Annotated in this window: 109 protein-coding genes and 3 pseudogenes (1 of these 112 cut by a window edge); 49 read left to right on the top strand and 63 right to left on the bottom strand. The window is 68.0% G+C overall.

Features of this window, described 5'->3' with window-relative positions:
- Positions 1–555: 555 nt before the first annotated feature.
- Entirely contained in the window at positions 556–2,325 is a 1,770-nt protein-coding gene (locus QE381_RS13205) for a PucR family transcriptional regulator (protein WP_307218855.1), read from the bottom strand.
- Positions 2,326–2,439: 114 nt separating this feature from the next.
- Here QE381_RS13205 and QE381_RS13200 point away from each other — a divergent pair, with 114 nt between their 5' ends.
- Positions 2,440–3,927, top strand: a complete 1,488-nt coding sequence (locus QE381_RS13200; protein WP_307218854.1) for a CoA-acylating methylmalonate-semialdehyde dehydrogenase — start codon at positions 2,440–2,442, stop codon at positions 3,925–3,927.
- Between the two features lie 21 nt (positions 3,928–3,948).
- Positions 3,949–5,307, top strand: a complete 1,359-nt coding sequence (locus QE381_RS13195; RefSeq protein ID WP_307218852.1) for an aspartate aminotransferase family protein — start codon at positions 3,949–3,951, stop codon at positions 5,305–5,307.
- 51 nt (positions 5,308–5,358) lie between these two features.
- Here QE381_RS13195 and QE381_RS13190 read toward each other — a convergent pair whose 3' ends face one another.
- The 5 genes from QE381_RS13190 to QE381_RS13170 all read right to left on the bottom strand — a co-directional run bounded on the left by QE381_RS13190 (position 5,359) and on the right by QE381_RS13170 (position 11,446).
- A complete protein-coding gene (locus QE381_RS13190; RefSeq protein ID WP_307218850.1) occupies positions 5,359–7,134 on the bottom strand; it encodes a hypothetical protein in 1,776 nt (591 codons plus the stop codon).
- 154 nt (positions 7,135–7,288) lie between these two features.
- Entirely contained in the window at positions 7,289–8,452 is a 1,164-nt protein-coding gene (locus QE381_RS13185) for a cystathionine gamma-synthase (protein ID WP_307218848.1), read from the bottom strand.
- On the bottom strand, positions 8,449–9,444 hold the full coding sequence (locus QE381_RS13180) for a PLP-dependent cysteine synthase family protein (protein ID WP_307218846.1): 996 nt from the start codon (positions 9,442–9,444) through the stop codon (positions 8,449–8,451). Before QE381_RS13180 ends, QE381_RS13185 begins: the two co-directional genes overlap by 4 nt.
- A gap of 165 nt (positions 9,445–9,609) precedes the next feature.
- Entirely contained in the window at positions 9,610–9,765 is a 156-nt protein-coding gene (locus QE381_RS13175) for a hypothetical protein (RefSeq protein WP_307218845.1), read from the bottom strand.
- A 49-nt stretch (positions 9,766–9,814) separates the two neighbouring features.
- Positions 9,815–11,446: an ATP-binding protein gene (locus tag QE381_RS13170; RefSeq protein WP_307218843.1), complete on the bottom strand. Its 1,632-nt coding sequence runs from the start codon at positions 11,444–11,446 to the stop codon at positions 9,815–9,817.
- 257 nt (positions 11,447–11,703) lie between these two features.
- Here QE381_RS13170 and QE381_RS13165 point away from each other — a divergent pair, with 257 nt between their 5' ends.
- The 4 genes from QE381_RS13165 to QE381_RS13150 all read left to right on the top strand — a co-directional run bounded on the left by QE381_RS13165 (position 11,704) and on the right by QE381_RS13150 (position 16,371).
- The gene (locus tag QE381_RS13165) at positions 11,704–13,164 is read left to right on the top strand and encodes a LuxR family transcriptional regulator (protein ID WP_307218841.1); all 1,461 of its coding nucleotides are present in this window, start codon (positions 11,704–11,706) and stop codon (positions 13,162–13,164) included.
- A gap of 253 nt (positions 13,165–13,417) precedes the next feature.
- The gene (locus QE381_RS13160) at positions 13,418–14,884 is read left to right on the top strand and encodes a polysaccharide biosynthesis tyrosine autokinase (RefSeq protein WP_307218839.1); all 1,467 of its coding nucleotides are present in this window, start codon (positions 13,418–13,420) and stop codon (positions 14,882–14,884) included.
- Between the two features lie 128 nt (positions 14,885–15,012).
- On the top strand, positions 15,013–15,924 hold the full coding sequence (locus QE381_RS13155; RefSeq protein WP_307218838.1) for a hypothetical protein: 912 nt from the start codon (positions 15,013–15,015) through the stop codon (positions 15,922–15,924).
- Positions 15,925–15,972: 48 nt separating this feature from the next.
- The gene (locus tag QE381_RS13150; protein ID WP_307218836.1) at positions 15,973–16,371 is read left to right on the top strand and encodes a PPOX class F420-dependent oxidoreductase; all 399 of its coding nucleotides are present in this window, start codon (positions 15,973–15,975) and stop codon (positions 16,369–16,371) included.
- A gap of 61 nt (positions 16,372–16,432) precedes the next feature.
- Here QE381_RS13150 and QE381_RS13145 read toward each other — a convergent pair whose 3' ends face one another.
- Positions 16,433–17,263: an aldo/keto reductase gene (locus tag QE381_RS13145; RefSeq protein WP_307218835.1), complete on the bottom strand. Its 831-nt coding sequence runs from the start codon at positions 17,261–17,263 to the stop codon at positions 16,433–16,435.
- Positions 17,264–17,365: 102 nt separating this feature from the next.
- Here QE381_RS13145 and QE381_RS13140 point away from each other — a divergent pair, with 102 nt between their 5' ends.
- Together QE381_RS13140 and QE381_RS13135 are read left to right on the top strand one after the other, a co-directional pair.
- The gene (locus QE381_RS13140; protein ID WP_307218833.1) at positions 17,366–18,160 is read left to right on the top strand and encodes a DUF4239 domain-containing protein; all 795 of its coding nucleotides are present in this window, start codon (positions 17,366–17,368) and stop codon (positions 18,158–18,160) included.
- A 100-nt stretch (positions 18,161–18,260) separates the two neighbouring features.
- Positions 18,261–18,980, top strand: coding sequence for an SDR family NAD(P)-dependent oxidoreductase (locus tag QE381_RS13135; RefSeq protein WP_307218832.1), 720 nt, complete (start codon positions 18,261–18,263; stop codon positions 18,978–18,980).
- Here QE381_RS13135 and atzF read toward each other — a convergent pair.
- The 18 genes from atzF to QE381_RS13045 all read right to left on the bottom strand — a co-directional run bounded on the left by atzF (position 18,965) and on the right by QE381_RS13045 (position 42,024).
- On the bottom strand, positions 18,965–20,695 hold the full coding sequence (atzF, locus tag QE381_RS13130; protein ID WP_307218830.1) for an allophanate hydrolase: 1,731 nt from the start codon (positions 20,693–20,695) through the stop codon (positions 18,965–18,967). The genes QE381_RS13135 and atzF overlap by 16 nt on opposite strands.
- A complete protein-coding gene (locus QE381_RS13125) occupies positions 20,692–22,383 on the bottom strand; it encodes a PucR family transcriptional regulator (RefSeq protein ID WP_307218828.1) in 1,692 nt (563 codons plus the stop codon). The genes atzF and QE381_RS13125 overlap by 4 nt, the downstream gene beginning before the upstream one ends.
- Positions 22,380–23,570, bottom strand: a complete 1,191-nt coding sequence (locus QE381_RS13120) for a M20 family metallopeptidase (RefSeq protein ID WP_307218826.1) — start codon at positions 23,568–23,570, stop codon at positions 22,380–22,382. The genes QE381_RS13125 and QE381_RS13120 overlap by 4 nt, the downstream gene beginning before the upstream one ends.
- A gap of 48 nt (positions 23,571–23,618) precedes the next feature.
- Positions 23,619–24,371 (bottom strand): SDR family NAD(P)-dependent oxidoreductase, encoded by a 753-nt coding sequence (locus QE381_RS13115; RefSeq protein ID WP_307218825.1) that lies wholly within the window; start codon positions 24,369–24,371, stop codon positions 23,619–23,621.
- On the bottom strand, positions 24,368–25,384 hold the full coding sequence (locus QE381_RS13110) for an alpha-ketoacid dehydrogenase subunit beta (protein ID WP_307218823.1): 1,017 nt from the start codon (positions 25,382–25,384) through the stop codon (positions 24,368–24,370). Before QE381_RS13110 ends, QE381_RS13115 begins: the two co-directional genes overlap by 4 nt.
- The gene (locus tag QE381_RS13105; RefSeq protein WP_307218821.1) at positions 25,381–26,394 is read right to left on the bottom strand and encodes a thiamine pyrophosphate-dependent dehydrogenase E1 component subunit alpha; all 1,014 of its coding nucleotides are present in this window, start codon (positions 26,392–26,394) and stop codon (positions 25,381–25,383) included. The genes QE381_RS13110 and QE381_RS13105 overlap by 4 nt, the downstream gene beginning before the upstream one ends.
- Positions 26,385–26,855, bottom strand: a complete 471-nt coding sequence (locus tag QE381_RS13100; RefSeq protein ID WP_307218819.1) for a VOC family protein — start codon at positions 26,853–26,855, stop codon at positions 26,385–26,387. Before QE381_RS13100 ends, QE381_RS13105 begins: the two co-directional genes overlap by 10 nt.
- Entirely contained in the window at positions 26,839–28,623 is a 1,785-nt protein-coding gene (locus QE381_RS13095; protein WP_307218817.1) for a gamma-glutamyltransferase family protein, read from the bottom strand. Before QE381_RS13095 ends, QE381_RS13100 begins: the two co-directional genes overlap by 17 nt.
- The gene (locus QE381_RS13090; RefSeq protein ID WP_307218815.1) at positions 28,620–29,489 is read right to left on the bottom strand and encodes an SMP-30/gluconolactonase/LRE family protein; all 870 of its coding nucleotides are present in this window, start codon (positions 29,487–29,489) and stop codon (positions 28,620–28,622) included. The genes QE381_RS13095 and QE381_RS13090 overlap by 4 nt, the downstream gene beginning before the upstream one ends.
- The gene (locus QE381_RS13085; protein ID WP_307218813.1) at positions 29,486–30,865 is read right to left on the bottom strand and encodes an amidohydrolase family protein; all 1,380 of its coding nucleotides are present in this window, start codon (positions 30,863–30,865) and stop codon (positions 29,486–29,488) included. Before QE381_RS13085 ends, QE381_RS13090 begins: the two co-directional genes overlap by 4 nt.
- Positions 30,862–31,653, bottom strand: a complete 792-nt coding sequence (locus tag QE381_RS13080; RefSeq protein WP_307218811.1) for an ABC transporter permease — start codon at positions 31,651–31,653, stop codon at positions 30,862–30,864. The genes QE381_RS13085 and QE381_RS13080 overlap by 4 nt, the downstream gene beginning before the upstream one ends.
- Positions 31,650–32,417 carry an ABC transporter permease gene (locus QE381_RS13075; protein ID WP_307218809.1) on the bottom strand — a complete coding sequence of 256 codons (768 nt, stop codon included), beginning with the start codon at positions 32,415–32,417 and terminating at the stop codon, positions 31,650–31,652. The genes QE381_RS13080 and QE381_RS13075 overlap by 4 nt, the downstream gene beginning before the upstream one ends.
- The gene (locus QE381_RS13070; RefSeq protein ID WP_307218807.1) at positions 32,414–33,214 is read right to left on the bottom strand and encodes an ABC transporter ATP-binding protein; all 801 of its coding nucleotides are present in this window, start codon (positions 33,212–33,214) and stop codon (positions 32,414–32,416) included. The genes QE381_RS13075 and QE381_RS13070 overlap by 4 nt, the downstream gene beginning before the upstream one ends.
- Positions 33,211–33,948: an amidohydrolase family protein gene (locus tag QE381_RS13065; RefSeq protein WP_307218805.1), complete on the bottom strand. Its 738-nt coding sequence runs from the start codon at positions 33,946–33,948 to the stop codon at positions 33,211–33,213. The genes QE381_RS13070 and QE381_RS13065 overlap by 4 nt, the downstream gene beginning before the upstream one ends.
- A 79-nt stretch (positions 33,949–34,027) precedes the next feature.
- Positions 34,028–35,068 carry an ABC transporter substrate-binding protein gene (locus QE381_RS13060; protein WP_307218803.1) on the bottom strand — a complete coding sequence of 347 codons (1,041 nt, stop codon included), beginning with the start codon at positions 35,066–35,068 and terminating at the stop codon, positions 34,028–34,030.
- Between the two features lie 336 nt (positions 35,069–35,404).
- The gene (locus QE381_RS13055) at positions 35,405–35,749 is read right to left on the bottom strand and encodes a hypothetical protein (RefSeq protein ID WP_307218801.1); all 345 of its coding nucleotides are present in this window, start codon (positions 35,747–35,749) and stop codon (positions 35,405–35,407) included.
- Between the two features lie 36 nt (positions 35,750–35,785).
- Entirely contained in the window at positions 35,786–37,714 is a 1,929-nt protein-coding gene (locus tag QE381_RS13050; RefSeq protein ID WP_307218799.1) for an O-antigen ligase family protein, read from the bottom strand.
- Complete coding sequence (locus tag QE381_RS13045; protein WP_307218797.1) at positions 37,711–42,024, bottom strand: carboxypeptidase regulatory-like domain-containing protein; 4,314 nt, start codon at positions 42,022–42,024, stop codon at positions 37,711–37,713. Before QE381_RS13045 ends, QE381_RS13050 begins: the two co-directional genes overlap by 4 nt.
- A gap of 128 nt (positions 42,025–42,152) precedes the next feature.
- Between QE381_RS13045 and QE381_RS13040 the strand changes: the two genes are divergently transcribed.
- The 3 genes from QE381_RS13040 (at position 42,153) to QE381_RS13030 (ending at position 46,030) form a co-directional block, all read left to right on the top strand.
- Positions 42,153–43,073 carry a D-alanyl-D-alanine carboxypeptidase family protein gene (locus QE381_RS13040; RefSeq protein WP_307218795.1) on the top strand — a complete coding sequence of 307 codons (921 nt, stop codon included), beginning with the start codon at positions 42,153–42,155 and terminating at the stop codon, positions 43,071–43,073.
- An 84-nt stretch (positions 43,074–43,157) separates the two neighbouring features.
- Positions 43,158–44,114 carry a PHB depolymerase family esterase gene (locus QE381_RS13035; protein ID WP_307218793.1) on the top strand — a complete coding sequence of 319 codons (957 nt, stop codon included), beginning with the start codon at positions 43,158–43,160 and terminating at the stop codon, positions 44,112–44,114.
- Positions 44,115–44,416: 302 nt separating this feature from the next.
- On the top strand, positions 44,417–46,030 hold the full coding sequence (locus QE381_RS13030; protein ID WP_307218791.1) for a sugar transferase: 1,614 nt from the start codon (positions 44,417–44,419) through the stop codon (positions 46,028–46,030).
- Positions 46,031–46,077: 47 nt separating this feature from the next.
- Here QE381_RS13030 and QE381_RS13025 read toward each other — a convergent pair whose 3' ends face one another.
- Positions 46,078–46,644: a DapH/DapD/GlmU-related protein gene (locus tag QE381_RS13025; protein ID WP_307218789.1), complete on the bottom strand. Its 567-nt coding sequence runs from the start codon at positions 46,642–46,644 to the stop codon at positions 46,078–46,080.
- 1,036 nt (positions 46,645–47,680) lie between these two features.
- On the opposite strand from QE381_RS13025, the gene QE381_RS13020 reads away from it, so the two are divergent.
- The 7 genes from QE381_RS13020 (at position 47,681) to QE381_RS12995 (ending at position 55,429) form a co-directional block, all read left to right on the top strand.
- Positions 47,681–48,826, top strand: a complete 1,146-nt coding sequence (locus tag QE381_RS13020) for a glycosyltransferase family 4 protein (protein WP_307218787.1) — start codon at positions 47,681–47,683, stop codon at positions 48,824–48,826.
- 225 nt (positions 48,827–49,051) lie between these two features.
- A complete protein-coding gene (locus QE381_RS13015) occupies positions 49,052–49,945 on the top strand; it encodes a glycosyltransferase (protein WP_373426944.1) in 894 nt (297 codons plus the stop codon).
- Positions 49,945–51,105, top strand: a complete 1,161-nt coding sequence (locus QE381_RS13010; RefSeq protein ID WP_373426943.1) for a glycosyltransferase — start codon at positions 49,945–49,947, stop codon at positions 51,103–51,105. The genes QE381_RS13015 and QE381_RS13010 overlap by 1 nt, the downstream gene beginning before the upstream one ends.
- Positions 51,092–52,327 (top strand): oligosaccharide flippase family protein, encoded by a 1,236-nt coding sequence (locus QE381_RS13005; RefSeq protein ID WP_307218783.1) that lies wholly within the window; start codon positions 51,092–51,094, stop codon positions 52,325–52,327. The genes QE381_RS13010 and QE381_RS13005 overlap by 14 nt, the downstream gene beginning before the upstream one ends.
- The gene (locus QE381_RS17935) at positions 52,317–53,366 is read left to right on the top strand and encodes a glycosyltransferase family 4 protein (protein WP_373426993.1); all 1,050 of its coding nucleotides are present in this window, start codon (positions 52,317–52,319) and stop codon (positions 53,364–53,366) included. Before QE381_RS13005 ends, QE381_RS17935 begins: the two co-directional genes overlap by 11 nt.
- A 35-nt stretch (positions 53,367–53,401) precedes the next feature.
- Complete coding sequence (locus tag QE381_RS17930) at positions 53,402–54,340, top strand: glycosyltransferase (RefSeq protein ID WP_373426942.1); 939 nt, start codon at positions 53,402–53,404, stop codon at positions 54,338–54,340.
- Between the two features lie 333 nt (positions 54,341–54,673).
- On the top strand, positions 54,674–55,429 hold the full coding sequence (locus QE381_RS12995) for an O-antigen ligase (protein ID WP_307218779.1): 756 nt from the start codon (positions 54,674–54,676) through the stop codon (positions 55,427–55,429).
- A gap of 113 nt (positions 55,430–55,542) precedes the next feature.
- Here QE381_RS12995 and QE381_RS12990 read toward each other — a convergent pair whose 3' ends face one another.
- Positions 55,543–55,902, bottom strand: coding sequence for a hypothetical protein (locus QE381_RS12990; protein WP_307220599.1), 360 nt, complete (start codon positions 55,900–55,902; stop codon positions 55,543–55,545).
- A gap of 36 nt (positions 55,903–55,938) precedes the next feature.
- Here QE381_RS12990 and QE381_RS12985 point away from each other — a divergent pair, with 36 nt between their 5' ends.
- From QE381_RS12985 to QE381_RS12965, 5 genes and pseudogenes are all read left to right on the top strand, one after another.
- The gene (locus QE381_RS12985) at positions 55,939–56,124 is read left to right on the top strand and encodes a DapH/DapD/GlmU-related protein (RefSeq protein ID WP_307220516.1); all 186 of its coding nucleotides are present in this window, start codon (positions 55,939–55,941) and stop codon (positions 56,122–56,124) included.
- 213 nt (positions 56,125–56,337) lie between these two features.
- Complete coding sequence (gene rfbA / locus QE381_RS12980; RefSeq protein WP_307218777.1) at positions 56,338–57,207, top strand: glucose-1-phosphate thymidylyltransferase RfbA; 870 nt, start codon at positions 56,338–56,340, stop codon at positions 57,205–57,207.
- Positions 57,208–57,209: 2 nt separating this feature from the next.
- Positions 57,210–58,208 carry a dTDP-glucose 4,6-dehydratase gene (gene rfbB / locus QE381_RS12975; RefSeq protein ID WP_307220514.1) on the top strand — a complete coding sequence of 333 codons (999 nt, stop codon included), beginning with the start codon at positions 57,210–57,212 and terminating at the stop codon, positions 58,206–58,208.
- Between the two features lie 124 nt (positions 58,209–58,332).
- Positions 58,333–59,749, top strand: a pseudogene (locus QE381_RS12970) (sugar nucleotide-binding protein).
- A 105-nt stretch (positions 59,750–59,854) separates the two neighbouring features.
- On the top strand, positions 59,855–61,165 hold the full coding sequence (locus QE381_RS12965; protein WP_307218775.1) for a UDP-glucose/GDP-mannose dehydrogenase family protein: 1,311 nt from the start codon (positions 59,855–59,857) through the stop codon (positions 61,163–61,165).
- Between the two features lie 40 nt (positions 61,166–61,205).
- Here QE381_RS12965 and QE381_RS12960 read toward each other — a convergent pair whose 3' ends face one another.
- Positions 61,206–62,186: an IS481 family transposase gene (locus QE381_RS12960; RefSeq protein WP_307218773.1), complete on the bottom strand. Its 981-nt coding sequence runs from the start codon at positions 62,184–62,186 to the stop codon at positions 61,206–61,208.
- A gap of 194 nt (positions 62,187–62,380) precedes the next feature.
- Between QE381_RS12960 and QE381_RS12955 the strand changes: the two genes are divergently transcribed.
- Positions 62,381–62,680 (top strand): transposase, encoded by a 300-nt coding sequence (locus tag QE381_RS12955; RefSeq protein ID WP_307218771.1) that lies wholly within the window; start codon positions 62,381–62,383, stop codon positions 62,678–62,680.
- Complete coding sequence (locus QE381_RS12950) at positions 62,677–63,537, top strand: IS3 family transposase (RefSeq protein WP_307218769.1); 861 nt, start codon at positions 62,677–62,679, stop codon at positions 63,535–63,537. The genes QE381_RS12955 and QE381_RS12950 overlap by 4 nt, the downstream gene beginning before the upstream one ends.
- A gap of 31 nt (positions 63,538–63,568) precedes the next feature.
- Here the strand turns inward: QE381_RS12950 and QE381_RS12945 are convergent, their stop codons facing one another.
- The 6 genes from QE381_RS12945 to QE381_RS12920 form a co-directional block, all read right to left on the bottom strand.
- Entirely contained in the window at positions 63,569–64,411 is an 843-nt protein-coding gene (locus QE381_RS12945) for a hypothetical protein (RefSeq protein WP_307218768.1), read from the bottom strand.
- Between the two features lie 414 nt (positions 64,412–64,825).
- Positions 64,826–64,990: a hypothetical protein gene (locus tag QE381_RS12940; protein ID WP_307218766.1), complete on the bottom strand. Its 165-nt coding sequence runs from the start codon at positions 64,988–64,990 to the stop codon at positions 64,826–64,828.
- Positions 64,991–65,264: 274 nt separating this feature from the next.
- Entirely contained in the window at positions 65,265–66,185 is a 921-nt protein-coding gene (locus tag QE381_RS12935; protein ID WP_307218765.1) for an O-antigen ligase, read from the bottom strand.
- A gap of 52 nt (positions 66,186–66,237) precedes the next feature.
- Positions 66,238–66,744: a hypothetical protein gene (locus tag QE381_RS12930; protein ID WP_307218764.1), complete on the bottom strand. Its 507-nt coding sequence runs from the start codon at positions 66,742–66,744 to the stop codon at positions 66,238–66,240.
- Positions 66,745–66,784: 40 nt separating this feature from the next.
- Positions 66,785–66,955 carry a hypothetical protein gene (locus QE381_RS12925; protein ID WP_307218763.1) on the bottom strand — a complete coding sequence of 57 codons (171 nt, stop codon included), beginning with the start codon at positions 66,953–66,955 and terminating at the stop codon, positions 66,785–66,787.
- Between the two features lie 306 nt (positions 66,956–67,261).
- Positions 67,262–68,089 (bottom strand): hypothetical protein, encoded by an 828-nt coding sequence (locus QE381_RS12920; protein ID WP_307218761.1) that lies wholly within the window; start codon positions 68,087–68,089, stop codon positions 67,262–67,264.
- Positions 68,090–68,192: 103 nt separating this feature from the next.
- Here QE381_RS12920 and QE381_RS12915 point away from each other — a divergent pair, with 103 nt between their 5' ends.
- The 5 genes from QE381_RS12915 (at position 68,193) to QE381_RS12895 (ending at position 71,429) form a co-directional block, all read left to right on the top strand.
- Entirely contained in the window at positions 68,193–68,576 is a 384-nt protein-coding gene (locus QE381_RS12915; RefSeq protein ID WP_307218760.1) for a hypothetical protein, read from the top strand.
- Positions 68,577–68,986: 410 nt separating this feature from the next.
- Complete coding sequence (locus QE381_RS12910; RefSeq protein WP_307218758.1) at positions 68,987–69,130, top strand: hypothetical protein; 144 nt, start codon at positions 68,987–68,989, stop codon at positions 69,128–69,130.
- A 101-nt stretch (positions 69,131–69,231) separates the two neighbouring features.
- Positions 69,232–70,122 (top strand): UTP--glucose-1-phosphate uridylyltransferase GalU, encoded by an 891-nt coding sequence (gene galU / locus QE381_RS12905; protein WP_307218756.1) that lies wholly within the window; start codon positions 69,232–69,234, stop codon positions 70,120–70,122.
- 214 nt (positions 70,123–70,336) lie between these two features.
- Complete coding sequence (locus tag QE381_RS12900; RefSeq protein ID WP_307218755.1) at positions 70,337–70,960, top strand: YdcF family protein; 624 nt, start codon at positions 70,337–70,339, stop codon at positions 70,958–70,960.
- 16 nt (positions 70,961–70,976) lie between these two features.
- Positions 70,977–71,429: a DUF6264 family protein gene (locus QE381_RS12895; protein WP_307218754.1), complete on the top strand. Its 453-nt coding sequence runs from the start codon at positions 70,977–70,979 to the stop codon at positions 71,427–71,429.
- 89 nt (positions 71,430–71,518) lie between these two features.
- On the opposite strand, the gene QE381_RS12890 is transcribed toward QE381_RS12895, so the two are convergent.
- The 12 genes and pseudogenes from QE381_RS12890 to QE381_RS12835 all read right to left on the bottom strand — a co-directional run bounded on the left by QE381_RS12890 (position 71,519) and on the right by QE381_RS12835 (position 83,051).
- On the bottom strand, positions 71,519–72,334 hold the full coding sequence (locus QE381_RS12890; RefSeq protein ID WP_307218752.1) for an aldo/keto reductase: 816 nt from the start codon (positions 72,332–72,334) through the stop codon (positions 71,519–71,521).
- Positions 72,331–72,822, bottom strand: coding sequence for a flavin reductase family protein (locus QE381_RS12885; RefSeq protein ID WP_307218751.1), 492 nt, complete (start codon positions 72,820–72,822; stop codon positions 72,331–72,333). Before QE381_RS12885 ends, QE381_RS12890 begins: the two co-directional genes overlap by 4 nt.
- Positions 72,823–72,855: 33 nt before the next feature.
- On the bottom strand, positions 72,856–74,169 hold the full coding sequence (locus QE381_RS12880; RefSeq protein ID WP_307218749.1) for an NtaA/DmoA family FMN-dependent monooxygenase: 1,314 nt from the start codon (positions 74,167–74,169) through the stop codon (positions 72,856–72,858).
- Between the two features lie 86 nt (positions 74,170–74,255).
- Complete coding sequence (locus tag QE381_RS12875) at positions 74,256–75,920, bottom strand: ABC transporter substrate-binding protein (protein ID WP_307218747.1); 1,665 nt, start codon at positions 75,918–75,920, stop codon at positions 74,256–74,258.
- Between the two features lie 80 nt (positions 75,921–76,000).
- On the bottom strand, positions 76,001–76,873 hold the full coding sequence (locus tag QE381_RS12870) for an ABC transporter permease (RefSeq protein ID WP_307218745.1): 873 nt from the start codon (positions 76,871–76,873) through the stop codon (positions 76,001–76,003).
- Between the two features lie 26 nt (positions 76,874–76,899).
- Entirely contained in the window at positions 76,900–77,955 is a 1,056-nt protein-coding gene (locus QE381_RS12865) for an ABC transporter permease (protein WP_307218743.1), read from the bottom strand.
- Positions 77,952–78,716 (bottom strand): ABC transporter ATP-binding protein, encoded by a 765-nt coding sequence (locus QE381_RS12860; protein WP_307218741.1) that lies wholly within the window; start codon positions 78,714–78,716, stop codon positions 77,952–77,954. The genes QE381_RS12865 and QE381_RS12860 overlap by 4 nt, the downstream gene beginning before the upstream one ends.
- Positions 78,717–79,015: 299 nt before the next feature.
- Positions 79,016–79,579: pseudogene (locus QE381_RS12855) on the bottom strand (ATP-binding cassette domain-containing protein); the annotation flags it as partial.
- Entirely contained in the window at positions 79,579–80,889 is a 1,311-nt protein-coding gene (locus QE381_RS12850; protein WP_307218739.1) for an NtaA/DmoA family FMN-dependent monooxygenase, read from the bottom strand. The pseudogene QE381_RS12855 and the gene QE381_RS12850, both read right to left, overlap by 1 nt.
- A 191-nt stretch (positions 80,890–81,080) precedes the next feature.
- A complete protein-coding gene (locus QE381_RS12845; protein WP_307218737.1) occupies positions 81,081–81,896 on the bottom strand; it encodes a GntR family transcriptional regulator in 816 nt (271 codons plus the stop codon).
- A gap of 215 nt (positions 81,897–82,111) precedes the next feature.
- Positions 82,112–82,570 (bottom strand): acyl-CoA thioesterase, encoded by a 459-nt coding sequence (locus QE381_RS12840; protein WP_307218735.1) that lies wholly within the window; start codon positions 82,568–82,570, stop codon positions 82,112–82,114.
- 10 nt (positions 82,571–82,580) lie between these two features.
- Positions 82,581–83,051 (bottom strand): MarR family winged helix-turn-helix transcriptional regulator, encoded by a 471-nt coding sequence (locus QE381_RS12835; RefSeq protein ID WP_307218733.1) that lies wholly within the window; start codon positions 83,049–83,051, stop codon positions 82,581–82,583.
- A gap of 60 nt (positions 83,052–83,111) precedes the next feature.
- Between QE381_RS12835 and QE381_RS12830 the strand changes: the two are divergent.
- A pseudogene (locus tag QE381_RS12830) lies at positions 83,112–83,481 on the top strand (VOC family protein).
- Positions 83,482–83,509: 28 nt separating this feature from the next.
- Here the strand turns inward: QE381_RS12830 and QE381_RS12825 are convergent.
- Positions 83,510–84,274, bottom strand: coding sequence for a HEAT repeat domain-containing protein (locus QE381_RS12825; RefSeq protein WP_307218731.1), 765 nt, complete (start codon positions 84,272–84,274; stop codon positions 83,510–83,512).
- Between QE381_RS12825 and QE381_RS12820 the strand changes: the two genes are divergently transcribed.
- The 4 genes from QE381_RS12820 (at position 84,252) to QE381_RS12805 (ending at position 85,854) form a co-directional block, all read left to right on the top strand.
- On the top strand, positions 84,252–84,473 hold the full coding sequence (locus QE381_RS12820) for a hypothetical protein (protein ID WP_307218728.1): 222 nt from the start codon (positions 84,252–84,254) through the stop codon (positions 84,471–84,473). The two genes, QE381_RS12825 and QE381_RS12820, sit on opposite strands and share 23 nt — an antisense overlap.
- Positions 84,474–84,483: 10 nt before the next feature.
- The gene (locus QE381_RS12815) at positions 84,484–84,915 is read left to right on the top strand and encodes a hypothetical protein (protein WP_307218727.1); all 432 of its coding nucleotides are present in this window, start codon (positions 84,484–84,486) and stop codon (positions 84,913–84,915) included.
- 83 nt (positions 84,916–84,998) lie between these two features.
- On the top strand, positions 84,999–85,154 hold the full coding sequence (locus QE381_RS12810) for a hypothetical protein (RefSeq protein WP_307218725.1): 156 nt from the start codon (positions 84,999–85,001) through the stop codon (positions 85,152–85,154).
- A gap of 64 nt (positions 85,155–85,218) precedes the next feature.
- On the top strand, positions 85,219–85,854 hold the full coding sequence (locus QE381_RS12805) for a DUF2510 domain-containing protein (protein WP_307218724.1): 636 nt from the start codon (positions 85,219–85,221) through the stop codon (positions 85,852–85,854).
- Positions 85,855–85,893: 39 nt separating this feature from the next.
- Here the strand turns inward: QE381_RS12805 and QE381_RS12800 are convergent, their stop codons facing one another.
- Positions 85,894–87,198: a LuxR C-terminal-related transcriptional regulator gene (locus QE381_RS12800; protein ID WP_307218722.1), complete on the bottom strand. Its 1,305-nt coding sequence runs from the start codon at positions 87,196–87,198 to the stop codon at positions 85,894–85,896.
- Positions 87,199–87,331: 133 nt separating this feature from the next.
- On the opposite strand from QE381_RS12800, the gene QE381_RS12795 reads away from it, so the two are divergent.
- Positions 87,332–87,796: a hypothetical protein gene (locus QE381_RS12795; RefSeq protein WP_307218720.1), complete on the top strand. Its 465-nt coding sequence runs from the start codon at positions 87,332–87,334 to the stop codon at positions 87,794–87,796.
- Complete coding sequence (locus QE381_RS12790; RefSeq protein WP_307218719.1) at positions 87,768–89,660, top strand: sigma-70 family RNA polymerase sigma factor; 1,893 nt, start codon at positions 87,768–87,770, stop codon at positions 89,658–89,660. The genes QE381_RS12795 and QE381_RS12790 overlap by 29 nt, the downstream gene beginning before the upstream one ends.
- A 13-nt stretch (positions 89,661–89,673) precedes the next feature.
- Here the strand turns inward: QE381_RS12790 and QE381_RS12785 are convergent, their stop codons facing one another.
- Together QE381_RS12785 and QE381_RS12780 are read right to left on the bottom strand one after the other, a co-directional pair.
- Positions 89,674–90,423, bottom strand: a complete 750-nt coding sequence (locus tag QE381_RS12785; RefSeq protein WP_373426992.1) for an alpha/beta fold hydrolase — start codon at positions 90,421–90,423, stop codon at positions 89,674–89,676.
- A 73-nt stretch (positions 90,424–90,496) separates the two neighbouring features.
- A complete protein-coding gene (locus QE381_RS12780) occupies positions 90,497–90,655 on the bottom strand; it encodes a hypothetical protein (protein ID WP_307218715.1) in 159 nt (52 codons plus the stop codon).
- 198 nt (positions 90,656–90,853) lie between these two features.
- Here QE381_RS12780 and QE381_RS12775 point away from each other — a divergent pair, with 198 nt between their 5' ends.
- Complete coding sequence (locus QE381_RS12775) at positions 90,854–92,122, top strand: cell division initiation protein (RefSeq protein WP_307218713.1); 1,269 nt, start codon at positions 90,854–90,856, stop codon at positions 92,120–92,122.
- Positions 92,123–92,182: 60 nt separating this feature from the next.
- Here QE381_RS12775 and QE381_RS12770 read toward each other — a convergent pair whose 3' ends face one another.
- Positions 92,183–92,890, bottom strand: a complete 708-nt coding sequence (locus tag QE381_RS12770) for an SDR family oxidoreductase (RefSeq protein ID WP_307218711.1) — start codon at positions 92,888–92,890, stop codon at positions 92,183–92,185.
- Positions 92,891–92,979: 89 nt separating this feature from the next.
- On the opposite strand from QE381_RS12770, the gene QE381_RS12765 reads away from it, so the two are divergent.
- A complete protein-coding gene (locus QE381_RS12765) occupies positions 92,980–93,582 on the top strand; it encodes a TetR/AcrR family transcriptional regulator (RefSeq protein ID WP_307218710.1) in 603 nt (200 codons plus the stop codon).
- A 123-nt stretch (positions 93,583–93,705) separates the two neighbouring features.
- On the opposite strand, the gene QE381_RS12760 is transcribed toward QE381_RS12765, so the two are convergent.
- Complete coding sequence (locus QE381_RS12760; RefSeq protein ID WP_307218708.1) at positions 93,706–94,203, bottom strand: MarR family winged helix-turn-helix transcriptional regulator; 498 nt, start codon at positions 94,201–94,203, stop codon at positions 93,706–93,708.
- 136 nt (positions 94,204–94,339) lie between these two features.
- Here QE381_RS12760 and QE381_RS12755 point away from each other — a divergent pair, with 136 nt between their 5' ends.
- The gene (locus QE381_RS12755; protein WP_307218707.1) at positions 94,340–94,675 is read left to right on the top strand and encodes a hypothetical protein; all 336 of its coding nucleotides are present in this window, start codon (positions 94,340–94,342) and stop codon (positions 94,673–94,675) included.
- 170 nt (positions 94,676–94,845) lie between these two features.
- Complete coding sequence (locus QE381_RS12750) at positions 94,846–95,841, top strand: TerC family protein (protein ID WP_307218705.1); 996 nt, start codon at positions 94,846–94,848, stop codon at positions 95,839–95,841.
- Between the two features lie 6 nt (positions 95,842–95,847).
- On the opposite strand, the gene QE381_RS12745 is transcribed toward QE381_RS12750, so the two are convergent.
- Positions 95,848–96,213, bottom strand: a complete 366-nt coding sequence (locus tag QE381_RS12745) for a response regulator transcription factor (protein WP_307218703.1) — start codon at positions 96,211–96,213, stop codon at positions 95,848–95,850.
- 112 nt (positions 96,214–96,325) lie between these two features.
- Between QE381_RS12745 and QE381_RS12740 the strand changes: the two genes are divergently transcribed.
- On the top strand, positions 96,326–98,302 hold the full coding sequence (locus QE381_RS12740) for an ATP-binding protein (protein ID WP_307218702.1): 1,977 nt from the start codon (positions 96,326–96,328) through the stop codon (positions 98,300–98,302).
- Positions 98,303–98,368: 66 nt separating this feature from the next.
- Entirely contained in the window at positions 98,369–98,572 is a 204-nt protein-coding gene (locus tag QE381_RS12735; RefSeq protein ID WP_307218701.1) for a hypothetical protein, read from the top strand.
- 2 nt (positions 98,573–98,574) lie between these two features.
- Here the strand turns inward: QE381_RS12735 and QE381_RS12730 are convergent, their stop codons facing one another.
- The 5 genes from QE381_RS12730 to QE381_RS12710 form a co-directional block, all read right to left on the bottom strand.
- Positions 98,575–98,712 (bottom strand): hypothetical protein, encoded by a 138-nt coding sequence (locus tag QE381_RS12730; RefSeq protein ID WP_307218699.1) that lies wholly within the window; start codon positions 98,710–98,712, stop codon positions 98,575–98,577.
- Between the two features lie 403 nt (positions 98,713–99,115).
- Positions 99,116–101,386 (bottom strand): recombinase family protein, encoded by a 2,271-nt coding sequence (locus QE381_RS12725; protein WP_307218697.1) that lies wholly within the window; start codon positions 101,384–101,386, stop codon positions 99,116–99,118.
- A 179-nt stretch (positions 101,387–101,565) separates the two neighbouring features.
- Complete coding sequence (locus QE381_RS12720; RefSeq protein WP_307218696.1) at positions 101,566–102,519, bottom strand: site-specific DNA-methyltransferase; 954 nt, start codon at positions 102,517–102,519, stop codon at positions 101,566–101,568.
- A 70-nt stretch (positions 102,520–102,589) separates the two neighbouring features.
- Positions 102,590–103,417, bottom strand: coding sequence for a replication-relaxation family protein (locus tag QE381_RS12715; protein ID WP_307218693.1), 828 nt, complete (start codon positions 103,415–103,417; stop codon positions 102,590–102,592).
- 174 nt (positions 103,418–103,591) lie between these two features.
- Complete coding sequence (locus QE381_RS12710) at positions 103,592–105,745, bottom strand: hypothetical protein (protein ID WP_307218691.1); 2,154 nt, start codon at positions 105,743–105,745, stop codon at positions 103,592–103,594.
- Between the two features lie 487 nt (positions 105,746–106,232).
- On the opposite strand from QE381_RS12710, the gene QE381_RS12705 reads away from it, so the two are divergent.
- On the top strand, positions 106,233–106,538 hold the full coding sequence (locus tag QE381_RS12705) for a hypothetical protein (RefSeq protein ID WP_307218689.1): 306 nt from the start codon (positions 106,233–106,235) through the stop codon (positions 106,536–106,538).
- 101 nt (positions 106,539–106,639) lie between these two features.
- On the opposite strand, the gene QE381_RS12700 is transcribed toward QE381_RS12705, so the two are convergent.
- The 3 genes from QE381_RS12700 to QE381_RS12690 form a co-directional block, all read right to left on the bottom strand.
- Positions 106,640–106,933, bottom strand: a complete 294-nt coding sequence (locus QE381_RS12700) for a hypothetical protein (RefSeq protein ID WP_307218688.1) — start codon at positions 106,931–106,933, stop codon at positions 106,640–106,642.
- Between the two features lie 63 nt (positions 106,934–106,996).
- Positions 106,997–107,179: a hypothetical protein gene (locus QE381_RS12695; protein WP_307218686.1), complete on the bottom strand. Its 183-nt coding sequence runs from the start codon at positions 107,177–107,179 to the stop codon at positions 106,997–106,999.
- A gap of 185 nt (positions 107,180–107,364) precedes the next feature.
- The gene (locus QE381_RS12690) at positions 107,365–107,805 is read right to left on the bottom strand and encodes a hypothetical protein (RefSeq protein ID WP_307218685.1); all 441 of its coding nucleotides are present in this window, start codon (positions 107,803–107,805) and stop codon (positions 107,365–107,367) included.
- Between the two features lie 92 nt (positions 107,806–107,897).
- On the opposite strand from QE381_RS12690, the gene QE381_RS12685 reads away from it, so the two are divergent.
- The gene (locus QE381_RS12685; protein WP_307218683.1) at positions 107,898–109,295 is read left to right on the top strand and encodes a hypothetical protein; all 1,398 of its coding nucleotides are present in this window, start codon (positions 107,898–107,900) and stop codon (positions 109,293–109,295) included.
- On the opposite strand, the gene QE381_RS12680 is transcribed toward QE381_RS12685, so the two are convergent.
- Positions 109,281–109,562, bottom strand: coding sequence for a helix-turn-helix transcriptional regulator (locus tag QE381_RS12680; protein ID WP_307218681.1), 282 nt, complete (start codon positions 109,560–109,562; stop codon positions 109,281–109,283). The genes QE381_RS12685 and QE381_RS12680 overlap by 15 nt on opposite strands.
- A gap of 145 nt (positions 109,563–109,707) precedes the next feature.
- Between QE381_RS12680 and QE381_RS12675 the strand changes: the two genes are divergently transcribed.
- Together QE381_RS12675 and QE381_RS12670 are read left to right on the top strand one after the other, a co-directional pair.
- On the top strand, positions 109,708–110,928 hold the full coding sequence (locus QE381_RS12675; protein ID WP_307218680.1) for a hypothetical protein: 1,221 nt from the start codon (positions 109,708–109,710) through the stop codon (positions 110,926–110,928).
- On the top strand, positions 110,925–111,278 hold the full coding sequence (locus QE381_RS12670) for a hypothetical protein (RefSeq protein ID WP_307218679.1): 354 nt from the start codon (positions 110,925–110,927) through the stop codon (positions 111,276–111,278). The genes QE381_RS12675 and QE381_RS12670 overlap by 4 nt, the downstream gene beginning before the upstream one ends.
- An 85-nt stretch (positions 111,279–111,363) precedes the next feature.
- Here QE381_RS12670 and QE381_RS17925 read toward each other — a convergent pair whose 3' ends face one another.
- A complete protein-coding gene (locus tag QE381_RS17925; RefSeq protein WP_373426991.1) occupies positions 111,364–111,711 on the bottom strand; it encodes a hypothetical protein in 348 nt (115 codons plus the stop codon).
- 708 nt (positions 111,712–112,419) lie between these two features.
- Here QE381_RS17925 and QE381_RS12665 point away from each other — a divergent pair.
- Both QE381_RS12665 and QE381_RS12660 read left to right on the top strand, forming a co-directional pair.
- Complete coding sequence (locus tag QE381_RS12665) at positions 112,420–112,821, top strand: hypothetical protein (RefSeq protein ID WP_307218678.1); 402 nt, start codon at positions 112,420–112,422, stop codon at positions 112,819–112,821.
- Positions 112,822–112,998: 177 nt separating this feature from the next.
- Positions 112,999–113,434, top strand: the start of a protein-coding gene (locus tag QE381_RS12660; protein ID WP_307218676.1) for a hypothetical protein. The gene runs 479 nt beyond the window's last position; only the first 436 of its 915 coding nucleotides appear in the window; the start codon lies at positions 112,999–113,001; the stop codon falls past the right edge of the window.

Below are 113,434 nucleotides of genomic sequence, written 5' to 3'. Positions count from 1 at the left end.
CGCGCGCGTCGCTCGGTCTCGCGCTCGGCCGGGGCCCGGCCCTCGGCTGCGGCCGCGCCCTCGGTCCGGCTCCCGCGCTCGGCTGGGGCGTGCCCTCGGCTGGGGCCGCACCCTCGGCTGGGCCGTGCCCTCGGCTGGGGCCGTCCTGCGGGGATCGTGCACGACACGCCGCGAACACCACTCCCAAGACCGCGTGTCACCCACAATCCCCGCCGTTGCGGACAACACACCACCCGAGCGGGACCCGACATCCCCGCCCGAGCGGGACCCGACATCCCATCCCCGTCCCCCAGTCCCCCACCGTCCGGCGGGGAACGTGCACGACACGCCGCGAACACCACTCCCGAGACCGCGTGTCACCCACAATCCCCGCAGTTGCGGACAACACACCACCCGAGCGGGACCCGACATCCCCTCCCGAGCGGAGCACCGCCGACCCGCCGGCCACCGGCCACCGGCCACCGGCCACCGGCCACGCTCCCGCCGGTGTTCATAACTCAGGCTATTCGGCCGGTCGGGCGGCTTCCGGGCCGTCGGCCGGGCATTCTGCATGAGTTATGCGCGCCGCCGGGCGAGCACCGCGAGGTGCAGGGCGGTCTGGGTCTCGCCGTCCTCGAGCGAGACGCCGAGCAGCCGCTCGATGAGTTCGAGCCGCTGGTAGAACACAGACCGGGACAGATGGGATGCCGCGGCCGCCGCCGTGCGATTTCCGGGGTGGGCGAGCAGGGCCTCCAGCACGTCGATGAGGTCTCCGCCGCGGCGGAGGTCGTGGTCCACGAGCGGCGCGAGCATGCGCTCCCCGTGCGCGAGCAGCCGGTGGTCGCCCGCGAGCTCGCCGATCAGCCGCGAGAGCGGACGGTCGTTGGCACGCCGGATGCGTTCTCCGCCGCCCTGCACGAGCGCCGCGGCCTCGCGCACCGATGCGAGTCCGCCGTCGACCTCATCCGCTGCCCGCCCGATCGCCACCACGCCGCCGGCGATCGCGGCGAGCCGACCGGCGGCAGCCGCGTCCATCGCCCCGCCGCCACTCGCCGACCCCCGCGCAGCGACCGAGCCCCGCGAACCCCGCGAACCGACCAACCCGGCCGAGCCCCGCGAACCCCCCGAACCCGCCAAACCGACCGAACCCGCCAACCCCGCTGAACCAGCCGAACCCGCCGAACCGACCGAACCCGCCAAACCCGCCAACCCAGCCGAACCCGCCAACCCCGCCGAGCCCCGCGAACCCGCCAAACCCGCCAACCCCACCGAACCGACCGACCCCACCGCACCCACCGCACCGGGCACGGCCAACGACACGAGCGCCAGCGTCGCCTGGGCGCCGACCGAGACGATGGCCCGCGCGCCGGGCGGCAGGGCGGCGACGACCGCCGCTGCCTCGACCGGCGGGCGCAGCGCGATGCCGACGAGCACCCGGCCGTGCACGGGGAGGCCCGCCGCCTCGAGACGCGCCGACACGGCGGACTCGTGCGCGAACCGTCCCTCGAGCAGGGCGTCGAGCAGCCGCCCCTGGCCCATGCGGTCCCACTCCGCGGTGCCGCCCTCGGCCAGCCGGCCGATCGCGAGCGCGATGGCGGCCTGTTCGAGCACACTGCGCCGCCCCGCGGGATGCGGCGGGCCCGGCAGGGCGATCAGGCGCCCCCATCGCGATCCCCGCGCCTCGACCGGCACGATGACCAGATCGGTCCCCCAACGGGAACGCTCGACCCAGCCCTCGAGCGACGCCTCCTCCGCGACATCGGCGAAGGCGGCCACGACGACCCGGTGGGCGAGGTCCTCGAGCACGACGCCGCACCCGAGGGTCTGGGAGGCCTGGCGCACGACGTGGTCGGTCGGCGCTCCCCGCAGTGCGAGCGCCGTGAACCGTTCCCGGACCTCGTCGCGGGCGGCGAGCGCGGCCGTCTGCGCGGCGATGATGCGCGCGTGGACCGCCTCCGTGACGGCGACGAACCGCACCTCGCGGTGCAGCGCGACGACGAGCAGGCCATGTTCCTCGGCCGTGCGGGCGAAGGCGGGCGGGACCGCCGCGAAGCGCGTGCCGAGCTCGAGCACGATGCCCGCGACATCCGCCGCGATGAACCGCGCGGCGAGGTCGGCGAGGGCGTCCTCGTCCTCCGGCCATGCCGAGCCGGTCGTGAGCACGAGCTCGCTCCCCTCCAGCAGGCGGGGGACGTCGGGGTTGTCGGAGGCGTGCACCCATCGCACGGGCGCGTCGAGGCCCGCGCTCCCGGCGACGACGTCCGGCATCCCCGCCCGCAGGACCTCGAGTCCGAGCACGTCGCGCACGGTCGGCTGCACCGCGTCCGGACGTTCTGTCCGGATCATGCCGGTTTCGCGACGGTCGGACACTCCACTCCCCTTCCGGCTGCTGCGATGCTGGGCTTCACGTGCCACGCACGTCTCGATCATTCTGTCCGAATCCAGCATACGGAGGCCGCTATGACCACGATCCGCCACTACATCGCGGGCGAGGAGACGGGGGATGCGGCGCGCACCGCGCCCGTCTACGATCCGGCGACGGGAGAAGCCGCGAAGCAGGTCGTGCTCGCCGACGCGGCACAGGTCGAGCAGGCGATCGCGGCGGCGAAGGCGGCGCTGCCGGCCTGGCGCGCGACGGGCCTGGTGCGGCGCGCGGACGTGTTCTTCCGCCTGCGCCAGCTGCTCGTGGAGCGCAAGGACGAGCTGGCGGCGATCATCACGAGCGAGCACGGCAAGGTGCTCTCGGACGCCGCCGGCGAGATCAGCCGGGGCCTCGAGAACGTCGAGTTCGCCGCGGGGCTCGTGCACCTGCTCAAGGGCGAGCACTCCGAGCAGGTCGCCCGCGGGGTCGACGTGCACTCGGTGAAGCAGCCGGTGGGCGTCGTCGCCGCCATCACGCCGTTCAACTTCCCCCTCATGGTGCCGCTGTGGATGACTGCCTCCGCCATCGCCTGCGGCAACACGGTCGTGCTGAAGCCGAGCGAGAAGGACCCCTCCGCGGCGGTCGCGATCGCGAAGCTGTACGAGGAGGCGGGCCTTCCCGCGGGCGTGCTCAACGTCGTGCAGGGCGACAAGGTCGCTGTCGACACGCTGCTCGACTCCCCCGATGTGCGCGCCGTGAGCTTCGTCGGCTCGACGCCCGTGGCCCGCTCGATCTACGAGCGCGCGAGCGCCGCGGGCAAGCGCGTGCAGGCCCTCGGCGGGGCCAAGAACCACATGGTCGTCATGCCGGACGCCGATCTCGAGGGCGCGGCCGACGCCGCCGTCTCCGCGGCCTACGGCTCCGCGGGCGAGCGCTGCATGGCCGTCTCGGTGCTGGTCGCGGTGGGCGAGGCCACGGCCGACGCGCTCGTGACGAAGGTCGCCGAGCGCATGCGCGCGCTCGTGATCGGGCCGGGCACCGACCCCGCGAGCGAGATGGGGCCGCTCATCACGCGCGAGCACCGCGACAAGGTCGCCTCGTACGTGGCAGGCGCCGCGGCCGAGGGCGCCACGGTCGTCGTCGACGGCACCGAGGCCGAGTTCGCCGGCGACGGGTTCTTCCTCGGCACGAGCCTGGTCGACCACGTCCGCCCCGGCATGAAGGTGTACGACGAGGAGATCTTCGGCCCCGTGCTCTCGGTCGTTCGGGTGGCGAGCTACGAGGAGGCGGTCGCGCTCATCAACGCGAACCCGTTCGCGAACGGCACCGCGATCTTCACCCGCGACGGCCGCACGGCGCGCAGCTTCGAGGTCGACATCGAGGTGGGCATGGTCGGGGTGAACGTGCCGATCCCGGTCCCGATCGGAGCGTATTCTTTCGGCGGATGGCGCAACTCGCTGTTCGGCGACTCGCACATCTACGGTCCCGAGTCGGTGCACTTCTACACCCGCAGCAAGGTCGTGACCTCTCGTTGGCCCGAGCCCAGCGAGTCGCAGATCGACCTCGGCTTCCCCAGCAACCACTGATCAGAGCTCTCGGAGGCAGACATGACCACGACCGACACCCAGACGGATGCCGAGGCCACCGTTCGCGCGAACGACCGGTCCCACGTCTTCCACTCGTGGAGCGCGCAGGGCGCGATCGACCCGCTGCCCGTCGCGGGCGGCGAGGGGAGCGTGTTCTGGGACTACCGCGGCAACCGCTACCTCGACTTCGGCGCCCAGCTGGTCAACCTGAACCTCGGGCACCAGCACCCGGACCTCGTCGCGGCCATCCAGGAGCAGGCGGGCCGGCTCGCGACGATCCAGCCGGCGATGGCGAACGACGTCCGCGGCGAGCTCGCCCGGCGCATCGTCGAGGTCGCGGGCGAGTCGTTCCAGAAGGTGTTCTTCACGAACGGCGGCGCCGACGCGAACGAGAACGCCGTGCGCATGGCGCGGGCGTTCACGGGGCGTCGCACGGTGCTGTCGATGTACCGCAGCTATCACGGCAACACGACGACGGCGATCACCCTCACGGGAGACCCGCGACGCTGGGCGAACCTGCCCGGCGACGCGGCGGTGACGCACTTCTTCGGGCCGTACCCGTACCGCTCGCCATTCCATTCGGCCTCGCCGGAGGAGGAGACGCAGCGCGCGCTCGAGCACCTCGAGCAGGTCATCGTGCTCGAGGGAGCATCGACGATCGCGGCGATCCTGCTCGAGACGATCGTGGGCACGAACGGCGTGCTGGTGCCCCCGCCGGGCTACCTCGCGGGAGTTCGCGAGCTGTGCGACCGCTACGGCATCGTGCTGATCGCCGACGAGGTCATGGTCGGCTTCGGGCGTACGGGCGAGTGGTTCGCCTTCCAGGGCCACGACGTCACGCCGGACCTCATCACGTTCGCGAAGGGCGTCAACTCCGGGTACGTGCCGCTGGGCGGCGTCGTGATCTCGGCCGAGATCGCACGGTTCTTCGACGACCGCGTGTTCCCGGGCGGCCTCACCTACTCCGGGCACCCGCTGGCGTGCGCGGCGGGCGTCGCGACGTTCGAGGTGTTCGAGCGCGACGGCATCCTGGCCCATGTGCGCGACCTCGGCGAGCGGGTCGTCGCCCCCACGCTCGCGGAGTGGGCCGAGCGGCATCCCTCGGTCGGCGACGTGCGCGGGGCGGGCCTGTTCTGGGCCGTCGAGCTCGTGCGCGATCGGGAGACCCGTGAGCCGCTCGTGCCGTTCAACGCGGCGGGGGCGGATGCGGCACCCATGGCGGAGTTCGCCGCGGCGTGCAAGCGGGCGGGCCTGTGGCCGTTCACGCACTTCAACCGCACGCACATCGCGCCGCCGCTCGTGATCACGGAGGAGGAGCTGCGCGAGGGCCTCGCGATCATCGACCGCGCGCTCGACACCACCGACGCCCACGCGCGCTGACCCGGTCGCCGCCGCTCCCGCCCGCACCCGGGCGCGGGGCGGCGGCGCGGCTCACGCGGGGGCGAGCGGCACGGCGGCGGTGAGCACGACGTCGCTCCCGCGCTGCGTGAGGCGGGGCGCGCCCGGCAACCGGGAGAGCCCCTGCCCGCGCCCGGAACGCGCGTCGCGCAGACGGCCGGGCGCCGCGACCTCCACCTCCAGCGAGGGATGCTGCGGCGAGCCCGATCGACGCAGCTCGACGGTCGCCTCGCGCGCCGCGGAGTGCTTCACGGCGTTCACGAACGCCTCGCTCACGACGTCCGCCACCTCGCGCGCCCGCGCGCGATCGCGCAGCGCGTCCGCCGCGGTGTCGTCGATCTCGCAGTCGATCTCGAGCACGTGCGACCAGGCGGAGAGCAGGGCCGCGAAGGGGTCCTCGTCGCGTGTGACGGTCTGCGGGACCACGGCGTGGTCGAGTGCACGGTAGACGGACGACACGAACTGCGCCGTCTGGGCGGGCGTGGCCGGGTCATCCTCGAGGGATGCCGCGAACACGACGCAGCGCCCCTGCACCTCGCCGTGCAGCACGGTCGCGGCCGCGTGCAGCAGCTCGGCGGGCGTCTGCGGCGAGACCGTGGAGCTGCCGCGGTACGCGGTCAGCGCCTGGGTGAGCCACCGCCCCTCGAGCCTCGCTCGGAGCACCGCGCCTTCCGCGACCGCGATGAGGGCGTTGAGCAGGAGCATGGTCGGGAACACGATGATGACCACGAGGTCCCGGCTGACCAGCAGCATGAGCACGGTGACGACGGCGGCCGTGACAGCGGGCACCGCGAGGAGGACGAGACCGCGGGAACGCGGGGAGCGCCCCCGGATGAGCCGACGGGTCAGGAGGTCTCCGCACGAGGGCAGCACGAGCAGGATGCCGCCCAGGCACAGGAGCATCGGCGCGGCCATCGTGTGCAGGGCGTAGGGCACGGAGGCCAGCAGGCAGAGCAGGCCGACCAGGCCCACCGGCGGCGGCGCCAGGCGCGCCGCGAGCGGCGTCCGAGGCGGATGCTGGAGCTCGGCGGAGCCGGCCCGCACCTCGAGCTCGTGGCTGCGGGCCCTGACCTCCTCCGAGTATCCGCGGACCCGATCGAAATCGACGACGACCGTGCGGCCGAGCAGGGCCGCGGCTCGGTTCCGGAGCGCGCCGACCGCAAGCACGATCTGCTCCCGCGCCGCCCGCATGGCCGGTTCCCCGGCCGCGGGGGAGCCGGCCAGAGCGCTCATCGCCTCGCGCAGCCGGCGGGTGACGCCGGTCGCGGAGTCGACCGCGTCCACCGTGACGGCCACGAGCGAGAGCAGCAGCACACCGCCGATCACATTGGTCCCGATGCGCGTGCCGAGGTTGCCGATCACGAGCGCCGGGTTCAGCCATCCGAGCAGGAGGTCGTTGATCGGGGGCCGCACGCCCGACACCACGACCACCACCGCGAGCACGAGCCCGGCCCGCACCGCGGGCGAGGAGAGCCGCCGCTCGGCCCAGGCGCCGGGAAGGATGAGGACCACCTGGATCACCCAGCTGAGGGCGGAGACCGCGATCAGCAGCGGGAGCTCGTCGACGCTGTGGATCCTCGAGTAGACCCCGAGCACCGTCAGGGCGATCGGGAAGGTCACGAGGGCCGACCACCGCGTGAAGAAGCGCCCGCCGGAGACGACGTTCCACCAGCGCCCGAACGTGGCACGAACCCCGGCGCGGTCGGGGCGCGGGTGCGCGGGGTCGCCGAGCTGCCGCCCGTCGCCGCCGGCCGGCACGTCGGGTGCGTCCGCACCTCGACCCGCACGGCCACGAAACGGTCGGCTCACGCCACCGTCCTGCATGATCTTCCCCCCGCGGTCTCGGGGCACCGCTGTCTGCCGCTACTCTAGCCCGGCCCGATGCGGGGAAGGGCCATGCGGGCGAGCCCGAAAACGCCGTCCGACCGGGGACGCTGTCCGAGATGCGCGCCGCGGGATGCGGCTACAGCCCGGCGAGCGCCTGATCGAGATCGGCGAGCAGGTCGTCGGCGGACTCGAGGCCCACCGAGAGCCGCACGAGCTCGACCGGGACGGCGAGCTCCGTCCCGCGGACGGAGGCGTGGGTCATCTCGTCGGGGTAGTTGAGGAGCGACTCGACGCCGCCGAGCGACTCGGCCAGCGTGAACAGCCGCGTCGACTCGGCGAAGCGCCGTGCCGTGGGGCCGTCGGCGAGCGAGAGCGAGACGATGCCGCCGAAGCCCGTCATCTGCTGCGCGGCGAGGTCGTGACCGGGGTGCGCCGGGAGGCCCGGGTAGTAGACGTGCGCGACGCGATCGTGGGCGTCGAGGAAGCGGGCGACCGCGTCCGCGTTCTCGCTGTGTCGCTGCATGCGGACCGCGAGGGTCTTGATGCCGCGCGAGGTGAGCCACGCGTCGAGCGGTCCGGAGACCGCGCCCGCGGCGAACTGGAGGAAGCGCACCTGCTCCGCGAGCGCGTCGTCGCTCGTGACGACGGCGCCGCCGACGACGTCCGAGTGCCCGCCGAGGTACTTCGTGGTGGAGTGCACGACGACGTCGGCGCCGAGCGCGAGCGGACGCTGGAGGGCGGGCGAGGCGAAGGTGTTGTCGACGACGACGAGGGCGCCGGCCGCGTGGCCGAGGCGGGCGAGTCCGGCGATGTCGCTGACCTTCAGAAGCGGATTCGACGGCGTCTCGACCCACAGGACGCGGGCGGGCCGCTCCTCGAGGGCGGCGGCGACGACGTCCAGATCGCTCATGTCGACGACGCGGAGGCGGACCCCCCACGGCGCCAGGAGGCGCGCGATGAGCCGATAGGTGCCGCCGTAGACGTCGCTGCCGAGCAGCACCTCGTCGCCCGGGGCGAGCACGGCGCGCAGCAGCGCGTCCTCCGCGGCGAGGCCGGAGGCGAACGAGATGCCGTGCGCTCCCCCCTCGATCGCGGCGAGCTGGGTCTCCAGCGCCGTGCGCGTCGGGTTGCCGCTGCGCCCGTACTCGTAGCCGCCGCGGAGACCGCCGATGCCGTCCTGCGCGTACGTGGAGGAGAAGTGCACGGGCGGGATGACGGCCCCGGTCGTGGGGTCGAACTCCTGACCGGCGTGGATCGCGAGGCTGTCGAAGCCGAGGGCGGGGCCGTCGTTGCGCGTCATCGTTCTGCTCCTGCGGGGGTGGGGGCGGGCGATCCGTCGGCGAGGAAGCCGTGCTCGCGCATCCAGTCGTCGTCGTACAGCTTGCTGAGGTAGCCGCGGCCGTGGTCGGGCAGCAGCACGACGACCGTCGCATCGGACGGGAGGCCGCGCGCGACCCGGAGGGCGGCGACGACGGCCATGCCGCTGGATCCGCCGACCAGGAGGCCCTCCTCGCGGGCGAGGCGGCGCGTCATGGCGAAGCTCTCGGCATCCGTCACCCGCTCGTAGCCGTCCACGACGGCCGGGTCGAACGTGTCGGGGAGGAAGTCCTCGCCGACGCCCTCCACGAGGTAGCCGTGGATCGGGCCGCCGGAGTAGATGGAGCCTTCGGGGTCGGCGCCGATGACGGTGACGGCGCCTTCGGAGACCTGCTTGAGGTAGCGGCCGGTCCCACTGATCGTGCCGCCCGTGCCGATGCCGGCGACGAAGTGGGTGAGCTGCCCGTCGGTGTCGCGCCAGACCTCCGGACCGGTGGTCTCGAAGTGGCCCCGCGGGCCGTTCTGGTTCGCGAACTGGTTCGGCTTGAACGCGCCGGGGATCTCGCGGGCGAGCCGGTCGGAGACGCTGTAGTACGAGTCGGGGTGCTCCGGCGGCACGTTGGTCGGGGTGACGACGATCTCGGCGCCGTAGGCGCGCAGCACGGCCGTCTTCTCGCCCGCGAACTTGTCCGGGACGACGAAGATCATGCGATAGCCGCGCTCGATCGCGACGAGGGCGAGCCCCACGCCCGTGTTGCCGCTCGTGGGCTCGACGATGGTGCCGCCCGGCTGCAGCAGGCCGTCGCGCTCGGCGGCGTCGATGATGTTGCGGGCGATGCGGTCCTTCGCGGACCCGCCGGGGTTCATGTACTCGAGCTTGGCGAGCACTGTCGCGGCGACGCCGTCGGTGACGTGCCGGAGACGGACGAGGGGGGTGTTGCCGACGAGGTCGGCGACGCTGTTCGCGTAGCGCATGAGGGTGTCCTGTGGTCTGAGGCGCCCCGGAGCGGGGACGCGAGGTCGGTGTCGGTGAGAGGGCCCCGCGAGCGCGGGGCGTCGTTCAGCGACAACAGCGACAGGTCAGCACGGGATCGACCCTACACAAGCACTCCGCCGTGTTCCAGTCGATGACCTCGCGGGTCAGTGGACAGCGGCGTAGTCGTGGGTCAGCGCGACGTAGACGAGCATCCCCGCGGCGACCGAGACGACGACGAGCACGCCGTAGGCCCACCAGGGGTAACCGGGCCGGACCGGCGACGGCTTGATGGCGGAACGGGGGGTTTTCTTGCGGGTCATGTGGTGTGTGTCTCCGTGTCGAGGATGCGGGCGGGGATACGGAAGGTCGCTAGGGGCTGGCCGCACGCGGCAGGCGGAGTCGGGCGACGAGTCCTCCCCCGCCCCGCGTGACGAGGAGGACCTCTCCGTTGTTGGCCCGCGCGACCTTGCGGGCGACGGGCAGGCCCAGTCCGATGCCGGCGACGGCGTCGCGGTGCGCCGCGGATCCGCGGTAGAACGGCTCGAACACGTGCTCCTCCTCGGAGTCGGGGATGCCGACGCCCTCGTCGAGCACGTCGATCACGACCGACTCCCCCTCGGCACGGGCATGGACCTGCACCGTGTGCGGCGCTCCGGAGTGCCGTGTCGCGTTGCTGACCAGCTCGACCAGCACGCGTTCGGCATCCCGCATGTCGGCGAAGGCGAACGCCGGCTCCGCCGGTGCGGCGAGATGCACGGCGCTGCGCGCCCCCACCGCGGCGAGGAGGCGCGCGACGTCGAAACGCGTCGGCTGCATCGGCACGTGCGGGCTGGCGGCGTCGTGGAGCGCCGCCACCACAGCGGAGAGCCGGTCGGCCGCACGCAGGATGTCGACGGCGCGGCGGCGCGTCTCCGGCGACGCCTCGGCGGTCGTCTCGAGGAGCAGGTCGGCCTGGCCGACGATGATGCTGAGGGGCGTGCGGAGCTCATGGCTGGCCGTGCGCAGATAGTCGCTGCGGGAGTCGAGCGCCTCCGTGAGCGCCGTCACGTCGTGGGCGATGACGAGCGTCCCGATGCGCTCCTCGGCGGGGGCGACGATCGGCTGCATCGTGAGCGAGACGACCCGCTCTACGCCCTCGGGGCCGATGCGGACGGGGATGCCGGACGGGAAGCGCTCGGCGAAGGTGTCGATCGCGAAGTCGATGGCCTCGCCGTCGAGACCTCGCGCGAGGATGCGGTCGTACCCGCCGGGCATCGGTCGGACGCCCGCGAGAGCGGCCAGACGGTGCGTCGCCTCGTTCGCGCGGAGAATCCGGCCCTTCTCGTCCAGGACCGCGATCGCATCCGTGGAGCTCTGCAGGATCGCATCGAGGGCCGCCGTGGAGGCATCGTTGCGCTGCAGCAGCTGCCGCAGCAGGGTGCCCGAGCTCATGGCGCGGCGCTGCACCGTGCGCATCCAGGCCGCGACGGCGGCGCACGTGAGCGTGAGCAACGCGCAGTTCACGACGAGGAGCGCATTGCGCCACCCGTCCTCGACGCTCTGCGTGGCGACCTCGACGAGGATCGTGGCGGCGGCGAGCACCGCCCCGCCGAGGAGCGCGACACCGTACGAGAACCCGACCCAGAGCCACACGAGCGGAAGCACGACGGTGAGCGTTCCCTGCACGAGGGTCTGGATCAGATCGTGGCGGAGGAAGGGCCAGAGCAGCAGGTCAGCGACCGGCGCGACGGCGAACAGCGCGTGGTGGGTGTGCGCGAGCTGGCTCCGCCAGGCCCAGGTCACGAGAGCCGTGAGGGCGACGACCGCGAGCAGCATGCCGGGGTACCAGGCGGAGAAGCCGCCGCCGGTGACCCACCTGACGGCGGTCGCCAGCAGGATCGACGCGAGGAACGCCCATTGCAGGAACGGCTGCGTGCGGAAGATCCTCTCGATGTCGGCGACATCGTCGGGGGAACCAGCGACCGGCGACGCGCTCCGGCGGACCAGACGACCCCTGACCATATGGTGTGCCCGACCCTTCCCCCCGACGCAGCCCCCAAGGCCTCGTCTTCATCCGGTGTCGCCTGCACCCGCCACCCGAGGTGGCCGGCATACCCTCAGTGTGAGTGCACGCCGTGACCCCCTTGCGGAGTCTCATCCCGGATTCATCCAGCGCCCCCCCGCGATTCACCCGCATCCTCGTTCCTGGATCGTGCTCCGGCGGCACCCGGGGGTCGCTCATTTGAGGTTTCACATGCTGTGGCAATAGACCTGTCGTCATGCTCGCGCAACCCGAACCTGCCGAGCCCCACCGCTCTCCGCCCACGGACGAGGACCGCGATCAGGTCTACCGGCTCACGGACGCGGCATACTCGGAGGTGGGGGCGCAGCCGGCGAGCGCGGCAGCAATCCGTGCGGTGTCCGCGGTCATCGCCGAGATCGCTCCCGCGTCCTCAGACGACCCTGACACGGAGCCGGCCGCCGATGAGGAACCGGGGGACCACGTGCTTCGGGCATTGACACGGATGGCGACGGCACGCCAGCGTGGCGACTTTCCGCGCGCCGTGGAGCTCACCAAGGGGCTGCGGGCGATTCGGCCGACGCTCGCACCCCCCTCGATCGCCGGAGCGGTGGCCGAGCAGTGCGCCCTCACCTACCTCCTGACCGGCGACTCCATCACGGCGCTCGTCGAGCTGGCCGCGTCGAACGCGCTCAACGCGCAGGTCCCCCAGATGCGGCGGCGGAGCCTGCTGCTGTCGTCGATGGTGCACTCGATGCGCGGAAACCTGCGCGAGGCCGGACAGCGCCTGCATGCGGCGCAGCTGATCGGCAGCGTGCCGTCGCCGCCCCACACCCCCAGCACCGGGTGGGAGTCGCTGGCCGCGGGCATGCTGCGCATCGAGTCGGGGGCACGCGGCGACGGCACGCGCACCGCGCCGCTGCCCGAGATCGAGGGCATCGGCGAGCTGTGGCCGCTGGCGATGCTCGCCCACGGCCGCGAGTCCCTCATCGCCCACTCTCCGCTCGGTGTCATCGAGTCGGCGGAGTTCGCGCTCCAATGTCATACGACGCACGGACCGACCGCCCTCTCCGCCGCGTGCTGGCTCCTCGTCTACGGGCACCTGGGTCTCGGCGACATCCGGCGCGCGGAGGCAGCCGTGGCCGAGTACGCCCAGGAGGGACGAACGGTGAGCATCCTGGCGCGGGCGCGACTGCTCCTCGAGCAGCAGCGACACGAGGAGGCGAGAGATCTCGCGGACTCCGTGCTGGGGCGGCGCGCAGCGTCGGTCTCGGTCAAGGGCGAGGCGCTGCTGCTGCGGATCTGGGCCGACTGCCTCATCGATGGCCGATCCGACCCGCTGCGCCGGTCGGTCGCCGTCCGGCTCGCGACGCACAGCGGCCTGCTGCGCCCGTTCGCGCAGGTGCCGCGCTGGCTCATCGACGAGATCGCGGATGCGGTGGAGGGGGAGGCGAGGACTCGGTTCCGCGCGGCCACCGAGGATCTCGCCGTCTCCGCCTCGTGGCTGCCCGGGGAGGAGCTGAGTCCTCGCGAGAGGATCGTGCTGCGCGCGATCTTCGAGCACGAGTCCGTCGCCGACATCGCCAGCGCCCTGTACGTGTCGCCGAGCACGGTCAAGAGCCAGCTGAGCTCCGTCTACCGCAAGCTCGGCGTGCACTCCCGCACCGCCGCGATCGCGGCCGCCGTGCGCGCCGGCCTGCACCGACCCCTGGACGGATGAGTCGAAGGAACCGGCGCCGCGGGAGCCTTCGCGGGGAGACCGCGACGCCGGCACGATCCATTCGAGCACATGCACGCCGCGCCGCACGCGGCGCGGGCGGATTTTCACCCGCGGTTTGACCCGATCTGACCCCCGAACGGGGGTCGAGAAGCGGTACGCGGGAGCACGTTCCCGTTCACCGTCCGGAAACACTCGCTATGGCAGGATGAACGAGACATCCGGACATCCCGGGTACCGACACCGGAGAGGCGTCATGGAGCTCAGCGACTACATCCGCGTCCTGCGCAAGAACTGGCTCGTGATCGTGGTCATCACCCTCGTCGCTCTCGGCGCCGCGGCGGGATATTCACTCACCCGTACGCCGCTGTACGAATCGCAGTCGACCGTGGTCGTGTCGACCTCCGGCGGCGGAACTGTACAGGACCTGCAGCAGGGCAACACGTTCACGCAGGCACGAGTGACGACCTACGTGAACCTGGTCACCAAGCCCGTCGTCATGAACAAGGCGATCGCCCAGCTCGGGCTCGGCGTGACGGCCGAGGAGCTCGCGCCGAACGTGACCGCGTCCAACACGCTGAACACGACCCTCATCACGATCTCGGTCAAGAACGCCAACGCGGTTCTGGCCGCGGACATCGCCAACGCGCTGGCGGCGAGCCTCACCGACGCGGTCCAGGACATCGAGCCCTCGACCGACGGCTCGATCCCGGTCAAGCTGACGCGCGTGCAGGACGCGCTGCCGGGCACGACGCCGGTCAGCCCCAACGTGCCCCTCAACCTCGCGCTCGGAGCCCTCATCGGACTGGCGATCGGCATCGGCGCGGCGGTGCTGCGCACGGTGCTCGACAACAAGGTGCGGTCGGTCCGCGACATCCACCAGGTCACCGACCGCCCGATCATCGGCGCGATCCCTTACGACCCGAAGGCGCAGGAACGGCCCATCATCCTGCAGGCCGACCCCCACAACACCCGCTCCGAGGCGTTCCGGGCCCTTCGCACGAACCTGCAGTTCCTCGAGATGGACGGCGGACACACCTTCGTGGTGACCTCCAGCATCCCGAGCGAGGGCAAGTCCACGACGACGGTGAACCTCGCGATCGCCCTCGCCGACGCGGGCAAGCGCGTGGCGCTCATCGACACCGACCTGCGCAAGCCGAAGGTCGCGGAGTACCTCAACATCGAGGGCGGCGCCGGTCTCACCGACGTCCTGATCGGACGCGTGAGCGTCGGCGACGTGATGCTCCCGTGGGGGCGGCGCCCGCTGTTCGTGCTGCCGGCGGGCAAGGTGCCGCCGAACCCGAGCGAGCTGCTCGGATCGAAGCAGATGACCCAGCTCCTCGATGCGATCTCCGCGGACTTCGACGTCGTGCTGCTGGACGCGCCGCCGCTGCTGCCGGTGACGGATGCGGCGATCCTCGCCAAGCAGACCACGGGGGCGCTCCTGGTCGCCGCCGCCGGCCGGGTCACCACCGGCCAGCTGGGCGGGGCGGTCACCGCGCTCGAGACGGTGGAGGCGAACATCGCCGGCGTCGTGCTCTCGATGGTGCCGACGCGGGGTGCCGACGCCTACGGGTACGGCTATGGGTACGGCTACGGCTATGGCTACGGGTACGGCGGCTACGGCACGTACGGTGTCACGACGCCGGAGCCCAAGACGCGCCGCAAGGACCGCCGCGCCGCCGCGCCGGCCGAGGCGGAGACGCCGCCGCCGGCCGTCTGACTCGCGGTCGCGCGCGCGGCGCGAGTGCGGGTACCGTGGGATCACCGCATCCCGCGGCGAGTTCCCCCCACTCCGCCGGCCGATGACCCCTTGATCGGCACGCTGACCGACCGCAGGAGGACGGCGCGATGCCCGGACCCCGCCCCGCCCGCCCCGCCGAACACCGCATCCCCCGCTGGGTCACCGGCGTGATCGTGGCCGCCCTCGCGGTGGTCGTGATCGCGCTCATCGTGCTCGCGATCGCCCGCACGAGGGCGGAGCCGGCGACCGGGACCCCCGCGCCGATCCCCCCGTCCACGGCGACGCCGCAGCGGTCGGCGACCCCGACGCCCACACCGACTCCCACCCCGACCCCGTCGGCCACGAACAGCGTCGACTCCGCGGCGCCCGGCGCCGCGGAGCGCTTCCTCGCGGTCGGCACGTCCACTCTGTGGCGCGCGACAGCGGGATCGTGCGGCGGGACGGCCCCCGTGCTGGAGCGCTCCGCCGACGCGGGCGCGACCTGGGTCGACGTGACGCCGGGGTACCTCGGCATCGGCCAGATCCTGGGGCTCGACCCCTTCGCGGGCGACCAGGCCCAGATCGTCGCGCGGGTGGGTGCGGGCTGCGAGGTGCAGGCACTGCGGACGTTCACCGACGGCAGCTTCTGGCAGTCGTATCCCGAGGTGCTCGCGGCATCCACGTATGTGAGCCCCGTCGACACCGCCTCGGTCATCACCCCGACGGGCCCCGTCGCCGCCCCGTGCGCCACGGCCTGGGGGGTGCGGGCCCTCGACGGTGCGACCGGCGTGGTGTGCGACGGCACGGCCTACGGGCTCGTCAACGGGGCCTGGACGACGGTGGCGACGGATGCGGTCGCGGTCGCCGTGCGGGATCGCACCGTGATCGCGGCGCACGCCGCGGGCGGCTGCAGCGGCCTGATCGTCGGCTCCGCGTGCACGGGGCAGGAGCCGCCCTCCGCGCCCGCGGCGATCGCCGCCGCGGGCGGCACCGTGTACCAGTGGATCGGCGAGCGCGTCGTGACGGTGCCGGCCGCCTGATCGGGCGGATCCGCCCTGGGGCCCCTGCCGCCGGGCCAGACTGGAGGCATGACGACCGACCAGATCATCCCCGACGGCTACCGGTACCTGCTGGAGGGGCCGTTCTACGGCAGCCTCGGCACCATCCGTCCGGACGACACCGTCCAGGTGACTCCGATGTGGTTCGCCTTCGACGGCGAGCGGGTGCGCTTCACCCACACGCGGAAGCGGCAGAAGTACCGCAACCTGCAGCACAACCCGTCGATGGCGTTGTCGATCATCGACCCCGACGATCCGTTCCGCTACCTGGAGGTCGCGGGCCGGCTCGTGGAGGTCGTGCCCGACCCGGAGGGCGCCTTCTACGTGGAGCTGCAGAACCGGTACGGCAACCCGAGCACGACTCCCCCGCCGGACGCCGCGGAGCGTGTCGTGCTCGTGATGTCGATCGAGCGCGCGACCAAGCAGTGACGGCTCCGGGACCCGGGGTCGGCGCGCGGTGACCAGCCGCGACCCCGGTCCCGAAGGCTCGTCAGAAGGTGGCGGTCTCGGGGTCGGCGCCGACGCGCTGGCCGCGGTCGAGCCCGTCGATGGCCGCCATCTCGGCATCCGTCAGCTCGAAGCCGAAGACGTCGAAGTTCTCGACGATGCGGTCACGGGTCGACGACTTCGGGAACACGATGATGCCCTGCTGCAGGTGCCAGCGGATGACGACCTGCGCCGGTGTCGCCCCGTGCGCGGCGGCGGCGTCGGCGACGGCCTTCTCTGCCAACAGGTCGTACTTGCCCTGTCCGAGCGGCCCCCACGCCTCGGTGTGGATGCCGAGGGGCTCCTGGAACGCCCGGAGCTCGCGCTGCGCGAAGGCCGGGTGCAGCTCGACCTGGTTGACCGCCGGCACGACGCCGGTCTCGTCGAGCAGGCGCTGCAGATACGCGATCGTGAAGTTCGAGACGCCGATCGAGCGGGTGAGACCCGCGTCGCGCAGGCTCGCGAGGGCCTGCCAGGTCTCGACGTAACGGTCGAGGTCGGGGCGCGGCCAGTGGATGAGGTAGAGGTCGACGTGGTCGAGCCCGAGCCGCTCGAGGCTCGCCTCGAGCGCGGGGCGGGCCGTGTCGCGACCCTGCTCGGAGTTCCACAGCTTGGTCGTGACGAACAGCTCGTCGCGCGGGATGCCGGAGGACGCGATCGCGCGCCCGACCCCCTCTTCGTTGCCGTAGACCGCGGCGGTGTCGATGTGCCGGTAGCCGGCCTCGAGCGCCTCGCCGACGATGCGCTCGGTCTCTGCCGGATCGACCCGGAAGACGCCGAAGCCGAGCTGGGGGATGCGGTGGCCGTCGTTGAGCGTGATGTGGGGAACCGTCATGTGTCCAGCCTGCCACCCCCCGGCGGACATCGGGGCCGCCGCCGTCCCGCCCGCCGGACTGGACCGGATGGGCACCGGCCCGCCAGACTGACGCGTGTGTGGGTGACGGATCTGCCCTTGTGGCTCGGGCTCCTCGTGTCGGTCGCGGGGTTCCTCGCCCTCTCGTGGGCGATCCTGCTGCTCCTGCGGCGCTGGGTGCGCCGGGCCTCCCACGGCGCGCCCGAGTGGGATCGCGTGCTCGGCTACGTCACCGCCGCCTACGGCGTCCTCTACGGGGTGACGCTCGCGATGATCGCGGCCGCTGCGTTCTCGCACTCGACCGACGTCGACGACATCGTGCTCCGGGAGTCGTCGTCGGTGGCGGTGCTCTACCGCGACGCGTCCGGGTTCGGCGAGCCGACCGCATCCGAGCTGCGCCAGGCGCTCGCCGCGTACACCGAGGACGTCGTCGAGCACGACTGGCCGCAGCAGCAGGCGGGCACGAAGCCCGAGGAGGCGCGCGCGGAGATCGACGAGATCCAGCGGCTGCTGTTCTCCTACGAGCCCGCGACGGCGGGGCAGCAGCAGGTTCAGAACCAGGCGATCGGCGCCTTCAACCAGTTCGTGGCCGATCGGCGCGAGCGGATCGCGATCACGGGACTGGCGCTGCCGAGCGTGCTCTGGGTCGTCGTGCTCGTCGGGGCCGTGCTGAACGCCGTGCTCATCGCGCTGGTCGAGGTGCGGAACCTGCGCGCGCACCTGATCATGTCGGGCCTCATCGCGGCGTACGTCGCCCTCGTCGTCTACGCGATCGCGACCTTCGACTCGCCCTACTCCGGTGCCGTCGCGGTCGGCCCGGGCTACTTCGTGGACCTGCTCGACGGCCTGTTCGCCGGCTCGCGCGGCGCCGGGGGCTGACGGAACGAAACGGATCGGCCCCCGGCGCGGACACTGTGTCGCCCCTTGCGTCCGGCGGCCCCGGCGGTTCCTACACTCGGCAGCGGGAGAGGGAGGACGGATGCGGCTGCGCGACCGGGTGTGCATCGTCACCGGGGGCGGCTCCGGGATCGGTCTCGCGACCGTGCGCCGGCTCGCCGCCGAGGGAGCGATCACGGTGTCGCTCGACATCGACGCCGGATCGGCCCCGGCCGCCGCCCTCTCGCTCGCCTGCGACGTGACGGACGACGCGCAGGTCGCGCACGCGTTCGACGAGGTCGTCGCCCGGTTCGGGCGCGTGGACGTCGCCGTCGTGAACGCGGGGATCGCGCTGGAGGTGCCGCTCCTGGACACGACGCCGGAGCAGTGGAGCCGGGTCATCGGCGTGAACCTCACGGGCGCGTTCCACACGGCCCGGCACGCCGTGCGGCGGATGCTGCCGGACGGCGGCGCGCTCGTGTTCCACGCCTCGATGTCGGGGCTGGTGGCGACGGCGGACGAGCCCGCCTACTGTGCGAGCAAGGCCGGCGTGATCGGCCTGTCCCGTGCGATCGCGGTGGACTACGCGTCGCACGGGATCCGGTCGAACTGCGTGTGCCCCGGCGTCGTGGACACCCCGATGACCCGCCAGCAGTTCGCCGGCCACGAGCGGTTCCGCGATCTCGTCGAGCGGGCGCATCCGCTGTCGCGGTTCGCCCTGCCGGAGGAGATCGCGGCCGCGTCGGCGTTCCTCGCCTCGGACGACGCGGCGTTCGTCACCGGGACGGAGCTCGTCGTCGACGGGGGCTACACGGCGCGGTGAGGCGTCGCCCGCCGGCGGAGCGCGGCGCGCCAGCCGCCGTCGGCGGTGATGTCCTCCGCCCCGGTGAGCGCGGCGGGCTCGCAGCCGAACCCGACCACGCGGCGGCCGTCGTCGAGCTCGACCGGGCCGAGCGTCATGGGCGCGGGCAGGTCCGCGAGGAAGCGCCCGAGCGCGGCGGGCGCCAGCCGCCACAGCTCGCCCTCGATCGCGGCGCCGGCCTGGTCGACACGCACGAGACCGGGCTTGGGCGGTGTCGTCGCGAGCGCGTACAGGCGGTAGCGCGCAGCGGTGCGCACCTCGGCGAGGAAGCGTGCGCCGAGGTCCTGCAGCTGGGGGTGGAGCGGCTGGCCGCGCAGGTGCGCGCCGAAGACCGCGAGGTCGATCCCGTCCTCCTGCTCGGAGTCGACGTCCACCGGCTCCTGGCCGAGGAAGCGGGCCGCGAGGTCGACGGCGATCTGGTCCTCGAAGGGGCGCACCACGAACGAGACGCCGAACTCGCCCTCGTCGCCGAGGCTGCCGGCGGGGACCGCGACGGCGGCGAGATCCAGCAGGTTGACGAAGTTCGTGTACGTGCCCATCTCGGAGTTGACCCCGAGCGGGTCGGCGGCGACCTCCGCCAGCGTCGGGTGGCGCGGGGCGGTGGGCACGAGGAGGGCATCCGCCCCCGCCAGGATGCGCAGCGCCGCGCGGCGGGCACGGTCGAGCCGTTCGGCATCCTCGACGTACCGCCACGCGGCGGGCGCGGCGGCCCCGCGCACGATGCCCGCGACCGTCGGGTCGAGCCCGGCCTCGTGCTCCGGGGTCAGCCACCGCCCCGCGGCGGCGTAGCGGCCGGCGACGATGGCGCCGTCGTAGAGCAGTCGCGCCGCCGCGAGCAGCACGGAGACATCGGCGGGGCGCACGGTCGCGAACCCCGCGACGCGCTCGACGGCGGTCTCCCACAGGCCCCGGGATGCCGGCGGCAGCACGGCGAGCCCGGACGCGTCGGGCACGACGACGACGGGCTCCGCGGGGGCGGCGAGCCGCCGGTGCGCCGGGAGCGCGCGCCAGCGGGGGTCCGCGCCGTCGTCGCCCGCCATGAGCGCGTAGGCGTGTGCCGCCTCGCCCAGGGACCGGGCGAAGACGGTGATGGTGTCGTACGGGCGGCAGGCGTCCCGCATCCCGGTCGTGGGGATGCGGCCCAGCGTGGGCTTGAGCCCGATGAGGCCGTTCAGCGCGGCGGGCACGCGGCCGGAGCCGGCGGTGTCCGTGCCGAGCGCGAGGTCGACCTGTCCGAGGGCGACCGCGACGGCGGAGCCGGAGCTCGAGCCGCCGGAGATCCGCTCCGGGAGCCGCGATCCCCGCACGGCCCCGTAGGGGCTTCGGGTTCCCACGAGTCCGGTCGCGAACTGGTCGAGGTTGGTCTTGCCGATGACGACGGCACCGGCCGCGCGCAACCGCGCGACGGCGGGGGCGTCGACGGTCGCGACGACGGCCGCGCTCGGGAGGCCGACCGTCGTCGGCAGGCCCGCGACGTCGATGTTGTCCTTGACGGCGACCGTGGCGCCCGCAAGCGGCAGCCGCTCCCCCGCCGCCGCACGGTCGTCGACGGCGCGCGCCTCGCGGAGCGCGTCCGCCTCGTCGCGGAGCGCGATCCACACCTCGGGGCGCGCGGACTCGCGGATGCGGCGGTAGGCGCGCGCGACGGCGGCGACGGCCGCATCCGGCGCGGTCATCGGGCGCTCCGCACCGGGAGGGTCGCGGCGTCGGCCGGGTTCTGCTCGCTGATGGCGAGCGCGACCTGCAGGGTCATGCAGTCCTCCTCGTTCTCGAGGTCGACGCCGAGGACGGCCTCGATCCGGCGCAGCCGCTCGTGCATCCAGGGCCGCGACACGTACGCGCGCGCGGCCGCGGTGGTCTTGTTGCGCCCGGCGTCGAGGTAGTGCCGCAGCAGGGCGACGAGGGTCGTGCCCTTCTCCTCGTCGTAGCGGCGCAGCTCGCCGAGCGACCGTTCCGCGAAGCGGTGCAGCCGCGGGTCGTCGCGCAGCGCGTACAGCAGCCCGCGGACGCCGAGCTCGTCCCACCGGACGGCACCCGCGGCGTGGCCGATGCCCACGGCGGCGTTGACCGTCTCGATCGACTCGGCCAGCCCCGCACGTGCCTGCTCGACGCCGGTGTCGGGCCCGGCGATGCCGACCACGATGTCCATGCCGTGCTCGGCCGCGGTCGCCGTCAGCCGCTCCGCGAAGGCCCGCTCGTCGCCGGCGGGCAGTCTCAGGAGCGCGCCCACCACCGCGTCGTCGATGGGGGCGGCGAGGCTCGGCGCGGCGGCGCGCCGCGCCGCGTCGGCGACGATCGTGGCGAGCACCCGCACATCCGTCGTGGCGGCGGAGGCGGTGCGGGCGCGGGCGGCCAGCGCCGTCAGCGACATGCGGCGGATGGAGACCCCGAGCGCCGATCCCTGCTGGTCGAGCTCGCGCTCGTCGGCGGCGCCGGCGAGGAGGTTGGCGAGCACGCTCTGATGGGTGGAGAGGTCGAGCAGCTCGGACTCGCGCTCGACGAGCCGGCCGATGGCGAGGGTGGATGCCGCCTGCTCGACGAGCATGATGAGGCTGCGCGGGATGCTGAGGGTCGGGTCCGTCTTGCCGGTGACGTCGCGCACGCCGGCGTCGCCGGCCATGAGGATGAGCCGGCCCCAGTCGTTGCCGCGGGCGCCGACGATGGTCTGGAGCCACCCGGTCTGCGGATCGTAGAAGGTGCGGCCGCGGCGGGGTGCCCGCTGGTTGTGCTCGGCCCACTCGGCGAGCACGTCGCCGCGGGAGCGCTCCGCCGGGTCGAAGGCGAGCACCTGGTGGGCGTTGTTCTCCAGCACGACGGCGAAGCCCGACAGCTTCGCGACGTGCAGCAGCACCTCGTCGGGGCGGCTGCCGCGCACGGCGAGCGAGCTGAAGATGACGTGGATGTTCTCGGACGCCTGCAGCTCGCGCACCTGCACGTCGACGAGGGCGGCGTGCACCTCCTCGGTCACGTCGATGAAGGCGATCGTGCGGCGCAGGGCGATGAGCGGGAAGCCGCGGCGGTCGGCGGCGGCGATCATCGCGGCCGGCAGCGGCTCGGAGAACCGCGGGCCGAGCCCGATCGTGAGGGCGGCGACGCCGGCGTCGGCGAGGCGTTCGATGTAGTCGGCGAGGTCGGCCTCGGCGGCGGGCAGCACCATCCCGGTGGTGAGGAGCATCTCGCCGCCGCGGAGCAGGTCGGCGATGCCGGGGACCTCGCTGACGTGCACCCACCGCACCGTGCGGTCCAGCCCGGAGACGCCGCCCACGACCACCGGGTCGCCCCGGCGCAGGCTCGCCGACTCGAGCACGTCGGCGACGGAGGGCAGCTCGCTGCGCGCCCGCCCGTAGAGCGGCAGCCGAATCACGGCCGGCCTCCCGCCGGTGCCGTCGGCCAGCTGCGCACCATGTCCCACAGCAGGCGCGCGCCGAGCTCGAGGTCGGCGATCGGCACGAACTCGTCGGCGGTGTGCGCCTGATCGGTCGCGCCGGGTCCGAGGACGGTGGCGGAGGTCGATCCGGTGAGCGCCGCGATCATCGCCGAGTCGGTGTAGGCCTCGTGGCCGTCGGCGCCGCCGATCCCGGGCGGGCTCCCGGTTGCGCGCTCGTAGGCGGCGCGCAGCGTCCGCACGACGGGGGCGTCGTCCGAGGCCCGCACGGGCGGGCGGCGGGCGCCGAGCAGCTCGATCTCGTAGCTCGCGCCCTCGTAGCCGCTCACGACGCGCGCCGCCACGTTGTCGACGATGCGGACGGCGTCCTCGGGCACCAGGGGCGGCACGATCCGCAGGTCGAGCTCGGCCTCCGCGAGCGCCGGGACGACGTTGACGGCGACGCCGCCGCCCACGACCCCCGTGGTGAAGCGGGCGCGACCGAGGATGTCGTCGTCGAACGGGAGGGCCGCGAACACGGTCTCCAGCTGGGCCATGATGTGGGCGAGCACGTGGGCCGCGTTCGTGCCCAGGTGGGCGCGACCGGCGTGGGCCATGCGCCCGTGGACCCGCAGGGTGAGCCAGCGCAGCCCCATCTGGGCGATGCGCAGTCGCATGCCGGACGGCTCGGGGGCGAGGATCTGGTCGTCGGGTCGCAGCAGACCGGACTCGACGAGCTGGTGTGCGCCCCGCATCCCGGGCGCCTCCTCGTCGACCGTGTAGAAGGCGACGACGTCGGCCGGCGGCACGGTTCCCGTTCCCACGAGCGCGTCGACGAGCCCGAGCGTGAGCGCGAGCCCCGCCTTCATGTCGCACGCGCCGCGGCCGTAGAGCAGGCCGTCCTCGATCACTCCCCCGAACGGCGGCTTCGTCCACCCCTCGCCGATGGGCACGGTGTCCATGTGCGAGACGAGCACGAATCGGGGGGCGTCGCGGTCGAGGCCGGCGACCGTCACCTGCAGGTTGTCGCGGCCGGGGGCGACGGGGTGGCGCACGACGTCGCATCCGAGCCGCCGCAGGCGCCGCTCGATCCAGTCGGCGCAGTCGGCTTCGAGCCGGCCGGGGTTCGTGCTGTCGATGGCGATGAGGCTGCGCGTGTCGGCGACGACCGTGTCGAGATCGATCATGGGGTGTCCTGGTTCTCTCGGATGCGGGGCGGAGGGGCATCGGCGCGCTCAGCGGGGAGGGCCGTCGATCACGAGCGACTGGCCGCTGATGCCGGTGGAGCGGGCGCCGGCGAGGAAGGCGACGGCGTCGGCGACCTCGCGGATGTCGATGAGCCGGTCGAACGCGGTGGCCCCCGCGAACTCGCGGAGCACCTCCTCGCCGCGGCGTCCCTCGCGCTCGGCGACCTGGTCGGCGAGCGTGCGCAGCATGGGCGAGTCGATGTTCCCCGGGCACACGGCGTTGGCGCGCCCGCCGTGACGCGCGATCTCGGAGGCCAGGCACTGCGTGAAGCCGATGACGCCGAACTTGGACGCGGCGTACACGGACGCGCCGCCCTCGCCGGTGAGCCCGGCGGTCGAGGAGAAGAACACGGCGGAGCACTCGCGCGGATCCGCCGCGAGGTTGCGGCTGAGGGCGTGACCGACGTGGAAGGGGCCGCGGAGGTTGACCTCGAGCACACGGTCGTAGGCGGCCCAGTCGGTGGTGGCGACCGGGCCGGTGTAGTTGAGGCCGGCGGCGACCACCAGGGCGTCGTAGTCGCGGTGCGAGCCGTCGGGTCCGAGGGCGGCGAGCACGGCGTCGAGGTCGGTGATGTCGAGCCGGAGGGCGTCGTGTCCGCCGCCGGTCAGCGCGGCGGCGACGTCCTCCTGGCCGCGCACGTCGGCGACCGTGACGGCGAAGCCGTCGCCGGCCAGCACCTCGCAGACGACACGGCCGATCGCTCCGGCGCCGCCGACCACGATCACCCGCCGGGCGCTCATCGCGTCCCTCCCGCGGCGCGGAGGACGGCGGCGAGGATCGAGTCGGCGCCGGGGACGATCTCGCGCTCGAGGCTGAGGGCGGCGGGCACGGGCACGTCGGGCGTGCCGTGCCGGGCGACGTGGTCGAGGGCGCCGAGGCCGAGGCGTTCGACCACGCCCGTGATGAGCTCGCCGCTGAGCCCGAAGCCGAGGTAGTCCTCGTCGACGACGAGCAGGCGGCGGGTGCGGGCGGCGGAGCCGCACACGGTCTCCCAGTCGATCGGCACGACCGAGCGCAGGTCGACGACCTCGACGTCGACGCCGCGATCGGCGGCCGCCGCGGCGGCGGCGACCGCGTGGCGCACCGAGCCGCTCAGGGTCACGAGGGTGAGGTCGGCGCCGGGGCGCACGACGGCCGCGCGGTCGAGGGGCACGTCGTAGCACTCCTTCGGGACCGCGGCGCCGAAGGCGAAGTCGGCGGCACGCTGGAGCAGGAGGCCCTTGTGCTCGATGAACACGACCGGGTCGTCGCTGCGGACGGCGGCGGCGATCATCCCCTTGCTGTCGTAGGGGTTCGAGGGGGCGACCACGCGCAGCCCGGGCAGGTGGGCGAACAGGCCCCACAGGGTCTGCGAGTGCTGCGCGGCGGCGCCGATGCTGCCGCCGGCGGTCTTGATGACGACCGGCATCGGCACGCGGCCGCCGCTCATGTAGGGGATCTTCGCGATCGCGTTGTACACCTGCTCGAGGCAGACGCCGATGAAGTCGACGAACATGATCTCGACGACGGGACGGTACCCCTCCATCGCGAGCCCGACCGCCATCCCGGTGAACGCCATCTCCGAGATCGGGGTGTCGAGCACCCGGCCGGGGCCGAAGGCCTTGAGGAGGCCACGGGTCGAGCCGAACACGCCGCCCTGGGCGGCGACGTCCTCTCCGATGACGAGAACGGATGCGTCGGCCTCCATCTCGAGCCGGAGCCCCTCGGCGGTGGCCTGCGAGACGTTGATGTTGCGGGCGGCGGTGACGGTCATGCCGTCGTCTCCTCTCGGACGGCGTTGGCGGGGACGAGACCGGAGGCGAACACGTGGTCGCGTGCGGTCCGGGGGTCCGGCTGCGCCGCGGCGCGCACCGCGGCGAGCGCCGCGCGGATCTCCTCGTCGGCGGATGCGGCGAGCTCGGCGAGGCGCTCGGACGTCACGAGCCCGGCGGCGTCGAGGGCCTGCTCGGCGAGGCGGAGCGGATCCTTCTCCGCGATGCGCCGGGCCTTCTCGGCGCCGTCGCGATAGAGGTCGAGGTCGCCCTCGTAATGCCCGCGGAACCGGTAGCACATGGCCTCGACGACGGCGGGCCCGCCGCCGGTGCGCGCGCGGCCGACGGCGCGGCCGAGCGCCGCCGAGACCTCGTCGATGTCGAGGCCGTCGACGCGCTCGCCCACGGCGCCGTAGGCGGGGGCGCGCTCGGCGAGGGTGGGGGTGGCGCTGGAGGCGGAGAAGGGCACGGAGATGGCCCACTCGTTGTTCTCGATCACGACGACGAGCCCGAGCCGCAGGACCCCGGCCATGTTCATCGCCTCGGCGAACCCGCCGGTGTTGACCGCGCCGTCGCCGATCACGGCGACGGCGACGGCATCCCTCCCCTCGAGGCGGGCGGCGTAGGCGTGTCCGAGCGCGACGGGCAGGGAGGCGCCGACGATGCCGGTCGCCGAGAAGCGGTCCTCGGGGCTGAAGACGTGCATGTGGCCGCCGTGGCCGCCGCACAGGCCGGTCTCCTTCTCGAAGATCTCGGCGAGCAGCGGCACGAGCGGCACGCCCTTGGCGATCGCGTGCAGGTGGTTGCGGTGGGTGCTCGTGAGCGCGTCGCCGGGGAGCAGGTGCTCGGCGAGGGCCGCGGCGATGGCCTCCTGGCCGATCGCGGTGTGCAGCTCGCCGTGGATCTCGCCGCTCGCGACGCCCTCCAGACACGCCTCCTCGAACCGGCGCATGAGGCTCATGAGCCGGTAGCGGCGTTCCCAGTCGTCGCGTCGTCCGGTGCTCAGATCCATGCTTCCTCCAGTTCGACGACGGTCCCGGACGGGGTCCAGCAGTACACGGCGCGGCCCTCGGAGAACTCGACGATCTCGCCGATGGGCGCGCCGCCGCAGGCGAAGAGCCGGGCGACGGCGGCGTCGAGGTCGCGCACCTGATAGGCCCCGTGGCCGACGCCGACGTGCACGGGCAGATGGGGCGGGGTGCCCGCGGGGACCCCGCGCACCTCGAGCAGCTCGAGCCGGGTCGCCGTGAAGGGGGCGACGAGCTGCGCGAGGTCGCACACGACGCCGGGCACGCCGACGGTGCGCTGGAACTGATCGTCCATGTCGCGCACGAGGAACTCGACCCGGTAGCCGAGCGCCTCTCGGTAGAACTCGATCGCGGCGTCGAGGCGGCGCACGACGAGGCCGGCGTGGTGCCAGCTCCACGCCCCGGTCTCGCCGTGCTCGACGGGTGGCTCAGCGGGCGTTGGCATATGCGCTCCTCCTGGGGTCGGCGGCGGCGGTGAGCAGGCGGTCCCCGGCGGGGGTCGCGACCGACATGACGGTCTGCACGCTGCCCGCGTCGAACTCGTTCGCGGGCCAGTCGACGACGCGGTGGCCGCGTCGTTCGAGGTCGTCGGCCACCTCGGGCGAAAACGATCCCTCGACGAAGACGAGCGAGTCGCCGACCGGATGCGGGTGGAAGCCGCCGGGGAAGCTGGAGCCGAACAGCCGCGGCGCCTCGACCGCGGCCTGCGGGGTGCGGCCGTGGACGTCGACGAGGAGCATCGCCTGCACGATGGCCTGCACGATCACGTCGCCGCCGGGGCATGCCGCCGCCCAGACCGCGTCGCGGTCGGCGTCGAGCGCGATCATCGCCGCGGGTGTCACGCAGGGGCGCCCGCCCGGGCGCAGCATGTTGGGGTGACCGGGGACGAGCCGGCTCTGCACACCGCGGGGGGAGCAGAGGATGCCGAGCTCGGGGATGATCGGGGCGCCGTCGAGCGTGTCGCTGGGCGAGGCGGCGAACGTCGCGCCGTGCTCGTCGACGACGACGATCGCGGTCGTCGACGGGAGCGGGGGGCCCGCCTGCCGCGCGGTGGGCAGGTTCGGCAGCGCGTGCTCGCCGATCATGGCCGCGAGCGCGCTCAGGTGCGCGTCGGAGAGGAGCATCTGGGTGTCGATCCCGGTGGCGCGCGGATCGCCGAAGCAGCGCTCCCGCTCGCTGAACGCGAGCTTGAGGGCCTCGACGACCTCGTGCGCGTAGGCACCCGTGTCGAACGGGATCTCACGGATGCCGCGCCGCTCGAGGATGCCGAGCGCCTGCGCGATGATCGGGCCCTGCGACCAGGTCGGGGGAACGTGCACCTGCCAGCGGCCGAAGCGCACCGACGGTGCCGGGTCGACGTCGGCGCGGAAGGCCGCGAGGTCGGCGGTGTCGAGACATCCGCCGCGGTCGGAGACGAAGTCGACGATGGTGCGGGCGACCTCGCCCGTGTAGAAGGCGCGGTGCGCGGCCTCGATGGCCTCCTCCCGCGTGGCACCGGCGGCCGCGGCGTCCTCGGCGGCGGCCGCGAGCCGGCGGAGGGTGCGGGCCAGCGCCGGCTGGCGCAGCCGGTCGCCCGCGTGCGGCGCGCGCCCCCCGGGCAGGAACACCTCGGCGGTCGAGGGCCACTGCGCGAGGCTCTCGGCCATCGTGGCGAAGTGCGAGGCGGTGCGCGGGTCGAGCAGGAACCCGTCCTCGGCGAGCGCGATCGCGGCGGCGAGGATGTCGGGCAGCGCCAGGGAGCCGAAGCGGCTGAGCGCCGTGAGCCAGCCGGAGACGGCGCCCGGGACGATGCTGGGGGCGCCGCCGAGCGGCAGCGCGCCGTCGTGGGCGGCGCGCAGGGTCTCCAGGTCGGCGGCGGCGCCCCACACGCCGACGCCGGCGATCGCCGAGACCTCGTCGGACCCGGCCGGGCGCACGACGATCGGGGCGATGCCGCCGAGGTTGCACATGTCGACCTGCACGACGTTCGAGGCGAAGCCCGCCGCGACCCCCGCGTCGACCGCGTTGCCGCCGCGGCGGAGGATCTCGGCGCCGACCTCGGTCACGAGCGGGTGACCGCACACGATGGCCCACTTCTCGCCGTAGAGGGTGGGACGCATCGACTCGGCCTGTGCGAAGACGCCGGCGACGATGCCGCCGCCCATGCCCGAGCCCTGCGGCAGCGCCTCGCCCGAGCGCGTGCGGGCCACCGGGGGGTGCTGATCGATCGTCATGCGGGGAGTCTCCCTTCGTGTCGCGGAGCGCCGGCGCAGCCCACCCGGGCGAGGAACACCGAGCCCGCGAGCGGTTCCGCTGCCAGCTCCTGCGCGGTGGCGTCCACGCGCGCGGTCGTGATGTAGAGGTCGTCGGCGGCGCCGAAGCAGCAGCTCGTCACGCGGCGCGCGGCGAGCTCCACGTGGTCCGTGACGGTGCCGGCGCCCGCTCCGCCGGTCTCGATGCGGAGCACGCGGGAGCCGCCGAAGACCGCGACCCACAGCCGGTCGTGCGCGTCGACGGCCAGACCGTCGAGGGCTCCGGGGGCAGTGTGCCGGTAGAGGGTGTGCGAGGCGCCGAGCGCACCCGTGCGCGGGTCGTGCGCGAAGACGACGATCGACCCCGCCGCCGAGTCCACGTGGAACAGCCGCGTGCCGTCGACCGAGAAGCCGATGCCGTTGGCGAAGCCGATGCCCTCGCGCACGGTCGTCGTCCCGGCGCCCCCGATGCGCAGGAGCCACCCGGGCGCGGTGCGGCCCCCGTCGGACACGACGCCGACCCAGAGGTGCCCGCTCGGCCCGGCGATGCCGTCGGAGTAGCGGAAGCCGGAGGGCAGCTCGGGGCCGATCACGTCGACGATGCGGCCGGCGTCGAGCACGACGATGCGGCGACGCAGGGCGAGCGCGATGCGGCCGTCGGCGAGCGGGAGGAGGGCACTGACCGTCTCCCCCGGGTAGATGTCGACGGGGTGCGCCGCGCCCGCCGCGTCACGGGTGAACACGATGCCCTCGAGCAGGTCGGTCCACCGCAGCGTTCCGTCGCGCAGCAGCCGCGGGGCCTCGCCGAGCGACGCGGCGCCCCGTGCCCACGGCTCCGCCGGGATCACGAGTCCACCGCCGCGAGCGCCGTGACCGCGTCCACGATCGGGCGGAGCGCCCGCAGGCGTGCCGCACGCGCGGCGGTGTCGCGGTCGAGCTCTGTGGTCAGACGCGCCCGTGCGCCCTTGACGTCGGCGACCGCGAGCCACTCGAGGACGACCGCACGCCCGTCGACCCAGACGTGGCGCACGTCGGCGCGCGAGCCGTGCGCCACGATCGTGTCGATCTGCGCGGCGAGGTCGGCCGCCGCGGGCAGGTTGAGCCCGACGATGTCGGCGGGGGCGCCGGGCACGAGCCGGCCGAGCCGGGGATCTCCCACGGCGGCCGCGCCGCCGGTCGTCGCCATCGCGAGCACGTCGGCGGGCTCGAGCGGCTCGCCGAGGACGCTCGCGGTGTGCAGCGCCTCGCGCATGACGTCGAACATGTCGGGCGCCCCGTCGCCCTGGCTGTCGATGCCGAGGGCCGCCGGGATGCCGAGCCTCCGCCATCGGGCGACCCGTGCCGACCCGACACGGAGGTCGCGGTTGGACACCGGGCAGTGCACGAGCGCGGCGCCGGAGTCGCGGACCCGGCGGAGCTCGGCGTCGGTCAGGTGCACGGCATGCGCGGCCGAGGTGCGCTCGCCGAGCAGGCCCGCCGCGTCGAGGCGGTCGATCGGTGCCGGCAGTCCCCGCAGCCAGGTGCGCTGGAGCGGGCTCTCGTGCAGGTGGGTGTGGATGCGGCGGTCCCCGGCGGCATCCCGGATCGCGGCGAGCGCGTGGTCGCCCGCCCACTGCGCGGCGACCGGACCCGTTCCCCAGCTGATGCGGGGATGCGGAGCGCCGACGTCGAGCCGGACGAAGTCGTCGACGTCGAGCGCGTGGGTCACGGGCTCGGGGAGCGCCCAGGCGCCCTCGGCGGGCTCGGGGGCGCGTTCGGCGCGGTCGGTGAACCCGGTGATGAGCACGGCGCGGATGCCGGAGGCGACGGCGCCGTCGGCCGCATCAGCGCACAGCTGCGCGTACTCGGCGGCGTCGGCGAAGGTGTGCAGCATGCCCTGCACCGTCGTGACCCCGGTCTGGAGCAGGTCGCCGGTGGCGACGAGCACGTCGTCGCGGGTGGGGAGCGCGGTCATGGCGGAGAGCGCGCAGATCCAGGCCTCGAGGGGCGCGGGATCGATGCCCTGCGCGGTCAGCGGCATGCCGCGCAGGTGGGAGTGGGCGTCGACCATGCCCGGCATGAGCACCCCGCCGGCGTCGATGACCCGGACGGCGCGCCGGGCGAGCTCGGCGACGGGACCGACGGCGACGATCCTGCCCGCCGCGATCAGCACCCCGGCGTCGTGCAGCAGCTCGCCGTCGTGCGCCGTGAGCACGGCGTCCGCGCGGAGGAGGACACCGGTCATGTGCGCACCGCCCAGCCGAGAAGGAGCCGCTCGGTCAGGCTCACGGCGCTGAACAGCAGCCACGCGACGACCGCGGAGAGCACGACGCCCGCCCACATGGTCGGCACCTCGAGGGTGAGCCAGGACTGCACGACGAGGCGTCCGAGGCCGGCGCCGCCGACGATCCACTCCGCGGTCATGACGCCGAGAACGGCGCTCGGCGCCGAGATCTTGAGCGCGCTGACGAAGGCGGGCAGCGCGAACGGGATGCGCACGTGGACGTACTGGAACAGCGCCGAGGCGTTGATCACGCGGGTCAGCTCGATCGCCTCGGCGGGCACCGAGCGGAGCCCCAGGATCACGTTGATGAGGGTCGGGAAGAAGACGATGAGGGCGGCGACGGCGGTGGAGGCGGCGGGGCCGCGGCCGAACGCGAGGATGAGGAAGGGGGCCAGCGCCACGATCGGGATCGAGCGCACGAACACGGCCAGCGGGAAGACGAGGTCCGACAGCAGCCGCGACGCGGTGATGACGACGGCGAGCACGAGGCCGACGAGGTTGCCGACGAGGAAGCCGAGGAAGGTCGAGAGCACCGTGACGCCAGCCGCCTGCAGCACCGTGCCCCAGTCGGCCTGCGTCGCGATCGCGAGCGGCCCGGGAAGGACCGTGACCGAGGTGCCGGCGACGGTGACGCCCACCTGCCACAGCACGAGCACGGCGAGCACGACCGCGACGGTCACGAGGTTCTGGCGGCCGCCGGCGAGGCGGGGCGCGCGGGCGCGGCCCGCGGCGGTGCGCAGGACGCTCATGCCGTTCCTCCCCGGGCGACGCCGTGCCACGGGACGCTGACCCGTTCGAGGATCGAGAACAGCAGCACGATGAGGCCGTTGAGGGCGGTGGTCACCAGCAGCACCGTCCACAGCAGCGGCACGTTGAAGGAGAACATCGACTGGAGGAGCATGACGCCCAGTCCGCTCTCGGCGCCCATCCACTCGGCGATGAGCGCGCCGATGAACGCGGCGGGTGCGGCGATCTTGAAGGAGGAGAGGAGCGCCGGGAGGATGGCGGGGGCGCGGAGCGAGACGAGCCGTCGCGTGTAGCCGATGGCGAGCACACGGCCGAGCTCCTCGATGCGCGGGTCGAGGGTGCGGAGGGCGCCGGTCACGTTCACGAGCACGGGGAAGTAGGCGGCGAGCGCGGCGACGGCGATCTTGGCGGCGATGCCCAGGCCGAGCCACGCGGTGAGGGGCGCGGCGATCGCGATGACGGGGATCGCGTAGAGCACGAGCGCGAGCCGGTAGAGCGCGTCGCCGACGAGCCGGAACCGGTCGACGACCACGGCGAGCACGACGGCCGAGGCGACCCCGATCGCGAAGCCCACGCCCGCCTCCGTCAGCGTGACGCCGGACACCAGGAAGATGGCCCGGCTGCGGGCGAGGAGGGTCGCGACGATCTCGGACGGCGGTATCAGCACGGCGCCGGGCGCGGCGACGGCCTGGCCTGCGGCCTGCCAGAGCACGAGGACGGCGGCGTAGAAGACGACGACCACCGTGTAGCGCACGGAGGCTCTCACTCGTCCGCCCCCTCGTAGGAACGGCTGAGGAGGGCGGTCAGCTCCTTCTCGTAGGCGACGAAGTCGGGCTCGGTCATCGCGTCGAGGGTGCGCGGCCGGGGCAGGTCGATCTCGCGGGTCGCGACGACGCGTCCCGGGTTGCGTCCCATGACGAAGACGACGTCCGAGAGGAAGACGGCCTCGGAGACGTTGTGGGTCACGAGGATGGCGGTGGTCCCGGTGGCCTCCCAGATGCGCTGCACCTCGGCGTTCATCTGCCGGCGGCGCAGCTCGTCGAGGCCGTTGAACGGCTCGTCGAGGAAGAGCACCCGCGGCTGCTCGATGAGGGCGCGGGCGATCGCGACGCGACGGGCCATGCCGCCGGAGAGCTTGGCGGGCTGGTGGTGCTCGAAGCCCTCGAGGCCGACGAGCTGCAGCATGTCCATCGCCCGCTCGCGCCGTTCGGCGCGGGCGACGCCGCGCACCTGCAGCGGCAGCTCGACGTTCGCCAGCGCCGACCGCCACGGCAGCAGCACGGGGTCCTGGAACACGAAGCCGAACTGCGCGTCGGTGCGGGCCTGGGTGGGGGTGCGGCCGAACAGGTCGACGACGCCGCGGGTGGCGGGGATCACGTCGGCGATGATGCGCAGCAGGGTGGACTTGCCGCATCCGGAGGGCCCGAGGAGCGTCGCGAAGCCGCCCTCGGGGATGCGGAAGGAGACGTCTTTGAGGGCCGTGTAGGTGCCGCCCTTGACGGGGAACTCCTTGTCGACGGCGTCGACGACGATCTCGCCGCGGGTGTCGGCGGCGACGCTCATGCGAGCCCCAGCCGGAGGATGCGGGCGAGGTTCTCGCCCTCGACGAGCGCACGGTCGGCCGCGTCGGGGATGGCGCGGGCGATCTTGGCGCGTTCGAGGACGAAGGCGCTGCCCGGCCAGTCGGTGCCCATGACGATCTTCTCGGGGCCGACCCGCTTGTAGGCCATCTGCACCTCGAGGAGCTGCGTGCTGGAGGTCTCGAGGTAGATGTGCGGGTTGCGCTCGGAGACGATGAGCGCCTCGGTGACGTTCCAGACGGTGCCCATGTGCGCGATGAGCACGGGCGCGTCGGGGAAGTTGCGGGAGATCTCCTCGATCGACAGGGGCGCGCACCACGGGTCGTCGAGCGCGTTGACGAGGAGTGCGAGGCCCTCCTCGCTCGCCGCCTGGAAGATCGGGTCGAGCAGGCCGTGGTCGGCGAAGTGGTAGCCGTGGAGGGTCGGGTGGAGCTTGATGCCCTTGAGGCCGAGGCGGGCGCATTCGCGCAGCGACTCGACGGCGCCGGCGACGCGGGGGTTGACCTGCCCGAAGCCGATGATGCGGTCGGGGTACGCCGCGACGACGGAGGCGATGTAGGGGTTGTCGATGCTCTGGCCCAGCGAGCAGCCGACGGCCATGTCGACGCCGGCCTCGTCCATGTGGGCGATCATCGTGTCCGGCGTGAACGACTCGGAGGTGAGGTAGTCCGAGGTGCCGGAGGCCTCCCAGATGTTGTTGTACGCGTCGATGATCATCGTGAGCTCCGGGTTCGTGGGGGGGGAGGGGACGGAGTGTGAACCGGGGCGGCGCGCACGGCGCCGCCCCGGCCGGGCGTCACTTCAGCAGTGACGTGGAGCTGCCGTAGACGTCGTCGAGCACCGAGGTGTCGATGACGTCGGCGGCCTTGAGCGGCTTGCTGAGGGTGCCGGCGGCGACGAGGGAGTCGATGATCTTCTGCATCTTGTCGGCGTCGAGGCGCAGCACGCCCGTCGGCGACTCGATCAGGGGCGCCTGGATCTCGGCCGTCTTGGTCTCGGTGGCGAGGTCGAGGCCGCCGGTCGGGTTGACGTCGTCGACGACGATCGCGGCGCCGTCGGCCGGGTTGGCGTTGATCCACTCGTAGCCCTTGACCGACGCGGTCATGAACCGCTTCAGGAGGTCGCGGTGCTCCTCGAGGTTCTTGCGGGTCGTGACGATGATGTTGCCGTAGCTCGGCACGCCGAGGTCGTCGAGGTAGAGGTACTGCACCTTGAGGCCCTGCTGCTCGAGCGATGCTCCCTGTGAGGTGGCGTAGCCGCCGTACCCCTGCACCTGGCCGGTGACCAGCTGCGTCGGGTCGGAGCCGCCGGGCACGATCGTGACGGTGGAGACATCCACGCCGTTGGCGCTCAGGGTGCTCTTGAGCTGGTCGATGCCGTTCTCCGGGTAGGCGATGGTCTTGCCCGCGAGGTCGGCGGCCTTGGTGATGGGCGCGCTCGAGAGGCTCATGATCGCCATGGGCGACTTCTGGAACACCGTGCCGATGGCGACGAGGTCGGCGCCGCTCTCGACGGCCTGCAGGAACAGCGTGTTGTCCTCGTCGCCGAGGAGCGCGGCGCCGTTGGTGATCTGCTGCCAGGCGAGGATGTTGGAGCCGCCGGCGGTGAAGGCGGGCTTGATGCCCTCCGCGGCGTAGAAGCCCTGCGCGTCGGCGGCGAAGAAGCCGCCGAACTGGGTGATCTTGAGCCAGCTGAGCTGGTAGTCGACGGGCTCGAGCGAGCTGTCGGACGGGGAGCCGCCCGAGCCGCCGGCGCAGCCGGCGAGGGCGAGCACGGATGCGGCGACCGCCGCGGCCGCCGCGAGGGTTCGGGCGAAGGGTGTGCGAAGGCGGATCATGGTCACTTCCTTGGACTGACGGGACGGGAGAGGAGTGGCGCTGAGATGTGATGAGGTGCCCGCCGGTTCGGGTGTTCCCGGCGGGCTGGTCCTCATCGTCCGCGGGGCTCGGGAGCGGCCGCAATCGACAGACTGGCTCGAATGGGTGGCACAGACTTTACGAAGTGTTGTCGACATGTCGGTTTCGAGCACGTGTGGTGCCCGTAAATCCGGGGAGGACGCCGCATCCCACGGAGGGACCGTTGACGTCATGTCGTGCCACGTGCGCGTAATCTGCGCGACACAGAGCGCGTTCGCGCGGGGGCCGCGTCGTGCCCGTTCCCCGCCGCCGCGCGACTACTGGACGGTCGACCAGGCGATGTCGACGAGGCACAGGCCGTCGTCGGACGACCGGTAGAAGAGGTCGCCCGGGAACTCGACACCGCTGGCGACGCGGTCCTGCGGGAGCGAGAGGTTGATGCTCCAGTCCCGCTCCAGCGGGATCCGATCCTTCCCGTGGTCGCCGGTGAACCGTTCGGGCTCCTCGGCCGAGAGGCCGCGCCAGTCGGCCGGGTCGCGCAGGTCGAGCGAGCGTCCCTCGCAGACGAAGGATGCGGCATCCCCCGCCTCGGCGGCGCCGATCACCCGCCCGGCTCGTCGTGCCGGGCGCACGCTCCGCGTCCCTCGCCTCGGTCGGGTCATGACGCCACGCTGCCGGCGACCGGACCGCGCGGCGGGTCACCCTGCGCACGCCCCCGAGCGGTCGCCGAGTCGCGCGCAGACGTCGGCGAGCGCCGCGCGCGACTCGGCCGAGTCCGGCGACAGCTCGACGGCACGGGCGAGGGAGTCGCGCGCGGTCGCCACGTCGCCCGTCGCGAGCGCCGCGAGCCCGCGTTCGTGGGCGATGCGCGGGTTCGCGGGCGAGAGGCGGGAGGCGACGTCGAGTCGGGCGACGGCCTCTGACCAGCGGCTCTGCGCGAGCGCCACGGCACCCGCCGCCTCCTGCGCCGCCGCGGAGGCGGGCAGCGCGTCCGCGGCACGATCGGCCCAGCGGGCGGCGTCGTCCCCGGCGCCGGCCATCCCCTGCGCGAGCGCGCCGCCGAACGCACGCGCCGCGATCAGGTCGATGTCCGCGTCCCACGGGCGCCATGTCGCGGCTCCGCCGAACTGCGCGTCGGCGTCGGCGAAGCGTCCCGACAGCGCCGCGCGCACGCCGTTGAGCACGAACGCGTCGGCGACGGTCCAGCACGAGAGCGCGATCCCCCACGCCACGATGACGCCGGTCGCGACCCACCGCCACCCGGCCGCAGCGGGCTGACGTGCGACGGACTGCGCCGCGACGCCGCCGGCCCACGCGGCGCGGCTCGATCCCCCGCCGACGCCGACATCGACGCCCACACCCCGTGCCACCAGCATCCCGCCGAGCAGGGCCAGCGGCAGCAGGGTCTTGGGCGAGGTCGGGCTCGTCAGGAGGGCCAGCACGACCGCGGGGATCACGGCCAGGGCCGCGATCGTGAGGTCGCGGCGCGCGCCGGTGGCGGCGCGGGCGGCGCGCACCCCGACGATCCCGACGACGACGGCCAGCGCCGTCACGAGCGCGAGCAGGGGTATGCCGCCGGCCAGCGCGAGCTGCAGCGCGACGTTGTGCGGCGAGTCGAGGATGTGGTCGGGGGTGACGTTGCGGTACCAGTCGTCGTCGAACACGCCGGTCACGGCGTCCATGTAGCCGCTGGGTCCGACGCCGGTCCAGGGGTGCGCGACGACGAGAGAGAGCGCGTCCCGCCAGATCGTGAACCGGTCTCCGATCGTCTTGGCCGCGAGCCAGTCGGTCGCGAGCAGCCGGTCGCGCACGTCCGGGATGACGAGCATCACCGCCACGAGCACGATCGCCGCCCCGGCCGCGATGCCCAGCGCACGCCGGCGGCGGCGCGCTCCCAGCACGGCCCGCGCCGCGAAGACCACGCCGACGACCGCGGCGGCGAGGAACGCGGCCCGGGAGGCCGAGGTCACGACCGCGACGAGCGCGCCGACGAGTCCCCCCACGGCCCACCCGGTGATGATCCCGGTGCGGCGCCACGCTCCCCACCCGAGGTGCACGAGGATGCCGCCGAACACGACGCCGAGGATCCCCTGATCGGTCGCGTTCCCGGCGAGCGAGCCGGGGCGCACGAGATCGGTGTCGATGGGCCGGAGTCCGACGGCTTCGAGCAGCGCGATGCCGCCGAGCGCCAGCGCGGCGACCGCCACCGTGATCAGCATGGCGCGCAGGGCGGGAGCGGCGGCTTCCGGTCCGAGCAGCCGAGCCCCGGCCCAGACGGCGCCCAGCAGCACGACGGCGACGACGATCCCCTCGTATCGCGGGGCGCGACCGAGCAGCGCACCGAGGGAGTCGTGGCCGAACGAGGCCCCGACGAGGCACAGGACGCCGCCGGCGACGGCGAACGCGAGCAGCCACACCGGCAGCCTCCCCGCGGCGGGGGCCCACACGGCGACGGCGATGCCCGCGGTCGCGACGATCAGCACGGGCCAGCCCCACCGCTCGTAGAGGACGGGGAGCAGCAGCACGGGCGCGGCCCAGAGCAGCGCGAGGGCGATCCGGGATGCGGCGGGCACGGTCGGGGCGGGGGTGCGACGCGCGGTCGCTCCCCCGCTCCGACTCCGGCTCACGGTGCGCGACGCAGCCGCCCGGCGCCGAGCGCGATGGCTCCGCCGATCAGCAGCGCGACGGCGGCGGAGAGCGCTCCCCACGGGGCGAGGCCGCCCGTGGCGGGGAGCACGCGCGTGGGCGCCGCGCTCACGGGCACAGCGACCTGCACGGCGTCTTCGACGGGGGCGCCGCTGGCGCCGTAGGCGACGACGTGGTGCGCGCCGGCGGGCACGGATGCGGGGATCCGGAAGGTCGCCCGGAAGGCGCCGTTCGCGTCTGCCGTGACCGTGCCGAGCACGACGGGCGTCGAGTGCAGCTCGACACGCACCTGCTCGAAGGGGGCGAAGCCCGATCCCTCGATCACGACATCCGATCCGGCGACGAGGTCGCCGACCGTGCTGACGGTCGTCTCGGCCGCGCGGACGGCGGCGGTGGCGACGCTGTCGGCGGATGCCGGCAGGTAGCCCTCGGCCGCTCCGGTCACACGGACCGAGATCGTGGCTCCGAACTGCGCGGCGGTCAGCACGAGCGTGCTGCCGGTCGCGCCTTCCAGGGGGGATCCGTCGACGAGCCACTGGTAGGAGAGATCGACATCCCCGGGCGCCCAGGATCCGGAGGATGCCGTGAGGGTCGCGCCGACGCGGGTGTCGCCCGTGATGCTCGGCGTCCCGGCCGTCACGGGGCCGACGACGGGCCCGACCGGCGCGCTCGTGACGGCGGCGGCGGCGTAGCCCGGCTTCGTCCCGGTGACCGCCACGGTGACGGTCTTCCCGGCCTGGGCTGGGCCGAGCACCAGGGTCGATCCGGTGGCTCCCGCGATGGGCGTCCCGCCCGACGACCACTGGTAGGCGAGGTCGACCGCGCCCGGTCCCCACCCGGAGGCGGTCGCGGTGAGGGTCTGCCCCTGCACGGCGGCGCCGTTGATGGTGACGGGGCCGGTGACGAGGGCCGCGGGGCTCACGGTGGCGGACGCGGAGGTGCGGGTCTCGTCGAGGTAGCCGCTGCGCGAGCCGGTGACCCGGACGCTGAGCTGGCCGCCGACCTGGGCCGCGGTCGGCGTGTAGCTCGGCGCCGTGGCGCCGTCGATCGGCTCGCCGGCGAGGAGCCACTGGTAGGAGAACGTCACGGGCGAGGGACCCCAGGTGCCGGGGTCGGCCGTGGCGCGGGCGGCGACCGTCACGGTTCCGGCGATCGTCGGTGTTCCCGCGGCGAGCAGGCCGACGACGGATGCGGTCGCTCCCGAGACCGTGGTCGCGGAGGTGTACGCGGTCTTCGAGCCGGTCACCGCGACGGTGATGGTGGTGCCCACTTGGTCCGCACCGGGCACGAAGGTCGCTCCGGTCGCGCCGGGGATGTCGGTGCCGCCTGCCTTCCACTGGAAGGCGAGCGACACGTCGCCCGGCCCCCAGGTGCCAGGGGCGACGGTGAGGGTCTGGCCCTGCCGGGGAGTGCCCGTGATGGAGGGGGTTCCCGGGCTGAGGCTCCCCGGCAGGATCGAGACGGACGTGTCCGACATGACGGATGTCGTGTCGTAGAGGTCCTTGGCACCGGTCACGCGGACGCCGACCGCTGCTCCGAGATCCTCGGCCGTGGCGGTGTAGGTGGCGGAGGTCGCGCCGTCGATGGCGGTCTCTCCGCGGAACCACTGGTAGGCGAGGCTCACGGGCGCGGGGCCCCAGGTGCCGGGGTCGGCTGTGAGGGTGGCGCCGACCTGCGGGGTGCCGGTGATGGTGGGGGTGGGGGCGGTGAGCACGCCGAGCACCATGACGCAGGGTCCCCCGGTGCACGGCAGGGAGACCGCCGTGGACGTGAGGTATCCGGGTTTCGAGGCCGTCGCCGAGACGCGGATCTCGGCGCCGATCTGCGCCGTGGTGGGCACGAAGGTGGCGGACGTCGCCCCCGCGATGGGCGTGTCGTTCGCCGACCATTGGTACGTGAGGGTCGCGTCGGCGGGCCATCCGCTGGTGACGGCCGTGAGGGTGCTGCCGACCTTGGCCGTGCCGGTGATGCTGACGAGTCCCTGGCCGAGCTGCCCGGCGGTGACGGGAGGTGTCGGCCCGGTGTTCTGCACGACGTCGGGGTAGCCGGGGCGGGAGCCGGTGACGGCCACGCTGAGCGAGGCGCCGACCTCGGATGCGGTGGGCACGAAGGTCGTGCCGGTGGCGCCGGCGATCGGGGCGTCGTTGGCGTACCACTGGTAGGAGAGCTGCACGGGCGCGGGCTCCCAGGTGCCGGGGTCGACGGTCAGCGTGCTGCCGAGCGCGCTGACGCCGCTGATAACGGGGGTGCCGGGCTGGATGACGTGGTCGCCGCATCCGTCGCTCTTGAGCGTGAGGTCGGCGTCGACGCCGTCGGCGACCGTCTGCGTCGAGACGATGACGGGTGTCGCCGAGTCCTGGGTGGTGGCGCCGTCGAACCACTGCGCGCAGTAGGGGTAGGCGTCCTCGTCACCGGGAGCGGTGAAGCTGACGGTGTAGGTGCCCTCGGGAAGCCAGTACGATCCGTAGCTGGAGCCGCTCAGGTAGCTGCCGAGCACGTAGCGGCCCCAGCCCGATTGGCCGGAGATGTTGAGGACCTCGTCCCAGGTCTCGCCGCTCCACCGGTAGGCGGTCACGAGCGCCGCCATGGACGAGGACGATGGACCGGAGATGGTCCCGGTGATCGCACCGTTGCCGTAGAGCGGGAAGTCCGCCCCGGTGACGTCGGCGCCGTCGACCGTGACGGGTTGAGCGTTCGCTTCCAGAGCGCCGCCGTAGTAGCCCGCGACGTTGGCACCGTCCGGGGTGGTGCCGTTCGCCTGCAGCTCGTAGTCGCCGTTGGCGAGGTGGGAGATGGTGAACGAGCCGTCGCTGCCGACGGGGGTCATGTAGTAGCCGCGGTGGTCGGACGGGTAGACGAGGGCCGTTCCGGCGCGCAGCGGTGTCGTGATACGGCCGCTGATCGAGTGGCCGGTCTTCGCACGGATGTCGATGCCCGAGACCGTCTGCCCTTCGGCGAGGGAGACGCGGGTCGCTTCCGAGACCGTCAACGTGGAGGGCGCGAAAGTGTCGGCCCAGGGTAGCGAGTTCCCGCCCGGGAGGTAGATGTAGTAGCTGCCCGGCGGGAGCTTGATCGAATAGCCGCCGTCTGGCGTCGTGTCGGTCTGCCCCCACGCAGACGCGGAGGTGGACGCGTCGAGCGCGCGGACGCCGTACATCGCCGTCACGCTCTCGCCGTCGACTCCGGTGAGGCGGCCGGTGATGGTGGCGTATCGCAACAGCGTGGTGTCGATGTGCGAAAGGTCGGCGTCTGAGACGAAGACCTTCGGCGGCACGCTGTTGATGACGCCGCCGTAGTACTGCGTGACGTAGGTGGAGCTGCCCGAGAACTGCACGACGTAGCCGTTGGGGACGAGCCCACGGATGACGTAGCCGCCGTCGGTGTCGGTGACCGCCGAGCCGAAGCCGCGCGTCGTGCCGTACGCGTAGACCTGGATGCCGGCGACGGGCGCGTTGCTCGTGTCGACGACGCGGCCCGAGATCGAGTAGGTCAGCGAGGTCCCGGAGGGCGACGGAGACGGCGAGTACGACGGAGACGGACTGTACGACGGCGACGGCGAGTACGACGGCGACGGCGAGTACGACGGCGACGGCGAGTACGACGGAGACGGCGAGTACGACGGAGACGGACTGTACGACGGCGACGGCGAGTACGACGGAGACGGCGAGTACGACGGAGACGGCGAGCTGCCTCCGGGCACCGAGCCCGGGGGCAACGGCGACGGGCTCGACATCTCGCCCGTCTCCGGCAGCGTCGAGGTGTCGACCGGCGGATAGGTGGGCGAGGGCGGAGCCTCGGGCTGGACGACATCCGGGTCCTGTGGCGACGGCGGGTCGACCGTCGTCGACGGCGGGATGACGACATCCACGCCGGTGCGGATCTCGGCGGCGCCGATGGTCACGGTCTCGGCGTCGGCGAGCGATGCCGCACTGGGCCAGAAGCGCGTCTCGTGCTCGGAGGCCATGACGGAGACGTAGTAGGAGCCGGGGGCGAGCTCGGCGAGGGTGAAGCCGCCGGTGCTCGTCGTGGTGGTCTCGGTCGCGATGGCGCCGTCGGCGTCGAGGGCGATGACGGTCGCCCCCAGGACGGGGTCGGTGCCGTCGGTGACAGTTCCGGAGATCGAGGCCGTCGCCGGCGGCGCGCTCGGGGTGGTGGCGTCGGTCTCGGCGAACGCGGCGGAGCTCGTGCCTCCGACCACCAGCGCCGAGGCGAGGAGCGTGACGAGCCAGAAGCGGCTGCGGCGAAGAGTGCTTGTCCGGTGCCGTGCGCGGTCGGTCGGCCGACGGTTCATCTGTCCCCCAGAAGATGATGTGCCCGACGTAGCCGCCGGGGCCGGCAACCCCCACCGGCACGCTCTTCCTATCGCACGCGATGTCGCCGAGCCAAACGTTCTCCGCCCATCCCCCTATGCTGGCCCGCGTGGGGGATGGGGATCGCCGCGCGCAGCGGCTCGTTCGGCGCCGGCGGCGCGCGCTCGCGGCGGGGATCGCGGCGGCCGTGGTGGTCGCTGCGGGGGTCGGCGTCGGTGTCGCCGTCGCGCGCACCGCGGGCAGCGTGCCGGGCGAGGCCGATATGCCGTGGCCGGACGCCGGGGTCGCCGCGATCGCGGTCGACGACCGTGAGGCGTTCGGCCCCGACGCCGAGGCGGCACGGCCCATGGCGAGCCTCACGAAGCTGGTGACGGCGCTCGTGGTGCTGGATGCGGCGCCCCTGACGGCGGGCGAGGACGGGCCGGTGTACGTGCTCGACGCGATGGATGCCGCCATCACCGCGCAGGAGCAGTCGGCGGATGGCGTGTCGGCCGCGTTGCCGGCGGGGACGCCCGCGACCGAGCGGCATCTGTTGGAGCTGATGCTCGTCGCGTCGGCGAACGACGCGGCGCGGTCGCTCGCGCGGCACGTGTTCGGGGACGAGGCGACGTTCATCTCCCGTGCGCGGGTGTGGCTCGAGGCGCGGGGGCTCGGCGAGGTGACGATGGTGGATGCCGCGGGCATGGGGGCGGCGAATGCGGCGAGTTCGCGCGACCTGCTGTCCCTGGGGCGGCTGGCGATGGCTGACACGACGATCGCGTCGATCGTCGTGATGCCGGCGGTGACGAAGGATGCGCGCCTCGGCTCGGAGCAGCTGCGCAGCACGAACTCGTTGCTCGGGCGGTTCGGGGTCGACGGTCTCAAGACGGGGCACACGGATCCCGCGGGCTACACGACGCTGTTCACCGCCCCGCTGGATGCCGGGTCGAACCGCAGGGTGTTCGGGGTGATCCTGGGCGCGCCCTCGGCGGCGCAGCGGGACACGGACGCCGCGCTCCTGCTCGGGCATGTGCGCGCGGCATCCCGCTGAGGTCTCCCCACTCCTTCAGGTTCTCTTGGCCGGGGTCGTGCGAAGCTGGAACGGTCCCGCAGTCCGCAGAGAGATGGCCCGAACGTGCGATCCAAACTGATTCTCGGTGTGGCGGCGCTGGTGGTCGCAGCGCTCGGCCTCGCCGGCTGCGCGCCCGCGAGTCACACGACATCACAGGCCGCGTCCGCGTCTCCCTCGCCGACGACGGCGTGCGACCCGCGTGCCACGCCTCCTCCCCCGCCGGACCGGCCCGAGCGCACGGTCACGGTGGGCACCATCCCGCGCACGTTCCTGCTGCACGTGCCGGACGACTACACGTCGAAGCGGCCCGTGCCGCTCATCCTCGCCTTCCACGGGCACGGCAGCTCGCCGGAGCAGCTGGAGGAGTTCAGCGGGCTGGACGAGTCGGACGCGATCGTGGCGTATCCGCAGGGGACGGTGTACGACGGCCAGGCGGCGTGGCAGAGCGCGCCCTATGCGGATGGCGCCGACGACGTGTCGTTCGCGCAGGAGCTGATCGAGATGCTCACGCACCAGTACTGCGTGCGCGGGGTGTTCGCGACCGGGATCTCGAACGGGGGCGGGCTGGTGTCGCTGCTCATGTGCGCGCTGCCGGACACGATCGACGCGTTCGCGGTGGTCGCGGGGGCGGTCTATCCCGCGAGTGCGCCCTGCCGGCGCACGCAGCCGGTGCCGGTGATCGAGTTCCACGGCACGGCGGATCCGGTGATCGACTACAACGGCGGCATGAGCCACGGTGCGGCGTATTCGTCGACGCCCGACTGGCTCGCCAAGACGGCGCAGGTCAACGGCTGCACGGGTCAGGAACAGGCCAGCATCCCGCCGGATGTGTCGCGGACGACGTGGACGGGCTGCGCGCCGGGCGGGGATGTCGTCGCCTACGCGATCGAGGGTGGCGGCCACACGTGGCCCGGAGCCGCGAAGCCGAGCGGCCCCGGCGCGGTGACGCAGACGATCTCGGCCACGGACCTCATGCTCGCGTTCTTCACGGGGTACGCGGGTCGGGTGCCGCAGCCGTAGCGAAGCCGCGAACCTGACCCTCCCTGGCCCGGACCGCTACGGCGCTAGACGGAGACGTTACGGCAAGGTAAAAGTTCGGGTGGCTGGCGTCCCCTTTTCGGGGGACAAGCCGCGAAAACTCGCCACAACCCCGAGTCTTTGCGGTTCACAGGGCGTTTCACCCGCCTTTTCACCCGCTACTCTTTCGGCAAGGCATCCACACGATGACGTCAGAGGAGCCGCAGGGGATCTCGCGCCGGGAAAATCGGCGACCGTGCGGCATCCGAATACCTCACCCGCCGGACGTAGAAGAAGGGGACATTGTGTCGACCGATACTCAGGTCGATGCGACGACGGAGTCGCTGAAGGACTCGACCAAAACCCCTTCTTCGGAGCTTCCGGCTTCTCACGCGAAAGCTGCCAGCATCACCACATCCGCCTCGGCTGATCGTACGCCCGACACGTCTGCACCACGCCCCTCAGCGCCGCGCAACTGGCGCCGCTCGTACCAGCGACGGTTGTGGATCAGCGATTTCATCGCCCTGGTCTGGGTCGTGTTCGGCACGCAGATCGCCTGGTTCGGACTCGGCAATGCGCAGCTGTCAATCATCGAGGATTCGCGCTTCTCCGCGGTCTCGTACTGGTTCTTCTCAATCGGGCTCATCGTCTTGTGGATGGGCGCGTTGTCGTGGAGCGACTCTCGCAGCTACCGCGTGATCGGCGCGGGCCCGAGCGAGTACTTGCGCGTCGCCGACGCGAGCCTGCGCGTCTTCGGAGCGATCGCAATCGTGGCCTTCTTGGCGAAGATCGACCTCGCGCGCGGCTTTCTTCTGATCAGCCTGCCTCTTGGCATCGTCGTGCTGTTGACCACGCGGTGGCTGTGGCGGCAGTGGCTCATCGCGATGCGTCAGCGCGGCACGTACTCGGCTCGTGTGCTGCTGGTCGGCTCGGTGAATTCCGTTGCGCAGATCGCGCGGGAGCTCGGGCGCAACGTCGAAGCCGGCTATCTGGTCGTGGGAGCATGCAGCCCGAGCGGCAAGATCGGTGACACGGTGCCCGGCACCGAGATCCCGATGATGGGCAGCGTCAACGCCATCGAGCGGGCGATGCAGCTGACGGGTGCGGATACCGTCGCCGTCACGAGCACGGACGAGCTGCCGCCGGACAAGGTGAAGCAGATCTCGTGGAACCTGCAGGCCGGGCGTCAGCATCTGGTTCTCGCACCGAGCATCGTCGACATCGCCGGTCCTCGTCTGCACACCCGTCCCGTCGCGGGCCTTCCACTGATCCACGTCGAGACTCCGCGGTTCAGCAAGGGGCAGCTCTTCCTCAAGCGGACCCTCGACATCTGCGCGAGCAGCGTGGGCGTCGTCCTCCTCAGCCCCGTCCTCGCTTTCCTGGCGATGAGCATCCGCCTCTCGTCTGATGGCCCTGTCCTCTTCCGTCAGGTGCGCATCGGCCGCGGTGGTCGAGAATTCACCATGTTGAAGTTCCGCTCGATGGTGACGAACGCCGAGGAGCTTCTCGAGAACCTCCAGCGACAGCGGCAGGAAGAGGGCATCGACTCGGGCAATGAGATCCTCTTCAAGATGAAGAACGACCCGCGGGTCACGCCGATCGGACGCATCATGCGGAAGTACAGCCTCGACGAGCTGCCGCAGCTCTTCAATGTGATCGGCGGCTCGATGTCACTCGTCGGCCCTCGCCCACCCCTGCCCACGGAGGTCGAGCAGTACGCAACGCACGTACACCGCCGCTTTCTCGTGAAGCCCGGCATCACGGGGCTCTGGCAGGTGAGCGGCCGGTCCACTCTTTCGTGGGAAGACACCGTGCGCCTCGACCTTTCGTACGTCGAGAACTGGACGGTCCTCACCGACCTAGCGATACTTGCCAAAACCGCGAAGGCCGCCTTGGCTCCCGGAGAGTCCGCGCATTGACAGACCATCGCACGCAAGCGCATCACAGTAACTGCTCTGGCCAGCAACTATTTCCTTGTCCATTTCCCGTCAACATCATCGAGAACACGAACGATCTTCGCGGGTACGCCGACAACGACGGCGTTGGTTGGAACACTCTTAGTGACTACAGAAGCAGCCCCCACCACTACATTGTCACCCAACGTCACACCCGGCATGATCATTGCACCGCGACCGATCCACACGTTATCGCCGATTACAACGGGAGCGACCTCGACTTCATCTCCGGGTCCCACAGGATGAAAATTACTGTCACTGATCGCTACGCCGTCGCCGATCTTCGCAAACTTTCCGATGTAAATCTCCTGAACAGCAGAGATGTTAACACCCTGATTAATGAACGCATAGTCTCCGACCGTGAGGGTCGCACCTTTTGCTACGGAAATCTGGGCTCGATGTTGCACTCCCCGAAAAACCACAGACCGCCCCAGAACAAGTCGACCACTTATCGAGAGTATCGGCGGACGCCCAACAAATCTCGTCTTACCGATGGCAGAAACGCCACGCATACCGAGCAAAAAGCGAGCTTGCAAGATACTCAAAACATTCAACGTCACAAGAAAACGATAGCGCACGCCGACGCGTTGCGCTACGATTCGGCCGACCTCAGCTCCCCAACCCGAGAGTTATCACTATGACGACACGGCCCAGCGTAAAGTCTTATCTCTCCGCGCTCCTCGCCCCCAACAGATACAAGCGCCTTTCGGGCGCAGACGACACTGTGCTATCAGAAATACCCCCTCCCACAGAAGGCAATTTCACAAACCCGAGCATCTGCACTCTGGGAGAATACACGTTTCGGACGATTCGAGAGGTGAACTATCGGATCAGCCCCTGGACCGGGAAATATGTCACGAACGGCGAGCCGCTATCATCGCGAACTTGGATCACACAGATTTCACCCGAACGCGAGAAGCCCGCCTTCAGAGCATTACACCATAAGGATCGGTCGAAATATCCGATGGGCCTGGAGGATGCACGCGTGTTCGCCTGGCGAAATGAACTCTGGGCCGTATTCAGTGCCGCCACATGGGAGGACGACTTCTTAGCAAGCAAAATGATTCTTGCGCGAATTAGCGGCGACGAGATCATAAGGACGATTGAGATGCCGTCACCTCACGGATCTCGAAAAGAAAAAAACTGGGCACCTCTTATCCGCGGCGACGATCTTTACTTTATATACGACTTAAACAGCCTGGAAGTTTATCGATGGACCGGGCAAGAGTTGGAATTACACAACGAACCCAACGAAGACCGAGACGGGACCGACCGACTATCGGGATCCTCACAGTTTGTGCGCTGGGGAAAAGATGGCGGCTACATAGGAGTAACGCACACATCAATACAACGCCCCAGACGACTACTTGGCCTACCATCAAGGATCTACTTTCATAGATTCGCTTACATAGACGCCAGCCTGTCGAAGTTGCACTTATCTCGGCCATTTTTCTTTCAAAAAAGAGGCATAGAGTTCTGCGCAGGGATACTGGTAAGCGAAAATAGCATTACCCTAACTTTTGGCAGCGGCGATTGTCACGCACGTGAGATACGCCTACCTAGTACGCTCGTGTCGAATTTGCTTTGTCTTGACGGACTAAAGAAGGAACATTCATGACAATCCTATTCGCGCACCCGGGTTCTGAACTTTATGGCAGCGACAGGATGATTGTCGAAACAATTCGAGCAGCCGTGGCCGCCGGAGCCGAAGCTCACCTCGTGATACCCGATAACGGACCCCTAAAGCCGCTGGCCGAGAGTGCCGGCGCGATTGTCGAAGCAATTGACGTCCCCGTGCTGCGCAAAGAATTCATGTCGCTTAAGGGAGTTGTTCGCTTAACGCTGCGTACACTGCTCACTATGCCTCGGATTTTAAAGCTACTGCGTGCCATGCGTCCGGAAGCGGTCTGGGTGAACACAATTACACAGCCCTCATGGATGTTCGCCGCATGGTTCTGCCGGATTCCGCTAGTCGTACATGTTCGCGAAAGCGAGCACAGCGCTTCAAGACTGGTCCAGAGGCTCTTGATTGCTCCGTTAGCATTAGCGAGCCTAGTCGTAAGCAATAGTAAGTCCACTCAGGACTTCGTGAGGCAAAACATGTCTCACTTCCGCGCTCGCAAGAGAACTTACAAAGTGATCTATAACGGCAAGGAGTGGGATAGATATTTCCGTTCTGAGGCGCCGGATTTCCGCTCGCCCTTGCGGCTGCTTTTGGTGGGCCGATTAAGCCCACGCAAAGGACAAGACGTGGTGTTGCAGGCAATGAACGATTTGCATAAGAAAGGTATTGCTACGCAACTTACGTTGGCGGGCGAAGTCTTTCCCGGATACGAATGGTACCGCGATCAACTGCAACTTGCGGCTGCCGCACTACCCGCGGGGACTGACTGTCGCTTCATAGGTTTCGTAGAAGACCCTTCGTCAGTTCTCGAAGACGCAGACATAGTTTTGGTGCCTTCACGGACGGAGCCGTTTGGCACGGTGGCCGCCGAGGCGATGGCCGCGAAGCGCCCTGTCATCGTCTCGGCGGTCGACGGTCTAGTGGAGGTGGTAGAGAACGGGGTAACAGGCCTCACTTTTTCGGCTGGAGATCCAATAGATCTTGCGGCGAAGATTTCTTATCTTCACCAAAACCCGTCGGTAGCGCGTTCACTCGCCGCCTCAGGTTGGCTATTCGTAAACGAAAGTCTCTCGGCACAAGCATATGCACGTAACGTCCAAGAGGCGCTTGAGATCGTGCAGGAAGGAGGCCTCTAAGTGCGTGTTCTAATCATTAGCTTGTCCGACCCAGACAGTGCGTCACACGGAGGCACCATTCGAACTCGCGCGTTCCGCTCGATACTCCGCGAGCTTGGGCACGAAGTAGAGGTCGTTTTCCCACGCAACGCGCTCGGGGAGCGTGCGCGCCAAAAGTCGGAAACCTCGCGTCGTCGATTCTCTCCGGTTGGGAGAATTAGCGCTCTCAAGCGGCACTATTTACCTATGCCAACTAAGTGGGGCGCAGTGGACCCGGACCTCACGGCCAACGTCCGATTGCATAAACCAGACCTCGTTATCGTCAGCGCGCTTTCACTGGCTCCGTTTGCCGCCGCTGCCGCTTGTCCCATTTGGGTCGACTTTATGGATGTCTGGAGTCAGTTTGGCCTTCGCGAGGCGACCACGCGGCGCGGCCTCGCCAAGTTGACAGCGAAGCTACAAGCAAAGCTACTCGCTAGGGCGGAGTCCAACCTTCTCGCGAAGTCGTCTATCGCAACCGCGGCGGGTTTTGCAGACGCAGGATTTCTGACCCAGTTAAGTGTCGGCCCGCAAGTGACGTGGCTCCCGACTTGGCTAGGCGAGGTATCGCCACTATTGCCCTCCGGTCGAGAAACACCCGTAGCGGGACTTATCGGAAACTTCGATTTTTGGCCCAATGTCGACGCCTACAACGTGTTAGTGGAAGACTGGCTTCCTGTGCTCGTCGCAGCAGGATACAGAATTTTGGTCGCGGGTCGTCACACAGAAAAGCTTGCACCTCGTCAGCATGTAACCATCGTGGGAGAAGTTCAAGATGTTGGGGAGTTTTACAGCATGATCGACATTTCGCTCGCTCCAATCCGGCTCGGCGGCGGCATCAAAGTCAAGGTGCTTGAGTCGCTTCTTTATGGCCGACCGGTTCTAGGCACACAAGCCGCCTTCGAGGGAATGCCAGCTAGCACGCTCGCCGGGACCGTAACAGCCTCCACGTCACTGTCCGTAGACGTGCTGAGCAGCCTTGCACAAGCCACGATCGACCATGACAAGCTAAACCCTTACACGCGCGCTTTTGCACGTGAGGTAATCAGTCGCCATGTTGCCATCGCCGACGGCGACGCCCTAACAGAAGGGGACCGCTAGTGACGACTCGTCGTTTCGGCAAGATCAAGTCCGTAGCCATAGTCGGCACTCGCGGATACCCCAGCTACTACGGAGGATTCGAGACGGCAGTCCGAAAGATTGCGCCGTATCTAGCTGACAGGGGGTGGGATGTCACTGTATACGGACGCCCCGGTTGGGTGAAAGTCGATGATGCGAACCGCGATGATCGAATTCGAAGCCGCACGAGCTGGGGCATAAGCACTCGCGCATTGTCCACACTGACCTTCAGCCTGTCGGCGACAGTTCTTTCAGCATTCTCTCGCCCATCGGTTGTTCTCATTATGAATGTAGCGAACGGGATCTGGATACCTCTACTCTGGCTGATGCGGATCCCCACATTGGTTCATGTGGACGGAATCGAGTGGGAGCGAGGCAAGTGGGGAACAGTCGCTCGAGCTATATTTAAGCTTGGCGCGCAATTCACGAAGTGGTTTGCCACCGGTTTAATCTATGACGCAAGAGAGATTTCACGCATTTGGGAGAACCGCTACAACCGGAGCGGTTATTACATTGCGTACGGAGGCGACACTCACTCAAAAATTGCTCCGCCGGATGGCGTCCCGTCCGGAGAGTATGCACTACTCGTCGCGCGCTTTGTGCCTGAGAACTCTGTTCGGGAGTTTCTCTCGGCTGTCACCACTCTTCCAGACACCCCGGTGGTCTTTGTAGGTTCGTCGGGCGCAGGAGGCGATCTCGAGAATTCCGTCAAGTTGTTTGTCGAGTCACGAGAGAATGCTGTATGGCTCGGACATGTCCACGACGACGGTCTTTTGTTTTCATTGTGGCAGCACGCCGGCGTTTACTTCCACGGGCATACGGTCGGGGGAACCAATCCAGCGCTTGTTCAAGCCATGGCGCTTGGGGTTCCCATCGTCGCAGTAGAAACACCTTTTAATTCCGAAGTGCTGGGAAACTCGGGGTGGCTTACCGCACGCGACCCGGCCTCGATCGCAACAGCGATCGAGCGGGTGATAAAGGACAAGGAATTGCGCGATGAGCTGTCACTACGCGCTTACGATCGCGCGGTTCAACAGTTTTCTTGGGGGAAAATTTCCTCGGAGTATGATGCCGCGCTTTCCGATACGATTTCACGTGGCGTCCGATCCTTGAAATTGACGGCAACAAATGTCCCGGGCTAATCTTCTGGCACAATTCGGTCAACTCGGGTTGCGCATATTAGGACTGGGAACATCATTAGTGGTCGTAATTGTGTTGGCTCGCTACCTCGGGCCAGCACAGTATGGCTCTTTGACTGCCGGTTTGACATTAGCGTCACTCGCCTACGGTGTCATGGACTCGGGAATTTTTCCGCTGGGCGTAAGACGAATATCGGGCGGAGCACCTCCACTACATGTGGCCAAGATGATGACGCGGTCTCGCCTCATCATGCTTGCAGTGATATCTCCCCTTGTTGTCGCAGTGGCCGTTGTCGCTGGAAACGACAGCAGCTTGATATTACTTGTTTGCGCTTTAAGCACTGTCCCTTACGCCTACACGTCGTATAGGGCTGTCGCAGAAGCTACCGTTAAGCCGCTGCTAGTTGGCGTTCTTCTCGCTTCCCAAAACATCGCCTGGCTCGCTTTGGTTCTAGTCGCGGTTGCAACAAACTTGGACGTCACCACACTTGCATTTATGAGCGTGGCAGCTTGCGCGGTGCAAGCTATACTCTCGTGGCTGACGGCTCGTCTGATTGCACCTGACGACGGCGCCTTCGGCCCGAACCGAGTAACAGCAAGGGATCTGATCAGAGAGGCTTGGCCGCTGGTGTGGTCCTCACTTGCTGTGACGGCGTATTATCGAGGTTCACAACTTGCCGTATTTAGCTTCTCTGCACCGGAAGACGGCGCGTCTTACCTAGCCGCATTCAGGCTCTTGGACGCGGCCCAAGTACTGCCAGCAACAATAATCTCGGTCCTGTTACCCAGACTGGTGAATGCACTTCGTTCGAACGCGGCGCCCGCTCGTCTTTTTATGCAGTATTTTGCTTTCACGATGACGGCAAGTGTATTTGTGTCAGTTACAGTCCTTCTCTTCTCGGACTTCATTGCAACTGTATTGCTAGGGCCAAAATATTCGACCGCACCCACGTACTTGTCGATTGCCTTTTGCGCTTTCCCGTTCATCGCGGGCGCCTACGTACTGACGAGTTCTCTTATAGCGCTTAACCGTGAGCGGCTGATAGCTTTTGTTTCCGCAGCCATCGCAGTTCTCGGATTCTGCGCTGTTACCGCATCCGCTTGGCTAGGTGGCCCAGAAGTCGCAGGCTACGCCGTCGTTTCGGTTGAAGTCGTTCACTTCACGGGTTTGCTCATCGCTCTATTTTTCCAGACACGCAAGGGTTGGTACCGTGATGCTTCCTGAAACAGCTCCACGTGGGCACAGTAAGAGACTGATTGTGATCTTGACGCCGACCTCGAATCGGAGCGCCGGCGGAGTCGAGAGATTCGCTAGCCTCCTCGTTGAGCAGCTTTCGGAGAATTTTGAAGTCGTTCTACATGAGGCTCCGCCCGTCGAAAGCAAGTGGGCGCGGAGGTTTGGATTAACTGCAATTATGCGTGCTCGCCGGTCCCGTATAGCACTGAAGAGCATGAGTCCTGACATTCTCATTACTAACGGAGCACTCGGAGCAGTAGGAGGAGGCCCCTGGCAGCACATCCATGTGTACCACGGAACCCTTCCTTCGCACTCATTCGCTGATCGCGCAGGACGGCGATGGCGCGACTGGCTGGTTTCCGGTGCTATTGGTGGCGGCCTTTGCGAGTTCCTGTCTGGTGTCGGAGCGACCCGCGTCGCGGTTTCAAACTCAGCCGCCGATGAAGTACGACGTCATTACCGTTTCCGCCGACCCATCGTGATCGAGAACGGCGTTCGGATAGCGAGTCCTAGACCGGACTCTGTTCCCCGGGAGCTCGTACTCTTTGTGGGAAGACGTGAAAGCAGAAAAGGATACGAAACCGCAGTTCGTGCGGCCAGCATAGCCGGAAGCATGCTTTCGGTCGCAGGGCCCGGCCATGACGAGCGAACGAACGATTTGGGTCTTCTTACGGAGCCGGAAGTAGCGGCTGCTCTTAGAAAATCTGTGGCATTGATACTTCCTACAAAGTACGAAGCCTGTAGCCTAGCTATCCTCGAAGCCATATCACACGGCTGTCCTGTTATAACTACGCGAGTGGGCTGGATAAGAGATCTTGAGAAGGCAGTGCCAGCCTACTCGAAGCTCCTCATTCCCGCGGAAAGCCCGGCTGCTATCGCAAGTGTGCTAGTGCGTCTCAAGGGCGGCGACAAGGACCTATGGAGAGCCGTGGCTGATGCTCAACAGCTAGTTATGTCACGCAATTCGTTAGAATCTTTCGGAAAGAAGTGGACTTCAGTCGTGCGAGAGGGTCAGGTGAGATCGTGAGTGATAGGCCGCGTTCGCTGAAGATCACGATAGTCATGCCCCACTCTATCGGCGGCGCTAATAGCGGAGATCGCGCGAGGACTCGCGCGTTAGCAGACGAGCTGCGCACGCTCGGCCACAACGTGGCCATTGTGGCTCCGTCCTGGGATGTCATGCGCGGCGACGTAAAGCTTGTTGGGGATGAGTACCTTGTTGGACAAAGTCGCACCGGCTTCGCGAAGGTCATCTGGCGTGCGTCGCTTGCCCTTCGACGGCTATACGACCCTAATGCTCTGCACCACTCTGGTCACCTGCGATCCTCACTGGGAAAAGTCGTCGCGGAGCTAATGCCCGACGTTGTCGATGTCCAACACTCCTACTGGCATATAGACGTAGCCGCGCCAACGGTCGTCACGGTCCATAATGTTCTAGCTAATCCAAGCTTTGACTCTCGATCACGGGCGCAGCGCCGCGTCCGCAATAGATACGAGAGTAAAGCGTTGCGCGATGGTGACGTTATCGTCGTTTTCAGCAACCAGGAGTTCGACCGCTTGACAGCAGCGCATCATATTTCCGACGACGACATATCGATCGTGGAGATTGGCCATCCAGCGACGATCGCCGATCGAAGCCCCCAGGCGCCTCCAGAGCATGCGCTCTTCGTGGGCTCTATCGACTATGGCCCGAATCGAGACGCGGCACAACGCTTGGTGCGTCTTTGGGATAAGGAGGGCGTCCACCTCCCGCCGCTATACATTGTTGGACGCAGAGCATCAGTTCTAGGTGAGACGTCGAACACCAAAGTTCAGATCGTTTCCGATGCTCCGGAGCTCAAGAGCTACTATGACACGGCTATCGCTGCACTTATGCCACTCAACCATGGCGGCGGCGTTCGCCTCAAGGCTCTTGAGGCGATGGCATGGCGGGTTCCCTATCGTGGGCACGGCATTAGCCGTCGAAGGCCTGGGGCTCGATCCCGACGTGAGCTATATTGAAATTACGTCCGAAGAGGATATTCCTTCCGCATTAGAACGGCTTTCGAACCCCGAAGTACGGGAGAATCTAACGGAAAGCGCAGCTGCACGATGGGAAGTCATAGGTTCGCCACAATCTATGACGCAAAAGATGGTCGAAAATTATTCTCGAGCCATTTGTAGACACGAAGAGCATCGTGCAACGCCAGACGGGCGAGATAGATGACTAGCAAACATGATAAAACGGGACCGAACGCAAGGATGCGACCCGAAAAGGATACCCACCCAAGCCAAGATGGCGCACCCACAACGTCGCCTCTCGCTCGCGTGACTCCTACAATCCTAATCATATTGATGATGACGCTTGCCGCGAGCCCAATTACCGATGCGATCGTTACCGGACCAAGCTCATCCGCAATCGTTTTTGCAACACTCTTTGCCACCTTATTCGTGACCACTTTTACCTTTCCATATGTTGCTCTTGGCATTTTGGCTGTTGGTGGCGCACTATACGTAGCGATCGCGCCTGTATCATCTCGTCGTCGCGGTATTGGTGTGCTTATCTTTGGAGTGTTGGCGCTGTGGATTGTTTTTACGTTTGCGCCGCCCGATTCGCTCAGCACTCTGATGCAGAGATTGACAACGACACAGGGTGAAGACAATTTTCGCGGCTCGATGCAGTCGGCAGGCTGGGCCATCGCCGGAGAATACCCCTTCGGCGTTGGGCTAGGCCAATTTTCAGTAGTGATTTTGCAGCATGGCAGCTTTGGAGCGCTCGCTGATCTTGCGCACCATCGCTACTTGCTTACTGCTCTCGTCGCTGAAGTTCGCATTTTTGGCACTGTTGGTGTGTTTCTTATGCTGGCGTTCATCCTAGGCGCGGGCGTTCGTCGCTCTCTTCGGCAAGGGTATCCGCCAACCCTGGGCGTATCTATGGCCATAGCTGGTTTCGCCATTCAAGGCTTCGTGGACTATTTATTCTACGAGACGGCGAGTCTGGTCGCTTTTGCACTGATCCTGGGTCTAGTAGCACCTTCAATTAATGGTCAGACCCGGCCCCGTAGTACCGTCAACCTGTCCTTGGCGTCTTCTAAGAGAGGTACTTTCTAGTGACACGCAAATTGATTGAGTTCGTCTTAAGGCGGGCAGGGCGAAGCTATAAGATCGACCCGGGACTGTCTTCGCTGGACTTGTTAAGCGAAGTGCTGATTCGGGGATTTCAGCTAGTTCGTGGAGTTTTCAGAACTAGGAATCTCATATTCATCGATCGCCGCGTAAAGCTGCGCGGTAAGCGAAAGATCCAGTTCGGGAAGCTTAGCGCCGTTGGTGAAGGTTCGTACATCGATGGAAGAACTCAACGCGGCGTGACGCTGGGCGCGGGAGCAAAAATCGGCCGTTACTGCACAATTTCGGGAACAAGCCATCTCAGCAGGGTCGGCCAAGGTTTCTCGCTGGGCGAGCGAAGCGGCCTGGGGGATTTCGCACATGTCGGCTGTTCTGGCGGAGTTTATATAGGGGAAGACGTTATCGTCGGCCCGTTCGCGACGTTCCATTCGCAAGAGCATAATTTTGGCGATACTCAACTTGCAATCCGACAGCAAGGCACGACCGAAGAGAGCGTGGTGATTGAGTCAGATGTTTGGATCGGGGCAAGGGTAACCATCTTGGCAGGCGTAAGAATATCGACTGGGTCAGTCGTGGCCGCTGGGAGTGTCGTTCGTAGCAGCTTTCCCCCTGGTTCGGTAATTGGGGGGATCCCAGCCCGCGTCCTTCGCATGCGAATGCCTGAGACCTCGGCCACCTAAATGGATTTCAAGAGAACATAATCTCAATGGGTACGGATGGGGTAGCTTAACTGAGATTCGCAAACGCTATTGTCGACGCGTTTACATGACCATCTCGAAGCTTGGCTATCCAGATTTTTCCACTTGGCCGACGACAGTTGATCATGTCGCGTTTTTGCGCATGTCGCCCAGTTTGGCTGCGTTCGTTGTCACGTTTATTTCGGAGTATGCATAATGCGCGGAGTGATTTTAGCCGGCGGATCAGGATCGCGCCTCTGGCCTATAACAAAGGGAGTTTCCAAGCAACTCATCCCTGTGTACGAAAAGCCGATGGTCTACTACCCGTTGTCGACGTTGATGCTCGCAGGTATCCGCGACATCCTCATCATTACGACGCCCCACGATGCGGAGCACTTTGAGCGCCTTCTCGGAGACGGCTCCCAGTTTGGCGTGAGCCTAAGCTACAAGGTTCAGCCCAGCCCCGATGGTCTTGCACAAGCCTTCACGCTCGGCGCAGATCACATAGGTTCCGAGAAGGTCGCTCTCGTGCTGGGCGACAACCTGCTCTATGGACCGGGGCTCGGGACCCAGTTGCAGAAGTTCAGCAACGTCGACGGGGGCGCTGTTTTTGCGTACTGGGTCGCCGAGCCACAGGCGTACGGCGTCGTTGAGTTCGACGACGCCGGCCAGGCGGTCTCGCTCGAGGAGAAGCCCGCGAACCCCAAGTCGAACTACGCGGTTCCCGGCCTCTACTTCTACGACAACGAAGTGGTCGCGATCGCACGCGATCTCAAGCCCAGCCCACGCGGTGAGTATGAGATCACTGACATCAACAGCGCCTACCTCGAACGCGGCAAACTGCAGGTCGAGGTCCTCCCTCGCGGAACGGCGTGGCTCGACACCGGCACGTTCGACCAGATGCTCGACGCGGGTGAGTACGTGCGCACCATGGAGCGCCGCACCGGCATGAAGATCGGCGTCCCCGAAGAGGTCGCGTGGCGACAGGGCTTCCTCTCCGACGCCGAACTCGAAGAGCGAGCGAGCGGGCTCGTCAAGTCCGGCTACGGAACCTACCTACTCGAACAGCTGAAGCGGGGGCGATGACAATGCGACGTTTGTTGGTGACTGGTGGTGCGGGTTTTATTGGGTCGAATTTTGTTCATCATGTGCTTGAGCGCACGGGTGATCATGTGACGGTGTTGGACAAGCTCACCTATGCGGGGAATGTGGCGTCGCTTGCGGGGTTGCCGGGGGACCGGTTCCGGTTTGTGGAGGGGGATATCGCGGACGCGGGGTTGGTGGATGAGTTGTTCGCGGGGGTGGATGCGGTGGTGCATTACGCGGCGGAGTCCCATAACGACAACAGTCTGAATGATCCGCGGCCGTTCCTGGATACGAACATCGTCGGCACGTACACGCTGCTCGAAGCCGCACGGCGGCACGGGACCCGGTTCCATCACATCTCCACGGACGAGGTGTATGGGGATCTGGAGTTGGATGATCCGGCCCGGTTCACCGAGAACACCCCGTACAACCCGTCCTCCCCGTACTCGTCCACGAAGGCCGGCAGTGATCTGCTGGTGCGGGCGTGGGTGCGCTCGTTCGGGGTGCGGGCAACGATCAGCAACTGTTCGAACAACTACGGCCCGTACCAGCATGTGGAGAAGTTCATCCCCCGGCAGATCACGAACGTGATCCGCGGTATCCGACCCAAACTGTACGGGGCCGGGGAGAACGTGCGGGACTGGATCCACGCGGACGACCACTCCAGTGCGGTGCTCACGATTCTGGAGAAGGGGGAGATCGGTCAGACGTATCTGATCGGCGCGGACGGGGAACGCAACAACAAGGACGTGGTCGAACTGATCCTGAGCCTGATGGGTCAGCCCGCGGACGCGTATGACCATGTCACCGACCGTGCCGGTCACGACCTGCGGTACGCGATCGATTCCACCAAACTCCGCACCGAGCTGGGCTGGACCCCCCAATACCGCGACTTCGAAGCAGGCCTTGCCGCGACCATCCACTGGTACCAGCAGAACGAGGCCTGGTGGGCACCCACCAAAGACGGCGTCGAAGCCTTCTACGCCACCAAAGGCCAATAGCCAGCCGTGAGATCCGTGCACGTCGTGGCCCCTCGGGGGCAGCCCCCGGGCGGGCCACGACGTGCAGGAAGTGTTGTGTAGGAACAGGATGCCCCCGCAGACCCTCGGGGGCGGGGATGGGAGCATGGTTGTGACCGAGTACGGCAAAGCGTTGGGTGTGACACAGACCCCGATTCCGGGGTTGGTGGTGTTCGACCTGCCCGTCCACGGCGACAGTCGCGGCTGGTTCAAGGAGAACTGGCAGCGGGAGAAGATGATCCCGGCCGGGCTGCCCGATTTCGGGCCCGTGCAGAACAACATCTCCTTCAACGACGCCACCGGCACCACCCGCGGGATCCACGCCGAACCCTGGGACAAATACGTGTCCGTTGCCACCGGACGCATCTTCGGCGCCTGGGTCGACCTGCGCGAAGGCCCCACCTTCGGCGCCGTGTACACCACCGAACTCGACCCCTCCCGCGCGATCTACGTCCCCCGCGGCGTCGGCAACTCCTACCAAACCCTCGAACCCGACACCGCCTACACCTACCTCGTCAACGACCACTGGTCCCCCACCGCCGCCTACAGCTTCCTCAACCTCGCCGACGAAACCACCAATATCCCCTGGCCCATCCCGCTGGATCAGGCCCAGATCAGCGACAAAGACAAAAACCACCCCCGCCTCGAAGATGTGACCCCCATTCCGCCGAAGAAGATCCTCGTCACCGGAGCGAACGGACAACTCGGCCGCGCCCTCCAACACGAACTCGGCACCCACCCCTGGATCGAATACACCACCCGCGAGACCCTCGACCTCACCCACCCAGACCTCGCCACCGCCCGCCGGTGGCGGGACTACGCCACCATCATCAACGCCGCCGCCTACACCGCCGTCGACACCGCCGAAACCCCCCAAGGCCGCCAAGACGCCTGGGCCGCCAACGCGACAGCCGCCGCCACGCTCGCCCGCATCGCCACCGCCCACGGCATCACCCTCGTCCACATCTCCAGCGACTACGTCTACGACGGCACCAAACCCGACGAATACACCGAAACCGACCCCGTCTCACCCCTCGGCGTCTACGGACCAAACCAAAGCCGCCGCCGACACCATCATCACCACCGTCCCAAACCACTACATCCTCCGCACCAGCTGGGTCATCGGAGACGGCAACAACTTCGTCCGCACCATGGCAAACCTCGCAAACCGCGGCATCAACCCCACCGTCGTCAACGACCAAACCGGACGCCTCACCTTCACCCCCACCATCGCCGAAGCCATCCACCACCTCCTCACCACCCACGCCCCCCACGGCACCTACAACATCACCAACACCGGCCAACCCACCACCTGGTACGACATCGCCCGCACCGTCTACCACCTCACCGGACACGACCCCAACCGCGTCACCCCCACCACCACCACCGACTACTACGCAAACACCACCACACCCATCGCCCCCCGACCCACCAACAGCCTGCTCAACACCACCAAAATCACCAACACCGGATACACACCCCATCCCTGGCAGGACTTGCTCTCGCACTATCTGTCCAGCTGATCGAAGCGAGATCGAGCTCGCTATGTGCGGGCTGATCCTTCTCCGATACGCAATCGTCATGCAGGTCTGATACCAACGATGCAGACCCCACGCACAAGGAGTTCCATGAAGCTTTCTGTCATCGGATGCGGGTACCTCGGTGCCGTCCACGCGGCCGCCATGGCGTCCATCGGCCATGAGGTCGTCGGTATCGACGTCGACCAGCGCAAGATCGACGCACTGTCGAAAGGCGAGGCACCGTTCTTCGAACCCGGACTGCAGGAGATCCTGACCGAGGGCATCACCTCGGGCAAGCTGCGGTTCACGACCGACATGGCCGAGGCCGCGGGCGCCGCCGTACATTTCGTCGGCGTCGGCACTCCGCAGCAGAAGGACGGCTATGCAGCCGACCTCACCTACGTCAACGCCGCGATCGATGGCCTGCTGCCCTACTTGTCCGAGGGCGACCTCGTCGCAGGCAAGTCCACCGTCCCCGTCGGTACCGCAGCGGGGCTCGCTCCACGAATCTCCGAGACCGGTGCGACGCTCGTCTGGAACCCAGAGTTCTTGCGCGAAGGATTCGCTGTGCAGGACACGGTTGACCCAGATCGACTAGTCGCCGGGGTACCTGCCGGGGACGAGGGCGAGCGTGCGGCATCCATCCTGCGCGAGGTCTACCACCCTTCTGTCGCCAAGGGGACACCGTTCATCGTGACCGACTACGCAACCGCTGAGCTCGTCAAAGTTTCTGCCAACGCGTTCCTCGCCACCAAGATCTCCTTCATCAACGCCATGGCTGAGATCGCCGAGGTCACCGGTGCCGACGTCACTAAGCTCGCCGATGCGATCGGGTACGATGCCCGGATCGGGCGCCGCTTCCTGGGTGCGGGGATCGGCTTCGGAGGCGGATGCCTGCCGAAGGACATCCGCGCGTTCTCGGCTCGTGCCGAGGAGCTCGGTCGCGGCGAGTCGGTCGCGTTCCTCCGCCAGATGGACGAGATCAACCTGCGCCGCCGCGACCGGGCCGTGCAGCTCGTCGTCGATGGGCTGGGTGGATCAGCCTTCAAGAAGAACATCACCGTGCTCGGCGCAGCGTTCAAGCCGCACAGCGACGACATCCGCGACTCCCCCGCCCTCGACGTCGCCGTTCGCCTCCACGGCCTCGGTGCATGGGTCACGATCACCGATCCGGCAGCGATCGAGAACGCTCGCCGGGTCCACCCCCAGCTCAACTACGTCGAAGACCGCGACGAAGCACTGCGAGGCGCCGACGCCGTGATCATGGTCACCGAGTGGGACGAATACCGTCGTGAACTCAGCCCCGAGCACGCCTCGACCCTCACCGAAGGACGAGTGATCGTGGACGGCCGGAACGGGCTCGACGCCGCCGCCTGGCGCGCCGCTGGCTGGACGTACTACGGCATGGGGAGGCCGTGAGTCTGCCGTCTAGGCACCACCTAACCGGTCCGCGAGCGGGCTAGGTGTATTGACCTCGACCGTTGTTGATTCGGTCGATGGGGATGCCGCCGATGCCGAGGTGGTGTCTGTCTAGGTTGTAGTGATCGAGCCAGGTGGGCAAGGCTGCGGTGCGGTCGGTGTTCGAGTTCCATGGTCGGGCGTAGGCCCACTCGGTCGCGAGGGTTCGGTTGAGGCGTTCCACTTTCCCGTTGGTCCAGGGGCAGTGCGGGCGGATGAACTTCTGAGTGATTCCGTGCGCGTTGATCACGCCGCGGAATGCGGTGGAGTGACGGTAGGCGAACGCGTTGTCGCTGATGACCCGCTCGACCCTCACTCCGAGGGCGGCGTAGAACGCGACAGCGCGATCTAAGAACCCCGCGGCGGTGACACCCTTCTCGTCGTCGTGGACCTCGGCGTAAGCGACCCGGGAATGGTCATCGATGGCGGTGTGGACGTAGTCGTATCCGCTCTTCAGATGCGACGTCCGATGAACAGCGACGGTCTGGGTCGGATCCGCGCACCACCCGCCGCCGTCCGGGATCCTGCCGAGCTTCTTCACGTCGACATGGATCAGCGAGCCGGGGTGGTCGTGCTCGTAGCGCGCCGCAGTGGCCCGCCTCGCGCGGATGATTCTGCCCGTGACGGGATCCAGCTCGCGAATCAACGGGACTCGGTGGCGGTGCAGCACCCGCCCCACCGTCGACGCGTGCATGCCGAGTCTGCCCGCGATGAACACCGGGCCACGACGGCTGAGATGCCGAATGATCAACACCCGCGTCTCCACACATGGGGCCGTGCGACGAGGATGCGACGCGGCCACGCTGGACCGATCGATCAGCCCCGCCGGTCCGTCCTCCCGGAAGCGGCGCCACCACCGCCACGCCGCCGTGCGAGAGATCCCCATCTCCGCCGCAACATGCGAGACCGGGCGCCCAGATTGGATGCGCTGGACCATGATCAACCTGCCAGCCGGCGTCAGCCGGGCGTTAGCGTGGGACACGAGAGACCTCCGTGGACTCGAGGGAACCTAGACAACTCCAACTCGACCCCGGAGGTCTCTCCTACGTCAACAACGATCCGGGTCAGTACACCTAGGAGCTACGGCCCCTGCACCAAGGAGCGCAGCGTGGGAGCTGAACCCGGTCTTGTGGACACCTGATCTGAGCGGCGAGAGTCGTTCGTGAAGGAGTCAACATGCCTGCAGCTCACCCGGTGGAGTTTCGTCGGAGGGCGGTCGCGCTCGCGCGGTCGAAGGAGAAGCCGATCGCGCAGCTCGCGACTGATCTCGGGATCAGCGAGTCCTGTCTGCGCCGGTGGATGAAGATCGCTGATGTCGACGAGGGCGTCCAGGAAGGCGTGACCTCGGACGAGCGCGCCGAGCTGGTTCGCTTGCGTCGCGAGAACCGGGTTCAAGCTGCGGAGATCGAGATCCTTCGGCAGGCGTCAGCGTATTTCGCTCGGGAGGTGGTCGGCCCAAAAGGGTCTTCCCGGTGATCGACCGCCTCGTCACCACCGGGATCGATGCGTCCCTGGCCTGTCGGGTACTGCGGGTCTCTCGTTCCGGGTATTACGCGTGGAAGAAGCGACCGCCCTCGCATCGTTCTCGAACGGATGCGGACCTGACGGTCACGATCGTCCGCATTCACCGCGACTCCCGAACCAGCTACGGTGCGAGGCGGGTGCATGCGGAGTTGCGGCTCGGGTTGCAGATCCGATGCGGGAAGAAGCGGGTGGCTCGGCTGATGCGCCTGGCCGGGATCGCGGGGATCAGTCACCGTCGCAAACGTGGCAAGGTCCGCCCGCTGCCGGCGCCGCATGAGGATCTCGTGAAACGTCAGTTTGTCGCGGACGGCCCGGACAAACTCTGGGTCACCGATATCACGGAACATCCGACGCGGACCGGGAAGGTCTACTGCGCGGCCGTCGTAGACGTCTTCTCCCGTCGCGTTGTTGGGTGGGCGATCGCCGATCACATCCGCGCGGAGCTCGTTGTCGACGCCCTCGACATGGCTCGGTGGCGGCGGAACCCGGAGCCGGGAACCGTGGTGCATTCGGACCGCGGATCCCAATACACGTCCTGGGTGTTCGGGCATCGGCTCCGCCAAGCTGGACTGCTCGGATCGATGGGCAGGGTCGCGTCCAGCGTCGACAACGGACTCATGGAGTCGTTCTGGTCCACGATGCAACGCGAACTCCTCGACCAGCACGTCTGGCAGAGCCGAGACGAGCTCGGGCAAGCGATCTTCGAATGGATCGAGGCCTGGTACAACCCGAAACGCCGCCACTCCGGCATCGGCGACGTCTCACCGCTCGAGTTCGAGAACACCCATCACGCCGCCATCGCGGCATAATCAACCAACAACCGTGTCCACCGAACCGGGTTCAGCTCCCCGTGCCCCAGAGCAGCCAACCAACGCCGCCCACAGCGAAGAAGCCGTAGATCTCGAAAATGGTCACTGCGACCCAACCGACCGCGCCGATCACGGTCGCCACTGTCGTGAACGTACGCCTGGCCGCCTTTGTCGAGAACGGCGCAGCCAGCTGACCCAGCAGAACCGAGTACACGCTCATGAACGCCAGCGACAACGCAAGCCCGCCGGTGCGTACCCCGCTCTCCAGGGAGTTCCTTGCGATGCCTTCGATGAGGCCCAGCGTCACGGGTACGAACACGAGCAGTAGCCCCGCGTCGATAGCGACGATCCGCACGGCGCTCCTCACCGACGGGAGACTCGCCGCTTGTGACTCATCGAGAAACTTCGACTCAGCGCGAAGGGCCTTCTGCGCGATTGTGAGCTGATCGCGCGCATCGGGAACCACCATGGTGCCGATGAAGAACTGGAAGGTGACGGCAAGCAGACCTACCGTGATCGCGAAGAGTCCCCATCCATGGTCTTCGGGCCGACTCCAGGCTCCCGGCTGCATAGCGCCCGCCCAGACCCCTGCCATCACGGCGCACACCCAGCCCACCAGGTCTGAGCGAGCCTCGACATCCTTTGCGAGCGGCGTACGCCGACGATCGGCGAGCGCGTGTGTGATGCGCAGAATCAGGATACTGCTCGCCAGGAACGGAATCAGAACTGCGCCCGGCGCCAGGAGCCCACGACTGATTGCGACGACCGCGGGACCGGCATCGTTCCAGCCGACGACTGATACGGGGATCTGCACGCCGATCCAGACGAGACCGAGTACGCCGGTGGCGAGCAGGACCGCGGCCGCCGCGCCCATCCACCGTGGTGAGGGCAGCCCCGGGATGAAGCGCGCTGGCGCAGTAGGTGGGTTCGGTAAAGACGAATGAGCCATGTCTCACCACGCTAGAGCGCCATCGAACTCAACAAGAAATAGTCCGTTTAAACGTAACCCTAGATTTAACCCTTAGTGAATCGATCAAGGTCGTCATTCTCGCTGCCAGCGCAGCGATCCCGTGAATTCTTGATGAATCCGTTAGCGACCGTAATACCGCTCGCCTCGGTGCGGATGGGAGGCGCGGCGATCACCGCTCCGATTCGGCGCTGAGACGCGCACGGTCGGCGTCCGCGAGCCGAAGCCGCTCCTCCCCCGCCTGCCGCATTTGATGCTGCTGTACGGCGCGCGCACGGCCCGCTGGCGGCGGACCATCCGACTCCCGCACCCACCTGGCGATCAGGTCCCCGTCAACGCGGACACCTCCCGGAAGGAGGCGCCATCCGCGAGCGCGAGGACCACCGCGTCGCGAAGCAGCGCATCCGCGGCCGCGGCGAGCTGCTGCCCGCGAGCGAGACGATCAGCAGCGGCCGTCGGGACGACGCCACGATGCTGCGGAGTCACGCGATCGGCGGCTTGTGACCCACGAACAGGAGCTGGTTCGAGGAGCCATACAGTCTTCTCGCGCTTGCGCAGTACGTCACGGACGTGCACTCTTGATCGGTGAGATCAAGAATCTGGCCGCCCTCCGCGTCGAGAGTATAAGTGCTGCCCGCAAGAGGGCCATCCGCCACGATCCACTGGTCTATAGCCATGCCCAGACGCTACCGCCCGAAGCGTTGCGATGGTCGCTACACATCTCTGGACGCCGGTGGGATGTCGAAATCGGTTGAAAGGCTTACGATAACCGACCTCTTCCCTCGGCGCTCCTGAACACCATTCTTCTCGAAGCAGCGGATGCGACCCGACTAGTCACTCGAATCTCGGACACTTTCGTGACAGCGGGAAATGTTTCGCGCTCTCGACGAAGCCAGGCGATACACAGTCCTGCTGCGATACCAACCAGCGTTGACCACCGGGCAGTCATCGAAACAAACGGTGCGGTTATCACCGGAACAGGAAGGATGGCCAGAAAGAAACCTGCAGCGCGGACGGCATCAGGGGCCAGTCGCGACCGAACAACGCGGAAGCCTGCTACCACCGCGATAACCAACAGGATCGTGAACAAAACCAACCCCAATAAACCCCACCGCAGCCAGACCTGGAGGAACTCGTTATGGACGTATAGTGATGTGCCGCCAGCCGCAAATCCCCCGACTTGTGACGAGAAAATTCCAACCCCCATGAGCGGTGATGCAAGCGCCGCCGCCCACCCAACCTCTAGATCAGAGACGTGAAGACCGGCTGATGTCTGCTCCGCCGGTGCGCTTGAAATCGCTTCGAACACCTGCCCAGCTTGCTGCCAAACATCGTCCAAAACCCCTGGAACAAGAAGAACACCTACCGCAGAAACGGGTATGGCGATGAACAGGAACCGGCGCAATCCCCGCCCTCCACGCGCCAACATCACAACCAACGCAGCGGTTACAATTGCTGCGAACCAAACACTTCGGCGGAAGCAGAGAATTACCACCACCGCGGAGATAGAAAGAAGTATGACGTGACCGATGGTCCACTTTCTCCTCGTGAACAGCAGGAGCAGGAACATAGTAAGGAACAGTGCCGACGTAGCAGTGTCGTGGAAAATCTTGATCTGAACGCCACCGTAGTCGATCGGCGCGAGCGGCCCACTCGACGCCGCCAATAAAGCGATCAGCACGTTAACTCCAAGGCCCGCAGCGGCAGCCACATAGATCCCGGCGATGGAGCGCTCATCGGAAATTGAACCTATTAAGTATCCAACCCCCAAAAAGAATGAGAGGGACCATCTGAAGCGACGATCCCAGGAAGGCATTCACCACCTGAGTCTGACCAGACTGGATCGCCCCGATCGAAAGCACCCAGATCGCGAGTATAATCCAAACAATCCAGAATGTATCTGACCGTGCTCGTCGACGCATCTTCACAAGATGAATCGCCGCAGCAGAGAGAACGAGAATTGCAACGAGGGGTACGGATCCAACCTTAGTGAAGTACAACCAGTTGCCGAATACGAGCCACTGATTGCTGGTCCAAAAGTCGGCAGGATCCTTGATCTCTTGCGCCACCACAAGCGCAAAAACAAGAACCTCGACCGGGCGCCACATGAGTAAGCCAAAACCGGCCAACGCCGCAATGACCAACCAGGATTGAGTGACGTTAGATAGCAGCGCCCAGGTCCCAAGTACGGCAACCACACCGGCGACCACAGTCAGCCACACACCCTGAGTTCTCCCCATGGGCATGAGAGTACAGCCTCAAAGAGAGGGCTCATGCCCTTTACGCCGCCGCGTCGCCTGCGGCCATGTCACGTGCCTGCGCGGCGTCCGCTTGGCGACGTCGGCCTTCCTCGTTGATCTCGTGGAGGCGCTGCGCGGCGACGGCGGCGCGCTGGTCGCTTTCGGCGAGAAGGCGTCCGACACGATCGAGAAGATAGAGAAGGCCATCCATGGTCATGCGGTTGTCCCGTCTGTGATGAAGCCCCCGAGGCAAGCTCGGTCAGAAGCGCAGCCAGGGCAGGATTCCCGCCCCGACTGCCGGTGATCGTGGCTTTCGCTGAGGGCGTCGCACCGAGGAAGCCGATCGCGCCCTTCTTGAACTCGCACGCGACAGCGCCGCCCGACTCGCTCCCGGGCGTTGTCGTGTTGTCGTAGCCGATGAACTGCACAGTCCCGACATTGGAGGTCGGGATCGCTTTCACGTTGTAGGTGGAGCCGCCCGAGTAGTACTGGCAGAACCGGGCGCCGTCGTATCGGTTCACCGCCCTGTGCTGGTTCGAGCCGAGATGCTGGACGATCTCGAAGCCTTTCCCCTACCAGCTGTCGTCGGCCTTGTTGCGGAAGCGGATGCGCGCCAGGCCGTCGTTGTTCTGGAGATCCAGCAGCACCGACCCGTCCGCTGGGGGTGGTTCGCGATGGAGAAGTTGATCCCGACCGCTGACCCGGTGACCGCTTGCGACAAGGTCACAGCGGTCGTGGACAGTCGTGCGGCGATGGTCGTGCCGGGCGGGATGACGAAGCCCTCACCGCGGCTCGGGGTCTGCGCGATGATCTGCCCCACATCCGCAGCGGTGAAGTTCGCAGTCGCCGATGTGAACGTCTTACCGTCGCCAGAGGTGGACGTCACACCGTCGGGGAACCCTACGCCTCGGGCGGATCGGATGCTGACTGGCGACGTACCCTCATGGATGTTCACCAGCAGTGGGATGTTCCCGCTCCGTGCACAGTCATCGATAACGAGCCCCGGACCGGAATGCGAGGGGTTCATCGCGATCCACTCACCCGGGCCCGAGTTCTTCAGCGCCAGAAGAATCGCACCCGCAGCGCCCTGGTCGGTCCCCCAAGTGGATACATACCCTCCCGACCCAGCCTCGGCACGCCAGCGCGTCAGGTAACCGCCGGCGGCCGCGCAACCCCAGTCGAAGCGACCGCCACTAGACAGACTATCGCCGTCCTGCCGCATCGTGGTCGGAACGCCGGCCGCGGCGATGAGCATGTCATCGAAACATCTCCCATACTTGTCTTTCATGTACGCCACGGCCCCCTCAAAGATGATGTCGTCGATGTCGCCGGTCGCGGTTTTCACGTGGATCGTCGTGAGGGAGCCCGCGGGCAGCGGGTCACCGTTTTGATCGACGAAGCGAACAAAGTCAAAAATATGTTGATCAGGGTTACCCGAAGGAGTTGAAATGAATCGCAAAGAATTCAACGAAGCAATTCGCGCTCTCAATCCAAATGTTGAGGATCCGGCGGCGGGTTTGATCCGTTTAGCTGCGAGTCGTGACGATCTGACAGGCCTCCCCTACAACTTCGTTCCCGTCGGCGGCGGGCTGCATGAGATCCTCGTGCCAGGTGATAGAGGTGGTTTCTCACACATGGAGACCAGCGACTACAGCAAGCCCTTCATAGGGACACTAGATGAGGCGTATCAGCGAGTCTTTGACGAACGACGCCGCATGCGGGAACAGCGACTGGCCGCGCTCGCCGACGCTCGCTCCAGGGACGAGGACGCGGGATCTCGTTCCGAGCGAGATGGGACGCGCATGGAACTTGCAGCCGACAATGACGATTAAGGATGCCGCGAATGCGATCACATATCTAGCAGCCGGCCGCAACGATCTGACAGGACTCCCGTTCAACATTGTCCCCGTAGGGGGCGGGCTATATGAGATTCTCTGCCCTTCGGGACGCAGGGACTTCTTCGCTCTGGAGACTGCCGACTACAGCGCAACGTTCGTGGGCACATTGGATGAGGCGTATCAGCGAGTGTTCGATGAACTAGGCGGGAAGCACTAGCGGCGAGACCCGACCTCGCGCGAAAGTTGCAGATGCTCTTCGCATATGCCACTCCCCCTGGAATCGACAGTGGATACCTGTGTCTCCTATCAACGAGTCGTCGTTCGATGTCAGCGTTGCTAGAGACGGCAGCGGGTTCGGGATCGACGGGCTTTTCGACCAGAACGCGAGGATTGCAGCCACGAGCATGTCCCTGGTCCCTCGCGACTCGCCTCGAGTCCTCGCGATCGATCCACGGATCGACGCCTTCGTCGACCTCACTCCGGGCATCTCTGCCGAACAGATCGAGGCCGGATGGCAACCGGTAGGAGCGTTCAGCGAGGCCGACTGAGCGCAATCCGCGCCTTCTTCGCAGGCAAGAGGGTCGGTCGCTGCATCTTCTTGAGCGCAACGGGAAACGATCCGTTCATACGTCATCCCTAGGTTACCCCTGTGACTCGTACATCGATCAAGGCCGTCATCCCCGCGGCCGGTCTGGGGACTCGCTTCCTGCCCGCCACCAAAGCCATGCCGAAGGAGATGCTGCCCGTCGTCGACAAGCCGGCGATCCAATACGTCGTTGAAGAGGCGGTCGCCGCCGGAAGTGACGACGTGCTCGTCGTCGTCGGCCGCAACAAGAACGCCCTCGCCAACCACTTCGACCGCGTCACCGAGCTCGAGCACACGCTCGCGCAGAAGGGTGACGACTCCAAGCTCGAAAAGGTGATGGCCGCCAGCCGACTCGCCGACGTGCACTTCGTGCGCCAGGGTGACCCGCTCGGCCTCGGTCACGCGGTGCTCCGTGCCCGCAAGCACGTCGGCAACGAGACCTTCGCCGTGCTGCTCGGCGACGACCTGATCGACGCCCGCGACGTGCTGCTCTCGCGCATGATCGAGGTGTCGCGCACGCAGTCGGCCACAGTCATCGCGCTCATGGAGGTCGACCCCTCGCACATCCACATGTACGGATGCGCAGCTGTCGACGCAACCGGTGAGGACGACGTCGTGAAGGTCAAGTACCTCGTCGAGAAGCCCGCCGCCGCCGATGCGCCGAGCAACCTCGCCGTCATCGGCCGCTACGTGCTCAAGCCGGAGATCTTCGACGTCCTCGAGAAGACCGAGCCCGGCAAGGGCGGTGAGATCCAGCTGACCGACGCGCTCGAAGCCCTCGCCGCCGACGAGGAGATCGCAGGTCCTGTGCTCGGCGTCGTGTTCCGTGGTCGCCGCTACGACACCGGCGACCGTCTCGACTACATCAAGTCGAACGTGCTTCTCGCACTCGACCGAGACGATCTCGGCCCCGACCTCAGCGCCTGGGTCAAGGAACTCGCCGAACGGCTCTGATCCCCCCAGGGGAGGAGTCCCGGCCGCCTACAGCTGGGGGCGCGGCGGCCGGGACCCTGACCCCCTACGGGCCAATCCGAGACTGTCACGGCATTGGGGGAGAATCCCTGTCAACGAGGCACTTTCACACTCGATTCATACCCGGATTCATCCGGCGTCATGTCAGCGCGAGGAGGAAACGCGGCGTTCACGCCGCGCAAGTAGCATCGCTCGTGTGACCACGACAGCCTCCCCGGGTGCGACGGGCACCGGCCCGCAGCGTGTCGCCCCCGGGGGACGACGGCGCCGTATCCGGCCGATCCGGGTGGTGTTGATCGCCGTGGTCGCGCTCGTCGCGACGGCGATCATCGCCGGGCTTCCGCTCTACGTGTTTCCACCGCAGGGCGATGCCGATGGGGCGGACCTCGTCTACGTCATAGGACCGCCGCGCGAGCAGCGGATCGATCTCGCCGAGAAGTTGCGCGACGACGACCCCTCGCTGCACGCACTGGTCTCGGTGTCCAGCTCCGACGACAAACGCGGCGATGCGACGTTCGACGCATCCTCACTCGATTTCTGCCAAGAGCACGGCGTGACGTGCGAGACACCGGCCCCCTTCACGACCAAGGGCGAAGCGAAGATGCTCACCGAGTACGCCAAGACGCACAAGGTCGGCAAGACCGTCGTGATCACCTTCACCCCGCATGTCGCGCGCACCCGCTACATCTTCGCCAAGTGCTACGCGGGCGACGTCACCGTCGTCGGCGTCGATGAACACCTGTCGTTGACCGACTGGATCTACCAGTACGCCTATCAGACGACTGCGTTCGTGAAGGCCTGGGCGACCCCCTGCCCGTGAAGCACGATCAGTCTCGTTGCCCGGCGACCCGGCCGCTGCCACACTCAGCACCATGACGTACGGGCCACCCGATCCGAGCGGTTACTTCACACCGCAACAGCGCCCTGCGACCGCTGAACGCCCTGCATCTCCCCTCGGACACCGCAGCGGCCAGCGAGCTCTCACCTGGATTCTTCTGGGGCTCTCAGTCGTGGGCTACGGCATCCTCTTGATCGTTCCGCCCACGCCGCTGATGTTCGCGTTAGCTGGCCCAGGCGAGGCATCGAGCCGGTTCGGCCTGACCGAGACGGCCGGCTACGCGCTCACCGGCATCGCCTGGGCTCTCACGCTCGTGTTCGCCGCAACCTGGATCGTCAGCGTGCTCCTGCTCGTGAAACGACGCGCGGCGTTCTACGTGCCTCTCATCGGTGGGGCGGTCGCCTCGATGCTGGGGGCGATCGCCCTCGCACTCAGCTACCTGCTCGCCTGAACCACGGGGCCGCCGGCGATAAGCCCGTTCTGCGGACCGTCGTATCCCGACGACCCCGCGGCCCGGCCCAAAATGGCGGCCGACACGCCTCAGCCGAAGGTCGTGTCGTGCACCTCGCGTGGGTCGGGGCCGCGCCGGGCTCCGCGGTCCAGCCCGTCGATGCGCGCCATGTGCGCCGCGGTCAAGACGACGTCCGTCGACGCAAGGTTCTCGGACAGGCGCCCGGCGGAGGTCGTCTTCGGCAGCGCGGTCACCCCGTGCTCCCGAAGCCACGCGAGCACGACCTGGGCGGGCGTCGCACCGACCTCCGCGGCGATCTCGCGGATCTCCGGATCGTCCACCGGCGCCCCACCCGCGGGGACCTGCCCACCGAAGGGCGAGTGCGCCTGCAGCGCGAGCCGCTCCGACCGCGGCGCACGCACAGGACCGGCAAGGTAGGGATGCAGCTCGACCTGGTTCACCTCGGGCACCACGCCGATCGCCTCGTGCAACCGGGCGAGATGCTCCGGCAGGAAGTTCGAGACCCCGGCAGAGCGGAGCCGTCCGCGTTCCCTCGCCTCCAACAGCGCAGCGAACGCGCGGACCGTGCGCTCAAAGTCTCGGGGCACCGGCCAGTGCAGCAGCACCGTTCCGATCACGTCGAGACCCAGTCTCAACCTGCTCTCGTCCACCGCCGCCGCCACGCGCTCGTAGTCGCTCGGCCAGACCTTCGTGATCACGGTGATCTGCTCGAGGTCGACGGCGGATGCGGCGAGCGCCCGGCCGACCTCCGCCTCGTTCCCGTAGGCCGCGGCGGTGTCGATCGTCCGGTACCCGAGCCGCAGCGCGTCCCCGACGACCGTCACGGCCGTGGATCCGCCGAGCTGCCAGGTGCCGAGGCCCGGCCGCGGCCCCGGGCCGGTCACGACGCCAGGCGGGTGAACGACGAACGATGCCACACGAGCGGCCGATGCGCCTCGGTCCGCAGCCCGAGCACCCGCAGCACGACGATCTCGTGGTCGCCCGCCGCATGCGTGTCCTCCACGACGCACTCCATCCACACCGCCGCGCCCTCCAGGAACAGGGCACCGCGCTCGGACGTGTACGTGTCGATCCCCACGAACCGTGCCGCCTTCTCGCGCGACGCGAGCTGCCGCGTCTTCTCGGCGTGCGACTCGCCCAGGATCGACACCCCGAGCGCCTGCGCCCGCGCGAGCACCGGCCACGTCGTCGACGAGCGCTGCACGGCGAACATCACGAGCGGCGGCTCCTGCGACACCCCCACCGTGAACGACGACGCCACCAGGATCTGCCGGTCGCCGTCCACCGTCGCCGCGAGCGCCGCGACGCCGCAGGGAAACGCCGCGAACGCGTCGCGCAGGGCTCGGGTGTCCGAATCGTAGGGTGCGAGCATCACGCCACCTCCATCGTGGTCATCTCGGCCGCCTCACGCGAAGTCGCGCAGGTTGTCGCGCAGGTGCTGGTGCTTGAAGCCCGTGCGGATCAGTCCGCGCCGGCGCAGCGCGGGAGCCAGGCCGTCTGTGATCGACGCGATGTAATGGCGGCTCATCGGCTGGTTGTAGATGAGGAAGCCGTCGCCGCCCACCTCCTCCGCGACCTCGCCCATGCGCTCCGCCACCTGGTCCGCCGTCCCCACGAGCGGGATCGACGTGATGCGGCTGCTCTCCGACGCCGCCTCCCGAATGGTCTTGTCGCCCCACGCCTTCTTCGTGTTGGCCAGCGTGGACTGGTGACCGTTCGTGGTGACGTCGTCCGGAAGCGGCTTGTCGGGATCGAACTGGGACATGTCGATCTCCTGCGTCGCCTCGAAGTGCGCCATGTTGATCTCGAAGTTGTAGTCCTTCGCGTCGGCCCATGCCTGCTCGATCGCCTTCGCCTCGGCTTCCGTCTCGCCGATGATCGGCAGCACGACCCAGAACACCTTGATGTCGTCGGGGTTGCGCCCGAAGCCCTCCGCCCGCCGGCGGATGTCGTTGCGGAACTCCTTCATCCCCTCCACGCCGATCGGGATGTTGAGGATCAGGTCCGTGTGCTTCGCCGCGAAGTCGCGCCCCTTCGGGGAGCCCCCCGCCTGGCAGTAGACCGGGGTGCCCTGCGGGCTGCGGGGAACGTTCAACGGGCCGCGCGACGAGTAGAAGCGACCCTCGAAGTCGGCGCGATGCACCTTGGTGAAGTCGGCGTAGTAGCCCGTGTCGGGGTCGGCGACGATCGCGTCCTCGTCCCACGACATCCACAGCGCCTCCACGCACCGCTTGAACTCGTCCGCCATCTCGTAGCGGAGGTCGTGCTCGGGCAAGCGTTCCATCCCGAAGTTCTGCGCGGCGCGGTCCTCGGAGCTCGTGACCATGTTCCACCCGATGCGTCCCCTCGTCAGATGGTCCAGCGTCGCGAACTGACGTGCCAGCTGATACGGGTTGTAGAAGGTCGTCGAGGCCGTGCAGATGATGCCGATGTGCTCCGTGGCGTAGGCGAGCATGGATGCCGCGACCACCGGGTCGAGCTTGGGCGCGTACCGGGCGTGCTTCAACGCCATCTCCGACGTGCCCCGGTACATGTCGGGCACCATCAGCGAGTCCTCCAGCATGAGGAAGTCGAAGCCCGCACGTTCGAGGTTGCGTGCCTGGTCGATGTAGAACCGGCCGTCCATCCAGGTGGTCGCATCATCGGTGACGTACGGGGAGGTGGGCGAAGGCGCCCACTCGGGAGCCGTCAGGTTGCCGAACCAGCCGAGCTGAAACATGGGGTGAAGCCTTTCTGGGGTGAGAACGGGCGCCGAGGGGCGGGGGTGGGGGGGGTAGTCCCCCGCCCCTCGGCATCCGGGTGTGGTCAGCGGGTGACGCTGAGGTTCGAGTAGTCCATCCACTGGTCGGATCGCGTCGCGTAGCCCGTGACCTTCGAGCTCAGCAGCACGGGCGGCTGCGTCTGCGCGACGAACACAATGGGGGATGCCGTGATCCAGTAGGCCTGCGCCGCCGCCCACGCCGCGCCCGCCTCCGAGGAGAACGCGTCGGGGAAGGCGTAGCCGGCCGCCTTGAGCGAGTAGAAGGTGTCGTCCTCCCAGTCGGCGAGGTTGTTGCCCGAGCCCTTGGCCGTGTAGACGTTCAGCTCGTACCCGGGCGTCATCGTGATGGCGTAGTCGCGCAGGATGAACGCCTGGCTGGAGTGATCCACCCGCTGGGCGTTGAACGCCGACTGGTCCTGCTTGTCGATCGTGACGTCGAACCCGGCATCCGCCGCCGCCGACTTGATCTGGATCGCGGCGTTGTTCAGGTCGGGGTCGGAGGCGCTGACCACGAGCGAGAACGCGACGGGGGCGCTGACACCGGCCTGAGCCAGCAGCGACTTCGCCTTCGCCGGATCGTACGTGTAGTCCGGCAGCCCGGCGTCCGAGTACCCGGGCGCCTTCGTGTCGAGGAATCCGGAGCCGTTGCGCACCGCTCGACCGTGGAACACGTTGTCGATGATCTGCTGGTACGGCACCGCGTACGCGAACGCCTGACGCACGAGCTGGTTGTCGAACGGCGCCTTGTTCGTCAGGAGCGGGATCATCACGTGCTGGTTGGAGTTGTCCACCGCGGGAACCGTGACACTCGGGTTCTTGCTCAGATCGGCCAGTGCCGCGGGATCCACGTTCTCGGCGATGTCGGCGCTCCCGCTCTGCACGGCCGTGACGCGTGCGCCGCTGTCCGGGACGATGCGCACGATGATCGTCTTGACGGCGGGCGTGATCGGAAGGCCGGCATCGTCACGCGCGACGAGGGTCGCCCCGGTCGAGGGATCCCACTGCGTGACCTCGTACGGGCCGAACCCGAAGTTCGGGTTCTTCGCCGAGAAGGCGACAGCGTACGGGTCCTCGGCGGTCGCGTTCTGCTTCAGCCAGACCGAGTCGTACACCTCGCCCAGCACGTCCGAGAGCAGAGCCTGGAACTCCGAGCCGTATCCCGCGTCGGTCAACGTGAACGACACGGTCATGTCGTCGACCACGCTGATCTGCTTCGCCGGGTCGTACCAGACCGGGCCCGCGGCCGGGTAGGACACGGATGTCGCCGTCTTGAACTTGCGCTCGAACGACCACCGCACGTCCTCCGCCGTCAGTGGGTTGCCGTGCGCGCTGACGACGCCCTTGCGCAGGTGGAACGTGTACACGAGGCCGTCGGAGCTGACATCCATCGACTCCGCGAGGTACGGCTGGAAGGAGGCCAGGTTCTGCGCCTGGACACCGGCCTGGTCCGTGTCGACGTACGGCTTGCGCAGCAGCGTCGCCTGGGTGTTGATGGACTGCTCCATCCCGCTGAACGTGTAGTCGAGCGACCAGCCCATGTTGTTGTCGGGCTGGACGATCGTGATCGTGCTCCCCGCGTCGGCCGACGAGCTCGTGCCGCTGCCTCCCGCGGCGCACGCGCTGAGGGCGAAGGCGGCCGCGAGGACCAGGGCGAGGGAACTGCGACGCAGGCGCCGCCTGGGCGCGTGCGGATCTGACATTTCGGGCATGACGAGACTCCTTTAGTGGGTGGGGGTGCAGCTGAGGGGCGGAGCGGTGCGAGTCGGGAGGAAGCGGACCGGCGAGCGCGTCACGGAGAGGACACGCGGACCAGCCGGCGGTTGAGCGCGACGACGAGGACGGTGGTGAGCATCATCGCGACCGCGGGGAACAGCACGGGCCACCAGTACCCGGTGAGCACACCGGAGACTTCCGTCGAGATCATGGCGCCCCACTCGGGCGTCGGCGGGGCCAGCCCGACGCCGAGGAAACCGAGCCCGGCGACGAGCGCGACCGTGGAGGCGAACACGAGCGTGGAGTTCTCCAGCGCGGGCCACGCCGAGTTCGGCAGCACGTAGCGGAACGCGGTCGACAGGACCGACTCGCCCGAGACCCGCGCGTTCTCGATGTAGACCTCGCCGGAGACGCGGAGCACCTCGGCCCGCACCAGGCGGGCCTGGTTGGGGGTGAGCGCGACGACCATGGCGGCGATCAGCGTCACCGGGCTGATCCCGAAGAAGGCGACCAGCACGAGTCCGATGATGATGGCCGGGAGCGCCTGCAGCAGATCGAGCGCACGGAAGATCACCTGACCGACGAATCGGAGCATCCTGCTGCGCGACCGTTCGACCAGTCCGCCGCACAGCCCGATCAGCAGGCCGAGCACGGTGCTCACGACCGCCGTCGCCACCCCGATCGCGACGTCGATGCGGAGCCCGGCGACCGTGCGGGCGAAGACGTCCATCCCCGCCGAGTCCGTGCCGAAGAGGTGCTGCGCATCGGGCGGCAGGTACGGCGCCGCGATCACCTTCGTGGCCGGCCACGGGCTCAGGGAGTCCCCCACGACGCAGAGCACCAGCACCAGCAGGAGCCCCGCGACGACGACCACCGTGCCGGCGCTCGGAAGCCTGCGCATGCGGCGCGCGCGCACCGCGGGCCCGTCTGCGATATCGAGAGCGCTCATGACCTCTGCCTCCTGGGACGATCGGTTCAGTTCGTGACGACGGTCCGCCGGCGCGGATCGAGGATGCCGGTGACGATGTCCACCGCGAGGAAGACGAGGAGCGAGATGAGGGCGATCGCCAGCAGGATCCCCTGCAGCGCGGCGTAGTCGCTGCGCTTGACGGCGTTCACGGCGTACTGGGCGCTCCCCTGCAGGGCGAACAGCTGCTCGATGATCACGGCGCCGCCGAGCAGGAATCCGAACAGCGTGCCGAACATGGCCAGCGCGGCCGGCGCCGCCCGCCGCCACACCGACCAGATCACGGCCGCCGGATGCTGACCCGTCGCGACCGCGAACTTCGTCGGTGCCGCCTCCGCGCTCTCTGTCAGGCCGGGCAGGAGCACCTTGAGGAGCATCGGACCGTACGCGAGCACGAGCGTCAGCGTCGGCAGCCACAGATGGTTCACGATCGAGAGCCAGACGTCCCACCGTCCGGCGAGCGCGGAGTCGATGAGACTGAACCCGGTGATCGTCGGCGGCGGCAGGAGCACGACGTCGAACAGCCCGATGGGCGCCGGAGCCACCCGCAGGATCACGAAGAACACGAGGATGCCGAAGATCCCGAGCACGAAGTCGGGCACGGCGCCGGCCGCGCGGGCGACGAACGTCACCACCCGGCCAGCCACGCTCGAAGGGCGCCAGAGCACGATCGTTCCCGCCGCGACGCCGAGCAGGACAATGCCCACCGCCGCGAGCAGCGCGTTCTGCACGGTTCCGGGGATCACCCGGGCGAGGTCGTCGGAGACCAGCGCGCCCGTGCTGAAAGACGTGCCCAGATCGCCCGTCACCAGACGCCCGAGATAGGCGAGCAGCTGGTCCCAGAGCGAGCCGCCCAGGCCCATCGCCTCCTGCATCCGCGCGTACTGCTCCTGGGTGATGTTCTGCCCGCCCGTGGCATTGGTCACGGGGTCGCCCGGGATCGCGCGGACGAGAAAGAAGAGCACGACGCAGAACAGGAACAGGTAGACCGGGATCATCACGAGCCGGCGAAGCCACCACAGCTGCGACCGCCATGCGTGAACGGCGGCGTCGGCGATGCTCATGCGTCCTCCGAATAGGTGTAGGCGTCCACGAGGGCTCGGGCGTAGTCGTGCTGGGGGTCTCTGAGCACCTGGGCCGTGGGCCCGGACTCGACGACGCGGCCGGCGCGCATGACGAGGATCCGCGTCGTCATGAACGCGGTGGCGGGCAGCCCGTGCGAGACGAACAACAGGGCGCACCCCTCGTCCTCGCAGTACTCCCGGAGCAGATTGAGGACCACGGCCTGCACCGACACGTCCAGCGCGGAGACGGCCTCGTCGGCGAGCAGCAGCCGGGGCCGCGGCAGCACGGCACGGACGATCGCGAAGCGCTGACGCTGTCCGCCGGAGAGCGCGCCGGGCCGACGATCCAGCAGGGCCGGATCCAGCCCCATCCGCGCCGTCAGCCCCTCGATGCGCGACGTCGCCTCCTCCCGGCTCAGCCCGCAGAGCCGCGAGTTCACCCGCATCATGGTCTGGCGCACGGTCCACCGCGGGTTGAACGCGCCTCCCGTGTCCTGCCCGATCCACTGCACGGCGCGCCGGTACGCGAGCAGGTCCCGCCGGCCCATCTCGGCCACCGACGTCCCCTCGTACCGCACGACTCCGCCGTCCGGGCGGTCCAGCCCCAGCGCGAGACGCACGAGCGTCGACTTCCCGGACCCGGACTCGCCGATGATCCCCACGCGTTCGCCCGCGCCGACCTCGAACGAGACGTCCGCCAGAGCCACGTGCGACTCGATCCCGACGCGGAAGACCCGACGGACATCGACGAGCTCAAGCATCGACCGACCGCCCTTCGATCGAGGCCAGACGCCCGACATCCCAGTTGTCCATCGTGGGGAATGCTGTCGAGCAGCCCCCGCGCGTACGACTCGCCCACCGGCCGCTCCCGCAGCTCCTTCGGCGTGAGCCGGTCGACGATCGCTCCGCCGCGCATCACGATCAGCCGGTCGACGTACCGGGCGCACAGCGCGATGTCGTGCGAGACGATGAGCAGGCTCGCGCCGGTGGACGCGGTGAGCCGGCTCAGCACCTCCATCGTCTCGCGCGCCACGGAGGCGTCGAGCGCGCTCGTGGGCTCGTCGGCGATCACCAGCCGCGGCTCCGCCGCCAGCGCGAGCGCGATCATGACCCGCTGCCGCATGCCGCCCGACAGGTTCCCCGGCCGCGACGCCCAGATGCGGTCCAGGTCCGTCAGGCCGACCGATATCAGCAGCTCGCGGGCGCGGCGCTTCATCGCCGCGCGCCGCTGTCGCTCCACACCGCGAAGCACCGAGCGGAACTGGTGCCCCACGGTGCTGACCGGGTCGAGCGAGGCCATCGCGTCCTGGAAGATCGTCACGATCCCGGGCACGCGGGGAGCGATCAGGGTCTTCTGCTTCACCGCGCCGATCGGCTGCCCCTCGAACTCCCGGCGCGCCGCGACGATCGTGGCGGTGCGGGGCAGGAACCCGGATGCGGCCATGCACACCGTCGTCTTGCCCGAGCCGGACTCGCCGATGATCGCGCAGCGCTCCCCGGGCCCGATCCGCAGCGAGGCGTTCTCCACCGCCGCGTGGCCGTCGTACGACACCGTCAGGTTCTCGAGCACGAGGCCCGCGGCAGGGTCCCGGATCCCCGAGGGCGGAGCGGTGAACGTGGTCATCAGAACGCCCGCAGGTTCTCGCGCAGCGTCGCGTGGTCGTAGCCGTCGCGGATCAGCCCGCGGCGACGGAGGGCGGGACTCAGACCGTCCGCGTACTCCGCGATCGTGCGACGGGTGACCTCGGGGTAGAAGAGGAAGCCGTCGCCCCCGACCTCGGCCATGAGCTCGCCCATCATCGCGGCGACGGTGTCCGGGGAGCCGATCAGCCCGAGGTCGCCGATCTGGCGCACCGAGGTCACGACATCCCGCAGCGTCTTGTCCTCGTTGCCGGTGACGTACTGGCGCATCGAGCTCTGCTCGCCGTTGCCGATGATGTCGGGCATCTTCGCGTCGAGATCGAAGGACGCGAAGTCGACCTCGCCGCCGGAGATGTACGACAGCTCCCACAGCGCGCGCTCGATCGCGGCGTCCGAGCTCATGTACCGCACGCGCTCCTCCTCGCGTTCGCGCGCGTGGGCGTCGGTCTCGCCCAGCATGGGCGTGACGAGGAACATGACCTTGAGGTCGTCGGGGTTCCGCCCGTGGGCGGCGGCGCGGGCCCGCATGTCCTGGCGGAACGCCTTCATCTGCGCGACGTCGCGGCCCATCGCCAGCATCGTGTCGGCGTACGCGGCCGCCAGCTCACGACCCGGCACGGAGTTGCCCGCCTGCGCGATCACCGGCCGTCGCTGCGGACCCGGCACGGTGTTGAGCGGACCGCGGACGGAGAAGTGCTCGCCCCGGTGGTCGATCGGGGCGACCTTCGTGTGGTCGGCGTAACGAGGCACCGCCGGGTCGAGGACCAGGGCATCCTCGCCCCACGAGCTCCACAGCTTGCCGACGACATCCATCCACTCGGCGGCCCGCGCGTAGCGCTCGTCGTGAGGGGGCAGCTTGTCGAGCCCGAAGTTCTGCCCCACGCGGTGCGTGACGCTCGTGACGATGTTCATCCCGAAACGCCCCTCGGTCAGGTGATCGAGGGTGACGCCCTGACGGGCGGCGAGATACGGCGGGTACTGCGTCGTCGAGAGCGTGGCGATCACGCCGATGTGCCGGGAGTGCTGGACCATCAGGGGCACGAGCGGCATGGGATCGTTCTTCGGCGCCATGAACCCCCGCCGCAGAGTCGTCTCCGCCGAGCCGCCGTAGGTGTCCTCCACCATGGACGTGTCCTCGATGAAGACGTAGTCGTACCCGCCGCGTTCGAGCGAGCTGGTCAGGTCGCGGTAGAGGTCGGGCTTCATCCACTCGGTCATGCCCCGACCCGAGAAGGTCGTGTGCCAGGGCTGAATGCCGAAGCCGTTGCCGAGAAACCAGCCGAGATGAAACATCGGATCCCTCCTTCCGTCTTGCGCGGTTGCGGTGTGCAGTCAGTGTGTCCGACGGAGAAATCGCCGGAATTGCTCCGCTTTTACGCCGCGTTTTCGCCCCGCGAAGCCGCGGAAAGACAGGGATCACGCAGCAATAACGCCGAGAAGCCGGCGGTACGGTGCGCGTCGGCGACCGCGCCGCCGCGCACGCGTCACTGGACCGACAGCGCGCGTTCCCGGTAGGCGACGAGCTCGGGTGTGCCCGGCTCGGCCGCGAGCACGCCGGAGAATCGCCCCGTCCGGTCCCGCAGCGGGAAGGAGACACGGTCTGCGCGATAGTGCGAGAAGCTGTACTCCTGCACGACGCCGGCGACGTCGATGAACCGCTGCTCCCTCACCAGCAGGGGCATGCCCACCGGGATGTGCAGGAGGGCGGCGGCGTCGTCATCCGCCGCGACGGCGCCGATCACGGTCTCGACATCGCCGAGCGCGACGCCGAACACGTATCGGAACGCGAACTCCAGGCTGGGGCAGGTCGGCCACGACTCCGGCTGGTGGATGCCCGGCCGGTAGTAGGCCGTGCGCACCCCGACCGGTTCCGCACCATCCGCCGTCACGTGCTCGAACACCTGCTCGACCACTCCGACCTCGGCCTCGTCGCACTCGAGCGCCGCTTGCACGAGCGGGATCATGGGGACCACCCGGTCCGAGAGCTTGCGATACATGAAGCCGGGCGGGGTGTGGGACGGCAGGATGTCGTCGACCGGGATCCGGTACTGCTCGCCGAGCACGCGGGTGCCGGAATGACGTTGCCGGGCGATCAGCCCCTCGTCCGCGAGCCGGTTCAGCGCCTGGCGGATGCTCGCCCGCGGCAGGCCCGTCAAGTGGATCAGCTCGTTCTCGATCAGGACACCGTTCGCGGGGACCCAGCCCGACCGGATCCGCGCCCGCACGAGCTCATACGCTCTGCGTGAGTGACCCGAGGAGGCGCGGACGGACCCGCGACTGACGCCTGCTGCGCCGCTCATGCGTCCTCCGAGTGCCGTCGGTTCCGCGAAAGAGTTGTTCCGGTGGCAATCAGATTCCGCCTGTGTCGTTTCGACGGTGTTTCGATACGCGAAAGATCCAGCGCCAGAAGTTTTGTCACGGCCCGCGCGAGAACGGTGACGTCCGCGGTGGGCTACACGCGAGGGTCCGGATCCGACGCCGGGCGCACGACCCCGACCCGGCCCGAAGCCGAACGTCAGTCGATGCGGATGCTGCCCGTCGCGGGGTGCTCCCGCGGCATCCGGTCGCGGTTGTAGGTGATCTCGTCGTAGCCGTGCGGCGTCGGCTGTCCGTTCTCATCGACGCTCACGAACACGAGCCGCTCGATCGTGAGGATGCGCTTGCGCGTGATCATGTTGCGCACCACGGCGCGCATCGTCAGCGAGGTGCGCCCGAAGCGCGTCGCCGTCAGGCCCATCTCGATCAGATCGCCCTGCAGCGCCGACGCCTCGAAGTTGATCTCCGAGATCAGCTTCGTGACCACGCGGTAGTTGCCGAGCTGGATGATGGCGTAGATCGCCGCTTCCTCATCGATCCACCGCAGCAGGCTGCCCCCGAACAGGGTGCCGTTCGCATTCAGGTCCTCGGGCTTCACCCACTTGCGCGTGTGGAAGTTGATGCCGTCCTCAGAAGGGTGCCACTGGGATTCCGTCACGCCGACAACGCTACTCCCGCGATGTGTCGGGCTCCTGGGCGTTGGCGTCCCGCAGCGAGTTCACGATGCTGCGCAGGATGCGGAGCGCCGCCGCCCGATCCGCCTCGCTCAGCTCCGCCAGCATCCGCACCTCCACCGACCGCACCGCCGCCGACGCCTTCTCGAGCCGCCGGCGCCCATGCGGTGTGAGCCGCGCCGGCAGCGCCCGCCCCACCGGGGCCTCCGCCGGCCGCGACACCTCGCCGGCGCGCTCCAGCGACTGCAGCAGCACGTTCATCGACTGCCGAGTCACGAACGTGCCCCGCGCGAGCTCCGAGTTCGACAGACCGGGACGCTGCGCCAGCAGCTCCAGGCACGAGTAGTGCGTCACCGTCATCCCGAGCGGGCGCAGCACGTCCTCCATCGCCGCACGCAGCACGCTCGATGCCTCCTTCAGCAAGTAGCCGATCGAGGTGTCCAGGTCGATGCCGGCTTGACTCATGTCAGTATTCTGACATACAGTCGCTATGTCAGATAACTGACAAAAAGGAAGGAACACCCCATGCCCGTCACCGGCCCCGACTTCATCTCCCTCCAGGTGCGCGACCTCGATGTCTCGCAGACCTTCTACGAGACCTACCTCGGGCTCGTCCGCTCCCCCGCCGGCCCGCCGCACGCCGTCGTCTTCGACACCACGCCCGTGGCCTTCGCGGTGCGGGATGTCGTCCCCCGGCACCGACCTCGACGCGATCCCCCAGCCGGGCGTCGGCGCCGCGATCTGGCTCCACGCGACGGGCGTCCAGGAGATCCACGACGCACTCGTCGCCGACGGCCACACGATCGTCGCGGCCCCGATCGACGGACCGTTCGGCCGCACGTTCACCTTCGCCGACCCCGACGGCTACCAGATCACGCTCCACGACCGCGCCTGACCGCACGGGCTCGACGCGACGCCCCGCCTCACGGCAGCAGGGATGCCAGGCGCTTCTTGCGCCGGTTCTGGTCCACGATCCACGCGACATCGGGATCGGACGCATCCAGGGCCAGGAACACGTCGAGCCCGGCGGCGGGATCGGCCGCGACCGCCACGCTCCAGCAGTAGCCGAGCGCCTGCCGCAGCGTGCGCGCATCCGCCCGCTTCCTCCGCTCCGGCGGCAGGGCGACGAGGTTCCGCGTCGCGCGCCGGCACACCTCGATCGCCGCGGCCGCCGCATCCGGCGAGCGCAGCAAGCGCGGCTCGCAGATCGCCGCCACCGCCGCACGCTCCACGAGCGGGTCGGGATCGTCGACCCACCGCCGCACGATCTCGATGAGACCGGCGGGGTCGCGGTCGCCGAGCAGCTGCAGACCGAGCGCCACCCCCTCCCGCACGCGCCAGCGCTCGTCCACGGCCAGCGCACGCGCCGCGGGCTCGCGTGCCGCCTCATCCGCCCGCGCGCCGATCGCGGCCGCCGCGCACAGCACGGCGTACTCGCCGCCGTCGGCCAGCAGGACCTCGATCGCCTCGGCGTCCGCGGCGATCGCCACCGCCTGCACGAGCGTCAGGTTCGCGCGAGGCCCCGGAAGCCCCGAGTTCGCGTCCAGATACGCGGGCCAGTCCGCCGGCGCCCGCGCGCTCAGCTCCGCCCGCCAGTCCGCCCCCGTCGCCACACCCCCGAAACTACGCCACGGCGCGAAGCGGCGCACCGCCGTCGTGACCCGCATGACGCTCACCCGCGTGCTCATGGTGCCCGGCACCGTCGCGCTCGTCATCGGTGTCGTCGTCGGCAACGTCCTCGCCGGCAGCACGCCGCCGTGGGTCGGACGCGAGGCGGAGCTCACCCGCTCGGCCCCGGCGCTCCTCGTCGCCCCGGCACTGGACGCGGTGACCCGACGTTCTCATCGCCTGATAGCGGCCCCATCGCGGCGGCCGCCCGAGCCCTAGCGTGAGCGCCATGACCTCCGACGCGCCGACATCCCGCGCTCTGCGCATCGCCCTGTACGTCATCGCGTGGTTCAACGCGGTGTCGGCGCTCATCGGCATGGTCGGACTCACCGTCGGCGGCGGCCTCGGCATCCCGCTGGAATGGCTGGAGGGCACCATCTTCCGCAGCTACGTGTGGCCGGGAGTCATCCTCGGCGTCGTGGTGGGCGGCACACAGGCGCTCGCGCTCGTCGCCCAGTACCGCCGCTTCCGGCTCGCCGCGGGCATGCAGGCCGCGGCCGGCCTGGTCATGATGATCTGGATCTTCGCCGAGGTGGCGCTCATGCTGGTGTGGTCGCCCCTGCACGGCCTCTACTTCGCGACCGGGCTGGCCCAGACGGTGCTCGCCGTCCTCGCCCTCGGAGCGTGGCCACGGCCGTTCCTCGCGCGCGAGCGCCGCTGACCACGCCCGGGCCGCGTCCCGTATTCATGCCCTCATCAGGGATTGTAAACAGTCGTTCACACGATGATGAGAAAGTTCTCATCATGACGACTTCACGTTCACGCCGCGGCAAGCGCCGTCGTTCGAGCTCGCGTAAGCCACCCGTGAAGTACGGCACCCACTGGAGCGTCTACCTGGGTGTCGTCCTCCTGGCTCTCGGGGTGGCCGTCATCGCCGTCGCGGCGATCCTCAGCAGATGACACATCCGACCACACCATCCACACCGTCGGGATGAAGCCCGCGGCGGGTCGCTAGGCTCGCCTCATGACGGCACCGCAGCTCCCCACTCCCGCAGGCTGGTATCCCGACCCGTCCGCACCGGGCACGGTCCGGTACTGGGACGGCACGGCGTGGACGACCCACCAGCAGCCCGCGGCTCCCGCTGCCGCGGCGGCGCCGCGGCGCTCGCCCGGGGCCGATACGAACACCGTCTGGATCTGGCTCATCGTGCTGCTGCCGGTCGTCCCCGCCCTCCTCCTGCTGTTCGTCCCGTGGGGCGAGGTCTTCGACTACCGCGGGATCCTGACGGACCCGAGCCGCGGTGTGGAGGCGTCGCTGCGCATCTACACCGAACCGCTCTACTGGGCAGCGACCCTGGTCGGCTTCGTCATCTACGGCCTCAACGCGTGGTTCGCCTACCTCGACCACCGCACGCTCGTCGCGCGGGGGATCGACCAGCCGTTCCCCTGGCCCTGGCAGTTCCTCAGCATCGTGTACGTGATCGGCCGTACGGTCGTCGTCCGGCGTCGCACGGGGCGCGGCGCCGCCCCGCTGTGGGGCCTCGGCGCGACGATGGCGGTCTCCTTCATCGTCACCGGCGTGATCATGTGGCTCGCCATGGACTCCATGCTGACGATGATCCAGAGCGGCATCTCGACCGGCAGGGGCTACGGGAGCTGAGCGTCCGCCGGCGCCGCCCGGCCGCGTGAGGGGCGCCGCTCAGCAGGACTCGCCGAGGAAGAAGCCGGCGAGCTCCAGACGCTCGATCGCCTGCTCCCTGCTGGAGACCCCGAGCTTGAGGTAGAGGGAGCGCGTCTGCGTCTTCACGGTGTTGAACGACACCCGCAGGGTTGCCGCGATCTCGGGGATCGTCGCGTCCGTGCGCAGCTCCGCGGCCACGACACGCTCCCGCGGCGTCAGATGCGGCAGCGTCGGTGCCGCCGGGGCCGTGGGCCGCGGAAGCCGCGCCACGACATCCGCGACGTCGGCGACCTCGGGCGCCCACTGCTCCCGCGGGCCGAAGACCTCGTTCAGCATCTCGAGGACCTCTTCACCGTCGAGTCCGATGAGGGCCGACGGCGAGCAGCCGCCGCCGACGGCGGCAAGGCTGACCGCCTCCTCCGCGGCCATCCGGGCCTGCCCGAGGTCGCCCAGCTGCCGGTACGCGAGCGCGCGCACCAGCAGCGTCCGAGGCAAGGTGCTCAAGCTGTGCTCGGCGCCCACACGCAGGCACACATCCGTGGCACGGAGCGCCATGAGCGCGTCCGGCAGCATCGCGGCGCCGGCGAAGCCACAGCGGCAGAGCAGGTGGGTCGGGTCGTCGCCGTGATCCGGACCGAGGACGGAGAGCACGCGTACACGGTCGCCGCGAACGAGGTGGGAAGCGGCGAGCACCTGGACGGCACTCATGCGCAGGATCGGTGGCAGGCGAGCGACGTCGATGCCGGAGGTGAGCGCGGCAGCTTCGGCGAGAGCGCCGCTCGCGTCGCCCCTCAGCAGACGCACGAGAGAAGAGCAGATCGCTCCGGCCGCAGGAGCCCACGCGGCGCCTTCGATCTGGAAGAGTCGGTTCCCGATCTCCTCGACCGACTCGAGGTCGCCCTCGACGAGCGACACGGACGCCTCCGCGATCGCCAGCGCGAGGGCCGGGCAGCCGCGCTCGACCCTCCCGGAGAGCCAGATCGCCCGCCGCGCGCGGCTCGTCTCACCGTTGAGGGCGTACGCCACGGCGAGCATCGCCTGGGCGCGATGACCGATGTGACCGCGGCTGCCGCCGACCTCGATCGCGGCGCGCGCGGCCTCCGACGCCGCACGCAACCTCCCGGAGTAGAACTCGGCCTCCGCGATCGCGGTCCACAGGTCGGCCCTGGCAGCATCCGTCACGTCGTCGAGCGCATCGGCCTGCGAAGGCATCCGTCGTCGCAGTCGTGCCCGTTCGGCCTCCGCCAGTTCCCGCGCCGCCTCGTAGGCGACCGCACTCAACCTCACCCGGATGGCGGTTGCCGCCTCTGCATACTCCGACATCCGCCCTGACCTCGCCCTCGCCCTCGTCACGAAGGAAGAGACGCCCTCGGCCCGGAATCGTGACGCAGGTTTCGAAAAAAGATCTCCGCCGAGTACCCGCGTCACGATCTCGACCTGTTGACATCTCGCGAATATGAAGGAACGACTGCTGCGACGCCGGCTGGCGCGAGACCGGATCCCGCTGCGTGCGGGGGATGCCGTCATCTGGGCGGATCGCCGCCCGAGAAGCAGCCGCGCCCGGAAACCGGCGGTGCCCGCCGTGGTGGTGCGCGCCATGGTCTTCCGCGGCGACTGCGTGCACGTCGTGAGCGGCTCCGGTCATACGCACCGACGGTGGCGCCGGGCGGAGGCGCGGTTCGTGCTCCCGCCGGCCGGTGCCGTGTTCGGCGATCGCGGTCCCTGGCAGGCGATCCTCGTCGAGGACGGGCACGACACCGTCGTCCTCGACTGCGATCTGTTCTGCCCCATCGGCTTCGCGGCGCTCCGCCGCCGCATCCGCAATCTGACCGCCATCGCCCACACTCTGGCCGAGATCGAGCCGGAGCGGGCGGGGGTAGAATCCGCGACGAATGACTTCCTCACCACCGCTTTCCGATGACGACCTCGTCGCCCGCGTGCGCGCGGGCGACCGTTCGGCGTACGGCGAGCTGTGGCTGCGCCACTCGGTCGCAGCTCACGCCGTCGCGCGGTCGTTCTCGAGCCTGGACCCCGACGACCTGGTCGCCGAGGCGTTCGCGCGCATCCTCGCGGCGATCGGACGCGGCGGCGGGCCCACGATGGGCTTCCGCCCGTACCTGCTGACCTCGGTCCGCAACGTCGCCCGCGAGTGGGGCACGCGGGAGGGCCGCGTCGACGCGACCGACCTGGCCGAGCAGGCGGCGGACGACGACGTGGCGCGCGAGACCGAGAACGCGCTGGAACGCGGAGCGACGGCCCGCGCCTTCCGCACGCTGCCCACCCGCTGGCAGGAGGTGCTCTGGTACGCCGAGGTGGACGGGCTCAAACCCCGTCACTTCGCGCCGCTGCTGGGACTCGCCCCGAACGCGGCATCGGCACTGCTCGTGCGGGCGCGGACGGGCTTCCGAGACGCGTGGATCGCGATGCAGCTGAAGGATGCGACGAGCCCGGAGTGCACCGACACGCTCGCCCTGCTGGGCGCACACACGCGGGGCGGACTCGCCAGGCGAGACGCCCGGCGCGTCGAGGCCCACCTGGAGACCTGCACGGGTTGCGCGCTGGCCTGGGCGGAGGCACAGGACGTGTCGTCCCGCCTGGCGCTCGTGCTGCTGCCGCTCGTCGTCGGGGTGTCGGCGACGGCGTGCTACGCGGCGTGGGCACAGTCGGGCGCCGCGCAGAGCGGGGTCGTCGCGCTCGGGGCCGCTGGCGCAGGCGGTGGCCCCGCCGCGCCCGCGCCCGGTCCCGCCGTACTCGGCCGCGTCGTGCGGCTGCGACGCCCGACGGCGAAGCAAGCGGCGTTGATGGCGGCGGCCGTCGCCGCCGTGGTCGCGGTCGGGGGGATCGCATGGGCCGCGATCGGCGCACCGGGTCCTGCGACACAGGTCGATATCGCCGAGGTCCCCGTCGATCTGAACGCCGGGGGCGCACAGCCCGGGCCCGGTGAGCACGATCCCGTCGCCGTCCCCTCCGCAACCCCGACCCCCGTCGCCACGGCGTCGCCGACGCCGCAGGTGACGCCGATTCCCACCCCGTCACCGTCTCGCACGCCTCGGCCCACGCCGGCGCCCAGCCCGAGCCCGGCAGAGGCCCCCACCCCGACCCCCTCGCAGACACCCACCCCGACACCGACACCCACACCAACCCCGACACCCACACCAACCCCCACCCCGACGCCGACACCGACCCCGACGATTCCCGTCCCCGACGTGCCCCCGGCGCCGGCCGTCGTCGCGGACACGAGCGCGGGGCCCAGGGTCTATCCGCTGCTCAGCGGAACGGGCGCGCTCGCCGGTGCCGTGATCGAGATCCGCGACGAGAACGGCGCGCGCTTCGCGCAGACGGTCGCGGACGGCGAGGGCTCCTGGAGCGTCGACGACCTGTCGGGGAGCGCGTGCACCACGGACGCGAGCGCATATCTTCCCGCCGGCGCGCACGTGCTCCGGGCGACGCAGACGATCGGCGGCCAGACCTCCGATCCCAGCGCACCGGTGGCCATCACGGTCGCGGAGCCGCCCACGCTCCTCTCGCCCGAGAACGGGTCGACCGTCGACGGCAGGGGCTTCACCCTCTCCATCCAGGGCGAGCCCTCGGCATCCGTGCAGCGCATCAAGCTCCCGGATCCGTCACCGTGCCGGCCGACCCCGATGGTGTTGAACGCCGACGGCGGGTTCTCCCAGACCTTCACGGTGCCCGACCGGGGCGCGGTCACGATCGGCATCCGGTACATCGATCCCGCGACCGGGCGTCACGGCCCGGCGGAGTTCGTCACCTTCACGGCGGAGTGAGAGCGCCGCCGGGTCACCCCTCGCTGAGGAAATCGAGGGCGGCCCGTCGGAACTCGCGGGAGCCGGGTGCGTTGAAGTGGTGGCGCCCGGGGATCTCGACGAAACGCCCCTGGGGGCACGCCGCGGCGAGCGCCCGCGATCCCTCGATGATCGCGTCCTCCGTGCCGGTCGCGAACAGGATCGGCTGTGAGGGGGCATGCGAGGGATCGGGGTCCGCGGCGCCCTGCGTCCGCATCCCCTCCGCGATGGCGAGGAGAGCGCGGAGGTCGTTGCCGCCGACGCGCTCGATCAGGCGCACGTAGTTCTGCGTGACGGTGTCGGTGACCGGCGTGCCCTCCGTCACGAAGGCGCGGGCCTGGTCGAGGTCGAGGCGGTTGAGCGGCACGCCGTCCGGCACGCCGCCCAGCACGACCCGCTCGATGCGCGGCGTCAGCTCGGCGGCGACCTCCCAGCCCACCCGCGCGCCGAGCGAGTAGCCGACGTAGAACGCCTCATCCACGAGATACGTGTCGAGCACGGCCTCGACGTCGGCGACGAACGCCGACAGGGCGTAGGCGGCCGGCTCGTGCGGCTTGTCGCTGCGGCCGTGACCGCGCTGGTCGAGCGCCAGGACCCGGTAGCCGGCGCGGGTCAGGTCGCGCACCCACCCCGTGCTCACCCAGTTGTCGCGAGTGCTCGAGGCGAAGCCGTGCACCGCCACCACGGTCGGCTCGGAGTCGTCGCCCCAGCAGTAGGTCGCGATGCGCACCCCGTCGGGCGCCATGACGTAGACGGGGTCGGGGACCCGGGTCAGTTCGGGAAGCGGGCTGCTCACCCCTCGATTGTGCCGCCTTCCGCTACACCTGTCGTCGGATGAACCTCATGAGGCCCGCGATGACACCGATCACGAGGAGGATGATGCCGATCCAGAGCAGGAACTTGACGGCCTCCACGAAGACGCCGAGCAGCAGCAGCACGATACCGACGATGACCAACAGGACTGCGATTCCGATCATGACTCCATCGTGATCGCGCCGGTGCGGCATCCCCTCCCCCTTTCGCGGCGCACCGGCCTGTGCTAACCCCCATCAGCGCAGGTCGACGGGGGACGCCTACGGCATTCACGCGCTCCCTGCCGATGCATACGATAGGTACGACATGCTGGTCGTGTTCCCTCGCTCTTCTTCCCGCTTGCCCCGCAGTAAGGCGCTGTCATGACCGATCCGAACCCTCCCGCCCGCGACGGCTCGCCCTTCGACGAGCTCATGCAGCAGTCCCCCGGGGAGGCGGCGACCTTCACGGTGGCCTTCCGCGGGTACGAGCGCCACGAGGTGGATGCGGCGATCGCCGACCTCAGCGCCCGCCTGCAGCAGGCCAGCGCCCAGGTCGCGAGCCTGGACGACACCTACCGCGACGAGATCGACCGGCTGCGCTCGGAGCAGCACGCCACGATCGATGCGCTCCGGGCGGAGAACGACGAGGCGCTCGAACGCCTGGGCGCGGATCTCGCGGCCGCTCGGGCGCAGGCGTCCGAGGCGGAGCAGCAGATCGCGGCGCTCAGCGCCCAGCTGGTCGACGCGCCGGCGAGGGAGGACGGTGAGGAACCGGCTTCGCGCCAGCAGTTCGAGGCCGTGCTGCGGGTGGCCGAGGAGCAGGCCAACGTCCTGATCCAGAACGCGGCGGTGCAGGCCGAGCGACTGCTCGAGGCCGCGCGCGAAGAGGCGGCGACCCGACGCGCCGAGGTGGACGCGGATGTCGCGCGGATCGCCTCGCAGGCCCAGCACGACGCCGACCAGCTGCGGCTGCGGATGGAGACCGAGTTCACGGCGCACGAGGCCCGCATCCAGCGCGAGTCCGCCCACGCCGCCGAGAAGGTCGCCCAGGCCGAGCAGGAGGCGGCGACGATCCGCACCGAGGCCGAGAAGGGCGCGGCGGCGCTCCGGGCGATGGTCACGCGCGAGACGACGCAGCTCCGGGCGGATGCCGAGCGCGACGTCCGCGAGATGAACGCCCGCGTGCTGGAGTTCGAGGAGACGCTGACGCGCCGGCAGGACGACGCGCAGCAGGAGTTCCTCGTGCTGCACAACCAGGCGGTCGCGCACGCCGAGCGGATCACCGCCGACGCCAACGAGCAGGTCGCGTCGTCCCTGGAGCACGCCCAGCGCATCTCCGCGAAGGCCGACGACTACGAGCGCCTGATGCGCGCGCAGGCGGCGCAGATCGAAGCCGACGCGCAGGTGCGCGCCCGCGAGACGCTGGACCGCGCCCGCGTCAAGGCGCAGAAGATCGTCGACAGCGTCACGGGTCACACGACCGGGGTGCTCCGGGACGCCGAGGACCGCACGCGCCAGCTCCGCTGGCAGCAGCAGCAGCTCACGAGCTTCATGGCGGAGGTGCGCGAGCTCATCCGCCCCGACGGCGTCGCCGCGCCCGACGAGGAGCCGGGCGACGAGGCGGGCGACCCCTCCGCCCCTCAGGACTAGCTCGCCACGTCCGCGACGGCGTCGCGGACGTGGCCGGCTTCCCCTCGAGAGCCTCGCGGACTACACGGCCAGGTGCGCGCCGCCGTCGGACTCGATCACGCTTCCGGTGATGTTGGGATTCGTGGCGAGCAGGACGAGGACCTGCGCGATGTCGTCCGCGCTAGCGATCCTTCCGGTGGGCAGACCCGCCGCGATCTGAGCGAACAGCCCTGCGCGGTCGGACTCCGGAACCATGCTCCACCAGGGCGTCTCCACGTATCCCGGTGAGACGGCGTTCACGCGGATGGGCGCCAGTTCTGCGGCGAGCGGCGCGACGAGTCCCTCGATCGCAGCGTTGAGCGCGCCGATTCCCGCCGTCCCGGGCATGCCCGTACGAGCGGTGACGGCCCCGACGAGGGTGATCGAGCTGGATGGCCCGAGGCACGGGAGTGCGGCCTTGAGCGCCGTGACGGTGGGCCAGAGCTTCTCTTCGAAGGCGCTGCGCAGCACGTCGAGATCGAGGTCGGCCAGCGGCCCCGCCCCCTTGTTGCCGCTGAGCGTGATGACGAGACGGTCGATCTCGCCGAGCTCGACGCAGAGCTCTTCCACGGCACGTGCCTCGGCTGCATCGAGGACATGCGGCTGCAGCTCGGGATGCGTCTGGGTCGCCGACTCGAGGATCTCGGCGCGGCGGCCGGCGATGTGAACGATATCCCCCAGGGCGGCAAGCCGGACGGCGGTGGCCAGTCCGATCCCGGAGCTGCCGCCGATGACGAGAGTGGTGGGCATGACTGTCTCCTTTCGCGAGACGTTGCGGTTCGCATTTACGGTAGCAGAAATACGAACCTCGGCGTCTCGCATTTGCTAGGCTGAGCGGCATGACCCAGACAGCGCCCGCCCGCCGCGGCCCGAAGCGCAGCGAGGAGTCGAGGTTGGCGATCCTCACCGCCGCGTTCGAGCTGACCCAGGAGGCCGGCTATCGAGGCCTCACCATCGAAGGCATCGCCGCTCGGGCCGGGGTGGGCAAGCAGACGGTTTACCGGTGGTGGCCGACCAAGGCGGACGTGCTCCTGGAGGCCGCTGCGGCGAAAGCGGATCTGCGCGTGTCGACCGCCGACCAGGGCTCCTACCGTCGCGATCTGGAACGGTTCCTGCACGACTCCTTCACGCTCGCGGCCTTCCCGGGACTGGCCGGACTCCTGCGCAGCCTGATGGCCGAGGCTCAGCTCGATCCCGACTTCGCGGCACGCTTCCGCGAGGGGTTCTTGAACCGGCGACGGAGCGCCCTCATCGAGATCGTCCGCCGCGGCCGGGTGCGCGGAGACGCCCCCGGCGAGCAGCCGACCGAGCTGCTCGCGGATGTCGTCTTCGGCGTGATCTGGTACCGGCTGCTCGCCACCGAACGCCCTCTCGACGCCGACGACGTCGACCCCCTGCTCGATCTTCTCGCGCCGGCAGGCACCCGACAGCGGCATCCCTGAACCGCTTCCTCGATCACACCGACGAGACCCGAGCCCACGTCGACGCCTACCGCGTCGACATCCCGCGCCGCCTCCGCGACATCAGCGAGCACCTCGGCGCACGCTGAATCCCTCCGGCGACGACTAGCTCTCGGCGTCCTCCGCGGCGAAGGAGTCGAGCGTCTCCGCCAGCCGGGAGAGGAAGTCGACGACACGATCGGCCGCATCGTCGTCCAGCCCGCCGGCGAGGGACATCATCGTCTCGTAGACGTCGCCGAAGATCTCGGTCACCCTAGCCACGGCCTCCTCGGTCGCGACGAGCACGACGCTGCGGCGGTCGGAGGGATGCGGCAGACGCACGAGGTGTCCCGCCGCTTCCAGGTGGTCGACCATGAGGGTGACGGCGGTGGAGCGGGCGCCGAGATAGTTCGCGAGGTCGGTCGGGGTCACGGCGTCCCCGGCCCCCTGCGCGCGAACCACGAATCGGAGCGCGTGCACCTCGCTCTCCGTCACGCCCATCACCCGCGCACTGCGTGCGCGCAGGTCGCGCTCCGCCCGCTGGACGCGGTTCAGCGTGTCCATGACGCGCAGCCCGCGATCCTCCGCGTGTGCATCGGCGCGTGCCTCGATCTCGATCCACATGGTGTCGTCGCGCCTCGTTCTCCGTTCGTCCCTGCGATCCCTACCTTAGCGAGTAGGTCGGAAGACACTTATTCCTCTTGTTGTTTAGCTAGCTTTGCTAGTAGTTTCTTCTCAGGAATACGAGCGAGGAGAAATGATGGGCCAGCTGCATTACGGGACCTCCGAGTCCCCGATCGAGATCCCCGACCGGCTTCTCGCGCACGTGAAGGTGGTCATGGCGACGAAGCTGCGCCGCGGCGAGAGCTTCACGGTGAGTTGGACGAGCCCGGTCGGTCGCGAGTCGATCTGGGTGCACCAGTCCATCCCGCTCCGCTTCGTGTTCAGCACACCCGAGCCCGAGACCCTCGACCCCGAGCTGGTCTCCCGCCTCGCGCACGTCGCGAGCATGTCCGGCAATCTGCCGATCAGCGCTGCGGACGCCGCTATCGCGGCCTCGAGCGCACAGCCGCTCCCGCGGGCCACCGCGGCCTGACGGCATCGGCGCCGCGAAGCGCGCCGATGCCGTACCCTGGTACACGCAAGGGGAGTACTCCCACGTGGTGACGCCGTCAGTACGGGTGCCAAGAAGCATCCCGGCCCACCAGCCCGATCCGGGTGGAGGAGACCTTGGGTCCCTGTGTTGTCGACCCTTCCGGAGCTCCCATGCATGTCACCCCGCTCGTCTGGATCATCACGATCGCCGTCACGATCGTGTTCTTCGTCTACGAGTTCTTCGCGCACGTCCGCAAGCCCCATGAGCCGAGCGTCGGCGAGTCGGCTCGCTGGTCCGCGTTCTACATCGGCCTCGCGCTGCTGTTCGGCGTCGGGATCGGCCTCGTCAGCGGCTGGACCTACGGCGGCGAGTACTTCGCGGGCTACCTGACCGAGAAGGCGCTGTCGATCGACAACCTCTTCGTCTTCCTCATCGTCATGACCGGCTTCGCCGTCCCCAAGGCCTACCAGCAGAAGGTCCTGCTCATCGGGATCGTGATCGCGCTCATCATGCGCGGCGTGTTCATCGCTCTCGGGGCCGCGCTGATCGAGAACTACGCGTGGATCTTCTACATCTTCGGCGCGCTGCTGCTGGTGCTCGCCTGGCGTCAGGTCGCCAGCCACGGCAAGGAGCCCGACCCCACGCGGAACCTGTTCGTGCGGGCGGCGCGCCGCATCCTGCCCATCACCGACGACTACCACGGCGACCGTCTCTCGACCCGCATCGACGGCAAGCGGTTCTTCACGCCGATGCTGCTCACGATCGTCGCGATCGGGTTCATCGACCTGGTCTTCGCGTTCGACTCGATCCCCGCGATCTACGGCCTGACCAGCGAGGCGTACATCGTCTTCACGGCGAACGCCTTCGCGCTCATGGGCCTGCGCCAGCTGTTCTTCCTGGTCGGGGGGCTCCTGGAGCGGCTCGTCTACCTCGCCCAGGGGCTCGCGGTCATCCTCGCGTTCATCGGCGTGAAGCTCCTCCTCCACGCGCTGCACGTGAACGAGGTCCCCTTCATCAACGGCGGTCAGGGTGTCGCCTGGGCGCCGGAGATCCCGATCTGGTTCTCCCTGCTGTTCATCGGCGCGACGATCGCGATCGCCACCGTCGCGAGCCTGGCCAAGACCCGTCGAGACGCACGACGCGAGGAGCCCTCGAGCCACGCGTGACCCGCCTCAGGCGATGAGGCGCTCCACACGGGCGAGCAGGTCGCGGGGCGAGAACGGCTTGGTCATGTAATCGTCCGCCCCCGCGGCGCGGGCGCGCTCGACGTCGGCGTCGCGGGCACGGGCGGTGAGCATCATGATCTTCGTGCCGGCGAACGCCGCGTGCGCCCGGAGCTCCTCGCACACCTCGATACCGGTCTTCACCGGCATCATCCAGTCGAGGATGATGACGTCGGGCGCCCGCTCATGCGCGGCCGCGACACCGGCCTGACCGTCGGGCGCGACGACCACATCATGCCCCGACGCCGACAGGCGGAAGCTGATCAGCCCCGCGACATCCGCATCGTCCTCCACCACGAGAATGCTCGCCATCATCCGTCTCCCTGAACGCGCCGACCCCCTTGTGATCGACCGTACCGGTCCGCGGCGGTCTCCTCTGCCCCCTTGTGCATACGTCGCCGGAACCTGGACGCACTACGGTCATCTCATGCACATCCCCCTGGTGCACGCGGACCTCGCGTCCGCGGAGCAACGGCAACGGATCGCGCCGCTCTGGTCGTGGCCTCTCATCGCGCTCGTCCTGGTGGCCGTCGCCTACGCCAGCGTCCTGCTCTCCGGCCCCGATGCCAGCGTCTCCCTGTGGTGGCCGGCGGCGGGGCTCGGCGTGTGCTTCGCCCTCAGAGCAGAGCGACGCCGCCTGCCGGCCGCGCTCGCGGTCATCGGACTCTGCACGCTCGTGGCCGAGCTCGCCGGCGGCCGGGGAGCGCCCCTCGCCGTCCCCTATGGTCTCATCAGCGCTGTCGAGGTCGCCGTCGTCATCCTCGTGCTCCGCCCGGGGGCGCAGGGGTTCCGCCTGCGGACGACCCGCGACGCGTCGCGGCTCGTGGTCGCCGCTCTCACGGCCGCACTGATCACCGGAGCGCTCATCAGCACGACGACGCTGCTCCTGAAAGGCACCGAGTTCGGCCAGACGCTCGTCAACACGTTCGCCGCGCACCTCGCGGCGCTCCTGCTGATCACGCCCTTGGCGGCGCTTCCGCCCGGCTCTCTCGATCGCCTGCCCCGGGTCGAGTCGCTCGCGCAGGCCACCGTCCTGGTCGCATCGATCCCGCTCGCGTTCCTGCCGGGCAGCTTCCTGCCGCTCGCAACACTGCCGTTCGCGTTCATCGTGTGGGGTGCGGCCCGACTGCCGGCGGCACTCGCCCTCGGCGAGGCGCTCTTCCTCGCGAGCGCCTCACTGCTGCTCACGGCGATCCTCGGCCCGCCGAGCTACATCTCGATCCTCGACGCGCGGGAGATGGCGCTCGTCATCGAGGCCTACATGATCACGATCGCGGTGTTCACGATCATGCTGGTCACGACCCGCTACGAGGCGCGGGCGGCGATGGCGACCGCGACGAGCGCGTCGCAGCTGCTCTCGGGCGGTCTCGTCGACTCCCAGGTCGGGCTGGTGATCGCGCAGCAGGAGGCGGACGGCATCATCATCGTCTGGGCGAACCGGTCCGCGTTCCACATGCTGAACGACGAGCTGAGCGAGGATCGCACGTGGTCCGGTCCGCTCGCGAGGAACGCGGTGGCCTCGATGACCGAGCACGTGCAGACGGTGTACGAGAAGCCCGAGGGCGGCGTCATCAGCGTCCTCGCCCACCCGATCCCCGATCAGGGCGGCCGGTTCTCCACCCAGCTCGTCGATGTCACCGCGAGCGTGCGGATGACGCGCGCACGCGAGGCGGCGGAGCAGGCGCGCGCCGCGGCCCGCACCGCCCTCGCCGAGCTGGAGCGGCAGCGCGACGACCTGATCGCCACCACCAGCCACGAGCTGCGGACGCCCATCACGAGCATCGCCGGCTACACCGAGCTGCTGCAGGAGTCGGACCGTCTCTCCGCGCAGGAACGATCCTGGGTCGAGATCGTCGGGCGCAACACGGAACGGCTCTCCGAGCTCGTCGAAGACCTCCTGACGCTCGGCAACGCCTCGGACGCATCGGCCAGCGACATCCGCGCGGTGACACTGACCGAGCTCGCGACGCGCTCGGTCGAGGCGCACCGCTCGGCCGCCGAGGCCAAGGGGCTCTCCCTGCGCGTCGAGACGGACCCGGCGCTCATCGTGCACGGACCGGCCGCCGACCTTCGCCGGGCCGTGGGCAACCTCGTCGCCAACGCCGTGACGTTCACCCCGCCCGGCGGCACGGTCCGTATCTGGTCGGACACCGAGGACGGGCGGATCGCGCTGCGGATCACGGACACCGGACCCGGGATGTCGCCCGCGACGCTCGCGCACGCGTTCGACCGGTTCTATCGCGGGGCGGAGGCGGCGATCGCCAACGCGCCGGGGACCGGACTCGGCCTCCCGATCGCGGAGCGGCTGATGGCACGCAACGAAGGCGCGATCCTGCTGGAGTCCCTTCCGGGCGGCGGTCTCACGGCGAGCGTCGTCTTCCGCGACCCGACGCCTGCGGAGTGATTATCTCCGGCCCGCGCGACGATCGAGGCCGGGCGGATACGGAATAGTTGGCTTGTGGACAAGCGGATGTATCCCGTCCGCCAGGCGCTGAGCTCCGCCCTGGCGCAGATCGAGGACGCCCGCGGCATGTACCCGGATGGCCCCGTCGTGCTCGCACTCGACGCGCTGCAGGACGCGGTCAGCCAGCTGTGCGACCTCGTCCAGGATCTCGAGGAGGAGCGCCGCCCACCACGAAACGGTTACGTGCGCACCCGACCGCACAGGAACTGAGGTCAGAGGATCGCGTTCAGGTAGCTGACGATCGCCGCGAAGACGAGGAGTCCGACGCCGATCGCGAGCAAGGCCACGCCGATGTAGACGAGCCACCTTCCGCGGGGCCGGTTCGGGTCCGGGATACCGTCTCGGGTCATGCGGAGCATGCTAGCGGGAAACCGTGAACCGCGCGTTTCGCGCGGGTCATACTCACCTCGACGAGCCGTGTCAAGGCCCCTGCAGCAGTCCGGAGCGAGCCGGATACTTGAGCCAGCAACACCGCATGCCGAGAGTGTTCGGGTCACTCCAAGCGAGCGAAGGCGTGGCGAGGCGCGAGCCCCACGCACGAGGTCCCTCTCCGGTCCCCCAGCCGGAGGGGGACCTCTGCTGTGCACCAGGGGCGTCGGCGCGGTACAGTCTCAGCGGTAGATCCGCCAAACCCTGGGCCTCGGCATGGTGCGTCCCGCATCGTGCCCGGGCTGGCGGCGCCCGCGGCCTCCGGCATCCACCCCCTGCGCCGGAGGCCGCTTCCGCTTTCGACGGCACGGCTCCCGGCGGGGATCACTCCCCCCGCGGGGAGCGGATCACTCCCGCGTGCGGAGCGCGACGACGGCGATCACGGTCATGAACGACGCCGTCACCGCCAGGAACAGCCCGACGCCGACGGCACGGACGGTCTCGGCGCCGAAGGCATCGGCGCCGACCACGAGGGCGGCGCCCCACGCCGACAGGAGCACGAGGCCGACTGTCGCGAGAGAGACGACGAGGATCTGTACGCCACGAAACATGAGGACTCCCTTGTCCACGGTGCTCGATGAGTGGTGCAGGTGTGGTGGTGCTCTTGGCGCATGAGCATACGACATCCGCCACATGTGTGTTATTCGAACCCCGCCCAAATGAAAGTTTGGGCGGGGTTCTCACATATGTGCCGTTCTGACGTGTCTGGAAGCTCAGCAGGGCGGCCTCAGGGTTCCAGCGCCGCTCAGGACGGTTGCCCCACTCTTCGACGGGGACGAGGTGTTCATCGGTGCCGGTGGCCGCAAGCGGCGCGCCGAACACCTCGTGCTGCTTCGGTGGCATGAGCATCGCGACCTCGCGCACCTCGGTGGTAATCGATGCATCCCTCGACAGGATGCCCGCGAACAGCTCCTGTACTTCTGCATGCTCTACTGAGCCGTCTTCCCCGATGAACAGCTTCTTGAACAGCCCCTGGTTGAGGAGTCTGCGCTCGGACGCCAGTGCGCGGCTGTACTGCTCGCCGCAGAGTCGAGCGACTTCGAGGGCGCGTTCCAGTTGTTCGTCGAGCTGTTCGAGGGCTTGCTCGGCGGTAGCGATCTGTCGAGCAGCCGCATCCACTTCTCGGGTCGTGCGATCCATCTCCTGCTTCAGCAGGTCCAGAGGCACCGCTCCGGCGTAGTGCGCCTGCAGCAAGGAGGCCTGCTCGTTTTTCAATACAGCGTGCCGTCTCCGAGCCTCACCAAGAGTGAACGTGGCGTCGGCTTGGCTCTTCTCTAGCTCGTCGCGGACGACGTGGCGGATGGCGTCGACCCGCTCGGCGGAGAAGTGGAGGCTGCGGTAGAAGTCCTCAACCCCATCCTCAATCCGGGGGAGGCTGACGTACTTTCTCGTGCAGGGCGCAGCCTTTGCTCGGCGACCGATGCAGAAGAAGTACTCGTAGATGCCGCCCTTGCCCCTGTTCTGGCTGTAGATCAGTCGGTTGCCGCACTCCCCGCAGTAGATGGTCCCCTTGAGGTAGTGCGGATGCTTGCGGTCCTTCTCCCCAGCGGTGTTGTGCGCCGCCAGAATGTCTTGAACCCGCAGCCAGAGGTTCCTGGCGATGAGCGGAGGGTGCGAGCCCTCGTAGTAGCCGCCGTTGTAGACGACGATGCCGACGTAGTACGGGCTGGAGAGCAGTCGGTGGAGCGTCGGGGCCGTGATGGGTCGACTCGGACGGTCTTGTCGTCCCCGGTTGCGAAGCCCTCGTGCTTCCAGAGCCACGACGAGCCGTTGGAGGCTCCAGTTGCCGGTTGCGTACTCCTCGAATGCCCATCGGATGTGGGGAGCCCGTTCTTCGTCGATCTCGATCCAACGTATGTCGGCGCGTCCTTCCTTGCGCTGCTTGTTCACGTAGCCGAGAGGTGCCAGCCCCGGGGTGCCGCCCTCTTTGAGCTTGGTGGTGATGCCCTTGTGCACCTCGGCGGCGAGGTTGTTCGAGTAGTAGGCGGCGACGCCGCGCATGAACTGGAGGTTGAGGAGCCCCTGTGGCGTCTCGTCGATGTACTCGGTGACCGACACCAACGTCGTCTTCGTTGCTTCCCGCGCCTCGTCGACGACGTAATCGACTTTGGGGGAGCGGCTGAGTCGGTCGAGCTTGTGCACGATGATGTGCGTGATGTTACGTTCGGCGAGGTCGGTGAGCATCTCCTTGAACCGTTTCCGATTCGTCGTCGTGCCGCTCTTTCCGGGGTCGATGTAGACGTCCACGATCTCGAGGTCGTGTTCTCGCGCGTACCGCTCACAGGCCTCGCGCTGGTAGGGGATCGAGAAGCCGTCTTGGCCACCGCCCATCCGGGCCTGCTCCTCCGTAGACACGCGGGCATACACGGCGGCGCGGCCGCGTCTGCTCTTCAGAGCTTGCGCACGTGGCGTCAAGATCGGTGCGGCAGTAGGCGTCTCGCCGTCTCGGAGGCGCTGTACGAGGTCGGTGTGTGCGCCGACGTAGAGTGAGCGTCGCTCCTTCTTTCGAGGGAAGACTGGTCCGGGGTCCGCGGAGACCCCTTGGTGGTCCGCATCGTAGGAAGGCCCGGCGCCGGTGCTGTCCTCGTCGCCCATGATGTGCGCTTCCTCACTTGTCGATGCATCCTCGAAATCACGGGACCATAGCAGGTCGCCCCTCGGCCCGTGGTTGGTCTCGTTAGTTGTATTGGTTCCTATGGCTGACTCCTTTCCGGCTGGTGCCGTGGTCAGTGGACCACGAAACGCATTTATATGCAAGTGAATGGAATTTTCGTTCAGTGAGCACCCCTTTTGGGAGACTTCTCAAGCCGAAGAGAGCGTGCCCCGTCGATGCGTGCGAGGGCGAGCTTGGCGTAGTCGGGGTTCAGCTCGATGCCCTGCCAGTCACGGCCAAGGTTCTCTGCGGCGATGGCGGTCGTGCCGGAGCCCATGAATGGGTCGAGCACGACTCCCTGTTGAGGAAGCGCGTCCGGACATTCGCACGTCTGACGTAGGGCCCCGCGAACAGCAGCAGCACCGAGCTTTCGGATCAGGCCTCGTTTCCATGGGGATCCACACAGTGCGCAGATCCCCTCAGGACATCCGGCACGAACACACTGCTCCGCAAGAGTGATGGGGAAGGTGGCATGGTGGTCCCCCTTCCACGCACTGACCGGGATCATCCAGACGTCGCCCGGATTCTTACCGAGGTCATGCCCGACCTTGCCGAGTGCGCGGTTGCGCTTCAAGCCGTCACCGCGGTCACCGTGCTTGCCTTGCCACGAGTCTGGGCCAGTGCGTCCGGGGAGTGTGTCTCGTCGCTTGGGTGGCCGGGTGAGGTGCGGCACACGTACGGCGTCGAGGTCGAAGAAGTACGTGGGCGACTTGGTGAAGACGTAGACGACTTCCCACTGATTACGCAGACGATCGTTGACCGCGGTCGGGAGGCCGTTCGGCTTCGCCCAGATGACCTTGTTCCGTAGTACCCAGCCCGATTCGACCATTGCGATCGCGAGTCGCTCTGGTCCGAGCAGCAGGCTCTTCTTCGGGGCGCCGTTGCCGGGGGTTCGAGAGTAGCTGTCTCCGACGTTGAGCCAGAGCGTCCCCGAGGGCTTCAGCACATCCTTCAGTGGCTCGACGACCCGGAGCATGTTGTCGACCCAGCCCTGAACGTTCCCCTCGTTGCCGAGCTGGTCAGCCATGCCGTAGTCGCGCAGGGCGTTGGCGTACGGAGGGCTGGTGAGCACCATGTCGACGGACTCGGGTGGGAGCGTCCTGAGCGTCGAGGCGGCATCGCCGATCAGAAGCCGTGGATCCTCACTAGGCATGATCTACCCCGCTCTCTGCGGTGAGGGTCTTGACGAGCTTCTGGGGCGTCGAGAAGGCATGGAGCGCCATCGTTACTCGGGCCGTGCGTCCCAACTGCTTCTGGATGCGACTGAGTCGGCTCTCGCTCGACGCGAGCCAGAGCACCTGGGGGAAGCCGCCCGAGCGCTTCTCCTCGATGCCGGTTCGCCAGTAGGACTCGTAGACGCCGGCCTTCTTGACGATAGTCTTGAGCGACTCCGTCGCGCGGTCATACTCCCCGAAGATCAACGTCTCCCAGTCCACGTGCGCGGCGACGACCGCGAAGAAGTCGGGCTTGAGGGTGATGAGCTGCCCGCCGATGCCGGGGAACGGACGCCAGCAGCGGGGCTCCGTTGTGAAGTCGATGAGGCGCAGCGTTCCGGCCCGCTCGGCTTCGATGAGGTCGAGATGGATGTCAGCGATGCCGAGTTCGTGCTCGAGGAACGCCGTCGACGGGACGCGCACTCGTCGGTCCGGCTCGCCGCTCGATACCAGGCGTTCGCCAACGGGCGTCAGGTGCCAGACGTGCTGCGACGATCCACCGCTGACGCCGCCGAGGTTCCGGGGGAGGGCGCTCAGGATGCCGTAGCTCCTCAGTTTCGCGAGGACGCGGCGTGCACTACGGGCACCACTTAGCGGCGTCGCGTGGTCGGCGAAGTGCCATCGTTCGATGTGTCTGGTGCTGAGGAAGCGGTGCTGTTTCAAGGTGGCGATGATGCGGAAGTCCCGTGCCGTCAGGCTCATGCGGATTTCGTCGAGCCGCAGTTTGCCGACGCGGCCTGCTTGGGCTGTTGCCGTCATGCCGAAGGCATGACTGTCGATCCCTTGATCGGCTGGTTCGGCAGTATTTGAGCGGGGTCGACTGAGGTCGAGGGGGAGCCGATCGGTAGAGCGATCGGCTGATCCGTTTCTCGCTTCCGGTTGATCTTCTTGTTCTAGTTCTGAGTTCATGGTCACGGTGAAGGGGTCTCCTGTTTAGAGGTTGTTGGTGGGACGTGGGCGGCGACCGATCCCTGGTGGTGGTCTGCCGTCATCGCCTGGCGTGACATCACCGGCGTCGTAGAGTTCCGCGACGGCGCGGTCAACTTCCTCTGGGGCGATCCCGTAGCGGCGGTGGCTCTCGGCCGCGATTTCCGACGCATCGCCGAGCGGATCAGGCAGCTTGATCGTGCGGCCTGAAACGAACGTCTGGGTCTTTCCCTGTTCGTAGAGGGCGGCGTAGATGTGGAACTGCTCCAGGCTCATGAGATCGATAGCCTCAAGCTCGGGGGAGTGTCGGGAAAGGCTGACGGCATCGTCGGCTCCGAGCTGGAAGTACACCCGGCTGCGGACGGAGCCGGTGACCACCTCGCGAAGCTCTTTAGTGAGCTGTGCCATGACCTGATTAGCCAGAACGAACCCGGCGCCGTAGCCGCGGAACAACGTCAAGGCTTCGGCGAAGTCCTGCGTGCCGTGGGTGAAGTGGTGCCACTCGTCGACCGTCACCATGACCGGGTGCCGCTTCTCCGCCGGAACCACGGCCCGCTCGTTGATCGCCCCGAAGGCCTCATGTAGGAGGAGTGAGCCGAGCAGCGCCACCCCCTGCGTACCGAGCTGCGCCTTGGGCAGCGGAGCCAGGAGCACCTTCTTCTCCTTGCCGAACACCTGCCGGACATCGAACTTCGGCTCGGCTTGGCCGAGGCAACGGCGGAACGAAGGCCGCAGGAGGAGCTGGCGAAGTCGCACGAGTACGGGTGCCACCAGTTGCGCCCGTGCCTGTTCGCTCCTGGCTTCGAACTCCGCCCAGTACGCCTGGAGGAAGACGTCGCCCGACGCGTTAGCCACCACCTTGCGGCGGAACTTCGGGTCGGACAGGAGCAGCGGCAGCATGAGCAGCGTCGCCCCCGGGTAGTGGACAAGGGAGAGTAGCGCGGCATTGAGCAGATCCCTCGTGGTGATGCCGATCACGTCGGAGAGCACGGAGCTGAAGATGCTTACGAGCCCGTCAACGACGACTTCCGGGGATCGTCCGTTCAGACGCAGTGGGTTGAGGCCGATGATGCCGTCCTCCGAGAAGAGGTCGAGGTATACCAGTCGGTCACGCTGCTCCGGCTCGATTCTGGCGGCGATAGAGGTGCACAAATCGACCTTTGGTTCCAGCACCAGGGCGGCTTTGCCCTGATTCACCCACTGGACGACGAGCTGAGCGGCGGCGTCGGACTTCCCGACGCCGACCGGCCCTAGGAGGGCGATACCCCGTAGCACCGCGTCGTCACCGAGTGTGATCGGCTCGGAGTGGCCCGGTGCGGTTGAGTGCGCAAGCACGAGCCTGTTCTTCCCCGTCGGCATAGTGATCGTCGGCGCGAGCTGAACAGGGTGCAGTGGGGGAAGCCCTGGAAGTTCATCCCCTATGGGAAGGCCGCTAAGAGCTGCTGCCTCGCGAACGGTTAGCCGGAGTGGCCACAGGAGCGGGCGGGTTGCGTCATCGAACGACCGCGGAGACGACCCGTGAACTCTGAGGTGTACGCCTGGCGCTTCCAGGCGGCGAAGAGCGGCGTGGAGATGACGGAGGAGCACTCTTGTTCGTTCCGGCGAATCAGCAGTAGCTCCGAGCCGGACGGTGGCTGCGAAGCCGGGTTCGTGCTGCTTCACTCGAAGCTGTTCCGCAACGAGTGGCTCGGGATGAACCGGTGAGCGATCCAGAAGGGTATCGAGGAGGCCGACGGGCTGGAGATCCTTCGAAAAGGTGACGCCGCGAAGCCGAGGGCCAACGACGACTTGCAGTGCAAGGAACTCCCCGTTCTTTACGTCGCTGAGGGCTCGGTACAACTCCCTGGTCGAGAGTGTGAGCGCATCGGGGACGAACGCCCGATTCGCGGGGCGAACGGTGACCGCCTGTGCATGGCTGGCAGGGTGGCGGTCAGGAGCCTCAACAGCCGCTGCGTCAAGTAGACGAGTCGTGGCGTGCACGACATCAGCACGAGCGTGGAGCAGTAGATGGATACCCTGCGGGTCACCTCGAAGTTCAAAGACCAGGTGTGCGTGTGTGGCCTCGTGGACGACCCGCCGAACCATTTCGAGGGCCGTTGCCTCGTCGAGAGGTCGCTTGACGATGAGTTGCCGCCACACGAGTGGAGGTGGGGTTCTCATTGCTCATCCTCCGCGTCGGTGTCGGTCTCCACGGACATTGCTGGCTCCTCACGGAGTTGTCGTGCGGCGATGGCGAGTACGGCACGGGCCACTTTCCGGAGAGCCATGTCGTCTCGCGGTGGTCGATCCTCGGTTCCAAGTACACGAACCCTTGGTTCTTCTTTCTCTTTCATGTGCCCTCCCTTCCTCGCCGATGAAACGTCGATGCTCCGATCAAGGAGCGCGCGAATACTGCCTCACGAGACCCATGGGGCCGATGAGGAGACGAATGGATTAGTTGATCTACGGGGCGAACGAGACGCCCGATTCACGCGCCGCAGCTAAAAAGGCGCTGTGAATTCGAGGCACAGTATGGGCAAGAGTTCCCTCGGCGTAAACTGTCCGATCGGTACTGTAGAAAACTTCACAACAGCGACTGGAACATCGCCCTGCACCCGATCATGACCTGGTTTAGCGCCACCGATTCCGGAGTGTGATAAATACAACAATGATCACGAAGATGACGGCGGCGATGATGCTCAGCTGCCACCAGACGGCAGCGATGAGTTCGATGGCGGTGTTGATGGCCCAGGCCAGAAACAACACCGCCAGGGCCAGCAAGAACAACCGCTTCGCCAGCCCTGGCGAGTTGTCAGTCATGGTTCACCTACTCCCGAAGCTTCCGGGCCTGACGTTCCATTTGCTCGCTGACCTGCTGGGCGTCCATTCGGATAGCATCGGCGATCCGGGCTGCCCGCATCTCAACGCCACGCAGTTCCAGGTCCAACCGCTTTTGCAGTTGCTCGCGCCTTGACTCCGGTAACCTTTCGAGCCAGTTCACGAAATGGAAGCCGAGGACTACAAAGAACGGCGATGCGCCGATTAGCGGTCCAACTATCAGCCAGGGAGACACGACTACAGCCCTTGATCGAGGCGGGACATCGTTCGCTCCCCGAACGCGGTGAGCATCCGGCCGAACAGCGCTGCTCCGCTAGGGTTTCGCGTGGCGTGCCCTTCGGCTTCAACGAGCAGCCGTGCTGCTTCATTCATGCCGATGCGAACGAGGTTGGCGTCCTGCTGGATCGCCGCCGCGGTCACGATGCTGTTCAACGTGATCCGTTCGATTTCACGACGAGCAAGGCGGGCGTTCGGACTGTTCGACCACATTGGAAGCTGGTTGCCGCCGAGGGAGCGCATGATGTCTGACATTGGTGTTTCCTCTCTTTGAGAGGGGTCGACCCGGTTCTGTGCCGTCGAGCCGACCCCGGGTGGTTAGTTCGGGTACGGCTCGAAGAAGTCCTTAATCGCCTCTTCGGTCACGCCGTACTTGCGTAGAATGGCGGTGATGGCATCGCGTTCATCGTCAAAATCGAAAATCAACATGTCGGCCTCAATACGGAGCTTTGTGGTGCGGTGGTGCCGCCCGGGCGGCTCGGAGCTGATCAACTGATACAAGACGTACTCGCCGTGTGGGTGATGCTCCAAGCAATGACAAGATGACGTCCAGATGACGTGAATTTGTGCGCAGATGACAGTCGAAATGACGTCTGAAAAGGAAAAGCTCCGTTCCGGATGTCCGGAACGGAGCGGTGGCTCAGATGGATGAATGTCGTTCTTCTTGCTGCTGACCGAAGCCGGTGTTACCTCAAAGTGGCAGCACGTGCTCGGTCGTAGGTGTTCCTGTCGAGTGCCGGGTGACTGAGTTCCAGCTCGTCGTCCAGCAACGGGACCGATAGGTCGACCAGTCCCTTGGTGTAGTTCTTGATCTCGTCCTGGGTCCAGTCGCCGTTCTCGTCCGCGTAGTCGCGTCCGAAGCGATCACGTCGGAGTTGGTCGGCGATGCTGATGACTGCGAGGAGCCAGGTCTCGTACGTCGGGCAGGACAACACGGCGTTACCTTCGATCAGCCAGCCGAGCAGGTAGTCCAGGATGCAGGTGGGCTGCTTGCCCGCCTGCAGTTCCCGTCCGATGACGGTGTTCGCGATTTCCTTGCCGTCTTCTGCTGTCAGCCAGTAGATGAACCACTTGGCTGGGTCCCAATCCGACTGGTAGGCCAGTCGGTAATCCTTCATGTGAGCCAAGGTGGGCTCCTTTCGATGAGGAGCCACCTCCAGTGCGTATTATAACATAACGATAATCATTGTCAATAGCATCGCGGCGCTACACTTCACCTATGGGCCGGGCGGAAGACGCGGAACTGATCGAAGCGTGCCGCATTGACGTACGTAGCCTCCTCGGCGGTACGAGAGTCGAAGACCTGCCTGAACTCAATCGTGTCGTCGCGGAGGTTGCCGCACAGGCCGTTTCCGGCATCACGTGGACAACCGCATCGACCTTCAATGCCATTGAGCAATTGGTAGAATCGGTTGACGACCTGGAAACTGCGCGACCGGGAGTTTGGGCCGCGAAAGTGCTTCTTGGCTACAGTATGGCTCCGCGCGAAGACGACCCGGTGCCGGGGCACCCGCAAGGTTTCACGCTAGCCAAGCTCCGAAGCAAAGAACTCAAGAACACAAAGGCTTCATTCTCGAGAAGCATTGATCTGCGCCGCGCCTACGTACTTCCGATCTTTGGCCTTACGTCAGTCGCAAATCTTCGTGAGGATCGCAAGCCTTCGAGTGGTATAACACCCCTTCTGGACGAATTTGCGGCTGAACTGATCGCGCTCGTTCGGCAACGAGCGAGCGAATTTGGCGCCGAGCAAGACGCTCCTGATATTGGGGATGAGGAGGGCTATGTGCCACGGGCCATCGACGAAGAAGTTTTCATTCCCCGTTTTGCAAGTGACAAACGTCGTGATGCTCTCGTTCTTGTCTATATGCACCAACGGGAGCTAGCGAAGATCCTCACGGCCTTCGAGCTCGTGGTTGTCTCGGTCCACAACTCGATAGAATTCACATGGTCTTATGGTCAAGTCTGGCAACTTGAGCAACACCGTCGGGCGCTTCGAAGGTTGAACCAGAATCGTGAATGGCGCGGGGAAGCTCTAGTTCATTTTGCCCGGATCGTATGGTGGATTCATGGAACGAAGTGCGTCTCCGAAGACACTTCGAGTGCTACATTTCGGCTGCGGGAGCTTTGGACACGTATCGAGTCCCTGTGGCCGGATACGCTAGGCGAAGCGGCAGTTCTGCGGAGGATTGGAGATTCAGTCGATAGCTTCCTGCAATTCAAGTCGAGTGCAAAGCATCAAGCTGATTTTGATATCATCGAACGCCTTTGGGCGAATGAAGTCTTTGCAACCGGACTCGTGGGCGCGAGAAATTCGTGGGCGAGATTACGTCGGTCGAGTGCTCTTAGGCTTGAATTGCTTGGGTTGGTAGCTACGTCAGCCTTCTTGGCGAAGGAGATTCTGGGCACTCCGACTCGGCCAGAAGATTCCTTCCTTCGCGATGTGATCTCGCTGACGAAGAAAATCCAGAAGGCGGATGGTTCATGGTGGTTCGAGCCAAGGCCTGAGCTCTCGACGGAGGCAGCTGTTTCGCGAATTCAAGAGGTCATTGAGTTATCTGGCGAACAATTGGAAGGCATGCTGTGGCCGTGGCCTCTCTCGGACTCACCGCCAAGCTGACACATCCGGCGCCCCCGCCGGTATCAGCTCCGTTACCTCGACGTGCAGCACGTTGCTCAGTGCCACCAACGTGTAGAGCGACGGGTTCGCCGTCACCTCTGGTCGTGACAGCCCCTTCTCAAGCTGCGCGTACGTTGCCCTCGTGATGCCTGCTGCGGCTGCCAGTTGCTCCTGACTCAGGCCCGCCTCGATACGGCGGCGGTGTAGCTCTAGACCGAGCTTGCGGACGTAGGGAGCCCACTCGGGAGGGGGAACGCGCTTGGCCATCCCTCCACGGTCTGCGTCGCTGAACTCGCGGTGGATGATAATTTATGCATAATGGATCGTGCCTGAAGCATCTTAGAGCTGCCTCCGTATCCGCTGACGGCTTCCTGAACGCTCCACCCCCGCTTGTGTCTCTGGAGATCCTGTCATGACCCGACCTCGCCGTCGCCTCCGCCGTATATCCGCCCTTCTTGTTGCCGCTCTGCTCGCCGGAGCGGGCGTACTCTCTGCCTCATCAACTGCCCTTGCTGCCAGTGGCGAGGATGTAGCGCCATCGCCAAGCTCGACGCCGGTTCAGGGCCTGACCACCACGGCGTGGAACCTGGCGGCGTCCACCGGCGCAGACGGGGACACGACAGTCTCCTTCAAATACGCCCTCCGCGACGGCTTCACGGATGGCTGGGTCTACCCCTACGTCTACCCGGGCACCGATGTCGACCACGGTGGCTATCTCTTCACGGACACCCTCCACCTCACGACACCCGGTGACCAGGACTACGCGCACACGCTTGACCTTGCCCCCGGTGACTACACGCTTCGCGTCATCGGTAACGTCGAGTGCGGGGGAGACTGCAACGGCGAACTCCCGATCGCCGACAACTACCACTTCACCATCACCGGCCCCTCGCAGCCCGACTCAACTCCGGCTGTGACACCGAGTGTCAACGTTGCCTGTGTTGAAGGTTCACCGGTCGCAACCGTGACTCTCACTGTCGCCTCGGTCCCCTCCGTCGCCACGCGCAACTCTGTGAATGGCGGCTGGGATATCGGTGTTTACGACGTGCTGAACTACCAGCCTCTGCAGGCCGACAAGCCGATCGTGTACAACATCTCACCCGGCACCTACACCTTCACGGGCCCGGTTCCGGTTGGAAGCTTCCAGTGGTACATCGACTCGAACGACTACATCCTGGACGAGTTCACCATCTCGGCCGACAGCTGCTCCACGCCGACCCCGACGCCAACTCCGAGCCGGACGGCAACGCCGACCGCGTCGCTCTCGACCACCAGCGTCGCCCCGGATGGCCGCGTCACCGTCACCGCCAGCGGCCTGGCACCGAGCGAATCCGTTGAACTCTGGCTGCACTCCACGCCGATCAAGCTGTGGGCAGGCGCCGTGAACGCAGATGGCACGCTGACGCAGACCGTCACCATCCCGACCGGCATCGACATCGGCAAGCACCAGATCGAGGTCCGCGGTGCTACGAGTGGGTCGCTCTGGCTCGACCTCACCGTCGTCGACCAACTGGCTGTCACGGGCTTCGATCCGGTTGCTGCCAGCATCGGGGGTGGCAGTGGACTGCTGCTGCTCAGCGCCGGAATCGCTCTACTGCTGCTGATTCGTCGCCGCCAGGCTCGGCAGTCGTGATCGCCTACGCGGCCGAAGAAGGCTCGGTGAGCTTCCATGCCGACCCCGCTTGGATGCTGCTCGTCGTGATCTGTGGACTGTTCAGCCTCGCTGCTCTCGTGCTCTCGATCGTGGGCATCGTGCGCGGGAGCCGTCGGCGTCGGCTCCTGGTGTCCATCTTCGGGTGGGCGGGCGTGGCCTTCGCGCTCTTCGCAGCGCTGGCGCTGGTGTCGTTTCCGATAGCGCTCGTCGGCTCATTCCCGTTCGTGCTGTTCGCGCCGTTCGTCGCGCTGCTGTCGATCATTGGGCTGGTCGGGGGAATCCTGTCAGTTACGTTCTCTCTCAAGGAGCCCGCACCCGTCAGGGCCTGAATGGATCGACCGCGAAACGCCTGCCACGTTTGTCACTGCAAGAAGAGCTGACCCCTCCACTTACGAGGGGCCGGCTCTTCTCTTGTTATGGCGTGATGAGTTTCAAGACCGTGTCTAAGGCCGTCATCAGCTGACGGATGCTCTCAGGGCTGAGGCGAAAGCCACGCTCGCGGTCTTCACCAGGGCCGAACGTGATCCATGGTGTGCTCGATGTGACGTGCTGTTCGAGGAGCACGTTCAGTTCTAGTACGTCGACGTCGTGACGCCATATGTCCCCAGTGAAGTAGCTCCAGTACTCGACAACGGCTACCCCGACGATGGTGCTTTCGTGCCACTGATCCTCGGGAGCGGTATGGCTCTCGTGGTCAGCAACGCACCACGCGGGACAGCCACCTCTGTCGGGGGACTCTTCCAGATCAGCCCGCGATGTCACACCTATCTCCCTCACCTCTGTTTCCCTCGGTGGGAACGTGGGTGGGGGAGCGTAGCGGACGAGGAACTGGCCCAGACGTCAAGACCTAGTGGTGACCAATCGGTGAGGCACTTTCGATCCCCGACATGGCCGCCGATGACCACCCCGGAGGCTCTGGGCATCCACAGAGTGTCTAGTTCACTGTGATCTGGGGCTCGATCCGACGGTGACGATTGTCGACAACGCGCTGTCGTTCGTGCGGAGCGGGTGGCGCTGGATGGTGTCATCGTGGCTCTGTCGGTTTGAGTGCTGAGCTATCGCCGACGTCGATTCCGATCGTGAACATTCGAATGGCGGACACACTTGCGAACGCAATGGCACGGCGTGCCTGCACCGCTTCGGCTCTATTTCGGGGGGGGGCGACGCGGCGGTCGTGGGATCGGACTTGTGACCGGCGACCTGCCGTGTGAGGCAATGTGTCATCCCGCGGACGTCTCCGACCCCAGGTACTTTGAGGTGCCGTGGCTGCCTTGGCGAAGCACTTGAGTGCGCGTCCGTGGCGAGTGTGGACGGCGATCGTGACCACGCGATGATCATCTGCTTGTCGCGCGGCTTGGCGCAACGCTGTCCAAGACTCGATCGGCGAAACGCCGGATAGGAAACTTAGAAAACTTTGTGTCGGTGGTGGGGTGTATCCTGGATGATGAGTCCAGTGAAGGGAGTGTACCGATGGGTTTCGAAGTCTTCGACAAGCGCATGGCGCCGCTAGCCAAAGCGCCCAGCGTGACGATACAGAAGAGGGGGATCTTCTCGATCAACCGTGCGGCGCACAACTTGATCGGCGCGCCCGACACGGTTGAGCTTCTGTTCGACCGTGACGCCCGGATCATCGCCATGAAGCCGTCCAGTGAACCGCACGCGTATGCCATTCGCCCCCAAACGGCGAGTGGAACCGGGCAGGTGATTCTGTCAGCCACGGCCTTCACTCAGTACTACGACGTCGACACGGACGTTAGTCGTCGGTACAAGCCCTACGAGCAAGATGGCTTGCTGTGCATCGATCTGAAGGGCCCGAGCATCGAGGTCATCGGGAACCGTTCGAAACAGGAGGACGACTCAGACGAGCTATAGAAGTTTGGCCTGAGGCTGCGCCAACAGCCTCAGGCCAGAACCGGCCCAAGAGGCGCGGTAAGCGACTGTGAGTCCTTTACAGCGTATCGAAGTTTCGGTGACAACGGGTCACCGTCTCTCCTCTCGGGCCTTCACCGGGGGACCGCCTGGTTCTCCTTGACGAGAGAGGAGAGGCCTGTGCCTCTTATCACTGATTACTACGGGATCACGGGTCCCGTTCCGTTCGCCGACATCGATGTGTCGTGCGACAACCGACTGTTCTTGGACCCACACGCTGTGCGGCTGACAGGGTCTCCCGAGCCGTTCGCAAGTGAGGCCATCCGCGCCACGGACAGCTTCCTCGGTGAGATCGTGCGCTGTGTGATCTCGGGGAACCCTGTTCTCTTCCGCCGTGGGGAGTCTCTGCTTCAGCGTTTCAAGGAGCCGTGGCAGACGCGCCTTGGGATGTCATCCAATGGCTTCTATGGTCATGGTGGAGCCGATGACGTGGGCACGTGGATCTGGAACGCACTGGTTACGGATCTGATGGCGCTCGTTCGCGTCGGCGTGCTTGAACATCTCGAGGAACTGCCGTTGTTCGTTGACGGGGTTGATCGTGACATTACCTCCGATG

It is taken from the genome of Microbacterium sp. SORGH_AS_0888 (genome assembly GCF_030818905.1).
Lineage (GTDB): Bacteria > Actinomycetota > Actinomycetes > Actinomycetales > Microbacteriaceae > Microbacterium.
Note: the sequence above shows the minus strand (reverse complement) of the source record. Positions and strands in the feature narration are given on the sequence as shown.

Excerpts from the sequence above, each read along its gene's own strand:
- QE381_RS12680 (WP_307218681.1), bottom strand. The coding sequence starts at position 109,562 with ATGGCCAAGCGCGTTCCCCCTCCCGAGTGGGCTCCCTACGTCCGCAAG.
- QE381_RS12955 (WP_307218771.1), top strand. The coding sequence starts at position 62,381 with ATGCCTGCAGCTCACCCGGTGGAGTTTCGTCGGAGGGCGGTCGCGCTC.
- QE381_RS12715 (WP_307218693.1), bottom strand. The coding sequence starts at position 103,417 with ATGACGGCAACAGCCCAAGCAGGCCGCGTCGGCAAACTGCGGCTCGAC.
- QE381_RS13005 (WP_307218783.1), top strand. The coding sequence starts at position 51,092 with ATGTCCCGGGCTAATCTTCTGGCACAATTCGGTCAACTCGGGTTGCGC.
- QE381_RS13045 (WP_307218797.1), bottom strand. The coding sequence starts at position 42,024 with ATGAACCGTCGGCCGACCGACCGCGCACGGCACCGGACAAGCACTCTT.
- QE381_RS12945 (WP_307218768.1), bottom strand. The coding sequence starts at position 64,411 with ATGGGCGCGGCGGCCGCGGTCCTGCTCGCCACCGGCGTACTCGGTCTC.
- QE381_RS12805 (WP_307218724.1), top strand. The coding sequence starts at position 85,219 with ATGACGGCACCGCAGCTCCCCACTCCCGCAGGCTGGTATCCCGACCCG.
- QE381_RS13170 (WP_307218843.1), bottom strand. The coding sequence starts at position 11,446 with ATGGTCAGGGGTCGTCTGGTCCGCCGGAGCGCGTCGCCGGTCGCTGGT.
- QE381_RS12770 (WP_307218711.1), bottom strand. The coding sequence starts at position 92,890 with ATGCCCACCACTCTCGTCATCGGCGGCAGCTCCGGGATCGGACTGGCC.
- QE381_RS12700 (WP_307218688.1), bottom strand. The coding sequence starts at position 106,933 with ATGTCAGACATCATGCGCTCCCTCGGCGGCAACCAGCTTCCAATGTGG.
- QE381_RS12705 (WP_307218689.1), top strand. The coding sequence starts at position 106,233 with ATGATCACGAAGATGACGGCGGCGATGATGCTCAGCTGCCACCAGACG.
- QE381_RS12860 (WP_307218741.1), bottom strand. The coding sequence starts at position 78,716 with ATGCTTGAGCTCGTCGATGTCCGTCGGGTCTTCCGCGTCGGGATCGAG.
- QE381_RS12790 (WP_307218719.1), top strand. The coding sequence starts at position 87,768 with ATGACTTCCTCACCACCGCTTTCCGATGACGACCTCGTCGCCCGCGTG.
- QE381_RS13165 (WP_307218841.1), top strand. The coding sequence starts at position 11,704 with ATGCTCGCGCAACCCGAACCTGCCGAGCCCCACCGCTCTCCGCCCACG.
- QE381_RS12880 (WP_307218749.1), bottom strand. The coding sequence starts at position 74,169 with ATGTTTCAGCTCGGCTGGTTCGGCAACCTGACGGCTCCCGAGTGGGCG.
- QE381_RS12965 (WP_307218775.1), top strand. The coding sequence starts at position 59,855 with ATGAAGCTTTCTGTCATCGGATGCGGGTACCTCGGTGCCGTCCACGCG.
- QE381_RS12675 (WP_307218680.1), top strand. The coding sequence starts at position 109,708 with ATGACCCGACCTCGCCGTCGCCTCCGCCGTATATCCGCCCTTCTTGTT.
- QE381_RS12665 (WP_307218678.1), top strand. The coding sequence starts at position 112,420 with ATGGGTTTCGAAGTCTTCGACAAGCGCATGGCGCCGCTAGCCAAAGCG.
- QE381_RS17930 (WP_373426942.1), top strand. The coding sequence starts at position 53,402 with ATGCCCCACTCTATCGGCGGCGCTAATAGCGGAGATCGCGCGAGGACT.
- QE381_RS13110 (WP_307218823.1), bottom strand. The coding sequence starts at position 25,384 with ATGACCGTCACCGCCGCCCGCAACATCAACGTCTCGCAGGCCACCGCC.
- QE381_RS12750 (WP_307218705.1), top strand. The coding sequence starts at position 94,846 with ATGCATGTCACCCCGCTCGTCTGGATCATCACGATCGCCGTCACGATC.
- QE381_RS12820 (WP_307218728.1), top strand. The coding sequence starts at position 84,252 with ATGACGCTCACCCGCGTGCTCATGGTGCCCGGCACCGTCGCGCTCGTC.
- QE381_RS12775 (WP_307218713.1), top strand. The coding sequence starts at position 90,854 with ATGACCGATCCGAACCCTCCCGCCCGCGACGGCTCGCCCTTCGACGAG.
- QE381_RS12835 (WP_307218733.1), bottom strand. The coding sequence starts at position 83,051 with ATGAGTCAAGCCGGCATCGACCTGGACACCTCGATCGGCTACTTGCTG.
- QE381_RS12735 (WP_307218701.1), top strand. The coding sequence starts at position 98,369 with ATGTATCCCGTCCGCCAGGCGCTGAGCTCCGCCCTGGCGCAGATCGAG.
- QE381_RS13080 (WP_307218811.1), bottom strand. The coding sequence starts at position 31,653 with ATGAGCGTCCTGCGCACCGCCGCGGGCCGCGCCCGCGCGCCCCGCCTC.
- QE381_RS13205 (WP_307218855.1), bottom strand. The coding sequence starts at position 2,325 with ATGATCCGGACAGAACGTCCGGACGCGGTGCAGCCGACCGTGCGCGAC.
- QE381_RS12740 (WP_307218702.1), top strand. The coding sequence starts at position 96,326 with ATGCACATCCCCCTGGTGCACGCGGACCTCGCGTCCGCGGAGCAACGG.
- QE381_RS12870 (WP_307218745.1), bottom strand. The coding sequence starts at position 76,873 with ATGAGCGCTCTCGATATCGCAGACGGGCCCGCGGTGCGCGCGCGCCGC.
- QE381_RS13015 (WP_373426944.1), top strand. The coding sequence starts at position 49,052 with ATGCCAACTAAGTGGGGCGCAGTGGACCCGGACCTCACGGCCAACGTC.
- QE381_RS12755 (WP_307218707.1), top strand. The coding sequence starts at position 94,340 with ATGGGCCAGCTGCATTACGGGACCTCCGAGTCCCCGATCGAGATCCCC.
- QE381_RS12875 (WP_307218747.1), bottom strand. The coding sequence starts at position 75,920 with ATGCCCGAAATGTCAGATCCGCACGCGCCCAGGCGGCGCCTGCGTCGC.
- QE381_RS12915 (WP_307218760.1), top strand. The coding sequence starts at position 68,193 with ATGAATCGCAAAGAATTCAACGAAGCAATTCGCGCTCTCAATCCAAAT.
- QE381_RS12780 (WP_307218715.1), bottom strand. The coding sequence starts at position 90,655 with ATGATCGGAATCGCAGTCCTGTTGGTCATCGTCGGTATCGTGCTGCTG.
- QE381_RS12725 (WP_307218697.1), bottom strand. The coding sequence starts at position 101,386 with ATGGGCGACGAGGACAGCACCGGCGCCGGGCCTTCCTACGATGCGGAC.
- QE381_RS13055 (WP_307218801.1), bottom strand. The coding sequence starts at position 35,749 with ATGACCCGACCGAGGCGAGGGACGCGGAGCGTGCGCCCGGCACGACGA.
- QE381_RS12710 (WP_307218691.1), bottom strand. The coding sequence starts at position 105,745 with ATGAGAACCCCACCTCCACTCGTGTGGCGGCAACTCATCGTCAAGCGA.
- QE381_RS12730 (WP_307218699.1), bottom strand. The coding sequence starts at position 98,712 with ATGACCCGAGACGGTATCCCGGACCCGAACCGGCCCCGCGGAAGGTGG.
- QE381_RS13185 (WP_307218848.1), bottom strand. The coding sequence starts at position 8,452 with ATGACGCGCAACGACGGCCCCGCCCTCGGCTTCGACAGCCTCGCGATC.
- QE381_RS12825 (WP_307218731.1), bottom strand. The coding sequence starts at position 84,274 with ATGAGCACGCGGGTGAGCGTCATGCGGGTCACGACGGCGGTGCGCCGC.
- QE381_RS13200 (WP_307218854.1), top strand. The coding sequence starts at position 2,440 with ATGACCACGATCCGCCACTACATCGCGGGCGAGGAGACGGGGGATGCG.
- QE381_RS17935 (WP_373426993.1), top strand. The coding sequence starts at position 52,317 with ATGCTTCCTGAAACAGCTCCACGTGGGCACAGTAAGAGACTGATTGTG.
- QE381_RS12810 (WP_307218725.1), top strand. The coding sequence starts at position 84,999 with ATGACGACTTCACGTTCACGCCGCGGCAAGCGCCGTCGTTCGAGCTCG.
- QE381_RS12995 (WP_307218779.1), top strand. The coding sequence starts at position 54,674 with ATGATGACGCTTGCCGCGAGCCCAATTACCGATGCGATCGTTACCGGA.
- QE381_RS12845 (WP_307218737.1), bottom strand. The coding sequence starts at position 81,896 with ATGAGCGGCGCAGCAGGCGTCAGTCGCGGGTCCGTCCGCGCCTCCTCG.
- QE381_RS12745 (WP_307218703.1), bottom strand. The coding sequence starts at position 96,213 with ATGATGGCGAGCATTCTCGTGGTGGAGGACGATGCGGATGTCGCGGGG.
- QE381_RS12785 (WP_373426992.1), bottom strand. The coding sequence starts at position 90,423 with ATGGCGCCCGACGGGGTGCGCATCGCGACCTACTGCTGGGGCGACGAC.
- QE381_RS12760 (WP_307218708.1), bottom strand. The coding sequence starts at position 94,203 with ATGTGGATCGAGATCGAGGCACGCGCCGATGCACACGCGGAGGATCGC.
- QE381_RS12850 (WP_307218739.1), bottom strand. The coding sequence starts at position 80,889 with ATGTTTCATCTCGGCTGGTTTCTCGGCAACGGCTTCGGCATTCAGCCC.
- QE381_RS12765 (WP_307218710.1), top strand. The coding sequence starts at position 92,980 with ATGACCCAGACAGCGCCCGCCCGCCGCGGCCCGAAGCGCAGCGAGGAG.
- QE381_RS13115 (WP_307218825.1), bottom strand. The coding sequence starts at position 24,371 with ATGAGCGCCCGGCGGGTGATCGTGGTCGGCGGCGCCGGAGCGATCGGC.
- QE381_RS12865 (WP_307218743.1), bottom strand. The coding sequence starts at position 77,955 with ATGAGCATCGCCGACGCCGCCGTTCACGCATGGCGGTCGCAGCTGTGG.
- rfbB (WP_307220514.1), top strand. The coding sequence starts at position 57,210 with ATGCGACGTTTGTTGGTGACTGGTGGTGCGGGTTTTATTGGGTCGAAT.
- QE381_RS12925 (WP_307218763.1), bottom strand. The coding sequence starts at position 66,955 with ATGGATGGCCTTCTCTATCTTCTCGATCGTGTCGGACGCCTTCTCGCC.
- QE381_RS13095 (WP_307218817.1), bottom strand. The coding sequence starts at position 28,623 with ATGACGATCGATCAGCACCCCCCGGTGGCCCGCACGCGCTCGGGCGAG.
- QE381_RS13150 (WP_307218836.1), top strand. The coding sequence starts at position 15,973 with ATGACGACCGACCAGATCATCCCCGACGGCTACCGGTACCTGCTGGAG.
- QE381_RS13180 (WP_307218846.1), bottom strand. The coding sequence starts at position 9,444 with ATGCGCTACGCGAACAGCGTCGCCGACCTCGTCGGCAACACCCCCCTC.
- QE381_RS13195 (WP_307218852.1), top strand. The coding sequence starts at position 3,949 with ATGACCACGACCGACACCCAGACGGATGCCGAGGCCACCGTTCGCGCG.
- QE381_RS12685 (WP_307218683.1), top strand. The coding sequence starts at position 107,898 with ATGGGCCGGGCGGAAGACGCGGAACTGATCGAAGCGTGCCGCATTGAC.
- QE381_RS12815 (WP_307218727.1), top strand. The coding sequence starts at position 84,484 with ATGACCTCCGACGCGCCGACATCCCGCGCTCTGCGCATCGCCCTGTAC.
- atzF (WP_307218830.1), bottom strand. The coding sequence starts at position 20,695 with ATGACCGCGCCGGATGCGGCCGTCGCCGCCGTCGCGCGCGCCTACCGC.
- QE381_RS13105 (WP_307218821.1), bottom strand. The coding sequence starts at position 26,394 with ATGGATCTGAGCACCGGACGACGCGACGACTGGGAACGCCGCTACCGG.
- QE381_RS13175 (WP_307218845.1), bottom strand. The coding sequence starts at position 9,765 with ATGACCCGCAAGAAAACCCCCCGTTCCGCCATCAAGCCGTCGCCGGTC.
- QE381_RS13135 (WP_307218832.1), top strand. The coding sequence starts at position 18,261 with ATGCGGCTGCGCGACCGGGTGTGCATCGTCACCGGGGGCGGCTCCGGG.
- QE381_RS12720 (WP_307218696.1), bottom strand. The coding sequence starts at position 102,519 with ATGGTGCTCACCAGCCCTCCGTACGCCAACGCCCTGCGCGACTACGGC.
- QE381_RS13085 (WP_307218813.1), bottom strand. The coding sequence starts at position 30,865 with ATGACCGGTGTCCTCCTCCGCGCGGACGCCGTGCTCACGGCGCACGAC.
- QE381_RS13100 (WP_307218819.1), bottom strand. The coding sequence starts at position 26,855 with ATGCCAACGCCCGCTGAGCCACCCGTCGAGCACGGCGAGACCGGGGCG.
- rfbA (WP_307218777.1), top strand. The coding sequence starts at position 56,338 with ATGCGCGGAGTGATTTTAGCCGGCGGATCAGGATCGCGCCTCTGGCCT.
- QE381_RS13020 (WP_307218787.1), top strand. The coding sequence starts at position 47,681 with ATGACAATCCTATTCGCGCACCCGGGTTCTGAACTTTATGGCAGCGAC.
- QE381_RS13070 (WP_307218807.1), bottom strand. The coding sequence starts at position 33,214 with ATGAGCGTCGCCGCCGACACCCGCGGCGAGATCGTCGTCGACGCCGTC.
- QE381_RS13155 (WP_307218838.1), top strand. The coding sequence starts at position 15,013 with ATGCCCGGACCCCGCCCCGCCCGCCCCGCCGAACACCGCATCCCCCGC.
- QE381_RS13060 (WP_307218803.1), bottom strand. The coding sequence starts at position 35,068 with ATGATCCGCCTTCGCACACCCTTCGCCCGAACCCTCGCGGCGGCCGCG.
- QE381_RS12885 (WP_307218751.1), bottom strand. The coding sequence starts at position 72,822 with ATGCTCGCACCCTACGATTCGGACACCCGAGCCCTGCGCGACGCGTTC.
- QE381_RS12910 (WP_307218758.1), top strand. The coding sequence starts at position 68,987 with ATGTCCCTGGTCCCTCGCGACTCGCCTCGAGTCCTCGCGATCGATCCA.
- QE381_RS12800 (WP_307218722.1), bottom strand. The coding sequence starts at position 87,198 with ATGTCGGAGTATGCAGAGGCGGCAACCGCCATCCGGGTGAGGTTGAGT.
- QE381_RS12930 (WP_307218764.1), bottom strand. The coding sequence starts at position 66,744 with ATGGGGAGAACTCAGGGTGTGTGGCTGACTGTGGTCGCCGGTGTGGTT.
- QE381_RS13145 (WP_307218835.1), bottom strand. The coding sequence starts at position 17,263 with ATGACGGTTCCCCACATCACGCTCAACGACGGCCACCGCATCCCCCAG.
- QE381_RS13160 (WP_307218839.1), top strand. The coding sequence starts at position 13,418 with ATGGAGCTCAGCGACTACATCCGCGTCCTGCGCAAGAACTGGCTCGTG.
- QE381_RS12795 (WP_307218720.1), top strand. The coding sequence starts at position 87,332 with ATGAAGGAACGACTGCTGCGACGCCGGCTGGCGCGAGACCGGATCCCG.
- QE381_RS13120 (WP_307218826.1), bottom strand. The coding sequence starts at position 23,570 with ATGATCGATCTCGACACGGTCGTCGCCGACACGCGCAGCCTCATCGCC.
- QE381_RS13065 (WP_307218805.1), bottom strand. The coding sequence starts at position 33,948 with ATGATCATCGACGCGTACAACAACATCTGGGAGGCCTCCGGCACCTCG.